This is a genomic window from Flavobacterium sp. ABG (assembly GCF_001027725.1).
In the GTDB taxonomy this organism is placed as follows: Bacteria; Bacteroidota; Bacteroidia; order Flavobacteriales; family Flavobacteriaceae; genus Flavobacterium; species Flavobacterium cupriresistens.
Genome location: NZ_LEKS01000001.1, coordinates 115343 through 230685, shown reverse-complemented (window position 1 = coordinate 230685; position 115343 = coordinate 115343). Strand labels below are relative to the sequence as shown.

The window sequence follows — 115343 nt, the reverse complement described above, 5'->3', positions numbered from 1 at the left end:
AGCTTCGTGAATATGAATTTTTACTACTTCACACAGGATTAGATTTCCCGCCCCACCTTCGGTTCCTAATGGAATAATCTGCGTGACTTTGCACTCAAATTGCACCGGAGATTCTTTTACACGATATGGTTTTACTAAATCTGACGGAATTTGTGTCAATCCGGCCTTTATAAATTCATTTACACCTTCTCCATATTCTGTACTGGACAGCGAAGTTTGTTGCACCAAATCATAATTCACCACATTGATTACCACCTCACGAGTTGCTTCGGCATTGATTAAAGTATGTTTAATCGTATTGTCGCGCACGCGTCTTGAGGGTGAAAAAACCAAAATTGGCGGATTAGCACTAAACACATTAAAGAAACTAAACGGTGACAGATTCGGAATTCCTTTTTCGCTGATAGTACTTGCAAAGGCAATAGGTCTCGGCCCAACGGCACTCTGCAAATAGCCGTGCAATTTTGCTGTTGGAATCTCTTTTGGGTTAATGGTAATCATATTTTTTTGGTTTTAACCGAATCTCTTTTCCGGCGAGTACAAAAGTATAGAAATCGTTTCTGCCAAAGAAATACTTTAGACTTAAAAACAAAAAAACTTTTGAGCACCACAAAATTTAACTGTGTTTATTTCGTTATATTTATACCACAAAAATTAAAATATGTTTTTTTCTGAAAGAAGAAATACTACCCGTTGGGTTATTATCAGCATCTCCTTTTTAATCATTTCTCTGATTCTCTGGAACACTTATACTTTTTTTCAAATTTTTAAAAATGAAGAAAGGATAAAAATGAAACTATTGGCCAATGCTCAGATTGCATTGATTAATGCGGATGAAAATACGGATCTCGAACTTCCGCTTCAAATTTCCAGCAACAACAACTCTATTCCCGTCATTCTTACGATGTATGACAAAATTCTGACCACAAGAAATGTTCCTGAAACAGTCTTGCAGGACGAGAAAAAATCAATGGCTTTTCTGAATGGTTTAAAAAATGAAAATGAGCCTATTGTCTTTGAATATGCACCGGGAAAATATCAAAAACTATATTATGGTAATTCGTCTTTACTGAATAAACTTAAATATTATCCGATTGCTTTATTGCTAATTATCTTTCTTTTTGGCGCTCTGATTTATAATTTTTACAGAAGTACTAAAATGGCCATTCAAAATAAATTGTGGGCAGGGATGGCTAAAGAAACGGCACATCAGATTGGTACCCCTTTATCTTCTTTAATTGGCTGGGTTGAAATTTTAAAAACAGAAGAAATAGACCAATCGATCACATCAGAAATCGAAAAAGATGTGGAACGTCTTCAAACCATTACAGATCGTTTTTCAAAAATTGGATCCGTTCCTGTTTTAGAAGTTCACGATATAGTGACAGAAACTTTAAACAGTTACGAATATTTACAATCTCGTTTCTCTAAACAGGTTGCTTTTTCACATCAAGTTCCGAAAGAGCCTATTTTGGTCTCCATAAACCCGATTCTGCACAGTTGGACTATCGAAAATCTGGTAAAAAATGCCATTGACGCCATGAAAGGAAAAGGAACTTTAGAGCTTCAAATTGAGCAGGACGCCCATCATGTAAAAATAAATGTAAAAGATTCCGGAACAGGAATTCAGAAAAAACAATACAAAACCATCTTCGAACCCGGTTATACAACTAAAAAACGCGGCTGGGGATTGGGACTTTCGCTAACGAAAAGAATCGTAGAGGAATATCACAATGGTAAAATAAAAGTTTTACACTCCGAATTAGGAAAAGGAACTACTTTTCAGATTCAATTAAATAAAAAAGTGCAGTAAAATCTAATTTAACTGCACTTTGAACTATTTTTAAGGCTTATTATAAATTCGCCTGAATACTTTTAGCTAAAGCTTCAAATTCTTCTTTAGAAAGCGATACTTTGTTTTGAAAACGCATCTCATCCATTTCATTCAAAGGAATTAAATGTACATGAGCATGCGGAACTTCTAAACCTACAACAGCGATACCGACTCTTTTGCACGGAACTGTTTTTTCTAAGGCAATGGCAATTTTCTTAGAGAACTTCATTAACCCTAAATACAATTCGTCTTCCATCTCAAAAATCTTGTCGATTTCTTGTTTTGGAATACAAAGCGTATGCCCTTTGGCGTTTGGATTTACATCTAAAAAAGCCAAATAATTATCGTCTTCAGCAATTTTATAAGCCGGAATTTCTCCGTTAACTATTTTGGTAAATATTGACATCGTTTAATTGTTTGTATGGTAAATCGTTTAACCGATTGCACGATTAAACCGTTAAACTTAAAAAAATTAGTCTCTTGAAATTTCAAGAATTTCAAATTTCAAAACACCATTAGGCACTGTGATTTCTGCAACTTCTCCAACCGATTTTCCAAGTAAACCTTTTCCAATAGGAGATGTTACTGAAATTTTTCCGGTTTTAAGATCTGCTTCACTTTCTGCAACTAATGTATATTTCATTTCCATTCCGTTGCTTTGGTTCTTGATTTTAACATTTGAAAGCACCAATGCTTTAGAAACATCTAATTGTGATTCATCTATTAATCTGGCGTTCGAATATACTTCTTCTAATTTGGCAATTCTCATTTCCAACAGTCCTTGTGCCTCCTTAGCGGCATCATATTCTGCGTTTTCAGATAAATCTCCTTTGTCTCTTGCTTCTGCTATATCCTGAGATGCCTTTGGACGCATTACACTTTTTAAGTGCTCCAATTCATCTTTTAGTTTTTTTAATCCTTCTGCTGTATAATAAGATACTTTACTCATAACTTCGTCGTTTATATAAATACAAAAAATCCCATCGGGACGGGATTTCTTATTACAAATATACTATTATTTTTTATAGTACATAATTATATGTTAATCATATGGAATTCAAATCTAAATAATTTATTTTTGTTTCACTAATTCAACTTTAAATAATGAAAAAAATCTGGCTATTAACCCTCTTTGTTTCTGTGCTTTTTTCTTGTAGCGACAGCGGTAAGAGCAACAAAAACCCGAACCTGCCGAATTATTCTGTTAATGCGTACCTGGACACTAATCTGCCTTTATACAGCAATCTGAAATTTATCAGTAATCCTGTATTTGTTCCCAATTTCGGTGCACAAGGATTAATCGTAATAAAAACGGGCGAAGGAACTTACAATGCTTTTGATGCCGCTTGTCCTAACGAAGCCGCAAATGCTTGTGCTCCATTGAAAATTGACGGATTAAATGCAGTTTGCTCCTGTGATAAAAGCGCTTACAATCTTTTCTCGGGACTTGGTAACAAAGAATACCCTTTGAAACAATATCGGGCTCAGTTAACTGGAACTGTACTTCATATATACAATTAAAATAAAAAAGCCTGAAAATTTAAAACTTTCAGGCTTTTTCTATTTTAAATATTCCATTAGAATTTCAACGTTAATCCTACCAGGCAATTAATTCCCGCCTGAGGATAATAGCCAGGTACATCAAAAGTATTAACAGCAGAAGTAACAGGGTCTTTTATATCATACGTATAAAAGAATCCATTACTCTCATACTTTAGATCAAAAATATTATTGACTAATGCTGATACCACAATTGATTTAAAAACTTTTTTAGGTTTAATTTCATAAGAAACATTCAAATCATTTACGAAATAACTATCTAGTTTTGAAACATCCGAATCAATATTTCCCATAAATTGCTCTCCTACAAATTTAGAAAGCAATGAAATTTGCAAGTCTTTAATTGGTATAAAAGTCAAACGATTACCCGCAATTACTTCAGGAGAAAAAGCGATATTGGTTGCACCCAGATTCTGTAAAGCTCCATCTCTGGTAAAATGATAATCCTTGTTTTTGTTTTGACTCAACGTAATATTAGGTTGAATATACCATTGTTCTGACAACTTAAGCGTTGCATCAACCTCAATACCTGCTCGGTAACTATCGCCGCTGTTGGCACGCAAAGGAGCACCTACATCATTTAACTGACCGGTTAAAACAAGTTGGTCTTTGTATCCCATAAAATAGAAATTGGTATTCAATTGAACGTTATCTGAATTAAATCTCCAACCCAACTCAAAGTCATTTAACTTCTCCGGTTTTACATTTCCACCTTCGTAATCGCTTCTATTTGGCTCACGATTCGCTCTGGCGTATGAAAAGTATAAAATATTCTTATTGTTGATTTCAAAATTCAAACCCGCTTTTGGATTAAAAAAATTAAAATGATCATCAACCAAACCTGTTTCGGCACTATTCGCTTTATAAGTCACTTTTCTGTATTGCAAATCCCCATAGAAACTCAATTTATCCGTCAATTGATAATTAGCTTTCGCAAAAATATTTCCGTCCGTTTTTGTCGAAAAATCATCATAGTAACGGTCTCCTAATTCTGTTTGACCGGCATTTCTTGCCCAGATTACTTTTCCGTAATGACTTCCCTCGTACTTATTCCAACCACCACCAAAGATGACATCCAGCTTTTCGTCTTTGTACTTTACAGAAAAAGTGGTTCCGTAGAAATCATTATCTAACCATTTCTGGCGAATTAAATCTGTTCCGGGAACTAAATCTCCATTATCATTTTCAACCATTTTAGTAGGCAGTATTCCTCCATAACCCTCAACAGGCTCATTATATTTGTAATTTTCAAAATAACCAAGCCCTTTGGTATAATGAAACGCTAGATTAGTACTCCATTTATCTGAAACCGATTCACTCCAGTGTAATTGATAATGATCTTGTTTGTAATTATCTGTTTCATTGTCATAAAAGCGCGTATTTCCTGCTTCGTCCTCGAACTTTCCGGCAGAATTATACGTACGATCTTCGTCTAATTTTTTTGCACTAATTCCGTTCCATGACTGGTACGTCTTTTCTGTTCCTCCAAAAACTAAGGCTTTGATTAAAGTAGTTTTACCAACATAAGTACCTTGTAAAAAATAAGACTTCAAATCAGAACTTGCTCTGTCTACATATCCGTCAGATTTTAGAGCTGACAAACGTCCGGCGATTTCAAAATGATCATTAAGAAGCCCGGTACTGAATTTTACGGTATGTTTACGCGAATTAAAACTTCCAAAGGAATTTGAAATTTCTCCATTGGCTTTTGAAGCATATTTATCTGTCAACATATTTAAGCTGGCACCAAAAGCTCCCGAACCATTCGTCGAAGTTCCAACACCACGCTGCAATTGCAAACTCTCAACCGACGAAGCAAAATCGGGCATATTTACCCAAAATGTCCCCTGACTTTCGGCATCATTGTACGGAATTCCGTTGATCGTAACGTTAACTCTTGTAGCATCACTACCACGTACTCTGATTCCGGTATATCCCATACCATTTCCTGCATCAGAAGTGGTCACGACAGAGGGCAAGTAATTCATAAGAATTGGAATGTCCTGACCTAGATTTCTAAATTGGATTTCCTTTTTACTCATATTGCTAAAAGATACTGGTGTTTTTGTGGTCACACGAACGGCCGAAACCAATACATCGTCAAGCTGATTGACTTTGGTCGAATCTTGTTGTTGCGAAAAAGAAGTCAGAGAAGTAAATAAAGAAAATAAAACAAGGAAAAATGACTTGTAGTGGGTCATTTTAAAAAACTTTGAACTGCTGCTACTTTGAACCTTTGCAGCTGAAATACTTAAAATAGTTTTCATCCGTAAAAAAATTACGAATAAAAGGGGGAATTATTCTTTTGTTAAATTAATAAAATTGTTTCACGACAAAATAGAGTTTATACGCTAAAATTTGTCGTTTTTCCCTTAGCGACATTACTCGCTCAGGTTCTTTGGGTATGATCTCAGCTCGTTATTTAGAGCACCCCTTTGAGACGGGGCAAAGGTAGAACTAAAAAGTTAAAATACAATCTTGAAAAATTAAATTCCAAAACTGAAATTCCAAATTCCAAATCTTAAATTCCAAATTCCAAACTTAATCTAAATTTGGTTTTCTGCGGGATTGTTTTATTTCTGAGATGTTCTTTTTGTCTTTGATTCTTTTTTTGATTACTGCTTTAGGAATTTTAGTCGCCTTTCTGACTTTAGGAACGAATAATCCTTTTTTAATGATTTCAAAAAAGCGTTTTACAACTAGGTCTTTGTTCTTAATCTGACTTCGGTCTTCATCACAGTTTAAGATCAACATCCCTTCTGATGTTAAACGGGAAGCCAGATTGGTCTTTAAAAGCATTTTTTCTTCTTCGGACAAAGAATCGGATGCATTCAAATCAAAAGTCAAAACTACCTTTGAAGATACTTTATTTACATTTTGTCCACCGGCACCACTACTTCTAACGGCTTTAAAATTTAATTCTGATTGTATTTTTTCGAGATTCATTACTGTGGTTGGTGTGCTGGTTTCAATAAATCATTTACGGTCTTTACAGGATTAAAAGTTATTAAGGGTACTGCAACAAAAATAGTCAGCCAATTTGCCATTGCACCATTCCATAAACCCGGTAACTCATAACTTTTTACAGCTTTTCCTTCAACACTTTTTTCAACTATAAAACCGGCTTTTGAGTCTACAAATTCACCCAGATTGAATTTTTCGTTTTTATAATTCTTTATTCCACAAACCAAATCAACCGGATTAAAGTGTGTTGCTTCGGCTAAGATTTCAAGTTGTTTTTTATTGGTTAAATCGACTTGAGATGCTTCAACTATCTGAAGAGAAATCTTCCCTTTACTGTTCATAACCCAAAATGGCCCACCTCCGGGTTCCCCTTCATTTTTAACCATCCCGCAAACCCTGATGGGTCTGTTTAGCAAACTTTCAATTTTAATGATTTTGTTTTCAAAAGTAAATTTATCAAAATCTTTAGTCATCTGAATGTTGAGCTTTTGAGTTAGAAATACAACCATCTCCTCAAGCTCATTTTCTTTTATTTTTTGGCTTTCAATTACTGCTAAATAACCAAAAACTTTCTGCTGAATTTCAATTAAAATTCCCGCCAAAGCCTTTTTGTATAAGGTAATTTTATCAATATGGTTTTGAATTACGTTATCTATATTTTTTATAAAGATAATATCCGCATCCAATTCATTTAAATTTTCAATCAAAGCTCCATGCCCACCTGGTCTGAAAACCAGTTCCCCTTTACTATCTCTTACGATCTTGTTTTTAACGTCAACCGTAATAGAATCTGTACTTTTGTTTTGATAACTGTAACCGATCTTAATTTGAATTCCGGATACTTTTTCTACTTTTTCTTTAAGTGGAGCGACCACCTTTTCAAACTGATTTTGATGGGCTTCCGAAACTGTAAAATGTAAATTTGAAATTTGATTTGCTGTAGCGTAGTGTAAACATTCGTTTAAATGTTCTTCTATCGGATTGGCAATATGGGTGGTGTACTGGTGAAATGGCAAAACTGCTTTTGGTTTGTTTGCAAAATCAAAATAATCACTTGACAGTAATAGTTTTATAAAATAATAGTTTTTGTAATCTCTGTCTAAAGTTTCAAAATCCGGATAAATTTCCCGTAATTTTTTATCTAAAGCTTCAAAAAACGGAAACTTGTCCATTGCTACAATAAAAATAGACAGATTGCTGTCTTTTTTTCTATTTATGTAAGCATTTATAGTTTCTGTTTGTATATCAAAATCATTCAGAAAAGCGGTCAAAAATTTAAACATCCTGCTCGCAGCTCCTGAAGCCGGAACAAATTTCTTTAATTTCAGCGCTGCTTTTTGGAGATCAAAAAAATTGGCTTTCTCCTCAAAATCCCTTTCCGTAAGACTTAAAATCCCTTTGTTTACTGTTGCGGGACTTATTAAATTACTCTTTGCAATTCCGTTTTTGAAAATTTTTAGTTGTTTTAAGATTTTCTCAAAAGGAATTCCGTGCTCGTAAATCTCCACAAAATCAGCAGATGAAAAACCTTTTTCTTTAGCAATTGTCAGATTATTAATGATGGCTGTAGCTTTTGCTAAACGACTTTCTTTATCCCCTGAAAGTGTAATAAATGGTTTTTTAGCATCAATTAAGGTTTGCTTAAAAACAGAAAATACCGGTTCTCTTCCCTCGGGAGTATCTCTCAAATCGTCTTTTTCCCACGGAACATCAATGTCCGTCAGGAAAAACAAATCGTAATCGTGCTCTAGTGCAGCTTCATTTAAAAGGGCATCACAAAAGCCGTAATACATCTCAGAAAAAACTTTAGTAACCATCAGGTTTGTGTCGCAAAACAAATATTTTTTAGCCACAGAAAGCTTTTGATTCTCTAGCGCTACCTGTCCGTAAGCAATAGGCATCATATCCTCAGCTACGCAAATATGCTGATTCTCTTCCCATTTTTCCTGCAAATAATCACGTGCAAACTCAGGAACCCACTCTGTTTCATAATACTGAGCAAGTTGTTTTGCCAAGGTTGTTTTTCCTGTACTTTCAGGACCAAACAAAGCAATCTTTATGATAGTTGTTTTTTGCTGTCTAAGATTTTTCTCCATTCTAAATAAGCTGAAATAGCTAAAATTGTAAAAATTAAATATTGAAGTGATAACATCCCTAAACCACGATAAGCGTAAAGAGGCACTACAATAATATCACCTATAATCCAAAGTGTCCAGTTTTCGATTTTTTTTCGGGCCATGTACCACATTCCTGAAAAAAATATTCCTGATGAAATTATATCAATATAGTTGTCATTCTTGATTTCGTAATCGAAATATTTATAAATTCCGAAAACTACAAAAACAGTTACAAAAAACAATATAACTCCTATTATTTTTTCATTAAAATTAGTTCGTGTAATGGGCAGATTATCCTCAACAGTTCCTCCTTTTGCCCAAACATACCAGCCATAAATACTCATCACAGAAAAATAACCGTTAATGATCATATCGCCGATATAACCTGCAATATATAAAAGGTAAACAGAAATTACGGTTGCGATTAAACCTGTCGGATAGACCCAAATATTTTCTTTCTTGGCAAACCAAACGCTCAAAATTCCACACACAAAAACTAAAAACTCCAAAGCAATATGCCATTGCGGAACATTTTTATAACTCTCAAGAAAAAAATCAATCATTTTAGCAGGTTGTTTCCGGTTGTTACTTTTTACATTTTAGGCTTCAAAAAAGCGACTGTTATTCTCAAAAGCAGTTCCAATCACTACTAAATCTGCACCTGCGGTATACGCCTTTTGAATTCCTTGCAAATCTACAATTCCTCCGCCAACAATTACCGGAATTTCAACATTTTGAGCAACTAACGTTATCATTTCTAACGGAACAGCTTCTTTTGCTCCGCTTCCTGCTTCCAAATAAACTAATTTATTCCCTAACATTTCCCCAGCCTGTGCCGTTGCCAAAACTAAGTCTAAATCTTGACGATCCAAAGGTTGTGTTTTACTTACTCTTGCTACGGCAGTTTCATTACCACTTTCTATTAAAATATAGCCTGTTGAAATAACCTCAAGATTTGTCTTTTTCAGAATTGGTGCTGCCTGAACCTGATACTCGATGAGATAATCCGCATTTCGTCCCGATAATAATGACAAAAACAAAATAGCATCGGCCTGAGAAGAAATCTGAGACGGATCACCCGGAAATATAACAACGGGCAAGTTTGTTTTTTGTTTTAACGCTGTCATTAATTCTTCCAAAATAGTTGCCTGAACAATACTGCCTCCAACAAAAATATGAGTTGCAGGAGATTGTCTTATTTTAAGTAAAAGGTGGTCCAAATTTTCCCAGACAATTTTATCGGGATCCAAAAGAACGGCAAGCAATTTTTGCCCATCAATCTTGGCCTGAATAATTTGTTCGTAGATATTGGCTATTTTTTGTTTCATAATCGGGAGTAAAAGTAAAAGTTTTTTAATCCTGAAGAACTATTTTGAATAAATTATATTTGTGTAATCGCTTTTGATACAAAAGAAACAACTTATGATTGCGAACAGTCTTTTAGAAAAATATGGTGCCGTAAAGAAATTCTACGAAAAAACTACTACTGTTTTTGAAGAAGGAAAACTACCCACACACTATTATCAAATTGTTTCAGGTGAAATAAAAATGAACAATTACAATGATGATGGACGCGAATTTATTCAGGGTATCTTTTACAAAGACCAGTCTTTTGGTGAACCTCCTTTATTTTTAAATCAAAACTATCCGGCAAGTGCTGTTGCCGTTGCTGATGCGGAAATCCTTTGTGTTCCTAAATCCGATTTCATGAAACTTCTGGAAGACAATCCATCCATCAGCCTTAAAATAATCGAGAATTTAGCACAGCGTCTGTATTACAAATCTGTTATGGCGGCAGAAATGTCAACTCAGGAACCCGAGCATCGAATTCTGAAACTAATAGATCACGGAATTGCTTATTTTAATTTTAAAAAAGACACCAATGGGTACTGTATCAATTTTACGAGACAACAGATTGGTGACTTAACAGGACTGCGCGTTGAAACCGTCATCAGAACGATTAAAAGCTTAGAAAAAAAGGGACTTTTAAAGATCATTAACAGAAAAGTATACCGCTAAAAAAGTTCTTATTTTATGATTAAAGTCATAAAACCATGGTGTATAGTAGCCGTAAATTTGTTACTATAAAATTATACATCATGACACTTTATAACACAACATTCGAAAATTTCAACAAAAGTTACTTTGGTTCTGCTTCTATGGCAATAATTGGACAAAGCTGTCTTGGAGCAACCGCAGCCATGTTTGTTCTTGCAAACGGGACTTCTGTAACACAAATGATCCAACTGGCAATTATTGTATTTATCAATATATTTGCCAATACTTCTATCTTGGCTCAGATGAGTCACAAAACTGTTTTTAATTTAATTATTACAAGTGTATTCTTTAGCATCTTATTTATAATTATCAACAACATTATAGTATGAGAAAACAAATAGAAAATAGAGCAGATATAGCGATCCTGGTCCATACCTTCTATACTAAAATAAGGGCCGATGCTGAAATTGGTTTTTATTTTAATACGATGATCAAAGACTGGGACGCACATCTGGAGAAGTTGACTGATTTTTGGGAAACAAATCTATTTGCTGTTAAAAAATACAAAGGAAATCCCCATGCCGTACACAATGAAGTTGACACTCACTTTGACGGTAAAATCACTTCAAATGAATTTGGAATCTGGCTCAACTACTGGTTTCAAACTTTAGAAGAACTTTTTGAAGGCGAAAATGCAGAGACCCTGAAAAGACGCGCCAGAAAAATGGGAACGTTTCTTTTTATGAGCATGTTTGAACACCGGAAGAAATTGGCTGAGAATACGATCTACTGCTCAAAAGCATAAACGAGTGTGAATTTTTGCTCCGAAACCTCCGATTGGATCTCTTTATAATGTACTTCAAAATCTTTTATTAAATCATCAAAATGAAGACTGGCTTGTGTTTGGTTTTCTTTTAAAGAAAAAGAATTAACCCGAATATGATCTTTGAAACTGATTCCTTTTTCGTTTCTGATTTTAAAGATTGCTTCTTTTGCTCCCCAGATTACCGTTAGCTTTTTAATATATTTCAGTGTTGAATCGGGTTTTAAATAACTGCATTCATAATCCGTAAATTTATCTGCAATGCGAAGGATTTTTTCGCGTTGCAGCTCCATATCAATCCCCACCGTTTCTTCGCTGATAATGATGGCAGCGAAGTTGTGCGAATGTGTGATCGAAATATAATTCTGACAATAAAAATAAGGCTTTCCAAATTCATCATAGTGTAAATCATGATCGGTAAAACCCATTTCCTGAATTAACATACGAACACTCAAAAAAGCACGTTGATGCATTTGAGATTTCATTCCGTTCAACCTCAACTGTGTTTTTTCTTTTAACACGACTTTATCCAGCAGCTCCTCTAAAGATTCTGTTATTTCCCAAATTAAAATTTTGGTCGTTTCGTTGTGCTGTATGGTCTGAAATAAGGGCATTTTTTTTATTATGGATTATAATTTATAAATGTACGTGTTGCAATATTTTGAAATCACAGGATAAAAATTCATCAAATCTGTTAAAAAATCAAAAGTTTTTATAACCCTCCCGATAAGAACAACATCTTTCTGAGACATCCCGATACGTTATCGGGAGCAACAAAAGATACAATAGACTGCAGGATTAGCTTCTTACTTTGATGATGCTTAACAGGTCAACCAAATATTTATCTAAGGCACAAAAGATTAAGCAATTAAACATTTCACAAATCTTACAGAAATTAGTAAAAATTTAAAGTTATTCCGTAAATTTGCCAAAAATTTACAATTACAAATATACTATAAATGAGTACTACAACTACGCCTTTTGTGGCTTTCAAAGTAAAAGACATTTCTCTAGCGGCTTGGGGAAGAAAAGAAATTGAACTGGCTGAAGCTGAAATGCCAGGTTTAATGGCGCTTCGTGCTGAATATAAAGACGAGCAACCTCTTAAAGGTGCGCGTATTGCAGGATGTCTGCACATGACCATCCAAACTGCAGTTTTGATCGAGACTTTAATTGCTCTTGGTGCTGAAGTTACTTGGAGTTCTTGTAACATTTTCTCTACTCAGGATCAGGCTGCTGCTGCTATTGCTGCTGCCGGAATTCAAGTTTACGCTTGGAAAGGTCTTGATGAAGAGTCTTTTGACTGGTGTATTGAGCAAACTTTATTCTTTGGTGAAGACAGACAACCATTGAACATGATCTTAGATGATGGTGGAGATTTAACTAACATGGTTATTGACCGTTTCCCAGAATTGGTTCCTGGAATCAAAGGTTTATCTGAAGAGACTACAACTGGTGTTCACAGACTTTACGAAAGAGTAAAAGCCGGAACTTTACCAATGCCTGCTATCAACATTAATGACTCTGTTACTAAATCTAAATTTGATAACAAATACGGATGTAAAGAATCTGCTGTAGATGCTGTACGTCGTGCTACTGACTTAATGTTGGCTGGAAAAAGAGTTATCGTTTGTGGATATGGTGATGTTGGAAAAGGAACTGCTGCTTCTTTCAGAGGTGCAGGATCTATTGTAACAGTTACTGAAATTGACCCAATTTGTGCTTTACAAGCTGCAATGGACGGTTATGAAGTTAAAAAATTAAACACTGTAATTGCTAATGCTGATATCATCATTACTACTACAGGAAATAAAGATATCGTTCTTGGAAGTCATTTCGAGCAAATGAAAGACAAAACTGTTGTTTGTAACATCGGACACTTTGATAACGAAATTGACATGGCTTGGTTGAACAAAAACCACGGTGCTTCTAAAATCGAAATCAAACCACAAGTTGACAAATATACTATCGCAGGAAAAGATATCATCATCCTTGCTGAAGGTCGTTTAGTTAACCTTGGTTGTGCTACAGGTCACCCAAGTTTTGTAATGAGTAACTCATTCACAAACCAAACTTTGGCACAAATCGAATTATGGAAAAACAGCGCTGCTTACAACAATGACGTTTATATGTTACCTAAACACTTAGATGAAAAAGTAGCTGCCTTACACTTAGCTAAATTAGGAGTTGAATTGGAAGTTTTACGTGACGACCAAGCGGCTTACATCGGTGTTGAAGTTCAAGGTCCATTCAAACCGGAATACTACAGATACTAGATAATTTTAGATTTCTGAATTTAGATTTTAGATTTCTTTAAAAATTTGAATATTTAGAAACCCTTGCAGTAATGTGAGGGTTTTCTTTTTCTAATCAATAAATAATTCCTGATTATATTTATATATTAGCTAAGAAACTGTCGGGAAATAAATTTTGTTAAACCGATAACCTTCAAAAAATATGATTGAAAAAGTTTTATGTGAACAACATGGTTCACAGGATATGTCTTTTACCTGTATTCACATTGCAATGGCAATAGACAAAAAAAGAAAAGTTGGTTTTTTCTATTCAGAAGCAGAGGAAGACCTTCCCCAAATTGCCTGGTGCGGAACATGCGAACAATGGTTACTGGATAATGGAGAAGAATGGAACGACGCATTTGAAGCTCGAGCCGATTTTAAAATGTTATGCGCAAATTGTTATGATGAAGCCAAAGAAATTCAGTTTGGCCCTGATATAGCTTAATCAAAAAGTAATTTTACAGTCCTCTCAGCAGGCAAATTGCCCTACTAAGGTTTTAGATCCATAAAAAAACATTCCAGTTTCTAATCTGTTTAAAACATCTAAAAAAACAACTCTTTTTAACATTCACTCAAAAAATTGTACTTTTATAAATAACTACTTATTTTTAAGAACCGAAATAAGTCTCTATTTATCAGCGACATAAACACTATAGCCTTGAAAAAAACATCTTATTTATTTGTCTTCTTATTGCTACTAACGCTTCCGCACGTTATTTTTTCTCAGGAGAAGAAACCTAAAGTTGTACTAGTGTTAAGTGGTGGTGGCGCAAAAGGAATTGCACATATTCCGCTTTTGCAAAAACTTGATTCTTTGCACATTGTTCCCGATCTGATTGTCGGAAATAGTATGGGAAGCATCATCGGAGGTTTATATGCAATGGGATATTCGGGAGATAGTATTGAAAAAATCACCAAAAATATTTATTGGGATAAATTACTTGGCGGAGGTCAGTCCTTAAGAACCGCAAGTGCAGAAGAAAAAAGAGAATTTCAGAGGTATTTAGTTGGAATAGGAATCAAAGAGGGAAAACTAAACAGGGTTGGCTCACTCTTAAACGATCAAAATTTACGAGAATACCTTTCTGAGTTGACCTTTCCAGTTTATAATGTCAAAAATTTCGACAGTTTACCGATTCCCTTTAGAGCCATGGCTACTGATTTGGTCGAGGGAAAAGAAGTCATCTTAAGCAAAGGCAGTTTAGCCTATGCTATGAGAGCCAGTATGTCTTTGCCGGCTATATTTAAGCCAATGGTTTACGAAAAAACAGTATTAGTTGATGGAGGAGTTTTGAATAATTTTCCAACAGACGTTGCGAAACAAATGGGTGCCGACATCATTATTGGCAGCGATGTAGGGGGAGGAATGCAACCCATTGACAAATTAAATAGTCTTGTGACTATATTGATGCAAACCAGTATGTTTCCAAGTAATATTAAAAATCCGGCAAATAGAGCCCTCTGTACGATCTTAGTTGATCATCCGCCAAACTTACGTTTTTCTACCGCTGATTTTGGAAAAAGTAACGAAATCTATAAAGATGGAAAAATCGCAACCGAGCAAAACCTACCCGCTTTAATTGCTCTTGCAAATCAATTAAAAGGATATCCCCAACGCATTCACGAGCTGCCAAAAATGCCTCGGGAATTTATTCTTGACACCATTGTATATAAAAAAATAAGTGCCGAAAACCTTCCTTTAGTAACGGCCCGAGCAAACCTCAAAACACATGTAAAATATACCACCGAAGATTTAATGGCAGGGGTCAACAGAGCCATGGGTACCAATCTGTTTGACGAAATAACGTATCACTACTTCATAAAAAACAAAGATAAACTGGGAATTACAATAATTGGATTTGAACGTGCCAAGAACCAAATCAACATGTCGTTACATTATGACACTTATAGAGGTGTCGGGCTTATTTTTAATTACACCGCCAGAAATGTCATTGCTGAATCCTCTCGTCTTCTTGTAACATTAGATATTGCCGAACAACCCAAAGCGAGAATCAATTTTCAGAAAAATTTTGGAAAAAACAAAGACTGGTGGTGGGCAACTGAACTTTATACCTCATTTTTAAACCAAGAAATTTTTATAGATGGAAAATCCGCAGACAATGTGCTTTTTAATACTTTCGAGTTTAAAAATGAAGCCAATAAAAATTTAAATTCTCTTAAAAGTTACGTCGGTTTTGGTTTAAATTACCAGTATGTACTATTAAAACCAAAATACAATACCGACTATAATCCTAGTATAACGTCTATTGATAATTACAATTTTAATACGATAGAGTTAAACATGCATTATTCTTACAATGACATGGACAAAGTTTTTTTTGCAAACAACGGAACTATAATAAAAGCCAATCTAAGCAGATCGCTACTTTCAGATATCGATGTTTCCTTCAGCGACTCAAACATAACAGCTGTTTCCGGTCCAACAAATGCTTATACCAGATTTGGATTGGGGTTTGAAAAAAGAATATTTTTAACAAAAAGAATAACAGGGATAATAGGGCTTGATGCAAATTTTACATTCCTGGACAAACTTAAAAGCAATCAAGAATCCTTTACTGATTTAGGTTATGCCGTAAAGTATTTTTTAGGAGGTGTCACCCCTTCTTCCGGTAGTAATCGTTTTTGCTTTCCGGGGCTCCATGAAGACGAAGTCAATCTTACGCAATTTATAGGAATGAATCTTGGTGCTCAAGTAAACCTAATGGGAAAAATATACCTAACCCCTCACTTTAATGTTGCCACTATTGGTTTTGAAGATTTTAACAATTACATCGATAAAGCCTTGACTCCAAAAGGAAATTGGGCTCTAAATGAGGAACCTAGTCTTGTCCTTTCCGGAGGAGCCACTATATCCTATCAATCCATTTTAGGCCCTATTCATCTTGATACTTCGTGGATAAATAATATCGACAAAGTGAGGTTGTTTTTTAGTGTTGGCTTGTCACTCAATCCGTAAAATTTACAAATCCAACAATAAATCCGATAGATTCTAAAAACTGTCGGGTTTTCTTAACTTTGTAAAAAACAGGAATTATGAAAAACTTTTTATTTTTAGGCATTGCTATTATTTTCGAAATCATTGCAACTTCTGCATTAAAAAAATCGGAAGAATTCAGCAAATTAATACCGAGTATCATTACGGTTATGGGGTATTGCGGTGCCTTTTATTTTTTGAGTTTTGCCATTAGAACTATCCCTGTCGGAATTGCTTATGCCATCTGGTCCGGAGTCGGAATTGTTTTAATCACGATTATCGGAGCAGTTTTTTTCAAACAAATACCAGATTTACCTGCGATTATTGGGTTACTGTTGATCCTGATCGGAGTCCTTGTAATTAATGTTTTTTCTAAAACTGTGGCGCATTAATTAAAATTTTTACTGTGAAAAAACCGCAACAAAGTACGCTTAAATACCAGCCATGAATTTCAGAAAAGCAACGCTCGCAGACTTAAAAGAAATGCAGGAACTATTTGTTGCTACCATTAAATCTGTCTGCCAAAAAGAATATAACGAACAACAAATCGAGGTCTGGACTTCAGGAGTGAACAACACAGAGCGCTGGATTGAAGTTATTGAAAAACAATTTGTTTTATTAGCCCTTATCGAAAATAAAATAGTGGGCTACGGAACGCTGAAAGACACCAATTATATAGATTTCTTTTACATCCACAAAGATTTCCAAAGACAAGGAATCGCTAATAACCTCTTAACCCTGTTAGAACTCGAAGCCAAAAAAAGAAGTTCAAAAACCATAACCTCCGATATCAGTATAACCGCAAAACCTTTTTTCGAAAAGAAAGGATTTATAGTAAAAGCCAAACAAAAAAACATCAGATCAGGAGTTGAACTTATCAACTACAAGATGGAAAAGAACCTCGAGTAGAGAAAGTTTTGTTTCAGGTTTCAAGTCTCAAGTTTCAAGTCTCAAGTTTCAAGTTACGCAAAACCTGAAACCTGAAACCTGAAACAAAACCAACAACCCGAGAAGCCGAGAAAACTTGCGCAAGTTTCGGATTTTATAATCGCAAAACCCTGCCGATATTTGTATTATAAAATTGAACAAGATGAACACACAGGAAAACATCAATTATAATCGCATTGCAGAAGCAATAGACTATATCAAAACCAACTTTCGGGAGCAACCGAATCTTGATGTGGTTGCCGAAAAAGTACATTTAAGTCCGTTTCATTTTCAGCGTTTGTTTACCGAATGGGCAGGAACAAGTCCGAAGAAATTTTTACAATATATAAGTCTTGAACACGCCAAGAAAATCCTGAAAGAAGACAATCAGACTACTTTGTTTGATGCCGCTTATGAAACAGGACTTTCAGGCACCAGTCGTTTGCACGATTTATTTGTAAACATCGAAGGAATGACTCCCGCAGAATACAAAAACGGTGGGAAAAACCTCTTTATAAACTACAGTTTTGCCGAAAGTCCGTTTGGGAATATCATGGTCGCTTCGACTCCAAAAGGGGTTTGTTTTATGGCTTTCGCCGAAAGTGAAGCAATGGGTTTTGGAGATTTAAAACACAAATTCCCCAATGCAACATTCTCCCGAAAACTAGATTTAGCACAGCAAAATGCGTTGTTTATCTTCCAAAATGACTGGAGTAAACTATCCGAAATAAAACTGCATTTAAAAGGTACCGACTTCCAGTTAAAAGTTTGGGAAACACTGCTGAAAATTCCAATGGGACAGCTATCTACTTATGGTTCGATTGCAAAACAAATCGAAAAACCAAATGCCTCACGAGCTGTTGGAACCGCAATTGGTCATAATCCTGTAGCCTTTTTAATTCCTTGTCACCGCGTGATTCAATCTACAGGAACATTTGGCGGTTATATGTGGGGAAATACCCGAAAAACGGCCATTATTGGCTGGGAAGGTGTGCAATCCAATCCGGATCTTAACCAAAACACACCGTAGAGACGCACTGCTGTGCGTCTCTACATATGCGTCTCTACGATGGACCATTTAAAACCATTACCATGAAAAATTTACAATCTAAAATTGCATCCCTTAACTGGGACAGCATCACCGAATCTATGCACGAAAGAGGCTTTGCTCTAATTCCAAATCTTCTTGAAGACGAACAATGCGAAACTTTAAAAACCGCTTATTCCAACGCTGCTTTGTATCGCAAAACAGTTGTAATGGAGCGCTATCGGTTTGGTTTGGGCGAATACAAATATTTCAATTATCCGCTTCCGGAATTAATTCAAACGATTCGGACTTCAGTTTATCCAAAACTGGCCCCAATTGCAAATGCCTGGATGAAAGCACTGAATATCGATACTGTCTTCCCTAAAACACATGAAGAACTTTTAGAACAATGTCATCAAAACGAACAACTAAAAGCTACGGTTCTAATCTTAAAATACGGAAAAGGTGGACACAATACTTTGCATCAGGATTTATATGGCGATGTCTATTTTCCGATTCAGACGGTGCTTTTCCTAAACGAACCCGACGAAGATTTTAAGGGAGGCGAATTTGTTCTCACACAACAAACGCCAAGAGCACAATCTAAAGCAATTGTTCTTCAACCCAGAAAAGGCGATATGCTTGTTTTTACAACCAATTTCCGACCAATAAAAGGCACAAAAGGATATTATCGGGTAAATATGAAACATGGTGTAAGCGAGATTCATGAAGGGGAGCGACATACCTTGGGGATTATTTTTCATGATGCATTGTCATAAATTTAAAATTGTGGTTTTAAAAACGTAATTAACCCAAAACACACAATCATGATACAACACCATAAAATTTCCGATCGCGATCTGTGGAATAAAATTAAAAATGGCGAAATTTGCTTTGGTGGCAACCAAAAATTAAAAATTTACGGAACGCTAAAATGTTCTTCCGGCAAACGAATGAAACGCGAAAATCGGGTTTTCTTCCTTTCCGAAAAAGAAGCCTTACAAAATGGTTTCAGACCCTGCGGACATTGCATGAGAACCGAATATCAAAAATGGAAAAATGGACTTATTTAATCCCGAAACAGACGAAAAAACCAATTTATTACCTAAAGATGGTACTGTAAATTATTACGGCAGATTGTTTTTAAGAGAAAAAGCCAACTTCTATCGTGACAATCTCCTGGAAACTATCGAATGGAAAAATGATCAGGCCATTATCTTCGGAAAATTGATTTTAACCAAACGAAAAGTAGCCTGGTATGGCGATCAGGAATTTGAATACACCTACTCTAACACGACCAAAAAAGCCAAACCATGGACCAAAGAATTACTGGAACTCAAAGCAGCAATTGAAGAAAAAACCGGCGAAACCTTTAATTCCTGCCTGTTAAATTTATATCATAACGGCGACGAAGGAATGGCCTGGCACAGTGATGCCGAAAAAGATTTGAAAAAAAATGGAGCAATCGCTTCTGTAAGTTTTGGTGCGGAACGCAAATTTGCTTTCAAACATAAAGAAACCAAAGAAGTTGTTTCTTTAATTCTCGAACATGGTAGTTTATTAGTGATGAAAGATACGACCCAAACAAATTGGTTGCATCGTTTACCGCCAACAAAAACAACGTCAAAACCCAGAGTGAATCTTACTTTCAGAACTATTGTTTTGTAAATTATACCAATAGTATATTTATAAAATCAGCCAATAAAAATAATTCCAAATACTTTTATCACTGTCAAAATTAGCCTTTTTAATTGAAAATAATCAATCTAGATTTCAATAGCCGTTGGTTTTAACCAACGGTCACGTATGTTTCAATTAATAGGCTTTAGCCAAAATCTTGCGCTCAAAATTTTGGCTAAAGCCCGCATCGATGCCCTTTTAGATCCGTTGGTTAAAACCAACGGTCACGTATGTTTCAATTAATAGGCTTTAGCCAAAATATTGCGCTCAAGATTTTGGCTAAAGCCCGCATCGATGCCTTTTTAGATTCGTTGGTTAAAACCCACGGCTACTAAAAAAAATACTTATTAAATGTCTTTTACTAAATATACTACGGGTAAATTATCTTTTTTTAGGTGCTACAGTATTATAGGAAATCGACAAAGCATCCTCAAACATTTCGGTTGGAACTCTGGCAAGATCTACAAATGTCCAACCTTGCTTTCCCCATTTGTTGGGAATGGGGTAAAAAATCAGTTCACTTGAGGCACAAAAAACAGATTGGTCTATTTCATTGAATTTAAAAACACCCAGGTTCTTTTTCTCATCAATGGTAGCAAATATTTTTTTCTTTATTCGGAAAGAGATTTTCTCAAAATGAGGCTCTTCTGTTGCTTCGGGAAGTGCCAAAGCTAAAGTCCTAAATGCTTCAATAGTGATCATAATCGTTTATTTTAAAATTAAACTTTTATTCTTACCAACCCTGATTCAATCCGTTTTTAAGGACTTCTTCGTATTTGTCTTTATCAAAAGTATACAAATTTGGGGCTTTGTGCGCTACATTACTTTTCTTTTCGTCGAGTTTCTTAAGGATTCCGATATGGGTTATTTTCCGCAAAAAATTTCTTCTGTCGAGCTTTTTATCCAGAATGGTTTCATACAACTTCTGAAGTTCCGGAATCGTAAATTTTTCGGGCAATAAATTATAGCCAATTGGCATCAAATTCAATTCTATCCGAAGTGTATGCAGGGCTTTATCGAGAATTTCTTTATGATCTAAAATCAGTTCCGGAACTTCTTTGTGATCAATCCATTCTATAATTTCGTGATTGTTGTCTTTTTGAGGAATGGCTTTTAAAAAATCTACTAAAGCATAGTATCCGATTGTTACGAACCTTTGTGTAAACCATTGACCGGCGTCTTTTGGAATTTCAAAATAATCCAGCACTGTACTATCAAAATTAGGATCTTTTCGTTTTATGCTGCCAAAAGTAGCAAATTGTCTTAAAAAAATCCCCTGCATTCCCGTGCGATCATTCAAAACGGTAACGGCAGCAGTATCGATATCTTCCTTAATTGGTACAAATCCACCCGGCAATGACCATTTATTATCATAGGATGTTTTAATCAATAAAACTTTAAGCTGATTGTCATGAAACCCAAAAATAACACAGTCGATCGAGAGACCCGGCTGGTAATTTTCGCTATTTAATAGTATCTCTTTCAATATGTGTTTTCTTAAATCAATACGCTCTTTTTCAAACGAACGTGCAATTTAAGCCATTTTTACAAAAGAAAATATTTTTTTACAAATCAGCCCCTAATAACCTCTATTTTCTTAGAAAAACGGAACAAACTAAATGACTCATAATTTTTACTTAAAATTAAAATCGAATTAAAAAAAGAAGTACATTGCGTCATAATAACACATTTGATAAATAAATTGTTATTATTTGATGTAAAAAAGAATACAACTACAAATTGTGTTTGTGTTTGTTGCTTTTACAAGAAGATAAAAAATCAAAAATTAACGCAAGAGTTATGATTACCAATCCGTTAAAAAACATAAATAAAACAATCCAAACCAAAATCTGGACTTCTTTTGGTTTTGTCTCTAAAACTTATCTTTTAGAGGCCTCTTTGAAATATAGTGAAGAACAGGAGCGAATTTTCAACCAAATGATTGTTGAAACGGAAACCAAAAACAAAAAAGAAAAACGCGAAGCTTTCGATAAAGCCTTATATGCATCCTATAAAGGAATTGGCGCTATGGATTTTATAAACACGGTTTTGAAATAATTCAAAAAAGTGGATAATAATCCATAACCCCAATTTTAATTGACTTTAATATACTAATTCAAAGCCAAATTTCAATTTAATATCTGCTGATGAAGCTCCGATCATAACCTCGAAATCTCCCAGTTCAGCATTCCATTCTAATTTATCATTGTAAAAAGAAAGCTTCTCTTTGTCAATTGTAAATTCTATATTTTTAGATTCTCCCGCATTTAATTTTACTTTTTGAAAATCTCTTAGTTCTAAAACAGGTCTTACTACAGATCCAAATTTGTCTTTTATATACAGTTGAACCACTTCTTCTCCTGCAACTTTTCCAACATTTGACAGTTGAAAAGAAATTTTAATTGTTTCGTTATTCTTCATTTTTAAAGACGAAAATTTCAAATCCGTATAATTGAATTTTGTATAACTCAATCCATATCCAAAAGGAAACTTTGGCGAATTTTTTAAATCGATATAGGAAGAAACATAACCTGTCGCATTCTCATTCGGAGCAGGTCTTCCGGTGCTAAAGTGATTGTAATAAATTGGAATTTGCCCTACTTCTCTTGGGAAAGTCATTGGCAATTTTCCGGAAGGATTGTAATCGCCAAACAAAACATCGGCAATAGCATTTCCGGCCTCCGTTCCCAGCCACCAGGTATATACAATAGCAGGAACATTGTCTGCTGTCCAGTTAAAAATAAGCGGTCTGCCAGCATTTACCAAAACAACAACCGGTTTCCCCGTAGCCTGAATTACTTTTACTAAATCTTCCTGAACTCCCGGTAGGTGGAGATCGCTTCGGCTTTTGGCTTCTCCGCTCATGTCACGTCTTTCACCAATACTCAGAATAACGACATCGGCTTGTTGGGCTGTGGCAACGGCTTCTGCAAAACCGTCTTTATTGTCTCCGTCAACCTCACAACCTTTGGCGTAAAGTAATTTGGTGTTTTTACCGACTTTATTTTGCAATCCATCCCATTGGGAAACTACCCATTTATTATAATCTACATCCGGCAATTCAACCGACCAGAAACCCATATTGGCTTTGTATTCTTTGACCATTGGGCCAATAAATGCAATTGTTTTCAGGTTTTTAGAAAGCGGTAACGTTTCGCTATCATTCTTTAATAAAACAATACTTTTCTGCGCTACTTCTCTGGCTGCTTTTCTGTTCTCCGGATTATTTAATACTTTTTCGGCTCTTTTTTCATCTGAATATCGGTAGGGGTCTTCAAATAATCCCAGTTCAAATTTCTTGCGCAGGATCCGTTTTACAGCATCATCGATTAAGTCAACAGCTACCTTTCCTTCTTTTACTAACTCCGCTAAATGATAACGGTATGCATTACTTTCCATGTCCATATCACTTCCTGCTGTGATGGCAGAAAGCGCTGCGGCTTTAAGATCTTTTGAATAACCGTGGGCTATCATTTCTCCGATAGAACCCCAGTCTGAAACTACAAATCCCTGAAAATTCCATTTTCCTTTTAAAATATCGCGCTGTAAGTGAACATTTCCTGTAGCCGGAATTCCGTTTAAATCATTAAAGGAATTCATAAACGTTGCTGCTCCTGCATCTAGTGCCGCTTTAAAAGGAGGTAAATAGGTTTCAAACAACATTCTTTCGCTCATATCTACCGAGTTGTAATCTCTTCCACCGGTAGCAGCTCCATAAGCTGCAAAGTGTTTCACACAAGCCATAACAGAATTTAGATCTCCCAATTTGTTGCCCTGAAATCCTTTTACTCTCGCATAAGCAATTTTAGAACCCAGATAAGTATCTTCTCCTGCTCCTTCCATAACTCTTCCCCAGCGTGGGTCACGCCCAATATCAACCATAGGAGCAAATGTCCAATGAATTCCGCTTGCAGCTGCTTCGGTAGCGGCAACTCTAGCCGCTAACTCTATAGCCGCCAAATCCCAACTTGCCGCTTCCGCCAGCGGAATAGGAAAGGTAGTTTTGTATCCGTGAATAACATCCTGACCAAATAACAACGGAATTTTTAAACGGGATTGCATCGCCAATTCCTGATATTGTCGGGTATATTTTGTTCCGACAATATTTAGCATTGAACCTACAATTCCTGCTTTTATTTCGGCTTGTTTGTTTGCGTTGATCGTAATTGGCCCAGTTGCAGCATTATCGCCTGTGTACTGATTAAGCTGGCCAATTTTTTCCTCCAGAGTCATTTTTTTCAATAAATCATTTACTTTCTGATCTATTGACTGTTGTTGCGCTATCGCGAAAAAGGAAACCATCAACAAAGTAATTGTCGTTATTCTCTTCATATTAATTTAATTATCTTCTATTAAAACCGGTAAATAATCTGATGCGTATTTTAAGTTTTTGGAATCAATTAACACTGCCTGTTTCTGAATTTTTAAATTCTCTCCACAAAATAAACCGCTGACAAAAAACAATATTTGTGTTGAAACAATAGTGTTTATTTTTTCCCTATTAAAAATCTAATTTCTCAAAACTTGTCTTTATAAGTGCTTTGAGAAGAAAAAATAGTTTTAAAAAAAATGCTAATTATAAATTTCACATTAGTTTTTAGTTCCTTTTTGAACGCTTTTTTTTCTGCTGGCGGCAAACTCTAAATAATTCAAATTGAAATTTCCTTTGTCAAAAACTACTTTGATTTTATTGGTTCCTTTATTCAAATCCACATCAGACAAAACAATTGTTTTCCAATTATTTTTTCCTCCCGTTGAAGGAAGTGAAATACTTTCTGTTTTCTTTCCGTTATCCATTTCCAGATGAAGCTTTCCTTCTTCATTTTCAGACGAATAGCGAATCGAAACCTTATAACTGTTTTGTTTTACAACTTCGACTGTATACTGCAACCATTCGTCGTTTTCTATAAACGAAACCTGGTAACCATTTGAACCTGAATCGTTGCAAGGCAGAATGTCAACACCATCATTTCGCATGGTATTTCCTTTGTTCCATTCGTCAAATTTCCCTGTTTCAATTCTGTAATTTACAAAATCTTTATCGTAATATGCAAACCCTGTGGTTCCTAAGTCGTAATGTGTTGCCGCAATCTTGCCCGGAATTGCGTTTTTTTTGTAAGGTTTTGTAGCGTTGGTTTGTACCTGTCTGAACATGGCATCAATTACATCCGGCTTCACCGTTAAGTTTTCCATTTTGTAATTATCTGCTATTTTCATCAACGTTTTTTTCGCAAAATCGGCCGATGGTTTTTCACCTCCGTCTTTCCAGTATTTTAATAAAACATCGTACTCCGGAATCTTGGTTACTGAAGTTACTCCGGCAATATTTTCGATTTTTTTCATTGGCCAAAAAGCCCACCCAATATTATTTCCTTCCATCAATGTAAGGACATCTTTGAACCATACATTTGAATTTTCACCACTTTCACCCAACCAGATCGGAACATTGTATTGTGTTCGGTAGTTTAGCATTTTCTGAATCGATTCTGTGGTGTTGTAATTCCAATATTTATGAAAGCTCAGAGCCATGTTTTCGTCCCATAAAGGAAAAATTCCGTTGTAGTTATTGCCCCAGCAATTTCCTTCAATGAAAATTAAATGGTTTGTATCTACTTCACGAATCGCTTTAGTAACGGCTACCATTAAATCTCTCAATGGTCCGTTTCCGTTTTCATCACAACCGTTTTTATTGGTTCCTGTGAAATTCCAGTTGGGTTCATTGATAATATCATAAGCCCCGATCCATGCATTATCTCTGTAACGAGCGGCTAACTTTTTCCATAAAGCAATCATTTTTTTCTGATTTGCTTCACTTTGCCATAAAGATGGTTTGGTAGTGTCATAGTCCGAAATGGCGGCATCATTTCCTTGTCCGCCCGGAGCTGCATGCAGGTCTAAAATAAGGTACATTTTGTTTTCGGCACACCATTTCAATAAGTTGTCGGTCATGGTAAAACCTTCTTCAATCCAGGTAATTTCACCATTTTTCTCAGCTTCAATTGGTGGTGTATATAGATTATAGTGCATCGGTAAACGAATGGAATTGAATCCCCAGGCGGCTAACGAATCAACGTCTCTTTTTGTAATTCCGTTTGCTTTGTAGGCGGCATAAAATTCCTTTGTTCCCTCTTCGCCAATGACATCCTGAATTTTCTGTTTAATAACATATTGCGGACTGGCAAAGGGCTGCGTTTGTAACATATATCCTTCCTGCACCATCCAACCTCCGGTTCCTAGTCCTCGTAATAGTATATTTTTTCCGCTGCCGTCAACAATTTTCTGTCCGTCCCGGTGTAAAAATCCTTGTGCGAATGAAGTGACGGAAAGCAATAATTGTAGTAGTAAAATTATTTTTTTCATATTATGTCGTTAAAAAAAAACTGCATTTGACTGGTTTTGAAATTAAACCTACAAGGTTTGGGAAACCTTGCAGGTTTAGATTAGCTTTCTATTTATTTTAGTAGAAAATCTTTTTTGAGGTTTGAGATTTGAATTGTGAACGCTCCTTTCTCGGAAATCCATTTTAGATCCTCATTTACAAATTGCAGGTCTTTTTGATTTAAAGTAAACTTTACTGTTTTGGTTTCGTTTGGTTCCAGACTAATTTTCTCAAATCTTTTTAGTGCTTTGACTTCGGGCGTTATTGACGCGAAATTATCAGACAGATAGAGTAAAACGGCTTCTTTTCCGGCTCTTTTGCCTGTATTGGTTACCTCGACAGAAACATTTACTTCCTCCGTATTGTTAATTTCTGTTTTGTCAATTTTTAAATTTGAATAGGTAAAAGTGGTATAGGATAATCCGGTTCCAAATTCGAATTGCGGGGAATAGCTTTTCTCGTATTTAGCATCATTATTTTGCTCTTCGTCGGCTAAGCTCTCGGTGTATTTTCGGTTGTATTTTTCTAATGAATTAGGGTATTTCGGGTAATTGTAAGGTAGTCTTCCACTTGGATTTACCTCTCCGTATAAAATATCGACTAACGCTCTTCCTCCTTCATTTCCGGGTAAATAACATTGTATCACGGCGCTCATTTTATCTTCAAAATCACTGATTAATCTTGGTCGGCCTTCGTTTAAAACTAAAATAATGGGTTTGTTTACTTTTGCTAATGCCAAAGCCAATTTTATCTGAGACTTACTCATAAAGATATTGCTGATGTCTCCGGGAGTTTCGGTGTAATTTTTCTCTCCAAGACACAATACAATTTTTGAAGCGCTTTTGGCCAACTCTACTGCTTTTTGAATTTCGGCATCGTCTTCTTTTTCAATATCCGCACCAGCTGTGTACAACACATTTTCTTTCCCCAGCTTGGCTTGAAAAGCTTCTAAAATGGTCAATTTTTCGGCTGCATAGGTATCTGCATTTTCTCCTTGCCAGTTATAAGACCAGCCTCCATTCAGGTTTTTCATGCTGTTGGCAGTTGCTCCTGTTACAAGGATTTTTTCGTTTTTATTTAAAGGTAAAACAGCGCTGTTATTTTTCAATAAAGTAATCGATTCGGCTGCTGTTTTATAGGCTTCCTCAATGTGTTCGGCAGAACCAAATTTTGGATATTCTTTTAGATTTGCTACTGTATTTTGAAACAGATTCAATTCGAATTTCATTCTTAAAATTCTCGTTACCGCATCGTCGATACGAGACATTGGTACCTCTCCTTTTTTAACTAAATCAACCAAATCCGTATAAAAGGTAAATTCTTCGGGTACCATGCTCATATCTATTCCGGCCATAACAGCTATACGAACGGCGTCTCTTTTTGTTTCTGCTACTTTATGTCTTGTATTCAAATAGATAATATCTTTCCAATCTGTCACTACAACACCCTCAAAACCCAGTTCGTTTTTAAGAATATCTGTGATTAAATGTTTGCTTGAATGCACCGGAGTTCCGTTGATTTCTCCGGAACTTACCATCACACTTTTTGCTCCGGCTTTTATAGCGGCCTGATAGATTGTTAGGTCGTATTGTCTTAAAATGCGTTCAGGAATAATACTTGGTGTACGGTCTTTTCCGGTTGTGGTACTTCCGTAACCAATGTAGTGTTTCATGCAAGATGCGACACTATATTTAGAGCCTACATTGTTTCTTTCAAAACCATTTACCAAAGCCACAGCCATTTTGGAAGATAAATAGGCATCTTCTCCAAATGACTCCCACATTCTGGACCAAGCCGGATTTCGTGGAAAATCTAAATCGGGAGAAAAAACCCATGGAATTGAAGAGGCTCTGGTTTCATAAGCCGAAATTTCAGCACCACGTTGCACTAAATCGGTGTTAAAAGTGGCTGCCAATCCAATTTGTTGTGGAAATAAGGTAGCTCCAGCCGTATAACTCGCTCCGTGTATCGCATCGATACCATATAATATTGGAATTTTAAGCCTCGATTTATTGGCTTCATTTGTAATAGCCGTCATCGTTTCCTGCCACCTTTGTAGTGTTGGCGCTCCCGGATTTGGCACATTCAAAATAGAACCGATGTGATATTCCTGAATTCCTTGTTTTAACTTGGCGGCATCAAAATATCCCGGTCTTTTTGCATCTTCAAAAACTGTAACCGTAATTTGAGTCATTTGACCCACTTTTTCTTCCAAGGTCATTTTAGACAATAACTCAGAAACTTTAGCATCTATTTCAGCTCTCGTCTTTTTGACTTCCTGACTCCATGTTGCTCCACAAAAAAGGAAGGCAATTACTAGAAACTTTGTATTTTTCATTTGATCTTATTAAATTAATATCTCATTAAAAAATGGGACTAATAAGGATGATTCAAATTAGCCCCTAACTAACTTACAAAATATTAATACACCAGCGTTTGTATAGCATGTGCAGGAATCTTTACAATTGCTTGTTGGGTTGCAATAATAAAGTTGTAGGTAATCTCATTGTCTGTATTGTTCATTACTACCGTCGCCATTTTACCGTCCGTATTCAAAAAAGAAGTACTTGACAGGTAACTACGACTTACCGAAGTACTCACTCTAACCGCATTTGGACGAATAAATTTAGAAAAATGTCCAATGTAATAGTACGAAGGGGTGTAAATTAATTCTCCTGTAGTGGTATCTGCATGTATCGGTGCGAAGCAAAAATTGCCTACATGATTGGGTCCTCCAAACTGGTCCAAAAGTATGTTCCAGTCTGTCCAGCCCACGGTACCGTTGTTAAAATCATTAATCATAGACAAACCGTATTTTTCTGCATTTGGCCAGAATTGGTATTTTGTTGCGTCAAATTTCTCTACACAACCTTCTGTAAAAATTAATTTTTTATCGGGATAAGCTTCGTGTACTTTCGCTACATTATCAAACATCGGTTTTGCTCCTGTCCAGGTCTCGTACCAGTGAAAACCCATTCCCCAAACATATTTAGAGGCTTCGGGATCAGAGAAAATTACATTTGCTCTTTGTACCATTAAATCACGGTTATGATCCCAGGCGATTAGTTTTACATCCCCTAATCCGTCTTTTTTTAATGTTGGTCCAAGAAAATTCTTCAGGAAATCTCTTTCTTCCTCGGCGGTATACAAACAAGATTCCCAAGTTTGAGTTGCCATTGGCTCATTTTGAACCGAAGTTGCCCAAATTGGAATTCCTTCTTTGTTGTATTCCTTTATAAATTTCACATAAAAATTAGCCCATGACTGAAAATATTCGGGTAATAACTTTCCTCCTTTTAATACATTTTTATTGCTTTTCATGAAAGCATTTGGCGACCATGGCGCTACATAGGTTATCAATTTTCCACCAGCCGTTTTGATGGCTTCTTTGATCATGGGTATGCGGTATTTGCGATCATGATCAATCGAAAACGTTTTTAAATCTTTATCACCTTCTTCGATATAAGAATAACTTCCGCTGCTAAAATCAGAACTTTGAATAGTTGTTCTTAGCAATGAATATCCGATTCCTTTTTGAGTATCGTAGTAAGCGTTTAAAAATTCAGTTTGCTTTTCTTTTGATAATTTGGCAAAAATCTCGGCACTGGCATCTGTAATTGCCCCTCCAATTCCGAGAAAATGCTGAAATTGTTTTGAAGGTTCCACAAAAACAGACAACTCGGTTTCTACGGGTTGTTTTGATGCTGTAAAATCTAAATTAGCTGTAGGAGTTAATCTTAATTCTGTATTTGATGCTGTGGTATAAACTGTAATTTTTTTATTCGTAGTTGTAAATTTCTGTCGCTTTTTTTGATCTTTCTGCTGTGGAAAAACAGTTAAAGAAAAACACAAAAACGCAATAATAAAGCCCATTTTTTTCATTGAGTATGTTTTAATCGGTAAGACTTTTATAAAATTCATTCGCCAAATCAGCTCTCATTTGATTTAAAAATAGCCCATACTCATAACGATTATGGGCCATTTCAACAACCGAACTTAAACTAACTTATAGGAGATTGCTTTGAAAAAACAGCCGCCAGGCAGCTGTTTCTACTATCAATTCTCAACAGTACTATTATTGTGGATATCCTGTATTCTGAACTATTTTAGTGTTATTGAATTCACTATAAGGAATTGGGAAAGCTTCATTTTTATTCGCCTGAAATCCTTTGAAAGCCAATTTAGCAGCGGCTTCACCCGTTCTAACTAAATCAAACCAACGATGTCCTTCACCTGCCAGTTCTAATCTTCTTTCTGCTAAAATAGCAGGGATCGAAACGGGTACAGCTGTTAATCCTGCTCTTAATCTAACTGCATCTAAAAGTGCCTGAGCTCTTGCTCCTGTTCCTCCTAAAGCTTCGGCTTCTAATAGATAAGTATCTGCTAAACGAATGATATAGGTATTGATCCCAAAATTCAGGAAAGGATTACCCGGTTTGATATCTGCATTAAAAGCCGCATACTTAATAAAATGATAGCCGGTTTCCTGATAACTGTCCTTGTATGTTATAAGTCCATTTACATCGTCATTATCAACACCTCTTGCGGCAGCGGCATTAAAAATAGTAGAGGCATAACGAGGGTCATCTTTCAAAACAGCAACCAACTGAGGTGTCACTACCATGAAACCCCAACCGTTAATATAATTCGGCAAAAGTGCGTCTATCCCTTTAGGTTTTCTTGAGTAATCTCTGATTCCCATTAACTGAGCGGCAACATTTCCTTCATCATCACCTCTTTCAAAATTACCCCAGTCCGCATTCGATTTGTCGGTATAGGTAATTTCAAAAATAGATTCTGTATTAAATTTATTGGCGTGGTTCCATAAATCTGCAAAAGCAGGCATTAATTTATATCCGTAACTGCTTGTGCCGCCCGGAGTACCATTAACCTTCGCCAATTCAACAGCGGCTTGTGTTTTTTTGTTATCGTATAAATATACTTTTCCTAAAAGTGCCGTTGCTGCTCCCTTAGTAAATCTTCCTAATTCAGCCGGAGGCAATGTCATTGGTAAATCTGGAATTGCTTCGTTCAAATCTTTTTCGATCTGTAGATATACATCCTCCGGTTTGGCTTGCATAACTAACGGAATTTCATCTTTAGTTAGTTGTGTCAATATCAAAGGAATGTTTTTAAACATTCTAACCAGATCAAAATAATAGTAAGCACGTAATGCTTTTACTTCTGCTGCGAATCTTATTTTTTTGGCAGCATCCATTGGAATACCCGGAAGTTTGATCAACATAATATTACATCTTGCTACCCCTTTGTAATAATCTGCCCAAATTGCGGGTGGAATATTTGCCGGACTTACAGTGTAGTTAGAAGCAACCTGAAGTCCGGGTTGATCGTCTGAACCACCTCCTCCTGCAAAGAAATCATCAGAGGCAGAATTTAAAAATAATAGTGGCGCATTTTCCATGGCTCCTGCGAACTTTCCTAATTTATCGTAAGCCGCAACCAAACCTGAATAGGCTTCGGTTTCATTTCTGTAAAAATTATCTTCATACACTACACCATCACCTTTCACTTCTAATTTTTCATCGGTATCGCAAGCTCCGAGTGTAAGTAGCACTCCGAAAGCAATAAATGATTGTTTAAAACGTATAAGTTTCATAATATTTTCTTTTTTAATTAAAATTGCAAATTAACTCCCAACATGTACGATTTTGCCTGAGGATAATACCCTCTGTCTACTCCTTGTACATTGTTCATACCGGCTGTAGTAGGGCCTCCGATTTCAGGATCGTAACCAGTGTACTTTGTAATTGTCCATAGATTTTCTCCTGTTACATACAATCTCACTTTTTGCAATGAAATGCTTTCGATCCATTCTTTTGGAAATGAATACCCCAATTGAATTGTTTTGAATCTGAAGAAATCTCCTTTTTCTAAATTGAAATCAGACGGGTTCGTAAAGTTTTTATTGCTATCAGTTGTAGTGACTCTTGGATAACTGTTTGTTGATCCCGGTCCTGTCCAACGACCTAAAACGTCTGTTTGGTAATTTGCAGTTGCAATATCAAGTCTTCTTAATCCCTGATAGATCATATTTCCACCAGCACCCTGACCGAATACTAACAAATCGAATCCTTTGTAATCTAAATTTATCGTTAATCCATAAGTGAATTTAGGTAGTGATGTTCCTAAAAAAGTTCTGTCGTTTGCTCCGATTACACCATCTCCGTCTAAGTCTTGCCAACGGAAATCTCCCGGTTTTGCATTGGGTTGAATCACTTTTCCGGCAGCATTTTTATAAGAATCAACTTCTGCTTGAGTCTGGAAAATACCATTTGTTTTAAATCCGTAGAAGGAATTGTAAGCATGACCAACTTGTGTTCTGTTGATTTCATAAGAGCTTGATTGTACGGTCTCATCTCCAACAATGAAATTAACTCCTTTATCAATATAGGTAATCTCATTTTTGATGTAAGAGAAGTTTCCATTCACAGAAAGATTTAATGCTCCAAATTTTTTGCGGTATCCTAATTCAATGTCGATACCTCTATTTTCCATATCTGCTAAGTTCGCATAGGTGTTACCTGTTGCTCCAACATATCCCGGAATTGGCACCTTCATTAAGATTCCTTCCGTTTTTTTGTTGAATAAATCTACACTCAAATTGAAATCACGCAAAAGTGTAGTCTCAAAACCAATGTTAAGTTGTTTGGTTTCTTCCCATTTTAAATCAGGATTTGGAATTGCATTTGGACTTTGTCCATTCGCTATTTCCCCGCCAATAGTATAATTTCTTTGAATTCCAACCGTAGAAATGTATAAGAAATCAGGAGATGAATCGTTACCGGTCACCCCGTAACCCCCTCTTATTTTTAACGTATTTACTACATTATTATCTTTCCAGAAACCTTCTTTTGAAGGCACCCATCCTAAAGATACAGAAGGGAAAGTTCCATATTTATGGTTGGGTCCAAAACGTGTAGAACCGTCACGACGAAGAATACCTGTAAAAATATATTTCTCTTTGTAATCATAGTTTAATCTTGAAAACAAGGACTCTACTCGGTGTTCCATCGCTTGTCCATTATAAGCATTGGCTATTTTATCTTTGATTGGAATATCAACATTAAAGGACGCTTCTGCATGTGTTGTTGCCGGAACACCTCTGTAAGTGATGTCATTGCCGGATGTAATATTATCTACATAAGTTCCTTTACCCAATAAAATACCGAAGTGGTGATTTCCAATTTTCTTATCATAGTTCAACGTATTCTCCCAGTTCCAGCTAAACGATTTTTTGTACGATCGGAACAATTCGTTGACATCTTTTTTGGTAGCTCCATTTAAATAATAAACCGGAGTAAAGTTATCTGAACCGTAATACGCTAGTTTTCCACCTGCAGTAGATTTAAATTTTAAACCAGGTAAAATTTCCGCTTCAATAAAAATATTTCCAACAAAATTATCTGCGAAATCATTATTCCCCAGTCTTGTTTGCGTGTACGCTAATGGGTTTGAAGTTTCCTGAGTTACATTTGTAGAAATACCATAGTAATTTCCGTTTGCATCTCTAAGCGCATTTTTATTTTCGTAAGGAGTACCTGCTCCCGTTAAAGGACCCGGCGCAACAAGTACCGGAGTTAACGGATCTAAATTGATCGCAGATGATAAAGGGCCTCCAAATTCATCATTTGTATTACCGATACCAACCGTTTTTTCATTCGAATACCCTAAAGTTTGACCTATTTTAATATACTTACCCAATTTATGGTTAGAGTTTAAACGGATGTTTTTTCTGGTATAATTAGAAATATCAGATGTGATAATCCCCTCTTGATCGGTTAAACCAAAAGACATATAAAAGGTAGAAACATCATTACCACCACTAAAACTTAACTCATGAGAATAACGTTGTGCATGATCATTAAAAATAACATCCTGCCAGTTCGTTCCCTTTCCGTAATCAATTGGAGATCCTAATGGATTCCCCGGAGTTGGCGCAGTACGTGTTGGAAATAACGCTGGTTTACCACCATTTATATGCGCTTCATTCATGATCGTTACATATTGACTAGCATCTAATAAATCTAATTTTTTTGCCGCCTGTGAAGTTCCTGAGAAACCTGTATAACTTACCGAAATCCTGCCTGCTTTACCTTTTTTAGTTGTCACAAGGATAACCCCTGCAGCAGCACGAGAACCGTAAATAGCACCCGAAGCACCATCTTTCAATACCTCAATAGATTCGATATCAGATTGATTTAAATAGCCTATTCCGCCATTATCAACGATTACACCATCAACTACCCATAGAGGATCATTATTGTTTAAAGTAGTAAAACCACGTATACGGATCGTAGAAGCAGATCCCGGTTGTCCTGCATTTGCAGCAATAGAAACTCCCGAAACTCTACCTTGCAAGGCTTGTTCTACCCTTGTTATAGGAAGACTTTCCAAGTCTTTTGCTTTGACACTGGAGATAGAACCTGTTACTACACTTTTCTTTTGTGTACCATATCCTACTACTACAACTTCATTTAAGTTTTGAGATTCAGGTTTTAACCTAATTTCAATTTTACTTCGTCCGTTTACAGTTTCCTGTACGGTCATATAACCTACAAAACTAATTGTCAGAATACCATTTGAAGGAACACTAATTTGAAACTTACCGTCAAAATCAGAGGCAGTTGCCTTAGTAGTGCCTTTAAGTAAGATAGTTGCCCCCGGGACGGGTAACCCACTTTCATCGTTTATAACTCCATTTACCGTCACATCCTGTGCCATTGCGATAACTGAAAACAATAAAGATGAAATACAAAAAATAAGTAATTTTGTTAATTTCATTTTTCTAAAAATTTTGGTTAATTAATTAGTAATTTGATGCAATAATAAAGTTAAATTTCTACTATTTGTATTTTATATTCCCTACAAAAACACATCAAAAGATAAATTACCATATTACAAAAACACATCAAATATTTTTTAAAACACTAATATTAAGCATTTTAAAATATTTTTTATATTGTTATAGAATTGTTAACTAACTAAAATAAACACTACATTTACTTTAAATGAATTATTTTCACTTTTATTAAAAAAATATCCAAAAAACGACACTATCACAATTACTATAATCAGAAAAAAAGTAGATTATAAAACATTACTATTAAAAATACCGTTTTTAAATTATGAAATTCATAAACCACTATATTTCAATTTTCATTCTTTTCATCCTGCCTTTTGCCCTTTTTTCCCAAGTAAAAAACATCGGATTACCGGCAATTAAAAATTATAAACGTTCCGAGTATAAAGGAGGTACTCAAAACTGGAATATTGATCAGGATAAAAATGGTAATATCTACTTTGCAAACAATAGCGGGCTGATTCAATTTGATGGTTCTATATGGAATAAATATGCGCTTCCAAATAATACCGCGATCAGAAGTTTAAAAATCGATCCGTCAGGAAAAATTTATGTTGGAGGAAATAATGAATTTGGTTTTTTTAAAAGTGATCAGAAAGGTAAACTAAAATACTATTCGTTAACACACTTAATTAGTAAAAACGACAGCAAAAACATCAATTTAATCTGGCGCATACACCTCTATAAAGATGAGGTTGTATTTCAGTCTTTCACCAAAGTGTTTTTTTATAAAAACAACAAATTGAAAGTTATAAATGCACCCAAAAAGTTTCAATTTTCTTTTCTTATAAATAACCATCTCTATTTTCAAGACAAGGAATTGGGTATTTTAGAATACCATAACCATAAATTGACTGCCCTCAAAGGCACTACAGACTTAAACGATAAAGAAATATGGGCCATGTTTCCGCTGCCCAATAACAAAGTACTTCTTGCAACGCTGGAAAAAGGGCTTTTTGTCTATGACTATAACAGCGTCAAATCTTGGGAGACAGAAGCCAATGCCTTTGTCAAAAAAAACACCTCGTTAGGCGGATCTATTATAAAAAACAAATTTATCGTTTTGAACTCCGTTCTCAGCGGTGTTATAATCTGTGATTTGAACGGGAAAATAATCCAACATTTAAACAGACAAAAAGGATTACAAAACAACACTGTACTAACCTCTTATGTAGACAATAAAAACAATCTGTGGTTGGGTTTGGATAATGGAATCACGTTTGTGAATCAAAACTCACCTTTTACCTTTTTTGATTACAGTTATAATATAGGTACCGTTTATGCTTCGGTTATTTTTAACAAAAATCTATACGTAGCAACCAATCAAGGCCTTTTTTATCATTCCTGGTCCACTCCTTTTAAAGACGAACCGTTTAATCGGGTTGAAGGAACGATTGCTCAAGCCTGGAACATTCAGGTTATTAACAATATTCTTTTATGTGCCAGTAATAGCGGGGCTTTGGTAATAGATCAAAATCGGGTATCCAAAACTTTAGACAAAAGAGGATACTTTGGTTTTAAAACAATTCCAAGTCATCCGGGCTATATTATTGGAGAAAGTTACGATGGGTTTTCTATATTTAAGAATACCAATAATGAAATCAATTACGTGAACCAGATCGGTGGATTCTACGAAACAACTAACACTTTCGAAATGGAGTTAGACAACAATTTTTTGTGGCTAAAAAAAGATCCCTACCTCTATCAAATGAAACTGTCCGAAGATTTAAAGAAATTCGATTACATAAAAAAACACGCCAACGTTTCCAATTCCAATAAAGGAATTGGAAGTTTACAATCGATTCACAACAAGGTTTACTTTCAGTCTAAAAATCACTTTTATCGATATAGCAATGAACAGGAAGGTTTTTTTGAAGACAAAAAAATAACAGCATTGTTTCATGGAATCCCAACCATCAACACCTTAATAGAAGATCGCGACCATAATTTATGGTATTCTTATAAGGAGTCACTGGGCGTTTTAGTAAAAACAGCAAATGGCAAATACCAACGCAAAGAAGCCTTGTTTTCAAACCTGACAGGCAATTTGGTAAACAATTACCTTTCTATAAACACCATTGACCCGGGCAACATTTTTATTGGCTTAACGGATGGGTTAGCGCATTATGATTCCAAAATCTCAAACAAATTCATAACCAAACCGAAGGTCTTTTTTGAAAGCTTTTCTTCCTCAACCGACACCATCATAACCAGCAATCTCGAAAAACCAATTGCAGAACTTAGAATCCCTTACAACTCGAATCATGTAAAATTTACTTTCTCCTCTCCTACTTACGAAAATCAGGAAAACATAACGTATTCGTACAAACTAGAGCCTTTTGAAGACAACTGGCGCAGTTGGTCCACCGTTTCAGTCAAAGAATACACCAATTTGAGAGAAGGAAATTATAAAATGCAGATCAAAGCAAAGAACAGCTACGGGATCGAATCTGACGTATCGCAGATTGATTTTAGAATAGCACCGCCTTGGTACAGGCACTTTTTAGCCTATCTAACCTACTTCTTTTTAATTCTTGCCGGAGTTTATATCATTTCGAACAGAATCAAACTTAAGATTAGAAGAAACAAATATTATGAAACCATAGAACAAAGAAGATTGTATCTCGAAAAAGAATCCAAAATCAGACACGATCAACACGAGTTAGAGAAAGAAATCGAAAGATTAAAAAGCGATAAACTTCAAATAAAAATCCTTGCCAAAGACAAAGAATTGGTCAGCAATTCGCTTCAGGTCGTGAAGAAAAACAAAGTTCTAAATGGGATCATCCAAAAAATAAAAGACATCGACACCAATACTTTAGACGACTCAACAAAATTTGAATTCAACAAATTACACAAAAGCATTGTCAAAGAAGTAAATACCGATAAAAGCTGGAAAGATCTGGAGAAGCACATTAAAAACGTGCATTTCGAGTTTTTGAAAAGACTAAAAGAAAAGTACCCCACGATTTCGCCACGAGAACTGGATTTATCTACCTATTTATTAATGAATATGTCTACCAAAGAGATCGCCGAAATCATGAACATCTCAACAGGAGGAGTAGAACTGGCCCGATACCGCTTAAGAAAAAAATTGGAACTGAATAAAAAAGAAAATCTGATTGGCTTTTTAATGAGTGTATAAACCTGAGCTCGCTTAATATAAAGACTACTAGTTGGTTCATTTTAATAATTTCACATTTTAGGAAGGCAAACATAGAGCTGTTCTTAATGGCTGTATGAAATAAGAATGAAATTAACAGAGAGGTACTTATTATATTTTTAGAGAATTTACAAAATCTTATTACAGAAAAACCGATGTAGAATTAAAGATCACGACCTAAGCCACAATTTTCAGTGTTCATTAAATTTAAATGTATGACCTTTTTTATTCCCGCCAATAGTCACTATAAAAATTAGCAGTTTCAATTAATTCTTTATGACTTCCTTTAACTAAAACCGTTTTGTTTTCAAGTACATAAATTTCATCAGCTATTTTTTTCAATGTGTTCAAACGATGCGATATAAAGAAAATAGCACAAGTGGGTTTTATTTTTGCTAATAAATTCATCGAGAAATTTTCTGTATTTCTATCCATTGCTGAAGTAGCTTCATCAAGAATTAAAAACTGCGGTTTCTTATACAATACTCTGGCTAAAGCTATAATCTGCTTTTGCCCTCCTGATAAATTAATACCTTCTTCGCCTACAATAGTTGACAATCCTTGTGGTAATTGATTAAAATAAGCTTCAAAACCATACTCTGCTAGAAAAGAAACTATATTTTCCGGGGTTTCAGTTGTTCCCAGTAAAATATTATCGATAACATTTCCATTAAAAATACTAATTTCTTGCGGTACTACTCCTATCAGGCTTCGATAGTTTTGCAAGTTAATATCTGACAAATGGTATTGATTGTTAATGATAATATCTCCTTTTTCAAAATTATAAAAACGTTGCAGTATTTGACCGATTGTACTTTTACCACCCCCACTTTCTCCTACAATGGCAGTTAGCTTCCCTTTTTCTAAAACTATATTTACATTCGAAAATAATTCACTCCGTCCCGCAAAACGAAAAGAAAGATTGTTAAGGGAAATTGTTTGAATTTCATCGATTGAGACACCTTCTTCTTTTTCCTTTTCCATAGAAGCAAATTCAAACATTCGATTGAACGCAATTTTTGCTTCGTTTATTGGTATTGCTATCAATGCCAAATTTGTAATTGACGGCAATAAAGAACTTACAATTCCTAATATGGCCATTAATTCTCCCAGTTTAATTTCTTTGTTAAAAACCTGAATCGAAGTGTAAATTAATACTCCTGTCAAAAAGAAAACACTAGCTAAACCAGATTGCCACGAAAGGCTAATATTGATTTTCCCCAAGTTGAATAATTTATCTTGGAGGTTTCCGAAAACTAATTCATTGGCTTTACTAAAGACGGCTTGCTTGTTGTCATTTTTTATGGTTGAAATACCTTGAATTGTGTTAATATAATTACTTTCATTTATGGCATAACTTTGCATTACTCCTTTTTGGGATTCAATAATAACTTTGTTGATCCTGTAAATAATACAAAAGTAAATAGGTAGTATTAAAAGAGAAATTAAACCTAGTTCCCAGGAATATCTAAATAAGAAAACTAATGAAATTAGAACAACTAAAACATCAATAACTAAGCTGCTGGCCAGCATTTTGATTACTCTTTGTACCCTTTGTGCATCATTTAGTCGGGCTACCAATTCTCCTATTTTTCGAGTATCAAAAAAGGATTTAGGAAGACTGAGTAAAGAAGAATAAAACTGATTATTAATGCGGTTGTTGAAGTCTTTAGATTGTTGCAATAAAAAAAATTCCCGTAAAACTGAAAGTCCAACCCTAGCCAAAAGTAATATAGTCAATAAAACAATTGCGGAGATTAGTTTGTTGATATTATGTGAAGGTAAAATATTATCAATTAATTTTTGAGAAAACAATGACATTACCATTCCTAAGCCCGCCACAAAAACACCAAGTATAACACTGATAAATAGCGCTTTATAATCCGCCTCCAGTAAGTTCACAAACCACTTTTGCCTGGCATTTTTAAGTTGGGCTTCTTTGATGAAATTTTCATTGGGTTTCAAGGTTAGACAACTTTTAGAAACCCAAATTTTATCTAATGCAGCAACAGATAAATAGTAAATCCCTCGACCTGGATCACCAATCAGAAAGCCTTTTTGAATATCATACTGATAGCAAACCACATAATGTTGTTGTTTCTCTTCCATTAAAACATGAAGAATAACTGGCTCTTTGTGGTCAATTAGTGCTTGTACATCAGCTTGACAACCTTCGGCGTCGAAACCAAATTGGTTCGCTCCTTGATATAAACCAAGCAGTGTAGTACCTTGTTTGTTGGTACCGCTCAACTCACGGAGTTTATCTATAGATTGTAAACCGCCATATAATTTTATAACAGATAGTAAACAGGCTACACCACAATCAGACTGATCCAGCTGTAGCGTGTGGGTTTTCTTAATGTGTTTTTGATTCATAATCCTCTCCCTCGAGGCCTCTCAAACGAAGAAGGTCTCAATACAGGGGTATTTTAAGTTAATATCTTTTATTGCAATTAAAATTGGTTCATTTCAATTGCCTATATTTCTTTCCTTTCCAAGTTTGCGTTATTCCTGTTTAGGCTAAGGGGTCAATTTCTTTAGTATTGTCGCTACTTGAGTTTGCCCTTTTATCTTCTCAATAAGTTGTTGGTTTTTATTATATAAAACTAAGCAGGGCAAAGATTTTACGTCAAAGCTAGTAGCGAAAGTAACATTAGTGTCAGATACAAAATGAATGTTGTCATGGTTTAAAAGACTGTGTTTTTGAGCAAAAGATTTTATTTGTTTTACTTGTTCGAATGAGACAAAAACAACTTGAATTAAACTCAACTTTTCAATGTTTTCTTGAATCATTTGAGCCTCTTCGTTGCAAAATTCGCAGTCGCTGTTAAAATAAACAAAGAGTACAGCAATATCTGTTTTTAAATTTTTATTAGTAAATGCAACACCGTTTAAATCTTGATAATTAAAAGCCGGAATGGTTTTAATATGTTCTGCTAATTCCTTTTTGTGGTTGATTTTGGAAATTATATTATAAACCATAAATGAAAGAAAACTTACAAGTAAAAGAAGGAGTATAATTTTCGAATATTTTCTCATAATGTTTTTATGAATAATTTAAAGTAAGAAACATCGTTACAGTTACCCAGAGTAGCAATGCACTACCATAGCTAGACGCTACAATTAGTAATCCTCGTTTACTATTAGTTTCAGTGATTTTACCAATATAACAGGCAAGAACCAACCAGTAGATCAATTCAAACAGATTAAGTGTCTGCAAGGGATAGAAAAACCAATTCTCTACATTTTTATAACCAATTGCATTTAAAACTGATAGTGAAGAAAAGTTTTGAATGTCTGAATAAGTATGATTAGTTTGAATGAACTTAAAATAAATAATTTCATATAAAACCGGCAACAGAAATATAAATTCTGCTTTGATACAAAAAGTTAATATCTGCTTAAATTTAATTTTTAAATCAACCAAAAAACAGCCAAAAAACAAGAACAAAGCAATTATAGTAACTTTTGTAATGATATTGATTGGAACGAAAATATAATTTAAATACTCTTTTGACTGAGAAGAAGTAATAAATTTGTCTATCTGTTTTTGAGATATAGATTTTGAAAGTGATTGAATTTCCAAAGCCTTTAAGTCAAGGATATTTTGATGAAATGTTGTAAACAGGATAGCAGCTATGCATAAAACAACAAAAAGTATAATTGGATTTCTCATTAATCATTAAATACTTCGATCCCGAAGGACGCGTTTGGATAGTTTTTAAATTTGTCAAAGCTCTCAAAATCCTTTTTTAAATTTTCTGTATTACTCCAGGTGTTTTTTTTCAGTCGGCTTTTTATAAAAGTTAAAGGCTCGTTAATTGCATCGTTGTATTCTATACTTGTGTCACTCCAATTTTCTTTGTTTTCAATAAATTCTCCGGTTTTTTCATCAAGAATACCCAACCACTCGACTCCTACAAAAGCGCCCTCTGCAGGCAATTCTATCCCATACATTGAAATGTCGACTTCAACAATTCCTTTGGTCTTTCCATTGAGATACTTTATAATGTTTTCTGTAAGTATTTCTTCTCCGGGATATATTTTACCCGTTGCCTTTTTATAAAAATGAATTCTTATTGCTGTTTTATATTTTTCACTTCGTTTAATTTTAAACAAAAATGATTTTATAAATTTTTCTTTCTCGCTGGGATTTTCAACAAAGGCGCACACTTGCATTCCCTTTGCTCCAGAAATGCCGATTTTCTTTTTGAATTTTGAATATCCATATAATAGAACATCCTTTTTCTTAGGTATCACAACTTCGTCAAGACTAATTATCTTTTTTGTTAAATAAATGGTGTCTTTTATTGATTCCATACTTATTGATTTATTTTCATAACCAATACACGATACTTCAATACGATCGAATGAATTAGTATCTTTTATATCAATAAGTCCACTTTCATTTGAATAATTAGAATTAATAATATTGTCAGCTTTAAAATAATTTATATTGGCAAAAGAGATAGGTTTACTACTGTCTCTGTCAAAAATATAAACTCTTTGAGCATGTACATTATGTAGACTGAAATAGAGCAAGAAATAAAAAATGTATTTTTTCATTTAAGGGATTGTATTAAAACTAAAAAAAATGCAAAAGTTGATATTTAAGAATGTAAGAAAGGATGCCAATTGATTTTTGGCACCCCTATTGAAACTTTTATCTTAACACGCAACTATATTGTATTCAACTTCAACAACCATCCAAAATATGTAATGTGAATTAGATATTGTTTGGAATCCTTCACTACAACCTCCTACACTGTGCCATCCTCCTTCACCCCAAAATTTTCCGCCCTCTAAAGTTTCCATTTGATTTAACTGTAATTTTTTCATAATCGTAATTTTAATAATTAATAATGATTTTATCTTGCTTTTTTTGGTTGGTTGGTTCTAAACATGGCTACTTAACCAACACTTCAAAAAAGTAACCTGTTTTTTGCTTGCAAGCGATTTATTTAAAAAATTGTTCCTTCGCAATTGGCCTTTTTAACAAAGTACTAAAGTATTAAATACTAATTTTAATTGATTTTATTCTCGGTTCGAAAAGAGACATTCGAAATAAAAGAGAAGTTGTATTACTTCTTGTTTATTTTGTTGTAGCAAATGTAGAATGTGGTTTTGAGTTGCACAAATTTTGTATATATCAATTCAGGAATTGGTAGTTTCAATTTAGGAATTGACCTATCTTACCTATACAAATACACTGATTTACAGAAGATTAATTATTTTTATTACATTAAAAAGAAACACTTTATAGTTCTAAATATTATAAATGAGACGATTATTTAAATAAGTACATTTACGATTCAAAAAAAATGTAGTTATATGTGCAACAAAAAATTGTTCCTGGTTATTCATTTACTTTTATACAATATTATTATAGCTCAAAATTTAACACAGATACCTGATTCCTTAAAAAAAACCAGTTACGATACTTTTAGAGAAAAAATTTATACCGATCCTAATAGCCGTTTTACCCGTAATTATATTTATGCTAAATCATATTTATTAAAAGCAAAAAGCGAAAAAAATACAAGAGAGACTATTTATGGTTATGATTTACTTGCAGAAATTTTTGAAGATTTCGATCAATCAATTAAGTATTCTGACACTTCCATAGCTTTAGCTAACAAAAAATATCCCAAAGCACTTCCCTATCTTTATTCAACAAGAGGCTACATTTTCTATAATAAGAAAAGATTAAAAGAATCTTTAAATTGCTTTTTAATTGCTATAAAGGATACTGCTAATCTTTCTCCGAAGCTAGTTAATGATATGAATTATTCAATCGGTCTTATAAAGAAAACACAGGGTCATTATAGCGAAGCAATTCCTATATATCAAAAATGTGTGGAGAAGGCCTATCAGAATAAAGAGGATAATTATTTAAGATATGTTTTAGGACTTGCAGAACTATATAATAGAATAGGCAAAACTGATGAGTCTGAAAATCTCACAAAAAAAGGTATTAATGCTTGTCGGGATTATGATTTTGGAAATTTTTATTTGCCTTATTTTATTTCAAATAGGGGGAAAAATTATTTGCAACGAAAAAAATACAATACTGCCATACTAGATTTAAAAATTGCTTTAAGAACTTTTGAAAAAAATAATGATTTTTCTAATTATGCTGAAAATTGTTTTTATATAGGAGAGTCTTACACAAAACTGAATCAAAGTAATGATGCCGTACTATTTTATAAAAAAGTAGATTCAATATTTAAAGTAAAAAATGACATTTCATTACTTACTATTCCTGCATATAAAGAAATTATTGCATACTACAAGGGTAAAAACAATTATAAGAAAGTTATTTATTATTCCGATCAATTTATAAAAGCAGATAAACTGTTGGATGATGATTATAAATATATTACTTCCACAATTGCAAAGAAATATGATATTATTGAAGTAATATCTCTTAAGCAAAAGATGATTTCGTCTTTAAATAAAGAAAAGTTTTCCTTACAAACTATAATATTATTCTTGTTTTCAGGAATTATGATGCTTTTTATTCTCTTATATCTAAATAATAAAAAAAGGAAAAAAGAAGTTGAAAAACAAAAGCAATTGTTTGAATCCTATAGAAGAGATAGGGAACAACAAATGATTATTAACAAAGAGTCCTTACTACCTGTTACTAAAAAAGCATCAATAACAAATATGGATGAAAGTATGATCGCTTATATATTAGATTGTCTTCAAAAATTTGAATTAGAACTAAAATATATAGAAAAAGAATACACAATTGAAATACTTGCATCTGAGTTCAAAACAAATTCTAAATATTTATCTCAAGTTATTAATTCAATAAAAGAGATTCCTTTTACGAGGTATATTAACAATTTAAGAATAGAGTACATCCTTGATAAATTAGAAAATGACAAAAAAACTTTAGAGTACACAATACAGGCTCTATCTGAAATATGCGGTTATAACAGTGTTCAAACTTTCACAAGAGCTTTTACAACCTATACAAAAATGAAGCCTTCCAACTTTATTAAACAGCTAAAAATCAACAACAATTAAAGAAAACATTCTATCAATTCCTGAATTGATAAAACAAGTTTTTTGATTAATTGTTTTGAACTTATAGATTTGCTTAAATTTAATAATAATAATAATAATAATAATAATGAGAAAAGTAACAAACAATTTATCTTCGTTTGAAGAGTTCAAACTAGAAAATCTAAAATCTATTATTGGAGGTAATTCAGAAAACAATGAGGGTGGAGGTGGACCAATTGATCCAATAAAAAGACCAACAAATGGAGGAGGTGGCCGTGATGACCGTCCAGAATCTTAAACAATGGTTCTCCTAAGGAGAACCTATTTTTCAAACGCAATTATAAAGCTATTTATGAATAATTATCTTTTTATCTTTTATTTTTTATTAATATCTTCTAATGTTTTTTCACAACAAGAAAGCAGGTTTATAATAGCTCCTAGTGTTATTTATAAAAACGCCTTACCTATTAAGGTTAGAGATTGCTGGCATAATCTCGACATAGAAAAAGATACGTTAGCAGGGACAAGTCTTATTAGAACCTATGAGGAGCTAATCAAGGGTAGAACAGGAAAAGAAGTTATCGTAGCAGTAATAGATACGGATATAGATATCAATCATGAAGATTTGAAATCTGCTATTTGGATTAATAAAAATGAGATTCCAAATAATGGAATTGATGATGACAAAAATGGATATATAGATGATGTTAACGGCTGGAATTTTTTAGGCAATAAAAATGGGAAAAGTATTTCATATGCTAATACAGAACCAACAAGAGTATTGAAGATGCTAAAAAAGAGATATGGTTCGTTTAATAATTTTAAAAGAAACAAAAAAGATTCACTACTCTATATAAAAGCAACAAATTTTTACAAGGAAGATTTGGCACAAATTGATACTTTGAAAAAATATGCTTCCCTAAATTTAATAGAATTTAGAGAAAGCTCAAAAAAGTTAACAGAATTCTTTGGCAAGAGTACATTCACCTATCCTCAAGTTGATAGTATATATAAAACAAACAGAAAAGAGAACCCGCAACTGGTACCAAGTTTGTTGTCTATGAGAAATTTTCTTCGTTTAGGATTATCCTATGAAGTTCTAAAAAGCGATAGTTTAAAAGTGGTTGAGAAATACAGAACCACTTATAACCCTCAGTATTATGACAGGGCTATAATTGGAGACAATGAGTTAGATTTAAACGACAATAGTTATGGTAATAATAATGTTTCAAAAAATGCAAAATTAACCTATCATGGGACTATTGTAAGTGGAATTTTAGGAGCAACCAGATCAAATAATATCGGAATAGGGGGCTTTAGCGATCAAATCAAAATCATGCCCATATTAGCGGTACCAACAGGAGGATATGAAAATGATAAGGATATTGCACTAGCCATAAAATATGCTGTTGACAATGGCGCTAAAATTATTAATATGAGTTTTGGCAAAACATTTAGTGCAAATCCTAAGTGGATTAAAAATGCTTTTTTATACGCCCAAAAAAATGATGTATTACTAATTGCCGGTTCAGGAAATGACGCCAGTGATAATGATCTAAAACCTTTTTATCCTATTGATTACGATGAAAATACAGGAAAAGAATTTTGCCAAAATTTCATTAAAGTTGGAGGTATTACTTTTAACGGTGATAAAAAATTCGTGGCAAGTTTTTCAAATTATGGAAAAAAAACAGTAGATCTTTTTGCTCCCGGTTTTTTTCTAAAAACGACCGATGCTAATACTGGCTATTCCTATCGAGACGGAACCTCAATGGCAAGTCCCATTACAAGCGGGGTAGCAGCTTTAGTTCGCTCTTATTATCCTAAATTAACTGCCATTCAAGTCAAACAGATTTTATTGGATTCTGCCGTACAGTACGATTTAAAAGTATTGGTGCCAGGCGAAAATGAAGAAACGCTAAGATCTTTTAATGAACTTTCAAAGTCGGGTGGAGTTGTAAATGCTTATAATGCCATACAGCTTGCTGACAAAATGAGCAAAAAAACTAAATAAAAAATATCGAATTACTACCAAGCGAAAGGTGGATTAACAATAAAGAAACAAGCTTGTAAACTATTAATTTTGCTCTTTGTTCAATATTTTATACCAAATTACTAATCGGGTTAAGTAATAAAAGAGAATGCCATCATTAACTGATGGCATTCTCTTTTATTCATTTAAATATAATCCAAAGTACGCTCCAATGCCATTCCTCTGGAGCCTTTGATCAAAATAGTGTGATCTTCCAGTTTAACCGATTTTAAAAAGTCTGCAAAAGCATCAAAGGTTTCAAAAAAACGAACCTTCTCGTTTGAAATTTTATGCAGATAAAAAGCTTTTCCGATTAAATAACAGACAGATTGATCTTGACCGACCACAGCATCCACAATAATTTTATGTTCTTGCTCACTTTCATTTCCAAGTTCAAACATATCTCCCAAAATCATTATTTTGTTCTGATTGTCCAGTTGTATGAAATTGGCAATTGCAACGGCCATACTACTTGGATTCGCATTATAAGCATCTAATATAATCTGATTGGATCCTTTTTTTAGTAATTGCGATCTGTTATTGTCGGGTGTATAAGCTTCAATAGCCGATTTTATATCACTATCAGCTACTTTAAAATAAGTACCGATCGCCACTGCAGCATTGATATTATTAGCATTATAAAGTCCAATCAAATTCGATTGGACAGCAAATCCGTCATAACGAATCGCTACAAAAGGATTGGCCTCTACACTCCTGATTTTAATGTCAGCCTGTTCTTTGTTAAGACCAAAAGTAAACGATTGAATGGCTTTAGACTTATCGACCTGAATAGGGTCTTCCAGATTTATAAAAGCTGTTTTTTTATTCTTAACGAGATATTCATACATCTCACTTTTACCTTGTATCACGCCTTCAACTCCACCGAAACCTTCTAAATGCGCTTTCCCAAAATTGGTTATATAGCCATAATCCGGTTGTGCGATTTCACACAAAAAGGCAATTTCCTTTTTATGATTAGCTCCCATTTCAACAATCCCGAGTTCTGTTTCCTTTGTAAAGGACAAAATCGTTAAAGGCACCCCAATATGATTATTCAGATTTCCGATGGTCGCTTTTGTTCTGAATTTTTTAGACAAAACTACATTTATAAGCTCTTTTGTGGTCGTTTTACCATTACTACCCGTTAAAGCAACAACTGGTAATCCTAAATAAGTACGGTGAAATTTTGCTAATTCCTGCAAGGTTTCCAGGCTATTCTCAACCAGTATTGTTCTTTCGTCAATAAAGTAAGCAGCATTGTCAATAACAACAAACAAAGCCCCTAAATCAAGAGCCTGTTGCGTAAACGTATTGGCATCAAAATTCTCTCCTTTGATGGCAAAAAACATAGAATTTGCTTCAATTTTTCTCGTATCGATTGAAACAGATTTACATTGTAAAAACAAATTATGAATGTCCTGAATATTCATATATAAAATTTTAAGGGTCATAAAAATAGAAAAAAAACATAAAAAAATTCCAAATTCCATACTGAAATATTCAGCATTTGGAATTTGGAACTTTTTATATTGAAATTTCTAAAACTTAGTTTCTAGGCGATTTTCTTTTTTCGGCTTTTGAACCTACTCTAGACATTGCACATCTAAATCCGATGTAATCAGTTGCCATATCCTGAGGGAAATATCTTCTTTGAGCAGGATCTAACCAATACGCTCTATCTCTCCAAGAACCACCTTTGTAAACTCTCACTTTATCATCGATTAAAGTAGTACGTTTACTAGTGTTATCATATTTTCTAATCATTTTACCTAAACTATCAGTAGTGATATTATGTTTTGGTGAGTTGTACATTGCTTGATCAGCTTTTGCACCAGATTCAGAATCTCCAAAGTCAAAATATTTAGATGATTGTTTATCACCATCTCTATAGTTGATATTGTCGCTTGTACTGAAATTAGTTCTCAAATATGTTTCGTTTTCATCAACTGGTACTTGAGCAATTTCACCAGGAAGGTTTCTTGCTACAACTTTACCATTACTTAAAGTATCGTATTTGATATTGTCTTTCGTAATAATTTCAAGTTTACCGTCTTTACCAATTTTGTTTTTAGCATATTGATTTCCTCTATAGTAGTTAAAATCATTCGCCTCATTATCAATAATAGGTCTGTAAACGTCAGCTACCCATTCTGCAACGTTACCTGCCATGTCGTACAATCCGAAATCATTTGCAGCATAACTTTTTACAGAATTTGTAATATCTGCACCATCATCTGACCAACCAGCAATTCCACCGTAATCACCGTTTCCTTGTTTAAAGTTAGCCAATTGATCTCCTTTATTTTTACGTTTAGAAGAACGTGTATAATCTCCGGACCAAGGATATTTCTTTTGTCCTTTATATATATTGTATTCTCTTTGTCCAACATCAGCTGCAGCAGCGTATTCCCACTCTGCTTCTGTAGGAAGTCTGTACTCCGGTAAAATAACACCTGAAGAACGTTGTGCGTATACATTTTTAGCATCCGGAACTACACCGTCTTTCCCTGCTTTTAATTTTCTACCACTTGGATTTTTCTTCAACACCAATTCTTCATTACCACCGTAAGTAGTAGATGGTGATGCAAGGTAAGCTTCTGTATTAAACAAACTCTCAGCACTTACATCCTGAGTTTTAGCTCCTTTTTTAAGATATCCGTCTTTTTCTAAAACAGCTTCGTTTACACGGTCTGTTCTCCATTTACTAAATTCAACAGCCTGAATCCAGTTCACACCAACTACTGGGTAGTTTGCATAAGATGGGTGTCTTAAATAGTTATTAGTCATCGTTTCGTTGTATCCTAAACGATTTCTCCATACTAAAGTATCAGGAGATGCTCCTTCGTAAATGTTTTTGTAATTTTCTTCTGTTGGTGGGAAAACTTTCTTAAGCCATTCCAGGTACTCTAAATACATACCGTTGGTAACTTCTGTTTCATCCATATAGAATGACTGAACGTGTTGTTGAGTTGGTGTGTTATTCCAATCGTGCATAACATCATCCTGTACTTTACCCATAGTAAATGTACCTCCTTCAACAAAAACCAAACCAGGACCTGCCTGTTGTTTTTTGCCTGCGTTTCTGGCTGCAGTTCCATTCTGACTATCTACATCCCAACCAGTAGCTCTGGAAGCGTGACTGGAACTCGATTTTTTGCTACAACTAGCCGTGCCTAACATCAATACCATTGACATCATTAATTGCAAGGCTACAATTTTGTTTACTTTCATACTCATTCTTAGGTGATAAATTTAGGTGCTGCAATATAATAATTAACATTTAATTAGCAACATCTGTTCTAATAATTTTATTTAGCTGTTTTTTACCAGAAAATAACCTATAGTTACGAACGCAAAAATATACTTTTTATTATTTACTATAACATGAAATACTATATTTTTACTTACTAAAATATTTTAAAAATAATCACGTTTTTTCAGTCTATGAAACAAGTCTTATTTCTATACCTGCTACTCCTCTCATTTGCATCATTTTCCCAGACAAACGGGAGCTTTACACTAGATTGGAAAAGCAAAAAAGAGACGGGCATTGGCGACAATAAAATCGTTATTCCTTTCTTTTCGGGAGCGGCATTCCGGTTTGATACTACTAAAAAAAACATAACATTACTTCTTAGTTTAGGAGAATCCAACTACTCAAACACCAATTCGCTTCAGGTTACGAATGTGGTATACGAACCAATTTCGATTTCGGAACTAGGAGATTTAACACTCGAAAACATCCCTGCCAAGCTAAACGAAACGCTGGAAATCGCTTCGGCACGTGATAAAAAGCAAGCTTTCATCGCACTTTATCCAATTATAAAAGAAGGAAACAGCTTCAAACGTGTCCGCTCTTTTTCGTATTCAATAAACAACACTACATCCAGAAATAGTAACTCTTCCTCTTTTCAAAAATCAAGCGGAATACAAAATTCGGTTTTAGCGACAGGGGACTGGTATCGCTTTTATATCGAAAAATCAGGCATTTACAGCATCTCCAAATCGTTTTTACAAAGCTTAGGTTTTGATGCCGGAAAAGTCGACCCGAGGCGAATCAAAATCTACGGAAACGGGGGCCGAATGCTTCCTCTCGCCAACAACATTTACTATCCTGATGATTTAACCGAAAATGCAATTCTGGTTATTGGAGAAAATGACGGTACTTTCGATAATGATGATCACATTCTTTTTTATGGTGAAGGAGTAGACAACTGGAACACGGAAAGCCAAACAAATTCGAATGTCTTTGATACAAAATCGTACTATTATATTACCATCAGTGGTGGAGACGGGAAGCGAATTCCAACTGCCAATCAACCAACAAATAACAGCACCTTAGAATTAAGCACCTATGACGACTATCAATACCATGAAATTGACAAAATAAACATTGCCCACACCGGTCGTCAATGGTACGGAGAAGCATTCGACATCGACACCGAGCAGGAATTCAATTTTAACTTCCCCAATCTTGAAACGACAACTCCTATAAAAATACAGCTAAACGCAGCTTCAGCAGCCTATACAGCCACTTCATTTAAAATTTCTGCAAATGAACAAAACATCGGCACTCTTAACTTTAACAGCTTAGGATCGGATCCTGATTTAAAATTTTTCAGCGCTCAACTTCCTCAAAACACTTCTTTTTTAGGCAGTGAAAATGTAAAAATAAAACTAACGTACATCAATAATGGTGTGCCCGGATCAAAAGGATACCTGGATTACATCAACTTAGTAGCCAAAAGAAAACTACTGGGAACCGGAAAACAATTTAGATTTCAATATGACTTAGCCGGTTCAACAGCAGGAATCGTAAATTACACTATTGGCAATGCCGCAGGAATCGCGCAAATTTGGGATATTACAGACCTATATAATGTATCGAAAATTGAAAACCCAAATCTGACTAATTTTAGCTTCAAAGCCTCACTGGGAGAAATACGAAAATACATCACACTTGTTCCTGCCGATTATTACAGTCCATCAAAAGAAAACCAATCCAAAATCGGCAATCAAAATTTAAAAGGAACTCTTTTAAAGAACAACCAAAATGTTTTTCAGGACATCGATTATGTCATCGTTACCCCACGATTTTTACTTTCACAAGCTGAAAATCTGGCCAACTTTCACCGCAACAATTCCAATCTAAGTGTAAAAGTAATCGCATTGGAAAACATCTATCAGGAATTCTCTTCCGGAAAGCAGGATATTGCGGCAATCAGAAACTGCATTAAATACATTTACGATAATGCTTCTTCACCTGAAAAAAAGATAAAATACCTGAATTTATTTGGTGACGCTTCTTTTGATTATAAAAACCGCACCCGAAACAACAACAATATTGTACCTATATATCAATCTTTAATAAGCAACACAACCGGAGAAGCCTCCTTTGCATCTGATGATTTTTTTGGACTAATGGATCCCAACGAAGGAAACCTGACTTCTTTTGCTAAAGGGATCGATATAGCCGTTGGACGAATGTTGGTTTCCGACAATGGTCAGGCGCAGGAAATGGTTAATAAAGTTCTAGAATATCACAATATTAAGTCTTTTGGAAACTGGAGAAATAACTTTGTCCTAATCAGCGATGATGCAGACAAAAGTTCAGATGCCTCTTTACAAGCCAGACAAAACAGTTTAGCAGATGTTATTGCTACTGAAAAACCATTTTTCAACATTGACAAAATCTTCCTTGACTCTTATACACAGGAAGCTTCTTCAGGTGGATCGAGATATCCAAAAGCAAGAACAGATTTTTTTAATGCTTTCGAAAAAGGAGCTTTGGTATTTAATTATCTTGGTCACGGTGGAGAAGATGGTCTGGCAAGTGAACGCATTTGGGAAAAAGCAGACGGACAAAACCTAAACAATCAATACAAATACCCCTTATTTATCACCATCACCTGTGACTTCTCCCGATTTGACGACCCTACCAAACCAACGGCAGGAGAATACGTCTTCTGGAATCCCAGAGGAGGTGCCATTTCGATGCTTACCACTATTCGCGCCATTGGTCAATTTAATGCTGAAAACTTCAATGACAATCTGAGCAGAAACTTACTTGCTTACGGATCCAATCAATATACAACCATTGCCGAAACACTGCGAATTTCTAAAAATGATACCCCTAGTTCCTCCAGTAACGTAATTTTGTACTTAGGCGACCCGGCTTTGATGTTAGCCATTCCAAAACCTAAAATTAATTTAACAAAAGTAAACGATATTGTTATCTCACAACCGATTCCTGATTTAAAGTCCCTATCAAAAATCAAACTTACGGGTGAAATAACCGATGAAAACAACAATCTGTTAAGCAATTATAACGGAGAATTATCTACCGCTATTTTTGACAAACTAATTACAACCACCACTTTAAACAACGATGGTTTCAGCCCTCCCATGTCATTTAAAATCCTTGGTGAAACGATTTTCAGAGGAAATGCCTCTGTTAAAAACGGACAATTCGAATTTAGCTTTATCGTGCCCAGAGACATCAGAATCCCTGTTGACAATGGCCGAATTAGCTTTTATTCCAAAAAAGAAGGCCTTCCGGAAAACCAAACCGGCTTTAACAATACCATTAAAATTGGCGGTGTAAATGAAAATGCACCACAGGACAATATAAGTCCAAAAGTTAAGTTATATATGAACGATGAAACATTTGTTTCGGGTGGAATTACAAATAGTTCTCCTTTTCTATTGGCGTTTCTGGAGGACGAAAATGGTATAAATACCGCGAGCGGAATTGGTCATGACATTATAGCCATTTTAGATGGTGATGTTAGCAATCCATTCGTATTAAATGATTACTATCAAACCAAATTAGACGATTATACAAATGGAAACCTGCGTTTCCCTTTACGAAATTTAGCTGCCGGAATGCACACTATAAGCTTTACGGCATGGGACGTTTACAACAATCCCATAACAAGCGAAATACAATTTATAGTAGTTGGAGACGAATCTCTGACACTGTCACACGTTCTTAATTACCCCAATCCATTTTCGACCTACACTCAATTTTGGTTTTCACACAACAGACCTTACGAGCCTTTAGAAGCTCAGGTTCAGGTAATGACTATTACCGGAAAAGTTGTTTGGACAAAAAATCAAATCATTACCACTGAAGGATTTTTATCAAGAGAAATAACCTGGGACGGAAAAGATGATTTTGGCGACAAAATCGGAAAAGGTGTTTACATTTACAAACTGACCGTAAAATCTACCTTAACAAATAAAAAGGCAGAAAAATATGAAAAGCTTGTCATTTTGTAAAAATTTCTATATTTGTATCGTAATCATATTTTAGTTCAATAAATGAAAAAAATAGCGCTCTTCTTAATTTGTTTTTTAGTTCTTTCACAGGTAAAAGCTCAGGAAATTGTTCCAATTACAACTGGAGTTCCATTTTTATTAGTTGCAGCAGATGCCAGAGCAGCCGGTCTGGCGGATCAGGGTGTTGCCACATCAGCTGATGTTTTCTCTCAACAATGGAATCCTGCCAAGTATGCCTTTTCAGAAGACAAACAAGGCTTCTCTATCAGTTACACTCCTTATTTAACAGATTTAGCCAACGATATTTCCCTTGGGCAAGTAACGTACTACAACAAAATTAACGAACGAAGTGCTTTTGCCGGTAGTTTGCGTTATTTTGGTTTTGGAGATATTGAACTAAGAGCTAATCCAAACGATGATCCAAACATTGTGTCCCCAAATGAATTTGCTTTAGACGGATCTTATTCCTTAAAATTAAGTGATGAATTTTCAATGGCGGTTGCAGCAAGATACATACGCTCTAACTTAAAAATTGCTTCGGAAAATATTGATGCATCAGCAGCAGGTTCATTCGCTGTAGACGTTGCCGGATTTTATCAGTCAGAGGAAATTGCTTACAACACTTTTAACGGAAGATGGAGAGGTGGTTTTAACATGCAAAACATAGGTCCAAAAATAAGCTACGACCATGACAACATAAGCTCTAACTTTTTACCTGCCAACCTGCGTCTGGGTGGTGGTTTCGATTTTATTCTTGATGATTACAACAAAATTGGCGTTAGTGTCGAATTTACAAAACTTTTAGTTCCAACTCCTCCGGGACCAGGAACTCCATTTGACGCTAATGGTGACGGAGACTTTACCGATCCGGGAGACATTGACCAAGCTGAAGCAAACGCTATAAACTATAAAAACTACAACGACATTGGTTGGGTTTCGGGAATCTTTAAATCTTTTGGAGATGCACCGGGTGGCTTTAGCGAAGAATTAAAAGAAATCACCTATAGTATAGCCGGAGAATACCTGTATCAGGATTCGTTCGCCATACGAACAGGTTACTTTCACGAAAGCCCTGAAAAAGGAGGCCGTCAGTTCTTCTCTTTGGGAGCAGGTTTTAAGTATAGCGCCGTAAAAGTTGACGTCTCTTACTTATTTTCAGCTTCAAAAGTTAAAAATCCGTTAGAAAATACACTTCGTTTCTCTTTAACCTTTAACTTTGGTGACAAATACGAAGTATACTAAACGAAAATAAATTAAAAGAATAACAACAATCCAAATTTCTACTTTTAGGAATTTGGATTTTTTTTCCCATAAAAAGAATGAAAGAAATAAACTTTACCTCCTCATTTTTATCTTATGATTCATTTGAAGAACTTCCAACAGACATTCAGGAATTAATGAATCAGGCAGTCGAAATTCGCAAAAAAGCGTATGCCCCTTACTCTCAATTTAAAGTTGGAGCCGCCTTATTACTGGATAATGGAAAAATAGTTCTGGGATCTAACCAGGAAAACGCCGCATATCCGTCAGGATTATGTGCAGAACGTGTGGCTATATTTCATGCGGGAAGTGTTTATCCTGAAGCCAAAATTTTGAAGATAGCGATCTCAGCTGCGTCCGATACGAATCAGACAAAAGCGCCAATTCCTCCTTGTGGGTCTTGCAGGCAATCAATTGCCGAATATGAAATCAAACAAGACACTCCAATTGAGATTTATTTCATGGGTGAAATTGGAGCGATTTACAGATCGGCATCCCTAAAAAACTTACTCCCTTTTATGTTCGATAAAAAGTTCTTGTAAAAAAAGCCCAAAAAGTGCCTTTTAAATTTTAGTTCTTAAACGGAATGTCTTATTTTTGCATCCCGACCTTTTCGGGCGCAAATTTGTGGGAGGAAACTATTTTGCGTTACAGGCACAATCGATAACACAAACAACTTTAGCAAAAGAGAGAATTCAAATGAAAGAAGTTACAAAAGAGGTATATTTAAAGTGGTACGAAGACATGCTGCTTTGGAGAAAGTTTGAGGACAAACTTGCAGCATTATACATTCAACAAAAAGTTAGAGGTTTTCTACACCTATATAATGGTCAGGAAGCTGTATTAGCAGGTGCTTTACACGCTATGGACCTAACCAAAGACAAAATGATCACGGCTTACAGAAACCACGTTCAACCAATTGGTATGGGAGTGGATCCAAGACGTGTAATGGCTGAACTTTTAGGAAAAGCAACAGGAACTTCTAAAGGTATGGGAGGTTCTATGCACATTTTTTCTAAAGAACACCGTTTTTACGGAGGTCACGGAATCGTTGGTGGACAAATTCCTGTTGGAGCAGGTTTAGCTTTCGCAGACAAATATTTTGAAACCGGAGGAGTAACTATGACTTACTTTGGTGACGGAGCTGCAAGACAAGGTTCTTTACACGAAGCATTCAATATGGCTATGTTATGGAAACTACCGGTTGTATTTATCGTTGAAAACAACGGTTATGCAATGGGAACGTCTGTAGAAAGAACTGCCAACCATACAGATATCTGGAAACTTGGTTTAGGGTACGAAATGCCTTGCGGACCAGTTGATGGAATGAACCCGGTAAAAGTGGCTGAAGCAATGACAGAAGCTATTGACAGAGCTCGTCGTGGTGACGGACCAACTTTCCTTGAAATGAAAACGTACCGTTACAGAGGACACTCAATGTCTGATGCACAATTGTACCGTTCGAAAGAAGAAGTTGAAGAGTACAAAAAAATTGACCCTATTACACAAGTTTTAGATGTGATTATGGATCAAAAATATGCTACAGAAGAAGAAATTGAAACAATTGACCAAAGAGTTAAAGATTTGGTTGAAGAGTGTGTGAAATTCGCTGAAGAATCTCCATATCCTGAATTACAACAATTGTACGATGTAGTTTACGCACAAGAAGACTATCCATTTACACCTCATAAACTATAAAATATTATGGCGATAAAAGTAACAATGCCTCGTTTGAGCGATACTATGACGGAAGGAACGGTAGCAACTTGGCTAAAAAAAGTAGGTGACAAAATTAGCGAAGGAGACATCTTAGCTGAAATTGAAACAGACAAAGCAACAATGGAGTTCGAATCTTTTAACGAAGGAACTCTTTTACATATTGGAATCCCTGCCGGAGAAACTGCTCCAGTAGACTCTTTATTAGCGATCATCGGAAATGAAGGAGAAGATATTTCTGCTCTTTTAGCCGGTGGTGACGCTCCTGCTGCTGAAGCTCCAAAAGCGGAAACTGCTACTGAAACAAAAACAGAAGCTGCTCCGGCAAAAGCTGCAACTGAATTGCCAAAAGGCGTTATCGTTGTAACTATGCCTCGTTTGAGTGATACTATGACAGAAGGAACTGTAGCTACCTGGTTGAAAAAAGTAGGTGATGCGGTTGCTGAAGGAGATATTTTGGCAGAAATTGAAACAGACAAAGCTACTATGGAGTTTGAGTCTTTCAATGCCGGAACATTATTATACATCGGAATTCAAGAAGGAAACACAGCTCCAGTTGACAGCTTACTAGCGATCATCGGGCCTGCAGGAACTGATATTTCAGGAATTTCTGAAAATTATACTGCCGGAGGTACTGCAAGTGCTCCAGCAACTGAAGAAGCAAAAACAGCTCCTGCTGCTGAAAAAGCACCAGAAGCAGTTGTTGAAACTTCAAACGGAAGAATCTTAGCTTCACCATTAGCAAAGAAAATTGCTTCTGACAAAGGAATTCAATTAAACCAGGTTAAAGGTTCAGGAGAAAACGGACGTATCGTAAAAAGCGATATCGAAAACTTTACTCCAGCTGCTCAACAAGCTACTACTTCGGCACCAGCCGCTAAAGCACAGGAAACTGCTGCACCAGCTGCACCGAAAGTATTTGTTCCTACGGGAGAAGTTTTCACAGAAGAGATCAAAAACTCTCAGATGCGTAAAATTATCGCAAAACGTTTGGCAGAATCTTTATTTACAGCACCTCACTACAACTTAGTGATCGAAGTAAGTATGGACGACGCAATGCAGGCAAGAGCAACAATCAATTCGGTTCCGGATACAAAAGTATCTTTCAACGATATGGTAATTAAAGCTTGTGCTTTAGCCTTGAAAAAACACCCAAAAATCAACTCTCAGTGGAAAGAAGATGCCATTATCATCAACCACCACGTAAATATCGGAGTTGCTGTTGCGGTTGAAGACGGATTGGTAGTTCCTGTATTGAAATTTACAGACGCTATGAGTTTATCTCAAATCGGAGGTAACGTAAGAGATCTTGCCGGAAGAGCTAAAAACAAAAAGCTTGGACCACAAGAAATGGAAGGAAGCACTTTTACAGTTTCTAACCTTGGAATGTTTGGTATTACTGAATTCAATTCAATTATCAACCAACCTAACTCTGCGATCCTTTCAGTAGGTGCAATTGTAGAAAAACCGGTTGTCAAAAACGGTCAGATTGTAGTAGGAAACACCATGATGTTATCATTGGCTTGTGACCACAGAACAATTGACGGTGCTACCGGAGCTCAATTTTTACAAACATTAAAACAATACATCGAAAGTCCGGTAACTATGTTGGCGTAATTTTGTCAGTCTGAACCGAGTCTAAGGTTATTTATATTAAAATCCCGTTTTGAACTTTCAAAACGGGATTTTTTATTTAATTTAGTTTCCTAATTTAATCATCAAACTATGAAAAAAATACTCCTCCTCACTTTATTTTTGACTGCTATTGCGTGTCAAAAAAAAGAAACCACCAAAGAAACGGATAAAGAATCCACCACCATAAAAGACGAACATACTTTTTCCAAACCGGATCTGGCAGTTGTAAAACATTTAGATCTTGATATTAAAGTTGACTTTGACACGCAGACCATTTCAGGAAAAGCCTCTTGGCAAATTGACAATATCAGCAAAGGAACCGAAATTATTTTCGACGAAAACACATTAGACATTACCAAAGTAACTTTAGGCGATGACGAAAAAGAAACCAAATTCGAACTTGGGAAAGAAGTAGAATTTCACGGAAAACCACTTCATGTTACTATTGAACCTAACACTACCAAAGTTACGATTTACTATACCACAAGTAAAGAAGCTATTGCGTTACAGTGGCTAACCCCGCAACAAACAGCAGACAAAAAGAAACCATTCCTTTTTTCTCAAGGAGAAAGCATCTGGTCGCGCACCTGGATTCCTTGTCAGGATTCTCCGGGCGTTCGTTTTACTTACAATGCAAAAGTTACTGTTCCTAAAGATTTATTAGCGGTAATGAGTGCTGTAAATCCACAGCAAAAAAATGACACCGGAGTTTATACTTTTAAACAAGACAAGGCAATACCGTCTTATTTAATGGCAATTGCCGTTGGAGATCTTCAATTTCAATCTATAGACAACAGAACGGGTGTTTATGCAGAACCATCTGTTCTTAAAAAAGCAGCTTGGGAATTTGCCGAACTAGGAAAAATGGTTGTTGCCGCCGAAAAACTATACGGCCCGTATCGTTGGGGACGTTATGACGTATTGGTTTTACCACCAAGCTTTCCTTACGGGGGAATGGAAAATCCAAACCTGACTTTCTTAACTCCGGGCGTTATCGCAGGAGATCGCTCCCTAACAAGCTTATTAGCACATGAACTAGGACACAGCTGGAGCGGAAACTTAGTAACCAATGCTACCTGGGATGATATTTGGTTGAACGAAGGTTTCACCACCTATGTAGAGCACCGCATTGGCGAAGCCATTTTTGGTAAAAAAGAATTTGAAATGCAAAATGTTATCACTCGTAAAGAATTAACAGATAACGTAGCAGAATATGGTGATACAAATCCGGACACCAGACTTAAAGTTAGTTTAACGGGAAGAAATCCTGACGATGGAATTAACCAAATTCCATATGTAAAAGGATATGCTTTTTTAAGAGTAATCGAAAATGCGGTTGGACGCGAAAAATTCGATGTCTTTATTAAAAATTATTTCGATGCGCACGCTTTTAAATCCATTACAACAGAAGATTTTGTAAAATATTTAAATGAAAATTTAATCAAAGGTGATAAAGCTTTAGCCGATAAAATACAACTGGAAGAATGGATTTATAAGCCTGGAATCCCTGCTAATATTACACCGGTAAGCTCTCCTGAGTTTGATGCAATTGATCAAATCCAAAAAACCTGGAGACAAACAGGAGTAAAAGGATTAAGTCAAAAAATCACAAGTACGCCAGAAAAACAACATTTTATAGACAACCTTCCAACTGATATCACTCCAAAAGAAATGCAGGAACTTGACGCTGAATTTAACTTCACAAAAGGAGGCAATTTCATTATCAAACGCCAATGGTTTGTTCCTTCTATTCGCTATAAATACACTGCAGCTTATCCTGCAATTGAGCAATTTTTACTGACAAGCAGCAGAACAGGATCTGTAATGATGCTTTACAAAGAAATGGCAAAAACTCCGGAAGGAAAAAAATGGGCACAGCAGATTTTCGATAAAGCAAAATCCGGTTATCACGCCACGACTATTCAAAGCGTTGAAGATTTACTGAAATAAAGTTTACAGAAACAGTATACAGTTTACATCTTACAAATCCCCGATTACTTCTTGTAATTCGGGGATTTTTTTATTCAAAAACACCAAAGGAAAAATTGTCCATCACATAGCGTAAATTCTCCATGTTCTAAAATCTGCCGCCGTCGCATCTTTGTAATGTCAAAAGACAACAACTCATAAAACAAATTAAAATGGCACGATTAACTGCATTAAACCCGGAAGAAGCAACAGGAAAAACAAAAGATTTATTCAATGCTGTACAAGCTAAATTAGGAGTCATTCCTAATATGATGCGAACAATGGGAAATTCTCCTGCCCTATTAGAAGGTTACTTAAACTTCAGTGGTGCTTTGGGCCAAGGGAAATTGAGTTCAAAAACCGGCGGACTTATCGCCATGGCTGTTTCTGAAAAGAACGCTTGTAACTATTGTTTAGCCGCTCATACTTTTATTGGAGAAAACCTGGCAAAAACAGATCCGGAACTTTTACATGCTGCCAGATCAGGAAATTCAGCTGATCCTAAAACGGCAGCCATTTTACAATTTGCCACTACTTTAACAAACAAAAGAGGCTCAATAAACGATGAAGATGTAAATCTGGCAAAAAACGCAGGTGTTTCTGAAGCAGAATTAGCTGAAATTATAGGACATGTAGCCTTAAATATCTTAACCAACTATTTCAACAATGCTGTCAACACAGAAATTGACTTCCCTGCAGTGCAACCTTTAGAACTGCAAAACTAATTGCTAAAAAAAGAATCTCTAACGATAGTCATGATTGATTTCATGACTATCTTAGTATAAAAAAAATCATTATGGAACCACAAAGACATCCTTTACCCCCATTCACAATGGAAACCGCCTTGCAAAAAGTGCAAATAGCAGAAGATGCCTGGAACACAAAAGATCCTGAAAAAGTTTCTCTGGCGTATACTATTGATACCGAATGGAGAAATCGAACTGATTTTATCAACGGTCGTGAGGAAGCAAAAGAATTTTTAACCAAAAAATGGCAAAAGGAATTAAACTACAAACTCAAAAAAGAATTGTGGGGATTTAAAGACAACAGAATGGCTGTAAGATTTGAATACGAATGGCACGATCATGCCGGACAATGGTTTCGCAGCTACGGAAATGAACTTTGGGAATTCGATGAAAATGGCTATATGCAAAAACGATTCGCCAGTATTAATGATTTGGCTATTGATGAAGCTGATCGCAAACTTTAACGCTTCCAAATAATGTCCAACCAAAGTGTTTCTACCTTAATAAATCCACAAAATGGCAATCTGGCCTTCAAACTACTTTCGTTTGATGACAACAGCCATTTTGACCATATTCAACGCAATAATTATTTTTCTTTAATTTGGATTACAAAAGGAAAAGGCACCATAAAGGCTGATTTTGCAGAACATCATTTCAACACGGATTCGCTGCTGGCTTTTTCACCCTATCAACCTTTCATGATTTGCACAAAAGAGGATATTCAAGGAATTGCAATTCATTTTCATCCGGATTTTTACTGCATTCTTAAACATCAGAAAGAAGTTTCGTGCAATGGCGTTTTGTTCAACAATGTATATCAACCTCCTTTTACTGCCGTTACCGATCAGGCAAAAGCCACCTTTCAAATGGTCATTGACCAAATAAAAACGGAGCTTCAAAATACCGCAATCGCACAATACGAATTGCTTATTTCTTATTTGAAAATTTTCCTGATTACTGCCACTCGCTTGAAAACAGATCAATCAGAAGAACCGAAGCCACTCCCCGATTCCAAGGAACCTTTTATACTTCAAAACCTTAAAGACGCAATCGAAGATAATTTCAAAACCAAACATTCCGCGGGACATTATGCCGAGTTACTGAATATTTCCCCTAAAGCCTTGGCTAAATTATCTAAAAACTATTTCAACAAAACACTTACAGACCTCATTGCCGAAAGAATAATCATTGAGGCAAAAAGAGAATTGTATATGACCAACAAAACGGTAAAAGAAATTGCCTACGAACTGGGTTATGATGACGAACATTATTTCAGTCGCTTTTTCAAAACCAATGCGGATGTCTCGCCCCAACTGTATCGCGAAACAATAGGATTTGGGAGAATGGTTTAATTTTTATTCTTAGCCTCAATCCACTTTGACATGTATTTGGTACTTTTTAAGGTATGATGTTGCAACAGACTTCCCATAAAATTATGCAGACGATGGTTTTCCGAATCCACCAGTAAGGCGCTAATTATGTCCACTAATGCCGAAGAAAATGCACTTTTTTGGTAACAGTGGTTTATAATTGCAACTCCGTTTTTTTGAGATTGCTTCCACAAATTTTCATCCTGATATAAGGCAATGGCTTGTTTTGCAAAAAATTCCATATCATTTGTAATACATCCGTTCCAAGGTAAATCAGCATGCATGGCCTCTGCCCCGATTTCTGATGTTACACTCGGTGTTCCGCATTGCATGGCTTCCAACAACTTTCCTTTTAAACCTGCTCCAAAACGAATTGGAGCCAAAACTACTTTGGCTTTTTTGACAATTTCAGTTGCATCGGCAGCTCTTCCCATAATAAGAAAACCATCTCTTGACTGATGCAATTGTAATGCTTTCTGTGACGGATAAGCACCGTAAACCTTCAAAATTGCTTCAGGAAATTGTTTTCTGATTAAAGGCCAGATGGCTTCTTTTAAATATTGAACAGTATTCCAATTGGGTTCATGAAGAAAATTTCCAATAAAAACAAAATTTTCACGGTCTTCAAATAAAGGTAAATCCAAAAGCTCCTCTTCTTTCATTTCATCAACCAAAAAAGGCAAGTAAAACAAGAGTCTCGAATCAATTTTAAAGATGTCATTGAGGATCTTCATTTCAAATTGTGAAATAATTAATGACAAATCACATCTCAAAATACTGGCGATTTCGCGCTTTGCCACTTCCTCAGAAAACAAATCAAACGGTTCGAAAGTTCTGTTTTCTCTAAAGGCTTTTTGCCTGGCCGTTCTCAAACTATGTAAATCTTCGGTATCTAATATTCGAATCGCTTTGGGGCAATTTTCAGAAACGCGCCATCCGAACTGCTCTTCGATCATAAAACGATCAAATAAAACGACATCAGGATTTAATTCCTTTATAAAAACATCAAAACTCGGATTATTCAATTCAATGGCTTTTTTCTCAACTCCAAAAGCGGTCAGATCGACCATGAAATCACTGTCTAAAGCAGGGCTTGCAAAGGTAATTTCAAATCCATTTTCTTTAAAAATAGAAATCAATTGCATCATTCTGCCACCTGCTGCTGAGGAATTTGGTTCGGGCCATACGAAACCAATAATTAAAAGTTTTTTTATTTTATTCATTTTAGTTCTTTGAAGCTACAAAATAATGCTTTTTTGAGCGTAATTACGCAATAATTACTCATTTTCGGTTATAAAAAGACTAATTTTGCAGGAAACAATTCTCTTGTAAATTATGTTGGGATTAAAATTAGCCACGGACCCTCGCTGGGTAAATATAGTCGAATCAAATATCGAAGAAATTCTGACGGATCATGCGTGGTGCGAGCAGAAAGCGGCTTCAAATGCCATTAGCTTAGTTACTTACAACTCTGAATTAGAGGAATTAGTAACCGAAATGCTCGTGATTGCCAGAGAAGAGCTGGAGCATTTGCAAATGGTTCATGACTTAATCAAAAAAAGAGGTTTGACTTTGGGACGTGAAAGAAAAGATCATTACGTGAATGAACTTTTCAAATTTATGAAGAAAGACGGAAGCCGAAAAGACGCACTTTGTGACCGCTTGCTGTTTTCTGCCATGATTGAGGCCAGAAGCTGTGAACGATTTAAAGTTTTATCAGAAAACATTCAAGATCCGGAATTAGCCAAATTCTATCGCGATCTGATGATTTCTGAAGCTGGACATTATACTACTTTTTTAGGTTTTGCCAGAAAATATACTGATAATATAGATATCGATAAACGCTGGAAAGAATGGATTGAATTCGAAGGTTCTATCATTACAAATTATGGAAAAAAAGAAACTGTACACGGATAGTCTACAGTTTCTTTTTCTTTAAATAGTCGCCATTTATAATACCACACCGTCTAACTCTTTTGTTATGTCAAAAAGCAAATTAAAATCCGTCTTACTAAAAATCGCAAAATACACCGGAATAACTTTTGTTGTTATTTTAGGGTTGTTATTTTTAACACCTATTGTTTTTGCAGATCAGATTAAAGATCAAATCAAGAAAACTGCCAATGAAAAATTAAGTGCAGAGCTTAATTATTCGGATGTTTCGATTTCGTTTTTTCATCATTTCCCATCGTTAACTTTAACTTTAAATGATTTAAAGCTTAATGGTTCGGCACCTTACAAAAACGAAAAATTCATCACAGCAAAAGAGGTTTCTTTTGGAATCAATGTCGCAAGTTTGATTTTTAGCAAATCGGTAAAAATTGACCAGATCTATTTGTCCGACTCTTTTATCAATGTGAAAGTAAATGAAAAAGGGGAAGCCAACTACAACATCTACAAATCGTCACCGAAGGCTTCAAATCCAAAGGACAGTTCTGAGACGGCCTTAAAATTAGAACATATTGAAATTCAAAACAGTAAGATTGTTTATGATGATAAATCCACTAAAATTCATTTTGACGCTCTGGGCTTTGATTATCTTGGAAAAGGAGATTTGAATAAAGCGGTATTTGATTTGTATTCTAAAGCAAAAATTGAAAAGCTGAATATTGTTTATGAAAATGAACCGTATTTAATGAATAAAAAGATAAATGCTGATCTGATTACCAAGGTAAATGTGAACTCTTTGTCTTTCTATTTCCAACAAAATGATTTAAAAATCAATGATCTTTTGGTTGATTTTAAAGGAAAATTTGATTTCCTGAAAGACGGTTACAACATGGATTTTGTTATTAAATCAAACAATAGCGATCTCCACGATGTATTTACTGCCTTCCCTCCAAAATACATTACCTGGCTTTCTAAAACAGATATAAAAGGAAACACCAATTTGCTTTTAACGCTAAAAGGAGATTATATTGCGTCACAACACGTTGCTCCAGATTTGAATTTAGATTTAAAGATAGACAGCGGCTTGGTGAATTATAACAAAAGTGCTTTTCCGGTTTCAAACTTAAGCTTGCAACTAAAAACGACCGTTCCTTCTTTAAATCCGGATCTTCTGATTGTTGATGCTCAAAATTTATCTTTAAATATCAATCAGGATTATCTGAAGTCAAAATTTTACATAAAAGGCATCAATACGCCGGATATAAAAGGTGACTTTAAAGCCAAAATTGACCTTGAAAAACTAACTAAAGCGCTCGGAATACCTGATTTAACACTAAAAGGAACTTTAGCAGGTGACGTAAAAGCAAACGGTAAATTTGATCAGAAAAACAGAATTTTCCCTGTAACTAATGGTTTTATCAATCTGGATAACGGGTATTTGAAAACCAAATATTACCCCAATCCGATCACTAATATTATTGTCAAATCGAAAATAGAAAACAACAAAGGAACCTTTGATGACTTAAAAGTAAGCCTAAAACCAACGCAGTTTACCTTTGAAGGAAAACCTGTTTTTGTCGAGGCCGAACTAAGTAATTTTGATGATTTAACATATGACATCAAAGCGAAAGGAGAACTTGATATCAGCAAAATATACAATGTTTTTTCTCAGAAAGGACTTGATTTAGACGGTTCTGTAAAAGCAGATTTAGCCCTAAAAGGAAAACAAAGCGATGCTGAAAAAGGAAATTACAGCAGACTGCACAACAAAGGAACTCTTGAACTTAGAAATATTGCGATTACGTCTGAGTATCTTCCGCAACGCTTCATTATTAAAGAGGGTATTTTTAAAATCAATCAGGATAAAATGTCCTTTAATAACTTTCTGGCTGCATACGGCCAATCTGATTTTAGGATGAATGGGTATTTGCAAAACGTTTTTAACTACGCAACGACCACTACAGGAATTTTAAAAGGATCGTTTAAAGTTACTTCCCGATACATTAATGTGGATGAATTCATGTCGAATACAGCTGCAAATTCAACAGTAACACCAACGGAAGACCCAAATAAAGCACCTCAAACACAAGCTGCACAAACAGGAGTAATTATTATACCTACTAATTTGAATCTGCAATTACTAGCAAATGCACAAAAAGTATATTTTGACAAATTAAATCTACTGAATGCAACAGGTAATCTAAAAATGAACAAGGGCAAACTAAGCATGCAAAACACCGGTTTCAACTTAATCGGCTGTAATGTTACCATGAATGCAAACTATCAGGCGATTACACCTAAAAAAGCAAATTTTGATTATGCTATTAAAGCAACTGACTTTGATATTAAAAGAGCCTATAACGAAATTGACGTTTTCAGAAAAATGGCCAGTGCGGCAGAAAAAGCGCAAGGAATTGTTTCTTTAGACTATCAATTAAAAGGAAGATTAAACAGCAGCATGAGCCCTGTATACCCTTCTCTTGTTGGTGGCGGAACACTTTCTGTAAAAGATGTAAAAATAAGAGGCTTAAAAATGTTTACTGCCGTAAGTAAAGAAACAAGTTCTGAAGCCATCAAGAATCCCGATGTTTCCAAAGTAGACATTAAAACCACCATCAAGAATAATATTATGACGGTGGAACGTTTTAAATTTAAATTTGCAGGCTTTAGACCCCGAATCGAAGGAACAACAAGTCTGGATGGAAAACTAAACTTAAAAATGCGTTTAGGCCTTCCTCCGCTAGGCATCTTCGGAATTCCGCTGACGGTAACCGGAACTCAGGATAATCCAAAGATAAAACTGGGAAGAAAATCTGACGATCTGGAGGAAACTAAAGATTCTGAATAACATAAAGTAAAATTCCAATTTTTGAAATTCCAAATTCCAATTCTGGAAATGAAAGTATTTGAAAACCTGTTCTTAAGTGAGCAGGTTTTTTTTGTTTAAATTGTGATGTATGAATTTCGAATAACAAATTATACGGAGACTTTTTATTATCAAGGAGCAAGAAATTGCATTTGCAACTAATATGGAAGGAGACGCACTGCTGTGCGTCTCTACGGAAGTTTCTTGTTGACTTTTATTTTTCCTGTTCACGCCATTTGTGTCATTTCGAGGCACGAGAAATCGCATCCAATATTCGACAACAGCGCGTCCTTAACTTGTATAATTCTCGTACCTATAAATGACAACTTCGCTCTTTTCAGAACGGGTTTTGTAATATGGAAGGAGACGCACTGCTGTGCGTCTCTACGGAAGCTTCTTGTCAACTTTTATTTTCCTTTTCATGCCATTTGTGTCATTTCGAGGAACGAGAAATCGCACCCAATATTCCATACAGTGTGTGCTCAGCGTGTGTGATTTCTCGTTCCTCGAAATGACACAAATTCGCATCAAAACCTGAAACCTGAAACTTGAAACCTAAAACTTAAAACTCGAAACCCTCCCAAAAACAAAAAACCCGCTCTTTTCAGAACGGGTTTTGTAATAAGTAGTCTAATGAATTATGCTTCGAATGGAAGGATAGATACATAAGATTTGTTATCTCTTTTCTTTTGGAACTTTACAACTCCAGCTACTCTTGCGTGTAGGGTGTGATCTTTACTGATGTAAACGTTTTCACCTGGATTATGTTTTGAACCTCTTTGTCTAACGATGATGTTCCCAGCAATAGCAGCTTGTCCACCAAAAATCTTAACGCCTAGACGTTTTGATTCTGATTCTCTACCATTCTTCGAACTACCGACACCTTTCTTGTGAGCCATGACGTATGAGTTTAAATATTGTTATTATTCTTTAGTAGCTTCTTTTTTTGCTTTTGGAGCTGCTTTTTTCGCTTTTGGAGCTTCTACTTCTTCAGTAGCTGCATCTTCTGCTACAACCGCTTTTTTAGCTGCTGCTTTTTTAGTTCCTCCAGCTGCAGTAATACCTTCAATTACAATTTGAGTAAGATATTGTCTGTGACCATTTCTCTTTTTGTATCCTTTTCTTCTTTTCTTTTTGAAAACGATAACTTTGTCTCCTTTTAAGTGTTGTAACACTTTAGCTTCTACTGAAGCACCTTCTATAGCTGGGGCGCCTAAAGTTACGTTTCCATTATCGTCTAATAAAAGAACTTTGTCAAAAGAAACTTTTGAACCTTCTTCATTAGTCAAACGGTGAACATAAACCTTTAAGTCTTTGCTTACTTTGAATTGTTGCCCTGCTATCTCTACGATTGCATACATACCAAATTGATTTATTGATTTTTAAGGTTGCAAATATACAATTAATAATTTAGTATGCAATCCCTTATTTCAAAAATATTTTCAATGATAGAAGAGCTGTCTTTCAGGGGTTTTTACTCTAATAAACATCATTTTATAAGTTAATTATTACTAAAATGATAATTATTACAATCTGGTAATTAAAAAAAAGTTATTTTTGATGTAACTAAATCTTAGCTGCCTACACTATTAGGTATATAAAATTATTAATCTTTATGAAAAATGCAATAATGATGTTAAGCGCGGCACTAATGCTTGGCGGAGTAGCTCATGCTCAAAAAGTAGCTTTTGAAGAATACAACTTAGACAATGGCATGCATGTCATTCTGCATAACGATCCTTCGGCTCCTGTTGTCATTACTTCTGTAATGTACCATGTCGGCTCTAAGGACGAGCGTCCGGATCGAACGGGTTTTGCCCATTTCTTTGAACATTTATTATTTGAAGGAACTCAAAATATAAAACGTGGTGAATGGATGAAAATCGTCACGGCCAATGGCGGTGTAAACAACGCCAACACTTCTGATGACCGAACGTATTACTACGAGGTTTTCCCATCAAACAACTTAGAACTTGGTTTATGGCTGGAGTCTGAGCGATTAATGCATCCTATTATTAATAAAATAGGAGTTGACACGCAAAACGAGGTAGTCAAAGAGGAAAAAAGAATGCGTTACGACAATCAGCCTTACGGAAATATCCTTCCTGAGGTAAAGAAAAACATATTCAAAAACCATCCATATCGTTGGACTACTATTGGTTCTATGAAAGATCTTGATGCTGCTACTTTAGAAGAATTTCAAGCTTTCAATAAAAAATTCTATACCCCAAACAATGCTGTTCTGGTTGTTGCCGGAGATTTCGACAAAGCAAAAACCAAAGAGTGGATTCAGAAATATTTTGGACCAATTCCAAAAGGAGAAGACGTAAAAAAACAAACTTTTACCGAGGCCCCTATTACCGAAACTATAAAAGCAACCTATGAAGATCCTAACATTCAGATTCCGATGGTGGTAGCAGCTTACAGAACCCCTTCGATGAAAACAAGAGATGCCAGAGTTCTGGATCTGATCTCCTCTTATCTGAGCGACGGAAAAAGTTCAAAATTGTATAAAAAAATTGTTGATGATAAAAAAATGGCGCTTCAAATTGGCGCTGTAGGATTCAGCCAGGAAGATTACGGAACCTATATTTTGTACGGCTTACCAATGGGAATCTACAAAACGACAGATCTTTTAAAAGAAATCGATGAAGAAATCGTAAAAATCCAAACCGATTTGATCTCTGAAAAAGATTATGAAAAATTACAAAACAAATTCGATAACAATTTTGTCAACGCAAATGCAAGCGTTGAGGGAATTGCAGAAAATTTGGCTTCTTACTATTTACTTTATGGAGATGTCAACCTAATCAATACCGAAATCGACCTCTATCACTCTATCACCAGAGAAGAAATCAGAGAGGTTGCCAAAAAGTATTTAAACCCTAACCAGCGTTTAATTTTAGATTATGTTCCTTCAACAAAAGTTCAAAACTAAGAATCGAATCATGAAAAAAATACATACCGTTTTAATCCTTTTATTCCTCACCGGAATTATGCAAGCACAAGATCGTCCACAACCGAAACCAGGAAACTCTCCTGTCGTCAATATCAAAAAACCACAAACCTTTGTTTTGGCAAACGGAATGAAAGTTTTGGTAGTTGAAAACCATAAGCTACCCCGAGTAAGCTTCAACCTAAGCCTGGACAACGCTCCTTTTATAGAAGGAAACAAAAAAGGTGTAGATGAACTTACCAGTAGTCTGATTGGAAACGGAACTAAAAAAACAGCTAAAGAGGCTTTTAATGAAGAGATCGACTTTTACGGAGCGCAGATCAATTTCAACTCACAAGGAGCCTATGCCAGTTCACTTTCAAAATATTCCGGACGTATTTTAGAGCTTTTAGCTGAAGGTGCTTTACAACCCAATTTCACACAAACCGAATTCGACAAGGAGAAAGCAAAATTAACCGAAGGACTTAAAGCCGACGAAAAAAGCGTTCCCGCGATTGCAAATCGTGTTGTTGATGTTTTAGCTTTTGGAAAAAACCACCCAGCGGGAGAGTACATTTCCGAAGAAACATTAAAAAATGTAACCCTTCCTGATGTGCAGGCAAACTACGCTACCTATTTTGTTCCCGAAAACGCCTATTTAGTTATAATTGGCGATGTAAAATTCAAAGAAACAAAAGCAGCAGTTGAAAAACTTTTTGGTGGATGGAAAAAACAAACTGCTCCAAAAAATACATATCCGGATCCCGAAAATGTTTCTAAACTTCAAATTGATTTTGTAGATGTGCCAAATGCGGTTCAATCTGAAATTTCATTAGTTAATACGCTGAATTTAAAAATGAGCGACCCTGATTTCTTCTCTGCTGTAATAGCAAATCAGATTCTGGGCGGCGATTTCAACAGTTACCTGAACATGAACTTACGCGAGCAACACGCCTGGACCTATGGAGCAAGCTCAAACATTGGAAGCGGAAAATACATTACCAAATTCAGAGCTTCATCTGCTGTACGAAATGCCGTTACCGATAGTGCAGTTGTTGAATTTGTAAAAGAAATAAAAAGAATCCGAACTGAAAAAGTGGCTGATGATGTTTTAAAAAATGTAAAAGCGGGTTATATCGGAAGATTTGTAATGCAGGTTGAAAAACCACAAACAGTCGCACGTTATGCCCTAAACATTGAAACAGAAAAACTTCCTGCAGATTTCTACGAAAAATACATTCAAACGATTAACAATGTTACTCCTGATGATATTTATCGTGTAGCCAACAAATATTTCTTACTGGATCATATGCGTATTGTAATTGCCGGAAAAGGCTCTGAAGTGCTTGCTGGTCTTGAAAAACTTCAGATCCCTATTTACTATTTTGATAAATACGGAAATCCAATTGACAAACCTGTTTCCAAAAAAGAAGCTCCAGCCGGAGTTACTGCACAAACGGTTTTTCAAAACTACATTAAAGCAATTGGTGGCGAAAAAGCGGTTTCTACAGCTAAAACACTTTTCATGACCGGGACTACTACAATTCCGCAAGCCCCATCTCCTTTGAGTTTTACTTCGAAATTAGATTCACAAGGAAAAATGATGGTTTCGCTAAACCTTGGTAGCATGCCTTTAATGAAACAAGTTGTAAATGCAAATGGCGCTTATGTTGAACAACAAGGACAACGCAAAAACTTAGAAGGCGATGATTTAGCCGAAATGAAAGCAAGCGCTACTCCATTTGAAGAATTACGCCTAAGCAAAAGAACCGATCTAAAAGTGGACGGAATTGAATCTATAAACGGACAGGAATCTTACGCTATAAAAGACGGCAAAACTGTTTATTACTATGATGTAAAATCGGGTTTAAAAGTAGCTAAACTTAAAGTAAAAGAACAAAGTGGTCAATCAACCACACAAACCACTTACTTTAATGACTACAAAGAGGTAAAAGGTATAAAAGTTCCTTTCAATATCATTCAAAATGCAGGTTTTGAACTGGATATTAAAATGTCTGATATTAAAATCAACGAAGGCGTTTCTGAAGCGGATTTCAAATAACTCTCAAAAAAAAAGAAAGACTGTCAATATTGATAGTCTTTCTTTTTTAAGTTGCAAAGGTTCTGAGGTTCTGAGATTCTGAGGTTCTGAGATTTTTTTTAACACTTAAAATCTTCGATTTTTATTGCTCTATATTTCACATCTTACATTCCTTATTCTTCATTTCACACTTCACAAAAAAACTTTTCACTTGCAAAATTATTTTTTTGCCGAGAGATAAACTCCAATCAATATGATAAACGCTCCAAAAAACTGGATCGGTGTCAGCATTTCATTATCTAATAATCCCCAGAAGAAAGCTACTATCGGAATCAGATAAGTTACTGAAGTCGCAAATACAGGCGATGACATTTGGATCAATTTAAAGAAAACAACATTTGCAATTCCCGTTCCCAAAACTCCTAAAATCAACACAAATAAAATAGAGTGTTGTGATACTTCAAGACTTACTCTTTGTGTAAAATCGGTTGTACTTAGAATGATTAATGCCGGTACAAGCAAAACAGCAAAATTCCCCGTTGTAATACTTAACGAATTCAAATCAGACAAATATCTCTTGATTAAATTTACATTTATAGCATAACAAATCGTTGCAATGACCACCAAAACCACATAATAGTAATCTTGTCCGGAATGTGTCATAGCATCGCTTAAAACCAGCAGCAAACAACCCACAAAGCCTACAAAAACTCCCAGAATTTGCCTTTTTTGAAATTGGATTCCAAACGCAATCGCACCAAGAATTAAGGTATTTAATGGCGTAAGTGAATTCATAATAGCAACAATCGAACTGTCAACGCGGGTTTCTGCAATCGCAAAAAAGAAAGCCGGAATAAAAGTCCCAAAAACAGATGTCAGGGCAATAAATTTCCATTGACGACGCGAAATTTTCTTTAAACTGGAAAATCCGATAATCAGCAAAAATACAGCTGCAAAAATAATTCGGAGGGAACCTACCTGAATTGCCGTCAAACCAATTAAGCCAATTTTGATTAAAATAAAAGAACTTCCCCAGATAAGAGAAAGCAATAGCAAATAAAACCACTTCAATCGTTTTGCATCCATAAATCTTGTTTTTATTACAAATTTGTACTATTTTTATGAATTGACCTTCGCTTTTTTATTAATTTTGCAAAGAATATCAATAATAAACTTAAAACACATATAGGATGAAATTTACACAAATCATAGCCACTTTAGCACTAACAGGTTTAGTATTCGTTGGATGCAAAAAAACAGAAACCGAAACCTTAACGACAGCAACAACTGAGACAAAAGAAGCACCTAAAAAACAAGTTGCCATTGCCGCTGAGAATGTACAAACAGCAAGTTTCACTATCGACGGAATGACTTGCGCTGTAGGTTGTGCAAAAACCATCGAAGAAGAATTGTCGAACCTGGAAGGCGTTGAGAAAGCAGCTGTAGATTTCGACAAAAAAACAGCCACCGTAACCTTTGACAAAACGATCCAAAACCCGGAAAACCTAACCAAAGTAGTTCAGGCAACCGGAGACGGAAAAACTTACAAGGTTTCAAACGTAAAATCATAATCACAAAGATTTCAAATAAAAAAAGCATCCAACGGATGCTTTTTTTATAAAATCTAAAATCTAAAATCTAAAATCTAAAATCTAAAATCTAAAATCTAAAATCTAAAATCTAAAATCTTTATTTCCACTTCAATGTTTCCATCAATTCGCGCATGTCATTTTTAATATAACTGGCCGCTGGCATTATAGAATCAAAATTAGGTTTTGCGTAAAAATAAACCGATCCTGTAATAAAATGCTTCGTGCTATCTGTCACATAAAACTGTGAGTTAGTAGCTGCATTTCCATCCACCTGATAAAACATACCGTACACCTTTTTTTCTGGATTCAAATAAGGTTGTTCTAAAATATCATCAGCCTTAATTACGTGTTCATAAGTAAGCTTTTGCGCATCTTTTAGCAATTTATCGATATTGTTATTTACCGGTTTATACGTCAGATAGATTGTTGCTTTCATCTTAGGATAGGTAATGGCAAACCCGCAATTTTTCTCTCCTTTAATAATTGCACCTTCGTTCATTTCAAAAGTAAACGGGCAATTATTTTCAAATTTCACATATTTCGCTTCCGGGTAATCTAAACGTAAATAACTTGACGGTTTAGGTAATGTTTCATTTTTACAACTTACCATTGTAAAAACCAGCAAAATTATAGTTGTTGAAAATATCTTTTTAAGCATTTTAATCTAATGTTACTTTTATTTGTTTTACACGTTTTTTATCTACTGTTTCGATAGTAAAGACACAGTTTTCAAACGCAATTTTCTGATCCTTTTTAGGGAAATTACCCAGAATTTCCAAAATAAAACCGGCCAGTGTTTCTGCTTCTCCTTTACGAGATTCAAAAGCATCCTCGTTTACTTCTACAATTCTGTAAAAATCTTTCATATTAATCTTTCCTTCAAAGAGAAAATTCTTTTCGTCAATTTGCGAAAAATTCAAATTCTCGTCATCGAATTCATCACTAATATCACCCACAATTTCTTCGATAACATCTTCTAAAGAAACCAAACCGGAGGTTCCTCCATATTCATCGACCACAATTGCCAAATGGCTTTTAAGGCTTTGGAAATCTTTTAGCAAGTTGTCCAGCTTTTTATTTTCAGGAACAAAAAAGGGTTCTCTAATTAAAGACACCCAATCAAATTCTTTTTTATCAAGGTGAGGCAATAAATCCTTAACAAACAAAACACCTTCGATCTGATCAATATTATCTCTGTAAACCGGAATTCTCGAAAATCCTTTTTCTACTATTCTCGAATAAATAGCTTCAAATGATTCTGAAATTTCTAAAGCAAAAATATCAATTCTCGGACTCATTACCTGCTTGGTATCCGTGTTACCAAAAGAAACAATTCCTTCTAATATTTTTTGCTCCTCACTTGATGTTCCTTCAGAATCTGTAAGTTCTAAAGCTTGTGACAATTGATTTACGGAGAAATTGTTTTTCTGCTTCCCTAATTTATTTTGCAAATATAGGGTAACACTGCGCATAGGCAAACTTATTGGAGAAAGTAATTTATCTAAAACGACTACGGGATAAGCCACCCATTTCGCAAATTTTATATTGTTCCGACTGGCATACACTTTTGGCAAAACTTCACCAAACAATAAAATAAAGAAAGTAACCAAAATTACCTCCAGAATAAATTTTAAAACCGGTGAATCTACATCGGCAAAAATGTTCTTCCCTACAAAGGAGAACAGAATTACAACTCCAATATTTAAAAAGTTATTGGCTACCAGTAATGTTGCTAAAAGTTTTTTGGGGCGGTCTAAAAGAGTGGAAATAATTTTTCCTTTTGGTGAATTTTCCTGTAATGCCTCGTCAATATCCTTTTGCGACAATGAAAAAAGTGCGACTTCTGCACCTGAAACAATTGCCGACAAAAACAGCAAAATAAATATTCCGACAAATCCAATTATTAAATTGACGTCTAAATTTGCATTAAAAAGTAAACTGGGCTCCGGGTCCAAACTGAAAAAAATTAGTTAAACAATCAAAAAGGCAGGTCATTTACAGGCAAGCCTTCGTTAGTCGCGTCAAAGTTAGCATTTTTTGCGGATTCTGACTCGGAATTCGGTTTATGTCCTGTAGTTTCTTTTTTGGTTGTCAGGAAAGTAAACTCCGTCACCTGAATTTCGGTCGTATACTTTGTTGTACCATCTTCCGCCTGCCACTGGCGTGACTTGATGCGTCCTTCGATATATATTTTATCTCCTTTAGAAAGGTATTTTTCGCAAATCTCAGCTGCCTTATTGCGCACAACCAGATTGTGCCATTCTGTCGAAGTTATTTTTTCGTTCGTAGTTTTATTAATGTAAACTTCGTTTGTTGCCAACTGAAAACGTCCGATGCAGTTTCCTCCATCAAAATAATGCATCTTTACATCATCGCCCAAATGGCCAATGAGCATCACTTTATTTAATGTTCCGTTCATGGTTTAATTGTGGTATTTATCCCAAAGATACATTATTTTAGCAATTTATTTCCTGCTTTTCGATAAAATTATAAATGGCAATTGGGAAAGGAAACGTTTTCAAATTGTTAGCTTCTATACCGTTTTCAATTCTGTCTTTTATTTTAATTTTCCAGAACTGAATATGCAAATGCTGGTGCGAAAGTTTATGAATAACGGTCGCATCACTACACTCCTCTATACCTATAATAGTATAGGCAGGAAAAATATCATTCGCAGCTGCTTTTGAGACAAAATCAAAACCAACAATCTCCTGCGTTTCTAAAAGCGGAAATTCATAGAGATTGTGCCAGATGCCTTTTAAAGTTCTTTTTTGTATCAAAGTATTCCCTAAATCATCCTCCAGAATCAAGTAATTAAAAAACCGATTCGTCACTTTTATCTTTTTGGATTTAACGGGTAGAACATCGACTTTCTTTTTTTGCAGCGCCGCACAACTATCAGTAAAGACACAAACAGGGCAATTGGGACTTTTAGGAACACACTGCAAAGCTCCAAATTCCATAATAGCCTGATTAAAGATAGCCGGATTGTCTTTCGGCATTAATTCATGTGCCAGCGCCGTAAATTCTTTCTTAGTTCCAGGCAATGCAATATCGGATTCAACATCAAAATAGCGAGAAAGCACCCGAAATACATTTCCATCTACAACAGGCACTACTTCATTATAGGAAAAAGAAGCTATTGCAGCGGCTGTATATTCTCCAACTCCTTTTAATTTTAGTAAGTCTTTATAGGAAGGAGGGAAAACACCATTCAACTCATTGGCGACGTACTGAGCCGTTTTATGCAGATTTCGGGCACGAGAATAGTACCCTAACCCCTGCCAAAGTTTCAAAACCTGCTCTTCATCGGCATTTGCTAAATCAAAAACAGTAGGAAATTCCTTTGTAAAAGAAAAAAAATAGGGCATTCCTTGCGCAACTCTGGTCTGTTGCAACATAATTTCTGAGAGCCAAATTAGGTATGGATTGGTCGTTTTTCGCCATGGCAGATCACGTTTGTTCTGTAAATACCAATTTATCAATATGTTATGAAAATTCATTGCAAAATACTTAGATTACAAAAGTAAATGTTTATGTAATTAAAATTTAACGATTTAGCTTGATTAATTATTTTTTTAATTCCTATATTTGCAAACTCAAAAAATAGTACACCATTTATAAAATAAAATAGGAAAGAAAATGACGAAAGCAGATATCGTAGCGAAAATTTCAGAGAAACTTGGTCTTGAAAAAGGAGATGTTCAAGCAACAGTAGAAACTTTTATGGAAGAAGTTAAAACTTCACTAGAGACTGGAGATAATGTTTACCTAAGAGGTTTCGGTAGTTTTATTGTAAAAACTAGAGCTGAAAAAACTGGTAGAAACATTTCTAAAAACACCACTATCAAAATTCCAGCACACAACATTCCTGCTTTTAAACCTGCAAAAGTATTTGTAGAAGGGGTTAAAACAAACAACGAAGCTAAATAACATTATTAATTAATCATAAAATCGATACGATATGCCAAGTGGTAAAAAAAGAAAGAGACATAAGGTAGCTACTCACAAAAGAAAAAAAAGAGCGAGAGCTAACCGTCACAAGAAGAAAAAGTAGTTTTAAACTACTTTTTTCTTTTTAAACGTTCATTGAAATTTGGGAAATTTCAAAAATTCCAAAAAATAAAATCCAAAATTCAAAAAAAGAGGAATCTCTATAGATTTCAATTGGAATTTGGAGTTTTAAAACTTGAGATTTAACTTTTCCCTCCCGGGTTCAATACCTGTTAAAAAAATATTGTTTAATCCATCTGTAAATAAGATTTTAGACCTGAGATTTTAGACTTTAGATTTCTTTAAAAAAATCCATTTTCTTTTCTCTTTCTTCTATTTTCTGAAAAAACAGATAAAAATTTACAGTGTGAATAAAGAATTAATCATTAGATCTAGTTCTGAAGCCGTAGATTTTGCCTTATTAAAAGATGGAAAACTAATTGAATTACACAAAGAAGAAGAGAAAAGCAATTTTCAGGTTGGTGATATATTTATTGCCAAAATACGAAAACCAGTTGCCGGACTTAATGCTGCTTTTGTAAATGTAGGCTTCGAAAAAGATGCCTTTTTACATTATCATGATTTAGGACCTAACTTAGCTTCCCAACTGAAATTCATAAAACTTGTAAGCGCAGGTAAAATAAAAGATTTCTCCCTAAAAACCTTTCAGTTTGAAAAAGAGATTGACAAAGATGGCATCATTACTGATATTTTAAGTGCCAATCAATCTGTTTTAGTACAAGTCGTAAAAGAACCTATATCTACCAAAGGCCCAAGAATAAGCGCTGAGCTTTCCTTGGCAGGAAGATTTATTGTTCTCGTTCCGTTTTCTGACCGTGTTTCTATTTCACAAAAAATAGAAGACAAAAAGGAAAAGGATCGTCTAAAAAAACTTGTATTATCGATCAAACCTAAAGGATTTGGTGTTATTGTTCGCACAGTAGCCGAAGGCAAAAACGTAGCCGAATTAGAAAAAGATTTGCAGAACCTGCTTAGCAGATGGACTGCAATGTGTAAAAAATTACCAACTGCTCATCATCCATCAAAAGTATTAGGAGAGCTTAACAGAGCTTCTTCAATATTAAGAGATGTATTCAATGATACCTTCAGCGGTATTCAGATAGATGATGAAGAGTTGTACCATCAAACAAAGGAATACTTGCAAGAAATTGCACCTTCCAAACAATCGATTGTTAAGTTTTATCAATCAAATGACACTCCAATTTTTGAGAAATACAATATAGAAAGACAAATCAAAACTTCATTTGGAAGAACGGTCTCAATGAGCAAAGGCGCTTATCTGATAATCGAACATACGGAAGCTCTACACGTCATTGACGTAAACAGCGGAAATCGTTCGAATAAAGCGACTAATCAGGAAGACACTGCCATGGAAGTGAATATGATTGCTGCCGCCGAAATTGCCAGACAACTTCGTTTGCGTGATATGGGTGGAATAATCGTAGTTGATTTTATTGATATGTCTAATCCTGAAAATAGGAAGGTCCTGTTCGACTTCTTGCGAGAAGAAATGAGCGACGATAAAGCAAAGCATAAAATCTTACCACCGAGTAAATTTGGGCTAGTCCAGATTACAAGACAACGCGTAAGACCAGAAGTTAACATTAAAACTAGAGAAGAAGATCCAAACAATGAGCATGGTGAAATTGAAGCACCAATTTTAATCATTGATAAAATCACCTCTGATTTAGAAAGAATTTTAAAAACCCACAATAAAGTTGTGCTTAATACACATCCGTTTGTGGCTGCATACCTCAGTAAAGGTTTTCCATCATTACGTTCAAAATGGTTTTTTGAACATAAGAAATGGGTGAAAATCATACCTCGTGACGCTTACACGTACTTAGAATACCATTTCTATGATAAAAAAGGAAATGTTATTTCAGAATAAACAAAAACCGCTTTTCGAAAGATTAGCGGTTTTTTTGTGTCTTTTTTTGAGTGTTTTGCCACGAATTTCGCGAATTGGCACGAATTATTTTTGAAGTGTTTTGTTGAAAAATAGTGCCACAGATTAAACGGATTAGAAAGATTCGCACAGATTATTTTTATTGCTTTTTACTAGAATCTGCTACCCGAGCGATAGCGAACTGGCGAAGCAAATCTGCGTGCTATTTTATTTTGACCCTCTTTATCATTTTGCCACTAATTTCACGAATTGGCACGAATTATTTTTCTGAAGTGCTTTGTTGAAAAATATTGCCACAGATTAAACGGATTAAAAAGATTTGCACAGATTTTCTTTTATTACTTTTGCGAAAATCTGCTGCCCGATAGCGAACTGGCGAAGCAAATCTGCATGCTGTTTTATTTTGACCATCTTTATGATTTTGCCACGAATTTCACTAATTGGCACGACTTTTTTTTGCCACTGATTAAAAAGATTTACACAGATTATTTAATCTTTTTAATCCTTTAATCTGTGGCTTTTTCTTTGCTCATAGGTTAAGTTAGCTACTTTTAGTCTTGATCCGATACTATTCTCTTATTACCTCAACTCTTCTGTTAATTTCATTTCCGGATTCGTCAACAACAGTGATGTAATGAAACCCTGCGCTCATTATAATTGGTTTTTCATGAAAAACTTTAGTGACGCCTTTATAAACGTGGTCGACGTACCAAAACAATTGTTTTTCTCTTTGAGAATAGGCCACTTTAAAAATCACTGGCTGTACTTCACTATTAAAATCCTTCGTTAAATAAATTTTACTGTTCGCTTTCGGATAAATAAAGTCCATGGAACCTGTTTGTGTACCGATACAATCTTCTTTAAAAGGAGGTAGCGGAACATACTCAATATGCTTGCTTTTGTAATACCAGGCCATCACTGGAGGCAGTACAAACCAGTTCTTAGTAATCATTTTATCGACACTTTCACAACTGCTGTTGACCTGAAATTGTTCGGTTTGGTCTAAATGAATTATTTTATGATACGAACAAACCGTTGTTGTCTTTCCCTTTTTTGTAACTAATTGTTTTATTTTCGGACAACCTTCTTTAGCCAAATGCCCGCTTAAACGACAAACTTCTACTTCATTTAAATCCTCATAAGGGATTTCAAACCATCGCTGTCTCGGAAGCAAATTAAATACGTCAAACAAAATTGGCGCAGCACTTGTAACTCCGGTCAAAGTTGGTCTCCCCTCTCCTGTCGCATTGCCGACCCATACTCCCACAACGTATCTGGAATTGGTTCCGATTGCCCAGGCATCACGATTACCAAAACTTGTTCCTGTTTTCCACGCAATTTTAAGTGAGCTGTCATAGAATTTCCACGCCTCATCTCCTTCCGGTCGATTTACTTCTTCCATGGCATTATACGTCAACCAAATTGATCCCGCGCCTAATATGTTCTTCTGTTCACTTTCTGATCCAAAATCGGGCTTAAAATCGGTGTCGTAATTTAATTCTGCAAATTCTTGGGTTCTATATTTACCGTGGCTTTTATTAAAATAATTTACTGTTGAAGATAAATTGGAATAGGTTCGGCACAAATCCCATAAATTACTTTCGGCACCTCCCAAAATAAGAGACAAACCATAATGATCCGGTGATTTATTAATGTCTTTTAATTTAAACTTTTGCAGTTCTTCGTAAAATTTACTGACTCCAAAATCCTGCAACATCAATACCGACGGAATATTTAAAGAACGTGACAAAGCCCGATGTGCCGGAACAGCCCCATCAAATGTCAGATTAAAATTCTGAGGTGTGTAACCTGCAATCTGAGTAGGAACATCGGCAACCAATGTGTTCGGCAACAGTTCTCCATCGTCGAGCATTGCGGCGTACAACAAAGGCTTAAGTATACTTCCTGTACTTCTTGGTGCTCCAATAATATCAACATCTTTTTGGTGGTCACGATCTGTTGGCGAATTCCCAACGTAACTTATTATACTGCGGTCCTGAACATCAATTACCAGAATCGCCAGGTTATTGACTTCATTTTGCTTGTATTGATTGTAATAATATTTCGCAATCTGATTGACCCTGTTTTGCAGTGCAACATCTACAGTTGTCTTAACCCGCGTACCTTCTCCGTTCTTTGCCACTCGCTGTAATAAATGTGGGGCAATCTGCGGCAAGTCATATGGTTTTTGAGGCAAGGGTTCTTCAATAGAAAGTTCGTAGGTCTGTTTGTCAATACTCCCTTCTTTGTGTAGCTTTAACAATAGTCGATTACGCTTTTCTAATAATTTTATCTGATTTTTTCCCGGGTAAATCAAACTTGGAGCATTGGGTAAAACCGCCAAAGTAGCGCTTTCTGCCCATGACAATTGATTGGACTGCACTCCGAAATAACGCCACGAGGCCATCTCGAGCCCCACAACATTTCCTCCAAACGGGGCATGTGCGGCATATAATTCGATAATTTCGTTTTTTGAATACCCTAATTCCAGTCGGGTTGCCAGAATGATTTCTATTGCTTTTTCAAAATAAGTTCTCTTTTTTCCTTTTCTGGACAATCGGATCACTTGTTGTGTAAGCGTACTTCCTCCACGGACTACTTTTCCCGCTTTTCTATTCTGCTTAATCGCATTTACCATTGCAACCGGATTAAAACCAGGATGTTTGTAGAAATACTCGTCTTCAAAATAAACGATGCACTTTTTAAACTTATCGGGAACACTGTCCTGTGCCGGAAAACGCCATTGTCCATCACGAGCAATTTTAGCTCCTAATAATTCCCCTTCTTTACTTTCTATAATAGTAGAGTAAGGCTCTTTAAATAAAGTTCCGGGTAGGGAAAAATAATAAATCACTAACAGCAAAAACGCAATTAGTGATTTAATTTTATTTCTTTTTATCCAATTGATACAGCGCTGAAAAAGCGCTTTTAATTTATTTTTCAATTTTACAATTTTAATATTCTAATCCATTTTTTCAAACCTGACAGGTTTTAAAAACCTGTCAGGTTTAAAAAAAAATAATCAATTATTTTACAACTGCTACCCAGAATCCTTTTGTTCTGGCTAGGAACGTATGATCGTACATCGCTTCACACTGTAATCCCGGTAAATAATAACTACCCAGATAAGAGGCATTAAGTAAAATTTTGAATGTTTTGGTTTCTCCGGCTTTTAAACCAAAATAGAAATTTGTTCTATCGTCACGAATGTCAATATAATCAGCCGTATTACTTGTTGCTTCACCGTAATCTGTAAAACGCGTGTTTACAATCTCAAATCCGGATGGCAAAATCTGTGACAAGGCTACATTCTGCACATATTCATTTTTCTGGTTTTTAATTGTTACCTCAGCTACAAACTCCGTTCCCTGTGTAATTCTGGAAACATTAATGACACCGCCTTTTCTGTTTTTAAAAACTATTCCGGCAGAAAGATTACTTTGAATCGCATTTTCCTGACCGATTGGTAAAATTCCCGTATTTAACACCCTAACATAAATCGTATTCTTTTTATTGTTTTTTAAAGTAATACTATTGCTTCCGGATTTCACCACCAAACTTCTGTCAGCAACTGTTTTAGCAGTTTTTATTTGCTGCGCTTTTCCATCCTTGCTAAACTGAATATCAATTCCTTTCGGACCATTATTCAATGAAAATTTAGACATGGCATACAAACAATAAGCCGTCGTCTGTGTACTCATCCACTGGTCGCTTGCCATACTTTTAGCCAATTTTGTTGCCATTAAGAAAGCATTCTCTTTTTGGTTTAACAGCAATAAAGTCTCCAGTGCCATTGCTCTGTTTCGATCACCTGATCCATAATAGTAATAGCTGTACTCACCTGAATTATCGTCAATTTTACTGCGCAATAATAACGTTAATCCTGCACTTTTCTGACCTGCTAAAACATAAGCCGCAGCCAATCGCAATTTACTTTCGTTTGAAATTCCGGTTGTTTCACGCAGCCTGTTCATAGAAGACAAATCAGGAGAACCGGCCAAAGCCAAGGTATACAAACGGTACGCTTGTGCCATATCATTTCCGTAACGCTGTTCAAAACGCCATTTTTTAGCTTCTTTTTGTTGGTAGGAAATCCATTTTGATTTAAAGTTAATCGGTAAAACATACCCTTTTTTCTCTGCTTCAATTATAAAATGTCCGGCATAAGAAGTTCCCCAATCATCTGCAATTGTATTTCCTTGCCAGTACGAAAGTCCTCCGTTTGGCAATTGAAAACTTCCTAATCTTGTAATCCCCGCTGCTACATTCTTCTGAATAAGCTGTTGACGGGTTGCATCAATATCCGCAACATCAGTCAAAAACAATTGTGGGAAAACAGATGAAGTCGTTTGCTCTACACAACCGTGTGGATACTGAATCAGATATTGCAATCTTCCGTTCAGATTAATCGTTGGCATGGAAGAAACCTCCAGTTTGGCTTTATTACTTCCCGAAACCCCGAAGGTTTTCCAGGCGATAGTCTTAGAACTGTTCGGCGGCAAAATCACATCGGTATACGTATTGGTCACCGGATTCGGGTTTGTCATATCGATCTCTACCTCATAGGATGATTTTTCTCTGCCCGAAGTAGCAGTAATCTGCACTTTTGCAATTCCGGTCTGACTGCCTACTGCCAGATTAAAATACGCCATTTTTTCATCCGGCTGTGCAAAGGCTACATTTTGAACGGTACTTCCGATCACCTGCAAGCCATTGCTGGTTTTAATCTGAACTCTTACATTTTTAATATTTTTTTCTGTTGCAAAAACCGTAACCGGAATCGTTACTTTTTCTGACGGAGAAATTTTTCTCGGCAACGAAGCCAACACCATCAACGGACTGCGAACCGGAGTTGCTTTCTCTGCACTTCCGTAAGCACTTGTTGTTGCATCTCCCGCCACAATCATCGTTCGTACGGAACCAATGTATTTTGGTAAAGTAACCTGATGTGTTTTTGTTTGTCCTTTCTCTAATTTGAATGGTCCCAGATAAATTACAACCGGTTTAAAACGATTGGCTTTTTTAGCTTTTCCTCCACCTAAATCCTGATCTCCACCAATACTGAAAATCTGATTTACTTTTCCGCCGTAAGCACCAATCACATCGTCATATACGTCCCAGGTTTTTACACCCAAAGCTTCCCGTACATAGAAACTATCCCAGGCATTTGGGGTTTTGAATCGGGTTAAATCCAATAAACCTTCGTCTACAATAGCAATGGTATAGGTCATTTCTTTACCTGATTTCTCACTGACTTTTATAGGAAAGGATTGTTCCGGTCTTAAAACATCGGGCATGGTAAGTGTCGGCTCTAATTTGGTATTTTTATCAACAACCCCAATCGGAACAATTCCGTACATACGAATCGGAGAATCGTTTTTGGTCGATGCGTGAGGTTGTAAAAGTGTGATATTAAAATAGACATTGGGAGCCATTGCTGCCGTAATTGGCACCTCAACTTTAGTTTCCCCTTTTTGCGTTTTTACCCAAAGTGTCTGTACTACTCTTGAACCATTTTCGATAGAAACCAAAGCACGTCCACCCTCACTTGAAGGGAAAGAAATCTGCGCTTTTTCTCCTACTGCATACTCTTTTTTATCGGTCGAAAAAACAAGCATATTGGCTGTTGAAGCATCCGTATTTCTGGTTTTTCCTGACCAAATTGGCCAATCGATATTTACTGTTAAGGCTGTTGCATGTCCAACCGTTTCATCTGAAACCCGAATCATATAGCGTCCCCATTCTTCATCTTCCAAAGCAAATTGTATGCTTGCTTTTCCGCTTGCATTTGTACTTACTTTGAATGTCTTGTAGGAAGTGGTTGCTTCTGAAGAATTGTAATTGGACAAATTATCGCTCGAAGCATCCCACCACCAGCGCCATTCTACTTTATAAACTTTTACTTCCAGATCCCTAACCGCTTTTGGTCTTCCGTTTTCATCAACGGTTACAATATCAAAACGATTGTTGGTTCTCGTTTCGAGCATTCCATATCGATTTACTTCCGGTGCTTTTACACCCACATAGGTTTTGTATGGGGAATAAGTTGTCGCCATTGCATCCATACTGAAATCCCCGCCTTCTTCGTATACTTTGGTAATAAAGGAAGCTCGCAACATTCCCGGAGCCTGACCTTGTAATTTCGGATTGATACTTACCGACGCTCTTCCGTTGGCATCTAATTTTCCTGAAAATATATTAACCTCTTCTGTACTGAATTTACGTACTAAGTCATCAAAAGTATATTTATCGTAGCCTTTAAAAGTAGTTTTCTGCTCTGAGAATTTGGCTTGCATTTCTACATTCAAATTCTTGGCGATTGCTCCATGAAGCCAGGCCACCTCCAGATTACTTGAGTTAGGGTAAGATGACGATAATATGGCTCTTTGAAAGCTGTTTTTAATCTTTAAACGATTTGGTTTTATCGTTTCAATTTTAATGCTTTTATAATATTTAGCTCCTCCAACACTTACCATTGCCTCCCAACTTCCTGTTGGCGCGTCGGGATCTGTTGGTACAATAAAAGCATAATGATTCAATTCATTTGATTTCTGAACGGTTTGGTAACTTACCTTTCCGTTCGGATCTGTTAATCTGAATTTTATCGGATGTGCTTTTGGCAGTTTATTGGCAGCATCATTCAAAATAAAAGACAAATACAAATTATCTCCGGGGCGCCAAACACCACGCTCCCCATAAATAAATCCTTTCAGTCCTTTTTGAAGCGTTTCTCCAGCAACATCAAAATTACTTACGGATAACGAATTTCCGTCATCAAGCTTTACATAAGTCGACTGATCTCCTAACGTAACGATAGCAAAATAAGCAAATCGATCGATTTGGAAGGATGCTATTCCCTCACTACTCGTGGCTGTAGTAGCAATTTTTTGCTGTTGAAAGTTGTACAAATCTACTCTCGCATTCGAAACCGGATCTGTTGTAAGGATATTGTTTACGACAAACAAATACGATTTATTCTCTCCTCTTTTGGCTATTACTCCCAAATCTGAAGCCAGAATATTGGTCGCAATTCTTGCATTGTAATAATACGATCCTGTACATGGATCTTGGCTTTCTCTCCATTCGTAATCATCATAGTAATAATCATCGTAGGAGTTTCCGCTATAATTCACATCCTTTTCATCAACTTCGTCCTCTTCATTTTCTTCTGCATCACTTTCGGTCGTTTCGCATTTGTATAAAGAATATTTCTTTTTATACGAGAATTCTACCCTGTAAATAGCACCCGGTTCGGGTTTAATAATCTTCGATAAATCTAAGGCAAAAGTGTTCCATTTGCTTAAATTAACCAACGTGTTTTCTTTTAGGTTTATCGTCGTTTTGGCGACGGGCTGAGAAACTCGTTTTAAATTTTGCGCTCCGTTTAATTCATTATTTTGAAGAAATTGCAGTATGTTGTTTTTATAGATTTTATAGACTTTTACATCTACTGCACTCAGATTTGCCGTTTCAAAATTGAGTTTTAGATTATTGGAACTTGGTAAAATCGTTCCGTTTTTCACAAAACGTACATTTGGTTTTATCTGGTCAAAAGAGATTTTCTGAGAATAACTTTGTTCCATTTTTTTACCGTACTGACTTTCTATTCCCTGAAAAACTTCCAGCAATAGCTCTCCGGTTATATTTTGGTCTGATTCCGGCTCTTCTGCTACCACTTCCGGTTCTGCCTCAACAGTTACTTCCGACACGGCTACAGCTGCACTATCTACAACAACACTTACAGAATCTACGGCAACGGCTGCTGTAATTGTATCTGCTACTACAGCTTCATGAACTACTTTTGGCGCTGCTTTTTCATTACTAAAATATACTTTTAGTACATTCCCTTGTGTTGCAAATTTTAAATTATTCGTATTTTGAATGGCTACCAAACCCGCAAAATCTTGTCCTTTTTCAAGAGGTTCTGAAAAATTGATAGAAACCGACTGATTGTTTTCGTCCGGAATTTCAACCTTTATTACTTTGAATTCATTTATTCCTGTAATCGGAAAGTCTATTTTTCCTTTCTGATCTATATCGAAATCATTTCCGTCGTAAGCGATTTCAAGTTCACTTGGCTCAGAAAAGCGCTGAATGCTGTCAATGATAAATTTGAATTCTTTACCTGATTTTACTGAATTATCGAACTTAATCTTTAATTTATTTCCTTTTTGATTGGCTTCAACCAGCTTTTGAGCGGTTTCCAGGTCAATATCATCTGCGGTTTTCAATACACAATTCAGATATTGGTATTCTTTACTGTGCGATTGAATGTCCAGCGTATTTATCGTAAAATCCTGTTTAATGGTTTTAACGGTAAAATTGAATTTAGAAAGTTCCTTTTCTTCTTCCTTAGGCAATGTAATTAGTTTATCCAAGTTTAAAGTAACTTGATATTCTGTTCCGGGTTTTAGTTTTTTCTCAGGGATAAAGGCAATCGTATTACTCGAAAGCGCTACAACTTTACCATGTACATTTGGCGAGATATCAAATAAATCATCATCCAATTCCTCATTAACCTTCCATTCTTTTTTCTCGAAAGCCAAAACCACACGTATGTCCGACTGCGACGGGACAATTCCTCCCGTAAAACTAGTGATGTACGCTCTGAATAATGAAAAATCAGAATTGAAATCTGCAGCTGATTTTCTGCCACACGCCTGAAGAATAAAAAACACAAGAAATACGTAAACTAATCTTTTTGCCTTCACTTGAAATAGAATTAATGGTTAGAAATTTAAGATTCGATATAAGGTCGTAACACTTCACACAACTTAAAGTATAACTGAAGAAATGTTAATTATATTATAGTAAAAGTAGCGTATTTTTATTTTACAATTAAGCAGAAAATTCATTAGAAATAACAATTATCTGAAATTAATGTGAAGATGAAATGGATTTGTTAATGCAAGGACACAGATAGAAAACTCCCTTTTTAATCTTGTTACGGATAGGGACACGGATTATAGGGATTCGCTGGTGCGAAGACGCGGATAGAAACGGATTTTTTTTTATAGGTTATGCTTAAAATTACTTTATAACACTGTTACGGATAGGGACGCAGATGAAACAGATTCGCTGGCGCAAAGACGCGGATAGAAACGGATTTTTTTTATAGGATATGCTTAAAATTACTCTATAACACTGTTGCGAATCTGGACGCAGATGAAACGGATTCGCTGGTGCGAAGACGCGGACAGAAACGGATTTTTTATAGGTTCTGCTTAAAATTACTCTATAACACTGTTGCGGATCTGGACGCAGATGAAACGGATTCGCTGGCGCGAAGACGCGGATAGAAACGGTTTTTTTTATAGGACATGCTTAAAATTGCTTTGTCTTTATCATTTTGATAGACATTGATAAGATTGTTTTATCAAAGTTAAAACAAGTACTAAAAACACTCTTTCCGTAAAGTATAGAATAAAATCCGCGTTTATCCGCGTCTTCGCGCCAGCGAATCCGTATAATCCGTGTCCTATCACACTAAATGACTTGTATTATTTTCTCCTTAAAGCAAAAAAACGTTTCATTAAATCGGCTGCTTCATTGGCCATAATTCCTGAAACTACGGTAGTTTTTGGGTGTAATTTTGTACCCATTGTCATAAAACCGCGTTGTTCATCACGGGCTCCAAAAACAATTTTTGTAATCTGACTCCAATACAAAGCCCCGGCACACATCTGGCAAGGCTCCAGTGTTACGTACAAGGTGCAATCTTTTAAATATTTTCCACCCAGAAAATTTGCCGCCGCGGTAATAGCCTGCATTTCGGCATGAGCGGTAACATCATTAAGCAATTCAGTCAGGTTGTGACTTCTTGCTATAACTTTATCGGCTACAACAATTATGGCTCCAACAGGAATTTCACCTTTATCAAAAGCCATTTCTGCCTCTTGTAAAGCTTTTTTCATGAAGTATTCGTCGGTAAAAGGGTTTATCATAAAATTTTTATGCTATAAGTAATTTACAAATTAGTTTCAAAACTATAATCTGTAATTTTTAGGATTTTGAGATACAGAAAAAATATCCAGAATATAAATTCTGCTTTTTTCAATTCTGTAGACTATTTTAAAATTCCATTTAGGAAAAAACCTGATGTCTTTTGAATTGAACAATGGTTCTATTGGATTTTTCTCCGGAAACAAATTGAGTTTTTCACCCAAATCAAATAAAGTTTCTACCACCAAATCCGCATTTTTCGGACTTTGAGAATAAATATAATCCTAACTGTTCTGAATCAATTGTATCGCATTTACAGACCAGACAACCGGCTTCATTTCTTTATGATCTTTTTTCTTGCTTCTTCGGTGCTGTAGCCCTGTTCGCCGGCATCAGAAAGATTCATAATTTCATTCAAATGATTTTCATACTCTTTTACTGTTAATGGTTTTCCATTGGTTGAATGGGTATAAATTTCATTATTTAGTAAATCTTCAATCTGATTCAATAATTGCACATTATCAGTATCCAGGATTCTGTGTACAATGTTCCTACGTTGCGCTTCTACATTCATATCATTCAGGATTTACTTCAAAGTTATACAATTTTTCTAACTATAAAATTCAATCGTTCTTACCCTTTTCATCAGAACTCGTCGGTAGAAGGGTTTATCATAACGCAAAAATACATCTTTACTCCTTATTTTTATTATATTTAGTCCTTTGTAATTTAAATAATGGAAACAAAATATAAAATCTCTATTCCCGAACCCTGTACAGAAAACTGGGACAAAATGACACCAAAAGACAACGGCAGATTCTGTTTGAGTTGTACCAAAACTGTGGTTGACTTCACCACCATGTTACCCGAAGAGGTTCAGCATTATTTTATTTCAAATCAGAATAAAAGCATTTGTGGCAGGTTTAAAAACACGCAATTGGACGAAATCATTATTCAGATTCCGAATCGCGTATTGTACTCGCAAACTCAATATCACAAAATGTTCTTGTTGGCACTATTTATTGCTATGGGGACTACTTTGTTTAGCTGTTCGGATAAAAATGGAAACAAACAAAAAATTGATACCATAGAAATTGTCGGCAATACTCCGACAGGAAAATCTATTATTAGAAATGATTCCTCTTCAGAGACAGACTCAAAAAAAAGTAACGAAAAATGTACTCCACGAGCCACAATGGGAATAGTGATTCCGAAAAATGATGAAATCCCACTTAAATATGATATCGTTTTCAACTCCAATGACTTAGATGTTTTGCCTGTTCCCGAAGAGGGGATGAAAAAATTCTATGCGTTTTTCAATAAAAATTATACAGCCCCAGGCACGACAAAAAAATATCGAGGAAAAATATTTATTCTATTTGTAATAGAGAAAGACGGCAGTTTGAATAATTTCAACATAGTTAAAAATACTCCTGTAGAAATCGGAGAAGAGGCTATTAAAATTCTAAAAACCGCTCCCAATTGGATTCCCGGAAAAATAAACAATACGATTGTCCGATCCTCTTACATTTTACCAATCACAATTAAATAATAAAATCTCATAAGCCGCTTTATTGAACTAAATTTTAACTTTAAAATTGTAAATTTGTTTTTTATAGAAAAATGAAAAGCAATCTACTCTCCAACATAAACAATCCGGCCGATTTACGTTTACTCGACGAAACTCAATTACCCCAATTGGCTAAGGAATTACGTAATTTTATTATTGATATTGTTTCGGTAAAAGAGGGGCATTTGGGCGCCAGTTTAGGCGTCATTGAGCTTACAATTGCTTTACATTATGTTTTCAATACACCTGAGGATTTACTGGTTTGGGATGTTGGACATCAGGCTTACGGACACAAAATCCTTACCGAAAGAAAAGAGAACTTCGATACCAACAGACAACTTGGCGGCATTTCCGGATTTCCTAAAAGAAGCGAAAGCATTTACGATACTTTTGGCGTAGGACATTCCTCTACTTCCATTTCGGCAGCACTCGGAATGGCCATTGCTTCTCACTTAAAAGGAGAAACCGACAAACAACATATTGCTGTAATTGGTGACGCCTCTATCGCATCGGGAATGGCTTTTGAAGGGTTAAATCACGCCGGAGTAACAGACGCTAATCTATTGGTCATTCTAAATGATAATGCGATCGGAATTGATCCCAGTGTTGGTGCTTTAAAAAAATATCTTACTGCGGTAAAAGAGGGAAAAAATCCGAAGAAGAATAACATGATTAAATCACTGAATTTTGACTATTCAGGACCCATTGACGGTCACGATTTAATTGGATTGATAAAAGAATTAAATCGTTTAAAGAAAATAAAAGGACCCAAATTTCTTCACATTGTTACAACAAAAGGCAAAGGCCTGCAACAAGCCGAAGAGAACCAGGTAAAATACCATGCTCCCGGAAAATTTGATGCTTCAACAGGGGAAATTCTTTTAAAATCGGAAGAAAACCAACCTCCAAAATACCAGGATGTTTTTGGTTTAACCCTCTTAGATTTAGCCAAAAAGAATCCGAAGATTATCGGAATCACACCGGCAATGCCATCGGGAAGTTCGCTAAAATTTATGATGGATGAAATTCCGGAACGTGCTTTTGATGTTGGAATTGCAGAACAACATGCCGTAACCCTTGCTGCCGGAATGGCTACACAAGGGATGATCGTGTATTGTAATATTTACTCCACGTTTCTACAACGTGCTTACGACCAGGTAATTCACGACGTAGCTTTACAGAATTTACCTGTAATCTTTTGTTTAGACCGGGCAGGTCTGGTTGGCGAAGACGGAGCGACACATCACGGTGTTTTTGATATTGCCTATCTGCGATCGATTCCGAACCTGATTATTTATGCTCCAATTAATGAAATTGCATTGCAAGACATTCTTTACACCGCACAATTGGGACTGGATCATCCAATTGCGATCCGATATCCGCGAGGAAAAGGGGTTTTACCCAATTGGAAAGTAGAAAATTTCGGACACTACAAAAATATTGTGATCGGCGCAGCAAATTGCCTTAAAAAAGGAACAAAAAAAGCTGTTTTATCTACCGGAACTATTGGTAATAATGTAATCGCAGCTTTAAATGAATGTTCTAATGCCAGTGAAATAGCTCATTTTGACTTTTCATTCATTAAGCCACTAGACTACAATGCTTTACAAGAAATATTCAATACTTACCAGACTATTTTCACAATTGAAGACGGTACTATAAACGGTGGTTTCGGAAGCGCCATTTTGGAGTTTGCTGCTGCAAATAACTTCACCAATTCAGTGAAAATTTTAGGGATTCCTGACACATTTATAGAACATGGAACTGTTCTTGAATTACAACAGTTGTGTAAAATTGACGTTAAAAATTTGACAAAACTTTTTTCAAATCATTGAAAAGAATTATTTTGCAAGGCCAATACAACCAAAAGTTACGCCTGATGAAATTATTTCGATTCTCCTTATTGTTTTTACTTTTCACTTTCACTACTACAATTTCTGCTCAAAGTATTATCAAAACGACCTTAGAGCCCAATCAAATTCCGGAGGCTCCTTCCAACTGGACTAAAAAAAATCAGCTTGGTTTTGACATTTCCGAAATTGCTTTCGTGAATTGGAGTGCGGGGGGAACGAGTTCTATTTCAGGGTTATTTAAAGGCGAATTTGCCAGAACTTATGCAAAAGGAAACCACAAATGGTTTAACGAGTTAATTGTTAAGTACGGTTTAAACAAACAAGACGGTACGGAACTTAGAAAAACAGATGATGCTCTTTTGCTTAACTCAACTTACGGTTTTAGACAAGACACCTTATCAAATTGGTATTATTCGGCTAAGTTTAATTTTAATACTCAATTTACCAACGGTTACAATTATCCGAACAAAGACATCGTTATTTCCAAACCCTTTGCACCAGCTTATGTATTCTTAGGAGCTGGAGCGGAAAATTCAAATAAAGCAAAAAACAGAACCTTCTATTTCTCACCAATCACGTTAAAGACGACGTTGGTATTGGATCAATATTTAGCCGATCAAGGGTCTTTTGGTGTTAAAAAAGCCGTCTATGCTCCTGACCCTCTTGATCCGAACAGTAAAATTTTAGTTGAAAGAGGTCAAAAAGTAAAAGCCGAATTTGGTATTTTACTTACCGGATACATGAAAAATGAAATCTTCAAAAACATTTTTTACGAGAACAGACTGAGTTTATATACAGACTATCTGAACCGATTTGGGAATGTCGATGTCGATTACGATACCCGTTTAGATCTTGTTGTAAATGCTTATGTAAAAGCGAATATTGGTATTCACTTAGTTTATGACGATGATATTAAAACCAAAAAAGACTTTGTAGACCCAACAACCGGCACAACAAGTCAGGTTAACGATGGCCCTAGAGCGCAGCTGAGACAAGTTTTAGGTGTGGGTCTGGTATATGCCTTTCAGTAGTTAATTCGGTTTTCTTCCGTTAATCATTTCAAATAATTCTAACGCATTTCCGTCTGTTAAAAGAGAAACATAATGGCAAATGTGAAGCAAACGATCGTATAAACTGGTTTTCTCTAAACGGTGTTTTTCAGGAAGCATTTTCAGCAATAATTTATCGTAATTGGATGCTTTTCCTTCATAGTCATTATTGAAAGCCGTAATAAACTTATCAAGTAAGGTCTGGATAATCTGATATCCCACAATTTCTTTCTCGATAACTTCTCTGCTCTGATAGATTTTTTCAACACTTAAGTTGATAATATCCGTCATCTGAGCTTTGTATTTACTTTTATCTGTTAATGCAAATGGGAATTTTCCAGCCAGAATCGCTTCTTCATTTTCAATAAAAACATTTACGGCATCGTTAATTAAAGTACCGATTGCCAATGCTCTCAAATAACTGATTCTGTCTTCTTTTGTGGTTAAAGTTTTGTATTTGGCAACTCCGATATTATCCTTTACCAATTTGATTAAGTATTCCAAAGCATAATCTTCCGAAACCAAACCAAGATTTATTCCGTCTTCAAAATCTATAATGGTGTAGCAAATATCATCTGCTGCTTCTACCAAATAGGCCAATGGATGTCTCTCGAAACCAATATTCCCACCGGTTTTATTGGCAATCATTCCCATGTCCTCCGCTACTTCTTCAAAAAATGCTTTATCGGACTGGAAGAAACCGTATTTTTTATCGGCAATGTTTTGTGTTGGCTTTTTAGGCAGACTTTCTTTTGGATATTTCATAAAAGCGCCTAAAGTGGCATACGAAATTCTCAAACCACCTTCTATCCCCGGACGACTTGCTGTCAGTACCGAAAATCCGTTGGCATTTCCTTCGAAATCAATTAAATCCTGCCATTCTTTAGCAGTCAATTGCTCCTTATATTGTTTTCCGTTTCCGATAGAAAAGTATTCCCCAATTGCTTTTTCTCCCGAATGTCCAAAGGGAGGATTCCCAATATCATGCGCTAGAGAAGCTGCGGCCACAATAGCCCCAAAATCGTTCATATGATACCCGTGAACTTCTTTCAGATACGGATATTTTTCTATGATTTTTTTTCCAACCAAACGCCCTAATGAACGTCCGACAACGGAAACCTCTAAGCTGTGTGTTAATCTGGTGTGGACAAAATCGGTTTTAGAAAGCGGAATGACCTGCGTTTTATCCTGCAACGATCTAAAGGCTGCCGAAAAGATAATTCGGTCATAATCTACCTCAAAACCTAAGCGGGTATCATCTTGTTCTATACGTAATCTTTTACTTGTGTCGCCTTGTTTCTTAAGAGATAAAAGTTGTTCCCAGTTCATTATAATTATAGATTGGTGATTTTAGATTTTAGATTGAATGCCAAAAATACGCTAATTTTAGGACTTTCTTGGAGTGGTTAACAGCTATTAAAACTCCAATACCGTACTGTGTTTTATTTCACCCATTACAAAAATACTGTTGGTGTTCCCGATATTCTCGATAGTCGACAGTTTGTTCATTACAAAATCCTGATAATTAGTCATATCCTGAACTAAAATTTTCAACATAAAATCATAGTCTCCGGCAATGTTGTAACACTCGATAATTTCTGGAAGCGCCACAATATCTTTCACAAAATTACTTCCCACGTTTCTGGCGTGTTCTTTTAGACGGACATTACAAAAAACGGTCATCCCACAATTCATTTTTTTCCTGTCCAACAGTGCTACATATTTTGTAATATATCCGTCACGTTCCAATCTTTTTATACGTTCATAAACCGGTGTAACTATAAGAAATAACTTCGCAGCGAGGTCTTTTGTATTGATATTCGAGTCTTCCTGGAGGTGTCTGAGGATCTGTAAATCGGTTTTATCTAAGTTTTCCATAGTAATTTTTACGGCTAAAGGTTCGCTTCAAACAATTCATCAGTAATAAAATCTTTTAGCCATACCAAGCAAGTTGAAACAAAAAAAGCACTCCGATTGGAGTGCTTTTTAAGATTGAAAACTAATTTAAGATTAGAAATTCTTAGAAATTCCAATATTAAATGTTTGTCCGAAGTTAAAGTAGAATTTACTAACATCTGCTCCGTTGTTATCGTAGCTTAATGTTTCGTATCCTAAACCACCAATACTGAAGTTTAAACCGAAACCTTTTTTCATATTGATGAAAAGAGCTGGAGTTACACCAACATACATACCATCCGCTTTAGTTTTTGTAGAAAAACCATTGTTATCAATTCTTTTGTTTGTTTGATTTTGGAAACCAGCTCCTAAATCAGCAAAAACAGAAAAAGTTTGGCTCAATGGCACTGAATAACGTACAAATGCTCCAAATCTAGAACTGTTTGTTTTAAATTCTGGTGATCCTGCTCCTTGATCGTTTTTTGAAGAAGCAACTGTAAATTCACCTCCAACAGTCCAATTGTCATTAAATTGGTATCCTACTCTAGGAGAAAAGCTAAATTCGCTTTCTTTTGATTCTACTCCTCCAAAATCTGTAGTCTCAGAAGCATAACCAATGTTTCCACCTACTAATACAGTTCCTTTTTGCGCGCTTACAAAACTAGTCATCGCCAAAGCAGCGATAATTAAAAATTTTTTCATAATTTGGGTTTTAATTTAAATTGTATTGTCCCTTAAGCAAGAACGATGCCGTCATTGCTGGGTTTTATATTTATTTTAAGAATTCTTTGAATGCTAATTTTTAGCAATCAAAGTTATTTCTGTTTACTTTTGTAGCAAATAAAAAGTTATGTCGATAGAAGTAAACAGTATATCAAAAAGTTACGGAACGCAAAAAGCGCTTAATGAAGTTTCATTTAAGATTGAAAAGGGTGAAATCGTTGGATTTCTTGGTCCAAACGGAGCCGGAAAATCTACTCTGATGAAAATTTTGACTACTTATTTACTTGCAGATAGTGGCTCAGCCCTTGTAAATGGTCATGATGTCATGACAAACACTAAGGCGGTACAACTTTCTATTGGCTACTTACCGGAGCACAATCCCTTATATTTGGATTTGTATGTTCGTGAGTATTTGGCTTTTAACGCTGATGTTTATCAGGTAGAAAAAACAAGAATCGAAGAAGTAATACAACTGACAGGACTGTCAGTCGAAAGTCATAAAAAAATAGGTCAGTTGTCAAAAGGATACCGCCAGCGTGTGGGACTTGCCAATGCTTTACTACACAATCCTGATGTTTTGATTTTGGACGAACCAACTACCGGTCTGGATCCTAACCAGTTAATGGAAATCCGAAATGTAATTAAAAATGTAGGGAAAAATAAAACCGTTTTTCTGTCAACGCACATCATGCAAGAGGTCGAAGCCATCTGTGATCGTGTCATAATTATTGACAAAGGACAAATTGTAGCGGATAAAAAGTTAGACAAATTAATTTCTGAAGACAAACAACAGGTAATCGAAGTAGAATTTGATTATCAGGTAGAGCCGCAATTACTAGCCAAACTCGAAAATATCAGCTCTTACGTTAATACACATGATATGATCTGGGAACTTACTTTTGTTACTGAAAAAGACATGCGCCCTGCCATTTTTGACTTCGCCAATGAAAATGGGTTAAAAACGTTACAACTAAATCAGAAAAACAAAAACCTGGAGGCTGTGTTTAGAGAAATTACTAAATAAGTTTTCAGTCTCGGTTTTCAGTCTCGGTTTTCAGTCTCAGGTTGCACCTTATATACCTTGCTTTGCAAGTTCACAAAATCGCTCTATTATGCTATAGGGCGATTTTTTTGTTTTGAAATCTATTCTTTCCTTTTTAAAAACAACTAACCTTCAGCACTTTGTTATTTTAACAGTCACTTTTACTTTGTTTTTATTTAGACTTGATACAAATAGTGTTATATTTGAAGATTGAAACTCCAAAAAAACATCCAATGCCTCCTTCCTTTAGCTTTATCAAAAATTTACTTCAGCAGTTACTAGAACAAACTTCTCGTTTTCAGCAAAAAATAACGAATCAACTGGAAGAAATTATCCTGCAGTAAAACATCCCTTTTACTTTTCATCGGTATCCGATTGTCTCCGTTTTCGAGCTCCCTGAGTTTACGAAACTATTTATTATGCTCTAATTTAAAATAAATAATATGAAAAATATTATAACCTCCCTTATGCTTGTCTTTTCGGTGTACAGTTATTCGCAAACCGAAAAAGAAACCGATAGTGTTGTCGAAACCACTATTAATGCTTTAGAAGAAATTGTAATCACCAAAAAGAAGGTTTTATATACTCAAAAGTCAGATCGACTTGTATTTAATGTCGAAAACAGTATTATTTCTGAAGGAGGAACTGCCTTAGACGTTTTGTCGCGTGCTCCGGGCGTTGTTGTCTCTCAGGATGGCGATTTATCTATAAGAGGACAACAAGGGGTTGCTGTGATGATAAATGGCAAACTGACGCAGCTTTCTCAAAAAGAGCTTGCCAATTATTTAAAATCTACAGCCTCCTCTAATATCAAACAAATTGAAGTTATTACGAATCCTTCTTCAAAATACGACGCTACAGGAAAGGCCGGAATCATCAATATTGTATTAAAAAAACCAAATTCATCCGGTCTTAAGGGAACAGCTTTTACCAGTTATGCCAGAGGGCGAAAAAACCGAACCAATTCCGGATTTAATTTAAACTACAACAAAGATAAGTGGGGTGTTTATGGTAATTACAGTTACACTTTCAGGGGAGAAGAGGAACGCAAAAAATTCAATCAGCTGCAATATACAGATGAAACCCGACAAACGATTTCTTCTAAAAACCATCAAACTTCTGTGACTGACGAACCGCTTACGTCAAACAATTTCAAAATTGGAACGCAATACGAAGTCTCTCCTAAAACAAATTTAGAGGTCTACGTTGATGCTAAAATCGGTCGCTATCAAAATATAGCGGATGGTAGAAATACGTTGTTTAATGCAATGAATCAATTACAATTTGATGCTGCCACTTATAATGACAGCAAAGAAAAATGGAACGATTACACCTATGCTTTTTCGGGAGTCCATAAATTCGATACGGAAGGCAAAACGATGTCGTTTGATTTTGAATATGAAACGTCGAAATTCAGGTCCAATCAGTTTCAGAGTGCCAAAAATATAGATCCTGCCAGTATGGTTGAAATCGATGACCGCAGGGGTTTTATTCCTTCTCAGTTGCGAGTCTTTACAGGAAAAGTTGATTTTGTCAATCCTTTAAAAGAAAAACAAAGCATAGAATGGGGTTTTAAAGGGAGTATAAAAAACAACGACAACCCTTCGATTTATGAATATTCACAGAATAATGAGTGGATAACCGATCTTAAATCCACCAATCATTTTGAATATAAAGAGCAAATTTACGCCGCATACGTTAACTATAAATATCAATTGGAAAAACTAAATATCCAAGGAGGTATCAGAACCGAATATACGGCTATAAATATTCTGCAAAAAACCATGAATGAAGAACATAAAGACGATTATCTGAAATGGTTCCCAAGTCTTTCATTAAAATATGAATTCACCGAAAACCATGCGATGCACGCTTCTTACAGCAAAAGAATCAACAGACCAAGCCAGTTTGATCTGAATCCATTCCGATTTTATGATGATTCGTTCAATTATTCACAAGGAAATCCAAATTTAATTCCTGAAATAACGCATGCAGCAGAAATAGGTTATGCTTGGAAAAGCGCTTTTATGGCTACCGTATATTTCAACAAAACTAAAGACGTTTTTACAGAAGTTTACGTCTATAATCCGGCAGATAATACTACCGTGACTTCGCAGATTAACGTTGATAAATCGTATAATTATGGTGTAAATATCACCAATACGGCCGAAATCTACAAATGGTGGTCTGTAAATACGCTTCTTAATGTTTTCGAAAATAAGTTTATGGGGAAAGTCGTAAACACAGAAAAAATTGACCCTATAGTAACGCTAAACATGAACGTTCAGAATTCATTCACCATTACAGAAACCTGGAAAGCGGAAGCAAATGCACAATACCAATCGAAATCAAATCTTGGTATTTACGAGCGTGACAGTTTCTTTGACTTCAGTATCGGAATTTCTAAACAGGTTTTAGCCAATAAAGGAAGCATCAAACTTAATGTTACCGATATTTTCAACACTAATAACTTTTATATCAATTCGGTTATCAGACAAACAAGCATCGATAAAAGATACGATCTTGATAATCGCATTGCAACACTAGCATTCACCTACAGAATCTAAAATTGCCTTTTTTGCCCCCGTAAGAACCCCCATAAAATACTAATTTTATGGGGGTTCTTTATTTTGCATCGATCAGAAATCTGCTTTTACAACTATCACCTCAACTTCATTTGAGTACATAATATCAAATTACTTATTACTTTTCACTAAAAAAAGCCTTTCGAAAAGAGTTTTACTTCTTTCAAAAGACTTTTTACAACTAACACAAAACAGATCAAAAAATAATTTAAGGCTTACTGGCCACAGGCTTTTTTTTCTTTCTTCCCCACCAGATATAAAATCCGGTAATTGGTAAACTGGCACAAATTAAACTGCCAATAAAATAGACAATTTTGGTTGGCAATCCTCCGATCGCTCCTATGTGAAGACTGTAATTGGAACGCATTAACCAATCTGAGAAACGTTCGTTACTAATATATTTTTCTGATTTTGGAAGCAGCTCTAAGGTTTTTGAATCAAAATATAAATCTCTCCAAATTCCCTTATGCATATCGGTACAGGCATAAAAATCTTCTTTTGGGTCATCGGGAAAATGAATAATCACGGCTTCTTTATTCTCTTTGGCGATTTCGGTGCGTACTTTTTTCCAAATAAAATCGGCAGCAGCCAGTTTCGTCATTTGTTGCCCGGATAATGTATCTTTTTTTATTGGAACAGGTTGTTCTTTCTTATCTTTTACATCGGCCCAGCCACCGCTGATCCAATACGTACTTTCTCTGAGCCAATGAAAACTCATCAGCATGCCCGTAAAAGAGATAAGGACAGCTAAAACAATCACATAAAACCCCATTACGTTATGAAGATCATAATTTAAACGTTTGAGCTTCGCATCCCATTTTATCTTAAAACTATTGTTTACAGTGGTTTTATTCCATTTTTTTGGCAACCAGAGAATAAGTCCGCTGATTAACAAAAAGAAAAAAATAAAGGTTGCCCAAGCTGTGATCTGTGCTCCAATTTCACGCTCTAACCAGAGATTACGATGTCCTTCGTCTACGAAATGGAAAAAGTCTTCATGATGTACAATTCCGGTAATTTTACCATTGTATGGATTTACATAAAGCAATGAATCCGATTCGATATCGACCTTTATTGATTTATCCAAACCATTGTACCATAAACCATGTATTTCTTTTTCCGGTACCGCTTTCTGAACTATACTGTAAACCTTAGAAGGAGGTAATAATTGCTCTGATTCTTGAGCTTCAACATACAACCACGGCGAAGTAAATTGCCTGATTTCTTCTTCAAAAACCAATATGCAACCCGTAATTCCCATTATAAAAACAATAATTCCGGAAGCAAGTCCCAACCATAAATGCAACCAGGCATTGACTTTACTGAAACGGGATTTTCCTTTTTTTTGTGGTTTGGATGTTTGTTGTTTGATAATACTCATTATAGAATTGTCTATCTGTCAGTAATTTTAATTATTTTAAAAAACCATATAATCAATTCTTGTAAAAAAATTGATTATATGGTTAAAAATCAAAGCAAAAAAGTCTAATTTATTTAGTCCCTTTTGTTGTATGTGTTAATTTAGTAATAGCAGAGATATCAGTTCCTCCTCCGGTTACTTTTGCACCTGCAGTAGCTAAACCTGTTTCCGTATTAATTTTGTAAACACGAACCTCTGTATTAGTTACAAAAGCCTTATATGCATTTCCGTTTTCATAATACAAGCTTCCAACACCAAAGTAACTATCACCAGCATGTCCCGGCAATCCTGTTACCGGAGTTATTTTTTTAGATGGTAAATCTACAATTGCCGATTTAAATTTATAAGAAGAATGATTAAGGAATCCCCAAAGTACTGTGTCATCTGCTGTAGGTATGTAAACGATATAGGCTTTTTCTCCTCCAAGTGGATACGCCGCTAACACTTTACCGTTAATTGAGCTTGCCTCAAGATCAAAGAAATAAGAAGCATCAAATTCTGTTTGACCTTTATTGATACGAAGAATTCCGGAACCAATTGTTGTAGAAGGTGCCTTGTAACCTCCAGCCTTAGCATTTGAAGAAAAAGTATATACGTTACCAGACTCCGTACGTACAATACCTGTGTTTGTATAGTACATACCAGCTGCTGTAGTACGAGGATCTTCAATTCTTTTCACAAATGTTAAAGAAGGATAATCATAAACTCTGATGTATGCTTTTGTTTGATCAATATTCCAATCTTCACTTGCATCTCTGTTGAAAACAGAAACAAATACTTTATCTCCAACAACTGTTACTCCAGTAGGAAAATCAAAGCGTCCGGTAGTTGTTGCAAAATTATCAAACTTACGACCTGTAATATATTGTTTTGTAGGATCATAAACAATCAATTCATTATTTGAAGATGCACCTTCCCATGAAGCACCAATAATTAATAATTTATTGTCGTCTGTAACACCATATGCAAAAGGCGATTCTATAAAAACACGACTCCCGGCAATTAACTGACCCGCAGCGTTTAAAGCATAAGGAGCAGCACCTTCCGCTTCACTATCCAATGCAAACATCGTATTCGCAAGAGGAATATAAGAACCTCCTTGTTCAATTCCTTTTCCAGTCATATCAATTGTTCCGGTCATTAATTCATCTAATGAATTAAAGCTCCACATGTAATTTTCATTCCATGTTCCGGTTTGGTAACCTATTGCATATTTACTTATTACAACTGGTTCCGGTGTAACAACTACAGGTTCTTCATTTGTTGGAGAATCGTCACTGCTACAAGAAAATATAGTAACTGACATTAGCATAAGAGCTAATAGATTTTTAATTTTAATTGTTTTCATAATTATTGAATTTTTAATTAATTGAATCCTGTAATTAAAATACAGGCTTGGAGAATAAGAATTTATTATTGTTTTGAATTGTGGACTACATGAAGAAATATCGAAGTTTTATCGTAAAGGATCTTCCTGGTTTCTGCACATTAAAATAATCGTACAAATTAACATCAGTAATATCATAACATTCCAACGCAATATTATAACGGCCATTTTTAAGTGAATAGGCTACAGATGCTGAATAAAAAAGTTGTTCAGGAATCTCTTTTTTACCAGTCTCTCCTAATTTAGGATTCCTCAAGTAATAACTATCGGAATAACTGGCTAATAAGTTTACAGAAAAAAGATCATCTGCATATTTAATATGTTTGAAAGAGAATCCTAAATTCGCATTTCCGTATAAAATTGGAATATTAGGCATTTGTTTATTGTACAAGTAATTAATTTGATCAGAGCCAACTGAGACGCTGTTATCCTTATTTAAAGTTTTTTGATAAGTAGCATTCAAATCCAAACTAAGCCATTGTTTATAACCATAATGTACAATTCCATCAAATCCAGTTACCTGAACATTTTTAGTGTTTTGATATTGACTCTTATTCTGATAGGGAACAGAATTTATAAAGTTTTTTGCCTCTCGATAAAGAAAGTTTCCTTCTATGGCAAATGAATGTTTCTCAAAAGTCTTTTTATAAGACAATCCAATATTCATATTATCACTAGACTCCGGCATAAGATAAGGATTAGGGATAATATTAATTCCTCCATCTCCTAACAGTTCTACCGCAGCTGGAAGTCTATATGCATGTTCAAAAGAAGCTTTAACCTGCAATTGTTCCGGAATTAAAAAATAGGCTGCTGCTGTACCATAACCTGTAAAATTATAAGATGGCTTTATTACTTTCTCATTTATAGTTTTTGGGTTCTCTACTATTTTGCCTTGTAAATCCAACATTTTGACAAATGCGGTATAAGACAATCTTTTTTGAAGGGCTGATAAACTATACGAAAAACCAATTATATTTTTATTGACTACCGGTTCCTTTGGTACATCCTTGGTTGTATACTCATTATCTTCTTTACGTCGATAACCCAAATGAGTATAGTTTAAGAGTAGACTATTATTTTCATTTATATTGTATTTAAAATTTGTATTACTTTGAAAAGACTTTACTTTAAATACATTTAATACTTTTTCCGAATTAAGCTCCCCACTACTACTATATCCGGGTACATCAGTTCGAGGGCCTCTCCATGTAAATCTTCTTGATGAAGTATCTACCGTTCTTTCTTCTGCAATATTGTAAGAAGCCGCCAAAGTTGCCGTTAAATCTTTAGTAAATAAATTTGTTTTTTTGTACTTTAAAGAGGGTACAAAATTCTGGCTATCTTCAAAAGCATCACCAACTACCCTAAACATTGTTCTTCCTTGTTGTGTTTCTTTTTTGTTAGCGCTTACTGCGATCCCAACCAATAAATAATCTGCATATTTTTTATCTTTCACCCCTACTTCGGCGATAATTGCACCTTGTTTGTATCCGTCATGAAAATGTTTTAATTCTTCTTTTGGACCAAAAAGTCCTGTAAAAGGATCTGGAACCTCAGCCTCAACTTTATAGCTGTTATCAGAATAATTAAGAAAGGCATTAAAATTAGTCACCAAACCATTCTTACTTGTAAAACGTGTATTTAATGCTGCTTTATGAGTATTAAAAGACCCAAAACTATAAGATGCATCAATATATCTCTTAACACTTTTATTGGTCACAATGTTTACTGCTCCACCTAAAGCATCTCCGCCTAATTCAATGGGTACAACTCCTTTATAAACATCAATTCGTTCCGCCATATTGGTTGGAATATTATTCAATGTAAACGAAGGTCCATAATTATCCAAAGGAATTCCGTCCATAAAAAACTTAACCTGATCGCCTGAAAACCCATTTAAGGAGAAATTAAATTGCGATCCCATCCCTCCGGTTTCACGAACACGGACACCAGTCGTTCTATTCAAAACCTGATTCAAATCAGCTGAAGTATTGTACAATTGTTTTAAATCTACTGCTGTAATATTAAAAGCTTCTTCTTTAACGCGCTGCACCTTCGTTTTACCTACTACCTGAACTTCATCCAAAGCTGCAGTATCTTCTTCTATTGTTATACTTGGAGCCTCTTTATTGGATTCTTCCAAGCTTATTTTTGTTAGTTTAGGTTTATATCCAACAAAACTTATTGATAGTGTATAATTCCCCGGTTCGGCAGCAATTTCATATTCCCCTTTTTCATTAGTTAAAGTAGCATAACGCGTTCCCTTTAATGCAACTGAAACACCTTCTGCCGGCTGACCACTTTGTGTTAGAACAATACCCGTTAAGTTTACTTTGTTTTTTTGTGAGAAACCTTGTATTGAAGTCAGGAAAACCAATATCAAGATTACTATTCTATTTATTTGCATCAGTTAAAATTTGTGGTGAATGTTAAAATTTGGCACAAAATTAACTTCAGAAAATGCTATTTCCAAATTATTTTTAATTATTCTAAATAAGGATAGTATTTAACGTTTAAAATGAGAAATTCTTAAAAATTAATCCAATCTTAAGGCAACATTAATCTAAAATTAAAATATTCTTAAAAATAAATATCAAAAACCGTTAAATTCAAACAAGTTGTTTTATTAAAAAACTTACAAAAAACCAATAAAAAATCCCGTTTACATTACTAAACGGGATTTTTAAAAAGTTAAAAAAATAATACTCTTATATTTCTGACAGCGTAACTCTCATTTCTTCAATTACAATCTTAATATCATTTTCAGTTGTTCTCCAATTGACAAAGGAAGCACGAATTCCTTTTCGGTTTTGGTATACGGTTGGTGTCATAAACACTTTTCCTCCATCATTTAGCAGTGTCAAAAACGACGCTACTTTTTCCTGATTGTGATCTCCTTTCAAAGTAAAACAAACATTATTAAGACGGATCGGTGCCAGGAGTTCAAAACTATCATCTTCGATAAGCGCATTTCCAAAGTGCAGGGCCAATGACGCACTACTTTCCACAATATCACAGAAACCTTCCTTTCCATAGGCCAATAAAGAAAACCAAACCGGAAGCGCTCTTAAACGTCGTGAATTTTCAGGTAGCACATTCAAATAATTAAAATTCTCCAACGGATTTCCTAAATAGGGTGCATTAGAATTCTGAAAAGTTTCAATTTGTAAATTCACATGGTCTTTTTTAATCAAATAAAAAGCACTTTCATAAGGTACGTTTAACCATTTATGACAGTCAACGGTAATGCTATCCGCATTTTCCCAACCGTCAACTAAAGGTTTAAACTTATCTGAAACAGCTGCAAAAGCACCAAAGGCAGCATCAATATGCCACCAAAAGTTGTATTTTTCTTTCAATTCAGCAATAGCTACAAAATCATCAAAATCAGCTGTATTGACTGTTCCGGCACTTGAAATTAAGATAAACGGTTTTCCGTTTAAGGCCTTAATTTTTTCTTCCAGATCGACAACATCGATGGCTTCACGATTGTCTTCCAGCGTTTTTACAACACTATAATTCTGGCTTCCGATTCCGAGCATTGCCAGTGATTTCACAGCAGAAGAATGTGGTGTTGCAGTAAAGATATTTATAGTTTCTGTAATTCCGTTTTTAGCAAAATCTTTTCCAAATTGAGCTCCAAACCATTGCCTTGCCACTCCTAAAGAGGTAAAATTAGACATGGTTGCCCCTGTTACAAATCCACCCATAAAGGATTTTGGTAAGCCCAATAACTGCAATAACAGATTTATGGTTTCAAACTCTATTAAAGCTGAAGCGCCTCCTTGTGCTTTTATCGATTGTGCATTTTGATCGTAAACCGAAGCCAGCCAATCACCGACAATAGAAGCCGGAGTAGATCCTCCTGTTACAAATCCCCAATATCTGGGTCCCGGCGAAGCAACCATTAGCGGAGCCATTCGCTCATTGAATTCTTTTAATGCTTCTAAAGAACCTAAACCTAATTCGTTTAAGGTACGATCCAGTTCAATTGTCGCTTTAGTAGATGTCGGGATATTTTCAAGATTATTCAAAAAACCAATCCCGTGTTGTTTTGCTTTTTCAAGTATATTTTCAAAATTGTTTAAATCATGCTGAAGTACTGAATTCATGCTATTGTTATTTATGTCCTCATCTGAAAAAACAGCGCACAGCGTTTACAGATGGAGCGAATTAATAAAAGATTTTAAACTAAAAATAAGTAGGTTACCATTTGGTTTTTTCGGAAAAACGGGAAATCATCATCGAACAGATTAAATCACCGTTGACATTGAGCAGTGTCGCAATCGGATCCACAAGTGTCCCTAAAATCATCGCTACCGGTAAGGCCTGCTCCATTGGAAGTCCATAAACCGTTATAGCCAAAACTTCACCTATATAACCTCCGTTTGGGATTCCGCCTTCTACAATCGAAACGATTACTGTAATTCCCAATGCTAAAAGAATAGTAGAAGGTTCTGTGAAGTCTTTTCCAAACATGGCAAAAAGAACCGTAATCTTAAGTATAGAAGACATACTCGATCCGTCTTTATGCAAGGGCGCACCAAGCGGAATGACCAGGTTCCGGACATGATTCGGAATGTTCATTTTTTCTGCCGCTTCTAAATTTGCGGGGATCGTTGCAATACTGCTGCAAGTTCCCACTGCTGTCAAAGCCGGCGTTATATTATTACTCCAAAATACCACAAATGCTCTTTTTCCTCCGGCAATAAAGGCATATAAACTAAAGAATGTAAAGAAATAAAAAATACATGCTCCGTAATAAATTCCCAAAGGTTTTGCATAAACACCAAATAGCTGCGGACCAAAAACACCAACCTGATAGGCAAAATATGCCCCCAAACCAATTGGAGCCAGTTTCATAATCAGATTCAATAACTGTTTCATCACTTCGTTACCTGAATCTAAAAAGCTTCTGAAACTACTTCCCTTCTCACCGGATTGCAAACTTGCAAAACCTATTAAAAAAGAGAAAATTATCAGCGCCAGCATGCTTTTTCGGGACAATAATTCGAAGAAATCATTTACCGTAACCAACTGTGCAATTTGCTCGCCAATACTGCCGGATTTTATGTTTTCTAATGGAACTTTGGAAATAATTATATCTTGATGAATCGGAAAAATATAAACGGCTACAATCATTACAATGGCCGAAATCAAAAGGGTTCCGAGGAAAACAAGGACCATAATGACAAATAGTCTCCCCAGTTTTTCTGTTTTTTCTAAATTGGCAATTGAAGAAGCGATCGTAAAGAAAATAAGCGGAATAATTGCCGTGAAAAGCAAATTAAGAAAAATGTCTCCCAGTGGTTTGATTACCTCAACATCTTTACCAAACAACAACCCTAAAATACTTCCTGCAATGATACCTCCTAAAAGCAATAGAATACTACTGTAGCTTTTTAGGAAATTGATTTTTTTAACCTCCATAATTTTAAAAAAGTATTAGGGTTCAGAAATAGAAACTCAAAATAGAAAAAGCAATTAAAGTACTCAAAAAAAGAGCGCCAAAAGCAGTCGCCTTCTTTTTTGTTATTTTTCTAACACAATAGTGGTAAAAGCTCTGTCGACTAATTCGCCTGTTTTGCTTTTTATTTTTTCGGTCAGCGTTTCTTTGTAGACCATTTTAAAAGCTGTTTTTTCGATTAACTCCTGCGCTTTTTCAGTGCTGTACAGTGTAAATTCATACTCTGTAAACGGAAGTTGTTTCATGAAACTTTCTTCTGCAAATGTTAAACAGAATGTTCCGTTTGGTTTTAGAACTCTGTAAATTTCTAAAAGTAATTCTTCCGGTTTTTGCCAGAAATAAATCGTATTTACAGTGAAGATTTTATCAAAAAAGGAGTCTGTAGCCGGGATTACACCTCCATCGTAAAGCAAAAAGAAAGCTTGTTTTTGAGAAACATAATTCCTGTTGATTTGTCTGGCTTCCTGAAACATTAACTCAGACATTTCGAGTCCATAATACACCAAACTTTCCGCTTGATCCATTAGAAATTCTAAGTGCCCCGCATTTCCGTGACCCAATTCCAGAATTTTATTTTCTTTTGAAACATTCAGATTTTGAATAGAATGGTACGTCATGTTGATGTTGGTTTCATGCATCATGTTGGCCATTTCAATTCCTTTTTCTCCTGTTGGATGTTTTAACTGAGCGGCTATCGCCTGTAATTCTTCTTGTTTCATAATGATCAAAATTAAATTCCAAAAATTAAAAATTCCAAATTCCAAACTGGAGTTATTACTTTAACGAAGGAGACTCAAGTTCAATAGCATCCGATTTACTTCTTCTATTCGTTGTCGCTCGGGTTTCCTTCGTTCAAATTGAAAAGAATATAACAAAATATACTTTTTCTAAAAAATATGACTCGCGATTTGGCGAATATTTTCTGATTTTCCCATTGAATAATAATGCAATACAGGTACTCCGGCCGCTTTTAACTCTAAGGATTGTTGGATCGCCCACTCTACTCCTACTTGTTTGATTTCGGCATTGTTTTTACATTGATCTACGGCATGAATTAAATCTTCCGGAAGATCAATACGAAAAATCTGTGGCAAAATCTGCAAATGCTTTTGTACAGCAATTGGTTTTATCCCCGGAATAATAGGAACTGTAATTCCCATTTCTCTGGCTTTTGCTACAAATTCGAAGTATTTTGCATTGTCAAAAAACATCTGCGTTACCACGTAATCTGCTCCCGCATCTACTTTTTCTTTTAATCTTCTTAAATCAGATTGTAAGGAAGGAGATTCTAAATGTTTCTCCGGATACCCTGCAACACCAATACAAAAATCAGCTTTGTTGTCTATATCCATTACTTCATGCAGGTATTTCCCTTGATTTAACTCATTGATTTGTTTTACTAAATCTATAGCAAAACTATTTCCTCCTGCTTTTGGTACAAAGGATTGTTCGTCCTTCATCGCGTCACCACGAAGCGCCATTAAATTATTGATTCCTAAATAATGACAATCTACCAGCATGTATTCTGTTTCTTCCTGTGTAAATCCGCCACAAAGCAAGTGCGGTACAGTATCAACATTATATTTATGTTTTATAGAAGCGCAAATTCCAAGTGTACCCGGACGCATACGAGTCAGTTTTTTGTCCAAAAGTCCATTCCCTTTATCAATATAAATGTACTCTTCGCGTGAAGTGGTCACATCAATAAACGGCGGATTAAACTCCATCAACGGATCGATATTATCATACAAATCCTGAATACTTTTTCCTTTTTGAGGCGGAATAATTTCAAATGAAAATAATGTTTTTCCCTTGGCGTTTTCTATATGTTCTGTTACTTTCATTTTAAAAATTATGAGTTATGAATTATGAATTTTGAGTAAAATCTAAATCAAAAAACGTAAATCAATTGGCTGCGTTGGTTCTGGGTTTCGTTTGTTTCAGGTTTCAAGTTTCACGTTATAGGCGAACCTGAAACTTGAAACCTGAAACCTGAAACTAAAAAATAACTCCCCCCTAATCTGCTATGTTTGGATTAAGCCACTTCATGGCATAATCGGTTGGTACACTTCTTCTTTTGGCGTAATCAATAACCTGATCTTCTTTTATTTTTCCTAATCCAAAATATTTACTTTTTGGGTTTCCGAAATAATATCCTGATACAGATGAAGCCGGCCACATCGCCATACTTTCGGTTAAGGTTACTCCAATTTCTTCGGCTACATTTAGAAGTTTCCAAATTGTTGGTTTCTCTAAGTGATCCGGACATGCTGGATATCCCGGAGCCGGACGAATTCCTTTATAGTTTTCTTCGATCAAATCTTCTTTTGATAAGGTTTCGCCGGGATCATAACCCCAATAAGCCATACGAACCTGCTCGTGTAAATATTCGGCGAAAGCTTCAGCAAAACGATCGGCCAATGCTTTTACCATAATCGAGTTGTAATCGTCCAAATCTCTCTCGAATTCGGCAGCCCACTCGTCTACTCCAAAACCTGTTGTCACACAGAAAGCGCCCATATAATCGGTAACTCCTGAATCTTTTGGTAAAATAAAATCCGACAAAGCAATGTTTGGTGCTCCTTTTGTTTTTTGCGACTGCTGACGAAGTGTTAAGAATTTCTCCAACACTTTTCCGTTTTCATCACGCAATTCAATATCATCATCATCTACCTGGTTGCATGGAAAAATTCCGTAAATCCCTTTTGCAGATAATTTTTTCTCTTCTAAAATTACTTTCAACATCGCCTGAGCATCTGCAAAAACAGATGTTGCTTCTTTTCCAACTACCTCATCGGTTAAAATGGCCGGATATTTTCCGAACAATTCCCAAGTTCTAAAAAACGGTGTCCAGTCAATGTAGGGTACCAAAACGTCCAGTTCTACCTCGACAATTTGTTTACCGATTACTTTTGGTGTTACGGGTTTGTATTCTTCCCAATCCAATTGTAATTTATTTTTACGGGCTTGCTCGATCGTTAAGAAATTTTTGTCCCTTGAACGGTTTAAGAACGTTTCTCTAAAAGAATCGTATTCTGCACGAATATCGCTCGCGTATATTTTTCGGTTATGATCTAGCAGATTTCCGGCAACAGTTACGGCTCTTGAAGCATCGTTTACGTGAATTACGGTTTCTCTGTATTGTGGCGCAATTTTCACCGCGGTATGTGCGCGTGAAGTCGTCGCTCCTCCGATCATAATCGGAATTTTAATGCCTTGTTTGTCTAACTCTTTTGCCAGATAAACCATCTCGTCAAGCGAAGGCGTAATCAGTCCGCTCAATCCAATAATATCTACATTGTGTTCGATTGCTGCGGCAATGATTTTTTCCGGAGGCACCATTACTCCTAAATCAACAATTTCATAATTGTTACAGGCCAATACGACCGATACAATGTTTTTACCAATATCGTGAACGTCCCCTTTTACGGTCGCCATTAGGATTTTTCCGTTTCCTGATTTATCACCGGCTTGTTTGCTGGCTTCAATATAAGGCAATAAATAAGCAACAGCTTTTTTCATTACACGTGCCGATTTTACTACCTGAGGCAGGAACATTTTTCCACTTCCGAATAAATCTCCTACGACATTCATTCCTGTCATCAAATTGATTTCGATAACTTCAATTGGTTTTACGGCTGCTAAACGGGCTTCTTCTACATCTTCTTCAATAAAAGCATCAACTCCTTTTACTAATGAATGCGTAATACGTTCCTGAACGGTTCCTAAACGCCATTCCTGAATTGCTTTTTCGTCGCTTTTTACTTCTCCTTTTACATTTTCAGCAAAATCTAAAAGTCTTTCCGTTGCGTCGTCACGTCTGTCTAAAATTACGTCTTCTACGTGTTCTAGCAGGTCTTTTGGAATATCATCGTAAATCGAAAGCATTTCAGGATTTACGATTCCCATTGTCATTCCGTTTTTAATGGCATGATATAAAAACACCGAGTGCATGGCTTCCCGAACATGATCGTTCCCTCTAAAAGAGAATGAAACGTTACTAACTCCACCACTGATATGTGCGTGAGGCAAATTATCACGAACCCATTTTGTTCCTCTGAAAAAGTCCAAAGCATTTAAGCGATGTTCTTCCATTCCGGTTGCAACAGGGAAAATATTTAAATCGAAAATGATATCCTGTGGAGGAAAATTGACTTTATTAACTAAAATATCGTACGAACGCTGACAGATTTCGACTCTACGATCAAAATTATCGGCCTGACCCACTTCGTCAAAAGCCATGATGATTGCCGCTGCTCCGTACCGTTTGATTAATTTGGCATGATGAATGAATGCTTCTTCTCCTTCTTTTAATGAAATGGAGTTGACCACACTTTTTCCTTGTACTACTTTAAGACCTGCCTCAATGATTTCCCATTTCGAGCTGTCGATCATAATTGGAACTCTCGAAATGTCCGGTTCTGATGCTATTAAATTCAGGAATTTTGTCATTGCCTGAACACCATCAAGCATTCCCTCATCCATATTAATATCGATGATTTGTGCTCCCCCTTCTACTTGTTGTCTTGCAATATCAAGTGCCTCGTCATATTTCTCTTCCTTGATCAGACGAAGGAATTTTCTTGAACCGGTTACATTCGTACGTTCTCCAATGTTTACAAAAACACTTTGAGGTGTAATAATCAACGGTTCTAATCCTGCTAATACAAGGTCTCTTCTATTTTCTGCCATTTTCTATTTTAAGTTACTGAGGTCCTAAGGTTCTTAGGTCCTGAGTTTTTATTCTTTATTTGTGTGCTGCAAGGTTTCCAAAACCTTGTAAGTATCTGTGTTCTAATTATCTTATTTTGGGCGTGTTTCGCCGCGGCGAACCGGGCTATCCGTTCCAAGTCCTCGCTCTTCCTTCGTCAGGCTGTGGGCTATCCACTTCTATCCCTCACGCAATCTCGGTTTTATAAGAACTTTATGTTTCCACGATTTCAATTATCGTTTTTCAAATCTTTGAACCTAATTATATATTTTGTTCCTCCCGAACTTATTATTCCTTTTTATATTCAATCTGCCAGTTCAGGCTACCTTTTTATCTCTTTTCATTTAACGTTCCAATTGTCACTATAAGAAACGAAGTAATCTCGTCCAACATTTCATACGATCGACTCCTCATTTTTGTCATTCCGACGAAGGAGGAATCTTCGTTAGTTGCTCACATTGCGGAGATTCCTCCTTCGTCGGAATGACAGCCCGCGTTTTATGTCTTTTCTGGCACAAGCAATACGCTTATGTTGGCAAGAAAAATTTATGCTTGTTAATTACGCAATAACCGGTGCTACTCTCGGCTTATACCCCTTCGCAACCTCAGCAATCAATCGAATATGATCCGGAGTTGTTCCGCAACAACCACCGATAATGTTGATCAAATTATCGTCTAAATATTCTTTGATTAGTGCTTGCGTCTGTTCCGGTGTTTCGTCGTATTCTCCAAATGCGTTTGGCAAGCCAGCATTTGGATGTGCTGAAACATTAAACTGTGT

The 115343-nt window shown here is 35.5% G+C and carries 89 protein-coding genes (2 of these 89 running past the window's edge); 40 read left to right on the top strand and 49 right to left on the bottom strand.

Annotated elements, in window-relative coordinates; all coding sequences use genetic code 11:
* Positions 1-501 carry the 5' portion of a flavin reductase family protein gene (locus tag AB674_RS00930; RefSeq protein WP_047773028.1) on the bottom strand. Its footprint begins 375 nt before the window's first position, so 501 of the gene's 876 nt are visible here — the first part of the coding sequence; its start codon is at positions 499-501; the stop codon falls past the left edge of the window.
* A gap of 160 nt (positions 502-661) precedes the next feature.
* On the opposite strand from AB674_RS00930, the gene AB674_RS00925 reads away from it, so the two are divergent.
* Positions 662-1813, top strand: coding sequence for a sensor histidine kinase (locus tag AB674_RS00925; protein WP_047773026.1), 1152 nt, complete (start codon positions 662-664; stop codon positions 1811-1813).
* 40 nt (positions 1814-1853) lie between these two features.
* Here AB674_RS00925 and AB674_RS00920 read toward each other — a convergent pair whose 3' ends face one another.
* Positions 1854-2240: an HIT family protein gene (locus AB674_RS00920; RefSeq protein ID WP_047773024.1), complete on the bottom strand. Its 387-nt coding sequence runs from the start codon at positions 2238-2240 to the stop codon at positions 1854-1856.
* A gap of 66 nt (positions 2241-2306) precedes the next feature.
* Positions 2307-2783 carry a transcription elongation factor GreA gene (greA, locus tag AB674_RS00915; protein ID WP_029271926.1) on the bottom strand — a complete coding sequence of 159 codons (477 nt, stop codon included), beginning with the start codon at positions 2781-2783 and terminating at the stop codon, positions 2307-2309.
* A gap of 155 nt (positions 2784-2938) precedes the next feature.
* On the opposite strand from greA, the gene AB674_RS00910 reads away from it, so the two are divergent.
* Positions 2939-3355 carry a hypothetical protein gene (locus AB674_RS00910; RefSeq protein ID WP_047773023.1) on the top strand — a complete coding sequence of 139 codons (417 nt, stop codon included), beginning with the start codon at positions 2939-2941 and terminating at the stop codon, positions 3353-3355.
* A 56-nt stretch (positions 3356-3411) separates the two neighbouring features.
* Here the strand turns inward: AB674_RS00910 and AB674_RS00905 are convergent, their stop codons facing one another.
* From AB674_RS00905 to AB674_RS00885, 5 genes are all read right to left on the bottom strand, one after another.
* Positions 3412-5661, bottom strand: coding sequence for a TonB-dependent receptor (locus AB674_RS00905; protein WP_047773022.1), 2250 nt, complete (start codon positions 5659-5661; stop codon positions 3412-3414).
* Positions 5662-5935: 274 nt separating this feature from the next.
* Positions 5936-6340: an alternative ribosome rescue aminoacyl-tRNA hydrolase ArfB gene (arfB, locus tag AB674_RS00900; protein WP_047773021.1), complete on the bottom strand. Its 405-nt coding sequence runs from the start codon at positions 6338-6340 to the stop codon at positions 5936-5938.
* Complete coding sequence (locus AB674_RS00895) at positions 6340-8454, bottom strand: DUF4301 family protein (RefSeq protein WP_047773019.1); 2115 nt, start codon at positions 8452-8454, stop codon at positions 6340-6342. The genes arfB and AB674_RS00895 overlap by 1 nt, the downstream gene beginning before the upstream one ends.
* Entirely contained in the window at positions 8415-9038 is a 624-nt protein-coding gene (gene pnuC, locus AB674_RS00890) for a nicotinamide riboside transporter PnuC (protein ID WP_047773018.1), read from the bottom strand. The genes AB674_RS00895 and pnuC overlap by 40 nt, the downstream gene beginning before the upstream one ends.
* 36 nt (positions 9039-9074) lie before the next feature.
* Positions 9075-9803 carry a geranylgeranylglyceryl/heptaprenylglyceryl phosphate synthase gene (locus AB674_RS00885; protein WP_047773016.1) on the bottom strand — a complete coding sequence of 243 codons (729 nt, stop codon included), beginning with the start codon at positions 9801-9803 and terminating at the stop codon, positions 9075-9077.
* Between the two features lie 94 nt (positions 9804-9897).
* Here AB674_RS00885 and AB674_RS00880 point away from each other — a divergent pair, with 94 nt between their 5' ends.
* From AB674_RS00880 to AB674_RS00870, 3 genes are all read left to right on the top strand, one after another.
* The gene (locus AB674_RS00880) at positions 9898-10494 is read left to right on the top strand and encodes a Crp/Fnr family transcriptional regulator (protein WP_047773015.1); all 597 of its coding nucleotides are present in this window, start codon (positions 9898-9900) and stop codon (positions 10492-10494) included.
* An 80-nt stretch (positions 10495-10574) separates the two neighbouring features.
* Positions 10575-10862: a hypothetical protein gene (locus AB674_RS00875; protein WP_047773013.1), complete on the top strand. Its 288-nt coding sequence runs from the start codon at positions 10575-10577 to the stop codon at positions 10860-10862.
* Positions 10859-11278: a group III truncated hemoglobin gene (locus AB674_RS00870; protein WP_047773011.1), complete on the top strand. Its 420-nt coding sequence runs from the start codon at positions 10859-10861 to the stop codon at positions 11276-11278. Before AB674_RS00875 ends, AB674_RS00870 begins: the two co-directional genes overlap by 4 nt.
* Here AB674_RS00870 and AB674_RS00865 read toward each other — a convergent pair.
* Positions 11260-11910 carry a 4'-phosphopantetheinyl transferase family protein gene (locus AB674_RS00865; protein WP_047773009.1) on the bottom strand — a complete coding sequence of 217 codons (651 nt, stop codon included), beginning with the start codon at positions 11908-11910 and terminating at the stop codon, positions 11260-11262. The two genes, AB674_RS00870 and AB674_RS00865, sit on opposite strands and share 19 nt — an antisense overlap.
* A 345-nt stretch (positions 11911-12255) precedes the next feature.
* Here AB674_RS00865 and ahcY point away from each other — a divergent pair, with 345 nt between their 5' ends.
* The 9 genes from ahcY to AB674_RS00820 all read left to right on the top strand — a co-directional run bounded on the left by ahcY (position 12256) and on the right by AB674_RS00820 (position 20210).
* The gene (ahcY, locus tag AB674_RS00860; RefSeq protein ID WP_047773007.1) at positions 12256-13572 is read left to right on the top strand and encodes an adenosylhomocysteinase; all 1317 of its coding nucleotides are present in this window, start codon (positions 12256-12258) and stop codon (positions 13570-13572) included.
* A 181-nt stretch (positions 13573-13753) separates the two neighbouring features.
* A complete protein-coding gene (locus AB674_RS00855) occupies positions 13754-14038 on the top strand; it encodes a hypothetical protein (protein WP_047773006.1) in 285 nt (94 codons plus the stop codon).
* Between the two features lie 213 nt (positions 14039-14251).
* Entirely contained in the window at positions 14252-16570 is a 2319-nt protein-coding gene (locus AB674_RS00850) for a patatin-like phospholipase family protein (protein ID WP_047773004.1), read from the top strand.
* Between the two features lie 77 nt (positions 16571-16647).
* The gene (locus AB674_RS00845; protein WP_047773003.1) at positions 16648-16980 is read left to right on the top strand and encodes a DMT family transporter; all 333 of its coding nucleotides are present in this window, start codon (positions 16648-16650) and stop codon (positions 16978-16980) included.
* 52 nt (positions 16981-17032) lie between these two features.
* Complete coding sequence (locus AB674_RS00840; RefSeq protein ID WP_047773002.1) at positions 17033-17497, top strand: GNAT family N-acetyltransferase; 465 nt, start codon at positions 17033-17035, stop codon at positions 17495-17497.
* A gap of 181 nt (positions 17498-17678) precedes the next feature.
* Positions 17679-18545: a methylated-DNA--[protein]-cysteine S-methyltransferase gene (locus tag AB674_RS00835; protein ID WP_047773000.1), complete on the top strand. Its 867-nt coding sequence runs from the start codon at positions 17679-17681 to the stop codon at positions 18543-18545.
* 62 nt (positions 18546-18607) lie between these two features.
* Positions 18608-19321 carry a 2OG-Fe(II) oxygenase gene (locus AB674_RS00830; RefSeq protein WP_047772998.1) on the top strand — a complete coding sequence of 238 codons (714 nt, stop codon included), beginning with the start codon at positions 18608-18610 and terminating at the stop codon, positions 19319-19321.
* A gap of 48 nt (positions 19322-19369) precedes the next feature.
* Positions 19370-19615: an Ada metal-binding domain-containing protein gene (locus tag AB674_RS00825; RefSeq protein WP_047772997.1), complete on the top strand. Its 246-nt coding sequence runs from the start codon at positions 19370-19372 to the stop codon at positions 19613-19615.
* A complete protein-coding gene (locus AB674_RS00820; protein WP_047772995.1) occupies positions 19602-20210 on the top strand; it encodes an alpha-ketoglutarate-dependent dioxygenase AlkB family protein in 609 nt (202 codons plus the stop codon). The genes AB674_RS00825 and AB674_RS00820 overlap by 14 nt, the downstream gene beginning before the upstream one ends.
* 393 nt (positions 20211-20603) lie before the next feature.
* Here AB674_RS00820 and AB674_RS00815 read toward each other — a convergent pair whose 3' ends face one another.
* Together AB674_RS00815 and AB674_RS00810 are read right to left on the bottom strand one after the other, a co-directional pair.
* A complete protein-coding gene (locus tag AB674_RS00815; protein ID WP_047772993.1) occupies positions 20604-20924 on the bottom strand; it encodes an MmcQ/YjbR family DNA-binding protein in 321 nt (106 codons plus the stop codon).
* Positions 20925-20955: 31 nt separating this feature from the next.
* On the bottom strand, positions 20956-21711 hold the full coding sequence (locus AB674_RS00810) for an NUDIX hydrolase (RefSeq protein ID WP_047772992.1): 756 nt from the start codon (positions 21709-21711) through the stop codon (positions 20956-20958).
* Between the two features lie 311 nt (positions 21712-22022).
* Here AB674_RS00810 and AB674_RS00805 point away from each other — a divergent pair, with 311 nt between their 5' ends.
* Positions 22023-22280, top strand: coding sequence for a hypothetical protein (locus AB674_RS00805; RefSeq protein ID WP_047773272.1), 258 nt, complete (start codon positions 22023-22025; stop codon positions 22278-22280).
* Positions 22281-22325: 45 nt separating this feature from the next.
* Here the strand turns inward: AB674_RS00805 and bglX are convergent, their stop codons facing one another.
* The 6 genes from bglX to AB674_RS00775 form a co-directional block, all read right to left on the bottom strand.
* Complete coding sequence (gene bglX, locus AB674_RS00800; protein WP_047772991.1) at positions 22326-24554, bottom strand: beta-glucosidase BglX; 2229 nt, start codon at positions 24552-24554, stop codon at positions 22326-22328.
* Between the two features lie 258 nt (positions 24555-24812).
* Positions 24813-26582, bottom strand: coding sequence for a cellulase family glycosylhydrolase (locus tag AB674_RS00795; protein ID WP_047772990.1), 1770 nt, complete (start codon positions 26580-26582; stop codon positions 24813-24815).
* A gap of 92 nt (positions 26583-26674) precedes the next feature.
* On the bottom strand, positions 26675-28939 hold the full coding sequence (locus AB674_RS00790) for a glycoside hydrolase family 3 N-terminal domain-containing protein (protein ID WP_047772988.1): 2265 nt from the start codon (positions 28937-28939) through the stop codon (positions 26675-26677).
* 83 nt (positions 28940-29022) lie between these two features.
* Positions 29023-30483, bottom strand: a complete 1461-nt coding sequence (locus AB674_RS00785; RefSeq protein ID WP_047772986.1) for a glycoside hydrolase family 30 protein — start codon at positions 30481-30483, stop codon at positions 29023-29025.
* Between the two features lie 193 nt (positions 30484-30676).
* Positions 30677-32218: a RagB/SusD family nutrient uptake outer membrane protein gene (locus AB674_RS00780; protein WP_047772984.1), complete on the bottom strand. Its 1542-nt coding sequence runs from the start codon at positions 32216-32218 to the stop codon at positions 30677-30679.
* A gap of 17 nt (positions 32219-32235) precedes the next feature.
* Positions 32236-35403 (bottom strand): SusC/RagA family TonB-linked outer membrane protein, encoded by a 3168-nt coding sequence (locus AB674_RS00775; protein ID WP_047772983.1) that lies wholly within the window; start codon positions 35401-35403, stop codon positions 32236-32238.
* A gap of 344 nt (positions 35404-35747) precedes the next feature.
* Between AB674_RS00775 and AB674_RS00770 the strand changes: the two genes are divergently transcribed.
* Positions 35748-38627: a triple tyrosine motif-containing protein gene (locus tag AB674_RS00770; protein ID WP_047772981.1), complete on the top strand. Its 2880-nt coding sequence runs from the start codon at positions 35748-35750 to the stop codon at positions 38625-38627.
* 243 nt (positions 38628-38870) lie between these two features.
* Here AB674_RS00770 and AB674_RS00765 read toward each other — a convergent pair whose 3' ends face one another.
* The 5 genes from AB674_RS00765 to AB674_RS22720 all read right to left on the bottom strand — a co-directional run bounded on the left by AB674_RS00765 (position 38871) and on the right by AB674_RS22720 (position 43484).
* Positions 38871-41021: a peptidase domain-containing ABC transporter gene (locus AB674_RS00765; RefSeq protein WP_047772979.1), complete on the bottom strand. Its 2151-nt coding sequence runs from the start codon at positions 41019-41021 to the stop codon at positions 38871-38873.
* Positions 41022-41165: 144 nt separating this feature from the next.
* Positions 41166-41684 (bottom strand): TlpA family protein disulfide reductase, encoded by a 519-nt coding sequence (locus AB674_RS00760; RefSeq protein WP_082210570.1) that lies wholly within the window; start codon positions 41682-41684, stop codon positions 41166-41168.
* A 7-nt stretch (positions 41685-41691) separates the two neighbouring features.
* Entirely contained in the window at positions 41692-42321 is a 630-nt protein-coding gene (locus AB674_RS00755) for a hypothetical protein (protein WP_047772976.1), read from the bottom strand.
* Positions 42321-43211 carry a hypothetical protein gene (locus tag AB674_RS00750; RefSeq protein ID WP_047772974.1) on the bottom strand — a complete coding sequence of 297 codons (891 nt, stop codon included), beginning with the start codon at positions 43209-43211 and terminating at the stop codon, positions 42321-42323. The genes AB674_RS00755 and AB674_RS00750 overlap by 1 nt, the downstream gene beginning before the upstream one ends.
* Positions 43212-43313: 102 nt before the next feature.
* On the bottom strand, positions 43314-43484 hold the full coding sequence (locus AB674_RS22720) for a hypothetical protein (RefSeq protein WP_165579337.1): 171 nt from the start codon (positions 43482-43484) through the stop codon (positions 43314-43316).
* A gap of 492 nt (positions 43485-43976) precedes the next feature.
* Here AB674_RS22720 and AB674_RS00745 point away from each other — a divergent pair, with 492 nt between their 5' ends.
* From AB674_RS00745 to AB674_RS00740, 3 genes are all read left to right on the top strand, one after another.
* Entirely contained in the window at positions 43977-45680 is a 1704-nt protein-coding gene (locus tag AB674_RS00745; protein ID WP_047772972.1) for a helix-turn-helix domain-containing protein, read from the top strand.
* Between the two features lie 106 nt (positions 45681-45786).
* On the top strand, positions 45787-45957 hold the full coding sequence (locus AB674_RS22715) for a ComC/BlpC family leader-containing pheromone/bacteriocin (RefSeq protein WP_165579336.1): 171 nt from the start codon (positions 45787-45789) through the stop codon (positions 45955-45957).
* A gap of 54 nt (positions 45958-46011) precedes the next feature.
* Entirely contained in the window at positions 46012-47673 is a 1662-nt protein-coding gene (locus AB674_RS00740; RefSeq protein ID WP_053004167.1) for a S8 family serine peptidase, read from the top strand.
* 164 nt (positions 47674-47837) lie between these two features.
* On the opposite strand, the gene AB674_RS00735 is transcribed toward AB674_RS00740, so the two are convergent.
* Both AB674_RS00735 and gldJ read right to left on the bottom strand, forming a co-directional pair.
* A complete protein-coding gene (locus AB674_RS00735; RefSeq protein WP_047773267.1) occupies positions 47838-49121 on the bottom strand; it encodes a UDP-N-acetylmuramoyl-tripeptide--D-alanyl-D-alanine ligase in 1284 nt (427 codons plus the stop codon).
* Between the two features lie 115 nt (positions 49122-49236).
* Positions 49237-50922, bottom strand: a complete 1686-nt coding sequence (gldJ, locus tag AB674_RS00730; protein WP_047772969.1) for a gliding motility lipoprotein GldJ — start codon at positions 50920-50922, stop codon at positions 49237-49239.
* Between the two features lie 213 nt (positions 50923-51135).
* Between gldJ and porU the strand changes: the two genes are divergently transcribed.
* The 9 genes from porU to AB674_RS00685 all read left to right on the top strand — a co-directional run bounded on the left by porU (position 51136) and on the right by AB674_RS00685 (position 63649).
* Entirely contained in the window at positions 51136-54972 is a 3837-nt protein-coding gene (gene porU, locus AB674_RS00725) for a type IX secretion system sortase PorU (RefSeq protein WP_047772967.1), read from the top strand.
* A gap of 42 nt (positions 54973-55014) precedes the next feature.
* Positions 55015-56214: a type IX secretion system outer membrane channel protein PorV gene (gene porV, locus AB674_RS00720; RefSeq protein ID WP_047772965.1), complete on the top strand. Its 1200-nt coding sequence runs from the start codon at positions 55015-55017 to the stop codon at positions 56212-56214.
* Between the two features lie 77 nt (positions 56215-56291).
* Positions 56292-56774, top strand: a complete 483-nt coding sequence (gene cdd / locus AB674_RS00715; protein WP_047772964.1) for a cytidine deaminase — start codon at positions 56292-56294, stop codon at positions 56772-56774.
* A 157-nt stretch (positions 56775-56931) separates the two neighbouring features.
* Entirely contained in the window at positions 56932-57930 is a 999-nt protein-coding gene (pdhA, locus tag AB674_RS00710; RefSeq protein WP_047773266.1) for a pyruvate dehydrogenase (acetyl-transferring) E1 component subunit alpha, read from the top strand.
* Positions 57931-57936: 6 nt separating this feature from the next.
* Positions 57937-59565 (top strand): pyruvate dehydrogenase complex dihydrolipoamide acetyltransferase, encoded by a 1629-nt coding sequence (locus AB674_RS00705; protein WP_047772956.1) that lies wholly within the window; start codon positions 57937-57939, stop codon positions 59563-59565.
* Between the two features lie 108 nt (positions 59566-59673).
* The gene (locus tag AB674_RS00700; RefSeq protein WP_047772955.1) at positions 59674-61533 is read left to right on the top strand and encodes a hydrolase/aminopeptidase; all 1860 of its coding nucleotides are present in this window, start codon (positions 59674-59676) and stop codon (positions 61531-61533) included.
* A gap of 191 nt (positions 61534-61724) precedes the next feature.
* Positions 61725-62276 (top strand): carboxymuconolactone decarboxylase family protein, encoded by a 552-nt coding sequence (locus tag AB674_RS00695; RefSeq protein ID WP_047772953.1) that lies wholly within the window; start codon positions 61725-61727, stop codon positions 62274-62276.
* A gap of 71 nt (positions 62277-62347) precedes the next feature.
* Positions 62348-62761, top strand: a complete 414-nt coding sequence (locus tag AB674_RS00690; protein ID WP_047772951.1) for a DUF1348 family protein — start codon at positions 62348-62350, stop codon at positions 62759-62761.
* 12 nt (positions 62762-62773) lie between these two features.
* The gene (locus AB674_RS00685) at positions 62774-63649 is read left to right on the top strand and encodes a helix-turn-helix domain-containing protein (protein ID WP_047772949.1); all 876 of its coding nucleotides are present in this window, start codon (positions 62774-62776) and stop codon (positions 63647-63649) included.
* Here AB674_RS00685 and AB674_RS00680 read toward each other — a convergent pair.
* Entirely contained in the window at positions 63646-64890 is a 1245-nt protein-coding gene (locus AB674_RS00680; protein WP_047772947.1) for a glycosyltransferase family 4 protein, read from the bottom strand. The genes AB674_RS00685 and AB674_RS00680 overlap by 4 nt on opposite strands.
* Positions 64891-65002: 112 nt before the next feature.
* Between AB674_RS00680 and AB674_RS00675 the strand changes: the two genes are divergently transcribed.
* The gene (locus AB674_RS00675) at positions 65003-65584 is read left to right on the top strand and encodes a tRNA-(ms[2]io[6]A)-hydroxylase (protein ID WP_047772945.1); all 582 of its coding nucleotides are present in this window, start codon (positions 65003-65005) and stop codon (positions 65582-65584) included.
* Positions 65585-65648: 64 nt separating this feature from the next.
* Complete coding sequence (locus AB674_RS00670) at positions 65649-68405, top strand: AsmA-like C-terminal region-containing protein (protein ID WP_047772943.1); 2757 nt, start codon at positions 65649-65651, stop codon at positions 68403-68405.
* A 656-nt stretch (positions 68406-69061) separates the two neighbouring features.
* Here AB674_RS00670 and rpmA read toward each other — a convergent pair.
* A complete protein-coding gene (gene rpmA / locus AB674_RS00665; RefSeq protein ID WP_035685981.1) occupies positions 69062-69322 on the bottom strand; it encodes a 50S ribosomal protein L27 in 261 nt (86 codons plus the stop codon).
* Positions 69323-69346: 24 nt separating this feature from the next.
* On the bottom strand, positions 69347-69784 hold the full coding sequence (gene rplU / locus AB674_RS00660) for a 50S ribosomal protein L21 (protein WP_047772939.1): 438 nt from the start codon (positions 69782-69784) through the stop codon (positions 69347-69349).
* 254 nt (positions 69785-70038) lie between these two features.
* Here rplU and AB674_RS00655 point away from each other — a divergent pair, with 254 nt between their 5' ends.
* Positions 70039-71361, top strand: coding sequence for a M16 family metallopeptidase (locus AB674_RS00655; protein WP_047772937.1), 1323 nt, complete (start codon positions 70039-70041; stop codon positions 71359-71361).
* A gap of 10 nt (positions 71362-71371) precedes the next feature.
* Entirely contained in the window at positions 71372-73420 is a 2049-nt protein-coding gene (locus tag AB674_RS00650; protein WP_047773265.1) for an insulinase family protein, read from the top strand.
* Between the two features lie 198 nt (positions 73421-73618).
* Here the strand turns inward: AB674_RS00650 and AB674_RS00645 are convergent, their stop codons facing one another.
* The gene (locus AB674_RS00645; RefSeq protein ID WP_047772936.1) at positions 73619-74485 is read right to left on the bottom strand and encodes a DMT family transporter; all 867 of its coding nucleotides are present in this window, start codon (positions 74483-74485) and stop codon (positions 73619-73621) included.
* A 104-nt stretch (positions 74486-74589) separates the two neighbouring features.
* On the opposite strand from AB674_RS00645, the gene AB674_RS00640 reads away from it, so the two are divergent.
* Complete coding sequence (locus AB674_RS00640) at positions 74590-74970, top strand: heavy-metal-associated domain-containing protein (protein WP_047772933.1); 381 nt, start codon at positions 74590-74592, stop codon at positions 74968-74970.
* A gap of 118 nt (positions 74971-75088) precedes the next feature.
* Here the strand turns inward: AB674_RS00640 and gldD are convergent, their stop codons facing one another.
* From gldD to mutY, 4 genes are read right to left on the bottom strand one after another with little or no spacing between them, the layout of a single operon-like run.
* Positions 75089-75649, bottom strand: coding sequence for a gliding motility lipoprotein GldD (gene gldD / locus AB674_RS00635; protein WP_047772931.1), 561 nt, complete (start codon positions 75647-75649; stop codon positions 75089-75091).
* A 1-nt stretch (position 75650) separates the two neighbouring features.
* On the bottom strand, positions 75651-76946 hold the full coding sequence (locus AB674_RS00630; RefSeq protein WP_047772929.1) for a gliding motility-associated protein GldE: 1296 nt from the start codon (positions 76944-76946) through the stop codon (positions 75651-75653).
* 23 nt (positions 76947-76969) lie between these two features.
* Positions 76970-77410: a single-stranded DNA-binding protein gene (locus AB674_RS00625; RefSeq protein ID WP_047772927.1), complete on the bottom strand. Its 441-nt coding sequence runs from the start codon at positions 77408-77410 to the stop codon at positions 76970-76972.
* A 37-nt stretch (positions 77411-77447) separates the two neighbouring features.
* Positions 77448-78494, bottom strand: coding sequence for an A/G-specific adenine glycosylase (gene mutY, locus AB674_RS00620; protein WP_047772926.1), 1047 nt, complete (start codon positions 78492-78494; stop codon positions 77448-77450).
* Between the two features lie 139 nt (positions 78495-78633).
* Here mutY and AB674_RS00615 point away from each other — a divergent pair, with 139 nt between their 5' ends.
* Complete coding sequence (locus tag AB674_RS00615; protein WP_007805026.1) at positions 78634-78924, top strand: HU family DNA-binding protein; 291 nt, start codon at positions 78634-78636, stop codon at positions 78922-78924.
* 427 nt (positions 78925-79351) lie between these two features.
* Positions 79352-80896 carry a ribonuclease E/G gene (locus AB674_RS00610; RefSeq protein ID WP_047772924.1) on the top strand — a complete coding sequence of 515 codons (1545 nt, stop codon included), beginning with the start codon at positions 79352-79354 and terminating at the stop codon, positions 80894-80896.
* A 586-nt stretch (positions 80897-81482) separates the two neighbouring features.
* Here AB674_RS00610 and pbpC read toward each other — a convergent pair.
* From pbpC to AB674_RS00585, 5 genes are all read right to left on the bottom strand, one after another.
* Positions 81483-83858: a penicillin-binding protein 1C gene (gene pbpC / locus AB674_RS00605; RefSeq protein ID WP_047772922.1), complete on the bottom strand. Its 2376-nt coding sequence runs from the start codon at positions 83856-83858 to the stop codon at positions 81483-81485.
* Between the two features lie 82 nt (positions 83859-83940).
* Positions 83941-89625, bottom strand: a complete 5685-nt coding sequence (locus AB674_RS00600; protein WP_047772920.1) for an alpha-2-macroglobulin family protein — start codon at positions 89623-89625, stop codon at positions 83941-83943.
* A gap of 789 nt (positions 89626-90414) precedes the next feature.
* The gene (locus AB674_RS00595) at positions 90415-90858 is read right to left on the bottom strand and encodes a nucleoside deaminase (RefSeq protein WP_047772918.1); all 444 of its coding nucleotides are present in this window, start codon (positions 90856-90858) and stop codon (positions 90415-90417) included.
* A gap of 42 nt (positions 90859-90900) precedes the next feature.
* Positions 90901-91134: a type II toxin-antitoxin system RelE/ParE family toxin gene (locus tag AB674_RS23195; RefSeq protein ID WP_410471209.1), complete on the bottom strand. Its 234-nt coding sequence runs from the start codon at positions 91132-91134 to the stop codon at positions 90901-90903.
* A gap of 56 nt (positions 91135-91190) precedes the next feature.
* On the bottom strand, positions 91191-91430 hold the full coding sequence (locus tag AB674_RS00585) for a hypothetical protein (protein ID WP_047772914.1): 240 nt from the start codon (positions 91428-91430) through the stop codon (positions 91191-91193).
* Positions 91431-91592: 162 nt separating this feature from the next.
* Between AB674_RS00585 and AB674_RS21805 the strand changes: the two genes are divergently transcribed.
* The 3 genes from AB674_RS21805 to AB674_RS00570 all read left to right on the top strand — a co-directional run bounded on the left by AB674_RS21805 (position 91593) and on the right by AB674_RS00570 (position 95310).
* Positions 91593-92408 carry an energy transducer TonB gene (locus AB674_RS21805; RefSeq protein ID WP_053004166.1) on the top strand — a complete coding sequence of 272 codons (816 nt, stop codon included), beginning with the start codon at positions 91593-91595 and terminating at the stop codon, positions 92406-92408.
* Between the two features lie 71 nt (positions 92409-92479).
* Positions 92480-94261, top strand: a complete 1782-nt coding sequence (locus AB674_RS00575; RefSeq protein ID WP_047772911.1) for a 1-deoxy-D-xylulose-5-phosphate synthase — start codon at positions 92480-92482, stop codon at positions 94259-94261.
* A 44-nt stretch (positions 94262-94305) separates the two neighbouring features.
* Positions 94306-95310, top strand: a complete 1005-nt coding sequence (locus tag AB674_RS00570; protein WP_047772910.1) for a DUF3078 domain-containing protein — start codon at positions 94306-94308, stop codon at positions 95308-95310.
* Here the strand turns inward: AB674_RS00570 and AB674_RS00565 are convergent, their stop codons facing one another.
* The 3 genes from AB674_RS00565 to AB674_RS00555 all read right to left on the bottom strand — a co-directional run bounded on the left by AB674_RS00565 (position 95311) and on the right by AB674_RS00555 (position 97926).
* The gene (locus tag AB674_RS00565; RefSeq protein ID WP_047772908.1) at positions 95311-96657 is read right to left on the bottom strand and encodes a deoxyguanosinetriphosphate triphosphohydrolase; all 1347 of its coding nucleotides are present in this window, start codon (positions 96655-96657) and stop codon (positions 95311-95313) included.
* An 87-nt stretch (positions 96658-96744) separates the two neighbouring features.
* Positions 96745-97206 carry an Lrp/AsnC family transcriptional regulator gene (locus AB674_RS00560; RefSeq protein WP_047772906.1) on the bottom strand — a complete coding sequence of 154 codons (462 nt, stop codon included), beginning with the start codon at positions 97204-97206 and terminating at the stop codon, positions 96745-96747.
* A 132-nt stretch (positions 97207-97338) separates the two neighbouring features.
* On the bottom strand, positions 97339-97926 hold the full coding sequence (locus tag AB674_RS00555) for a porin family protein (RefSeq protein ID WP_047772905.1): 588 nt from the start codon (positions 97924-97926) through the stop codon (positions 97339-97341).
* 148 nt (positions 97927-98074) lie between these two features.
* On the opposite strand from AB674_RS00555, the gene gldA reads away from it, so the two are divergent.
* Together gldA and AB674_RS00545 are read left to right on the top strand one after the other, a co-directional pair.
* Positions 98075-98971: a gliding motility-associated ABC transporter ATP-binding subunit GldA gene (gldA, locus tag AB674_RS00550; protein WP_047772903.1), complete on the top strand. Its 897-nt coding sequence runs from the start codon at positions 98075-98077 to the stop codon at positions 98969-98971.
* A gap of 461 nt (positions 98972-99432) precedes the next feature.
* The gene (locus tag AB674_RS00545; protein ID WP_047772901.1) at positions 99433-101556 is read left to right on the top strand and encodes an outer membrane beta-barrel family protein; all 2124 of its coding nucleotides are present in this window, start codon (positions 99433-99435) and stop codon (positions 101554-101556) included.
* Between the two features lie 226 nt (positions 101557-101782).
* Here AB674_RS00545 and AB674_RS00540 read toward each other — a convergent pair whose 3' ends face one another.
* The 9 genes from AB674_RS00540 to AB674_RS00500 all read right to left on the bottom strand — a co-directional run.
* Positions 101783-102955, bottom strand: a complete 1173-nt coding sequence (locus AB674_RS00540) for a PepSY-associated TM helix domain-containing protein (RefSeq protein WP_047772899.1) — start codon at positions 102953-102955, stop codon at positions 101783-101785.
* 109 nt (positions 102956-103064) lie between these two features.
* Positions 103065-104342, bottom strand: coding sequence for a DUF4374 domain-containing protein (locus AB674_RS00535; RefSeq protein ID WP_047772897.1), 1278 nt, complete (start codon positions 104340-104342; stop codon positions 103065-103067).
* Positions 104343-104427: 85 nt separating this feature from the next.
* A complete protein-coding gene (locus AB674_RS00530) occupies positions 104428-106791 on the bottom strand; it encodes a TonB-dependent receptor (RefSeq protein WP_047772895.1) in 2364 nt (787 codons plus the stop codon).
* Positions 106792-107092: 301 nt separating this feature from the next.
* Entirely contained in the window at positions 107093-108496 is a 1404-nt protein-coding gene (locus AB674_RS00525) for a pyridoxal phosphate-dependent decarboxylase family protein (RefSeq protein WP_047772893.1), read from the bottom strand.
* A gap of 94 nt (positions 108497-108590) precedes the next feature.
* On the bottom strand, positions 108591-109814 hold the full coding sequence (locus tag AB674_RS00520) for a dicarboxylate/amino acid:cation symporter (RefSeq protein ID WP_047772892.1): 1224 nt from the start codon (positions 109812-109814) through the stop codon (positions 108591-108593).
* A gap of 102 nt (positions 109815-109916) precedes the next feature.
* A complete protein-coding gene (locus tag AB674_RS00515; RefSeq protein ID WP_047773260.1) occupies positions 109917-110570 on the bottom strand; it encodes a class I SAM-dependent methyltransferase in 654 nt (217 codons plus the stop codon).
* Positions 110571-110738: 168 nt separating this feature from the next.
* Entirely contained in the window at positions 110739-111695 is a 957-nt protein-coding gene (gene metF, locus AB674_RS00510) for a methylenetetrahydrofolate reductase [NAD(P)H] (protein ID WP_047772889.1), read from the bottom strand.
* 172 nt (positions 111696-111867) lie between these two features.
* Complete coding sequence (gene metH / locus AB674_RS00505) at positions 111868-114543, bottom strand: methionine synthase (RefSeq protein ID WP_053004165.1); 2676 nt, start codon at positions 114541-114543, stop codon at positions 111868-111870.
* Positions 114544-115121: 578 nt separating this feature from the next.
* On the bottom strand, positions 115122-115343 hold the end of the coding sequence (locus tag AB674_RS00500) for a homocysteine S-methyltransferase family protein (protein ID WP_047772888.1). 780 nt of this gene lie beyond the right edge of the window; 222 of the gene's 1002 nt are visible here — the last part of the coding sequence; its start codon lies off the right edge, out of view; it ends in the stop codon at positions 115122-115124.

Bases quoted from the DNA above. Each gene is read 5' to 3' on its own strand.
- AB674_RS00925 (WP_047773026.1), top strand. From the start codon at position 662: ATGTTTTTTTCTGAAAGAAGAAATACTACCCGTTGGGTTATTATCAGC.
- AB674_RS00920 (WP_047773024.1), bottom strand. From the start codon at position 2,240: ATGTCAATATTTACCAAAATAGTTAACGGAGAAATTCCGGCTTATAAA.
- greA (WP_029271926.1), bottom strand. From the start codon at position 2,783: ATGAGTAAAGTATCTTATTATACAGCAGAAGGATTAAAAAAACTAAAA.
- AB674_RS00910 (WP_047773023.1), top strand. From the start codon at position 2,939: ATGAAAAAAATCTGGCTATTAACCCTCTTTGTTTCTGTGCTTTTTTCT.
- AB674_RS00905 (WP_047773022.1), bottom strand. From the start codon at position 5,661: ATGAAAACTATTTTAAGTATTTCAGCTGCAAAGGTTCAAAGTAGCAGC.
- arfB (WP_047773021.1), bottom strand. From the start codon at position 6,340: ATGAATCTCGAAAAAATACAATCAGAATTAAATTTTAAAGCCGTTAGA.
- AB674_RS00895 (WP_047773019.1), bottom strand. From the start codon at position 8,454: ATGGAGAAAAATCTTAGACAGCAAAAAACAACTATCATAAAGATTGCT.
- pnuC (WP_047773018.1), bottom strand. From the start codon at position 9,038: ATGATTGATTTTTTTCTTGAGAGTTATAAAAATGTTCCGCAATGGCAT.
- AB674_RS00885 (WP_047773016.1), bottom strand. From the start codon at position 9,803: ATGAAACAAAAAATAGCCAATATCTACGAACAAATTATTCAGGCCAAG.
- AB674_RS00880 (WP_047773015.1), top strand. From the start codon at position 9,898: ATGATTGCGAACAGTCTTTTAGAAAAATATGGTGCCGTAAAGAAATTC.
- AB674_RS00875 (WP_047773013.1), top strand. From the start codon at position 10,575: ATGACACTTTATAACACAACATTCGAAAATTTCAACAAAAGTTACTTT.
- AB674_RS00870 (WP_047773011.1), top strand. From the start codon at position 10,859: ATGAGAAAACAAATAGAAAATAGAGCAGATATAGCGATCCTGGTCCAT.
- AB674_RS00865 (WP_047773009.1), bottom strand. From the start codon at position 11,910: ATGCCCTTATTTCAGACCATACAGCACAACGAAACGACCAAAATTTTA.
- ahcY (WP_047773007.1), top strand. From the start codon at position 12,256: ATGAGTACTACAACTACGCCTTTTGTGGCTTTCAAAGTAAAAGACATT.
- AB674_RS00855 (WP_047773006.1), top strand. From the start codon at position 13,754: ATGATTGAAAAAGTTTTATGTGAACAACATGGTTCACAGGATATGTCT.
- AB674_RS00845 (WP_047773003.1), top strand. From the start codon at position 16,648: ATGAAAAACTTTTTATTTTTAGGCATTGCTATTATTTTCGAAATCATT.
- AB674_RS00840 (WP_047773002.1), top strand. From the start codon at position 17,033: ATGAATTTCAGAAAAGCAACGCTCGCAGACTTAAAAGAAATGCAGGAA.
- AB674_RS00835 (WP_047773000.1), top strand. From the start codon at position 17,679: ATGAACACACAGGAAAACATCAATTATAATCGCATTGCAGAAGCAATA.
- AB674_RS00830 (WP_047772998.1), top strand. From the start codon at position 18,608: ATGAAAAATTTACAATCTAAAATTGCATCCCTTAACTGGGACAGCATC.
- AB674_RS00825 (WP_047772997.1), top strand. From the start codon at position 19,370: ATGATACAACACCATAAAATTTCCGATCGCGATCTGTGGAATAAAATT.
- AB674_RS00820 (WP_047772995.1), top strand. From the start codon at position 19,602: ATGGACTTATTTAATCCCGAAACAGACGAAAAAACCAATTTATTACCT.
- AB674_RS00815 (WP_047772993.1), bottom strand. From the start codon at position 20,924: ATGATCACTATTGAAGCATTTAGGACTTTAGCTTTGGCACTTCCCGAA.
- AB674_RS00805 (WP_047773272.1), top strand. From the start codon at position 22,023: ATGATTACCAATCCGTTAAAAAACATAAATAAAACAATCCAAACCAAA.
- bglX (WP_047772991.1), bottom strand. From the start codon at position 24,554: ATGAAGAGAATAACGACAATTACTTTGTTGATGGTTTCCTTTTTCGCG.
- AB674_RS00795 (WP_047772990.1), bottom strand. From the start codon at position 26,582: ATGAAAAAAATAATTTTACTACTACAATTATTGCTTTCCGTCACTTCA.
- AB674_RS00790 (WP_047772988.1), bottom strand. From the start codon at position 28,939: ATGAAAAATACAAAGTTTCTAGTAATTGCCTTCCTTTTTTGTGGAGCA.
- AB674_RS00785 (WP_047772986.1), bottom strand. From the start codon at position 30,483: ATGAAAAAAATGGGCTTTATTATTGCGTTTTTGTGTTTTTCTTTAACT.
- AB674_RS00780 (WP_047772984.1), bottom strand. From the start codon at position 32,218: ATGAAACTTATACGTTTTAAACAATCATTTATTGCTTTCGGAGTGCTA.
- AB674_RS00775 (WP_047772983.1), bottom strand. From the start codon at position 35,403: ATGAAATTAACAAAATTACTTATTTTTTGTATTTCATCTTTATTGTTT.
- AB674_RS00770 (WP_047772981.1), top strand. From the start codon at position 35,748: ATGAAATTCATAAACCACTATATTTCAATTTTCATTCTTTTCATCCTG.
- AB674_RS00765 (WP_047772979.1), bottom strand. From the start codon at position 41,021: ATGAATCAAAAACACATTAAGAAAACCCACACGCTACAGCTGGATCAG.
- AB674_RS00760 (WP_082210570.1), bottom strand. From the start codon at position 41,684: ATGAGAAAATATTCGAAAATTATACTCCTTCTTTTACTTGTAAGTTTT.
- AB674_RS00755 (WP_047772976.1), bottom strand. From the start codon at position 42,321: ATGAGAAATCCAATTATACTTTTTGTTGTTTTATGCATAGCTGCTATC.
- AB674_RS00750 (WP_047772974.1), bottom strand. From the start codon at position 43,211: ATGAAAAAATACATTTTTTATTTCTTGCTCTATTTCAGTCTACATAAT.
- AB674_RS22720 (WP_165579337.1), bottom strand. From the start codon at position 43,484: ATGAAAAAATTACAGTTAAATCAAATGGAAACTTTAGAGGGCGGAAAA.
- AB674_RS00745 (WP_047772972.1), top strand. From the start codon at position 43,977: ATGTGCAACAAAAAATTGTTCCTGGTTATTCATTTACTTTTATACAAT.
- AB674_RS22715 (WP_165579336.1), top strand. From the start codon at position 45,787: ATGAGAAAAGTAACAAACAATTTATCTTCGTTTGAAGAGTTCAAACTA.
- AB674_RS00740 (WP_053004167.1), top strand. From the start codon at position 46,012: ATGAATAATTATCTTTTTATCTTTTATTTTTTATTAATATCTTCTAAT.
- AB674_RS00735 (WP_047773267.1), bottom strand. From the start codon at position 49,121: ATGAATATTCAGGACATTCATAATTTGTTTTTACAATGTAAATCTGTT.
- gldJ (WP_047772969.1), bottom strand. From the start codon at position 50,922: ATGAAAGTAAACAAAATTGTAGCCTTGCAATTAATGATGTCAATGGTA.
- porU (WP_047772967.1), top strand. From the start codon at position 51,136: ATGAAACAAGTCTTATTTCTATACCTGCTACTCCTCTCATTTGCATCA.
- porV (WP_047772965.1), top strand. From the start codon at position 55,015: ATGAAAAAAATAGCGCTCTTCTTAATTTGTTTTTTAGTTCTTTCACAG.
- cdd (WP_047772964.1), top strand. From the start codon at position 56,292: ATGAAAGAAATAAACTTTACCTCCTCATTTTTATCTTATGATTCATTT.
- pdhA (WP_047773266.1), top strand. From the start codon at position 56,932: ATGAAAGAAGTTACAAAAGAGGTATATTTAAAGTGGTACGAAGACATG.
- AB674_RS00705 (WP_047772956.1), top strand. From the start codon at position 57,937: ATGGCGATAAAAGTAACAATGCCTCGTTTGAGCGATACTATGACGGAA.
- AB674_RS00700 (WP_047772955.1), top strand. From the start codon at position 59,674: ATGAAAAAAATACTCCTCCTCACTTTATTTTTGACTGCTATTGCGTGT.
- AB674_RS00695 (WP_047772953.1), top strand. From the start codon at position 61,725: ATGGCACGATTAACTGCATTAAACCCGGAAGAAGCAACAGGAAAAACA.
- AB674_RS00690 (WP_047772951.1), top strand. From the start codon at position 62,348: ATGGAACCACAAAGACATCCTTTACCCCCATTCACAATGGAAACCGCC.
- AB674_RS00685 (WP_047772949.1), top strand. From the start codon at position 62,774: ATGTCCAACCAAAGTGTTTCTACCTTAATAAATCCACAAAATGGCAAT.
- AB674_RS00680 (WP_047772947.1), bottom strand. From the start codon at position 64,890: ATGAATAAAATAAAAAAACTTTTAATTATTGGTTTCGTATGGCCCGAA.
- AB674_RS00675 (WP_047772945.1), top strand. From the start codon at position 65,003: ATGTTGGGATTAAAATTAGCCACGGACCCTCGCTGGGTAAATATAGTC.
- AB674_RS00670 (WP_047772943.1), top strand. From the start codon at position 65,649: ATGTCAAAAAGCAAATTAAAATCCGTCTTACTAAAAATCGCAAAATAC.
- rpmA (WP_035685981.1), bottom strand. From the start codon at position 69,322: ATGGCTCACAAGAAAGGTGTCGGTAGTTCGAAGAATGGTAGAGAATCA.
- rplU (WP_047772939.1), bottom strand. From the start codon at position 69,784: ATGTATGCAATCGTAGAGATAGCAGGGCAACAATTCAAAGTAAGCAAA.
- AB674_RS00655 (WP_047772937.1), top strand. From the start codon at position 70,039: ATGAAAAATGCAATAATGATGTTAAGCGCGGCACTAATGCTTGGCGGA.
- AB674_RS00650 (WP_047773265.1), top strand. From the start codon at position 71,372: ATGAAAAAAATACATACCGTTTTAATCCTTTTATTCCTCACCGGAATT.
- AB674_RS00645 (WP_047772936.1), bottom strand. From the start codon at position 74,485: ATGGATGCAAAACGATTGAAGTGGTTTTATTTGCTATTGCTTTCTCTT.
- AB674_RS00640 (WP_047772933.1), top strand. From the start codon at position 74,590: ATGAAATTTACACAAATCATAGCCACTTTAGCACTAACAGGTTTAGTA.
- gldD (WP_047772931.1), bottom strand. From the start codon at position 75,649: ATGCTTAAAAAGATATTTTCAACAACTATAATTTTGCTGGTTTTTACA.
- AB674_RS00625 (WP_047772927.1), bottom strand. From the start codon at position 77,410: ATGAACGGAACATTAAATAAAGTGATGCTCATTGGCCATTTGGGCGAT.
- mutY (WP_047772926.1), bottom strand. From the start codon at position 78,494: ATGAATTTTCATAACATATTGATAAATTGGTATTTACAGAACAAACGT.
- AB674_RS00615 (WP_007805026.1), top strand. From the start codon at position 78,634: ATGACGAAAGCAGATATCGTAGCGAAAATTTCAGAGAAACTTGGTCTT.
- AB674_RS00595 (WP_047772918.1), bottom strand. From the start codon at position 90,858: ATGATAAACCCTTTTACCGACGAATACTTCATGAAAAAAGCTTTACAA.
- AB674_RS00585 (WP_047772914.1), bottom strand. From the start codon at position 91,430: ATGAATGTAGAAGCGCAACGTAGGAACATTGTACACAGAATCCTGGAT.
- AB674_RS21805 (WP_053004166.1), top strand. From the start codon at position 91,593: ATGGAAACAAAATATAAAATCTCTATTCCCGAACCCTGTACAGAAAAC.
- AB674_RS00575 (WP_047772911.1), top strand. From the start codon at position 92,480: ATGAAAAGCAATCTACTCTCCAACATAAACAATCCGGCCGATTTACGT.
- AB674_RS00570 (WP_047772910.1), top strand. From the start codon at position 94,306: ATGAAATTATTTCGATTCTCCTTATTGTTTTTACTTTTCACTTTCACT.
- AB674_RS00565 (WP_047772908.1), bottom strand. From the start codon at position 96,657: ATGAACTGGGAACAACTTTTATCTCTTAAGAAACAAGGCGACACAAGT.
- AB674_RS00560 (WP_047772906.1), bottom strand. From the start codon at position 97,206: ATGGAAAACTTAGATAAAACCGATTTACAGATCCTCAGACACCTCCAG.
- AB674_RS00555 (WP_047772905.1), bottom strand. From the start codon at position 97,926: ATGAAAAAATTTTTAATTATCGCTGCTTTGGCGATGACTAGTTTTGTA.
- gldA (WP_047772903.1), top strand. From the start codon at position 98,075: ATGTCGATAGAAGTAAACAGTATATCAAAAAGTTACGGAACGCAAAAA.
- AB674_RS00545 (WP_047772901.1), top strand. From the start codon at position 99,433: ATGAAAAATATTATAACCTCCCTTATGCTTGTCTTTTCGGTGTACAGT.
- AB674_RS00540 (WP_047772899.1), bottom strand. From the start codon at position 102,955: ATGAGTATTATCAAACAACAAACATCCAAACCACAAAAAAAAGGAAAA.
- AB674_RS00535 (WP_047772897.1), bottom strand. From the start codon at position 104,342: ATGAAAACAATTAAAATTAAAAATCTATTAGCTCTTATGCTAATGTCA.
- AB674_RS00530 (WP_047772895.1), bottom strand. From the start codon at position 106,791: ATGCAAATAAATAGAATAGTAATCTTGATATTGGTTTTCCTGACTTCA.
- AB674_RS00525 (WP_047772893.1), bottom strand. From the start codon at position 108,496: ATGAATTCAGTACTTCAGCATGATTTAAACAATTTTGAAAATATACTT.
- AB674_RS00520 (WP_047772892.1), bottom strand. From the start codon at position 109,814: ATGGAGGTTAAAAAAATCAATTTCCTAAAAAGCTACAGTAGTATTCTA.
- AB674_RS00515 (WP_047773260.1), bottom strand. From the start codon at position 110,570: ATGAAACAAGAAGAATTACAGGCGATAGCCGCTCAGTTAAAACATCCA.
- metF (WP_047772889.1), bottom strand. From the start codon at position 111,695: ATGAAAGTAACAGAACATATAGAAAACGCCAAGGGAAAAACATTATTT.
- metH (WP_053004165.1), bottom strand. From the start codon at position 114,543: ATGGCAGAAAATAGAAGAGACCTTGTATTAGCAGGATTAGAACCGTTG.